General features: G+C 70.6%; 87 protein-coding genes (1 of these 87 running past the window's edge). 29 read left to right on the plus strand and 58 right to left on the minus strand.

Going from position 1 to position 115,343, the window contains the following annotated elements; translation table 11 throughout:
- Positions 1-344: 344 nt before the first annotated feature.
- From ACWD3E_RS33810 to thyX, 3 genes are all read right to left on the minus strand, one after another.
- A complete protein-coding gene (locus tag ACWD3E_RS33810; protein ID WP_451391342.1) occupies positions 345-2,030 on the minus strand; it encodes a ribonuclease J in 1,686 nt (561 codons plus the stop codon).
- 196 nt (positions 2,031-2,226) lie between these two features.
- Positions 2,227-3,126: a 4-hydroxy-tetrahydrodipicolinate synthase gene (gene dapA, locus ACWD3E_RS33815; RefSeq protein ID WP_451391343.1), complete on the minus strand. Its 900-nt coding sequence runs from the start codon at positions 3,124-3,126 to the stop codon at positions 2,227-2,229.
- A gap of 211 nt (positions 3,127-3,337) precedes the next feature.
- Complete coding sequence (gene thyX / locus ACWD3E_RS33820) at positions 3,338-4,081, minus strand: FAD-dependent thymidylate synthase (protein WP_451391344.1); 744 nt, start codon at positions 4,079-4,081, stop codon at positions 3,338-3,340.
- A gap of 171 nt (positions 4,082-4,252) precedes the next feature.
- Here thyX and ACWD3E_RS33825 point away from each other — a divergent pair, with 171 nt between their 5' ends.
- Together ACWD3E_RS33825 and ACWD3E_RS33830 are read left to right on the plus strand one after the other, a co-directional pair.
- Positions 4,253-4,447 carry a hypothetical protein gene (locus ACWD3E_RS33825; protein WP_451391345.1) on the plus strand — a complete coding sequence of 65 codons (195 nt, stop codon included), beginning with the start codon at positions 4,253-4,255 and terminating at the stop codon, positions 4,445-4,447.
- Positions 4,448-4,537: 90 nt separating this feature from the next.
- Positions 4,538-5,092, plus strand: coding sequence for a hypothetical protein (locus ACWD3E_RS33830; protein ID WP_451391346.1), 555 nt, complete (start codon positions 4,538-4,540; stop codon positions 5,090-5,092).
- A gap of 69 nt (positions 5,093-5,161) precedes the next feature.
- Here ACWD3E_RS33830 and ACWD3E_RS33835 read toward each other — a convergent pair whose 3' ends face one another.
- The 5 genes from ACWD3E_RS33835 to rpsO form a co-directional block, all read right to left on the minus strand.
- Positions 5,162-5,614, minus strand: a complete 453-nt coding sequence (locus tag ACWD3E_RS33835; RefSeq protein WP_451355799.1) for a hypothetical protein — start codon at positions 5,612-5,614, stop codon at positions 5,162-5,164.
- Positions 5,615-5,632: 18 nt separating this feature from the next.
- Positions 5,633-6,385: a 4-hydroxy-tetrahydrodipicolinate reductase gene (gene dapB / locus ACWD3E_RS33840; protein WP_451391347.1), complete on the minus strand. Its 753-nt coding sequence runs from the start codon at positions 6,383-6,385 to the stop codon at positions 5,633-5,635.
- 43 nt (positions 6,386-6,428) lie between these two features.
- Positions 6,429-7,808 (minus strand): M16 family metallopeptidase, encoded by a 1,380-nt coding sequence (locus ACWD3E_RS33845; RefSeq protein WP_451391348.1) that lies wholly within the window; start codon positions 7,806-7,808, stop codon positions 6,429-6,431.
- Positions 7,805-10,036, minus strand: a complete 2,232-nt coding sequence (locus ACWD3E_RS33850; protein ID WP_451391349.1) for a polyribonucleotide nucleotidyltransferase — start codon at positions 10,034-10,036, stop codon at positions 7,805-7,807. Before ACWD3E_RS33850 ends, ACWD3E_RS33845 begins: the two co-directional genes overlap by 4 nt.
- Before the next feature lie 311 nt (positions 10,037-10,347).
- Complete coding sequence (gene rpsO / locus ACWD3E_RS33855; protein ID WP_116146460.1) at positions 10,348-10,635, minus strand: 30S ribosomal protein S15; 288 nt, start codon at positions 10,633-10,635, stop codon at positions 10,348-10,350.
- A gap of 287 nt (positions 10,636-10,922) precedes the next feature.
- Here rpsO and ACWD3E_RS33860 point away from each other — a divergent pair, with 287 nt between their 5' ends.
- Positions 10,923-11,216: a DUF397 domain-containing protein gene (locus ACWD3E_RS33860; RefSeq protein WP_451391350.1), complete on the plus strand. Its 294-nt coding sequence runs from the start codon at positions 10,923-10,925 to the stop codon at positions 11,214-11,216.
- A gap of 114 nt (positions 11,217-11,330) precedes the next feature.
- Here the strand turns inward: ACWD3E_RS33860 and eccD are convergent, their stop codons facing one another.
- Positions 11,331-12,842 (minus strand): type VII secretion integral membrane protein EccD, encoded by a 1,512-nt coding sequence (gene eccD / locus ACWD3E_RS33865; RefSeq protein WP_451391425.1) that lies wholly within the window; start codon positions 12,840-12,842, stop codon positions 11,331-11,333.
- A gap of 343 nt (positions 12,843-13,185) precedes the next feature.
- Between eccD and eccCa the strand changes: the two genes are divergently transcribed.
- The 4 genes from eccCa to ACWD3E_RS33885 all read left to right on the plus strand — a co-directional run bounded on the left by eccCa (position 13,186) and on the right by ACWD3E_RS33885 (position 20,536).
- Entirely contained in the window at positions 13,186-17,151 is a 3,966-nt protein-coding gene (gene eccCa, locus ACWD3E_RS33870; RefSeq protein ID WP_451391351.1) for a type VII secretion protein EccCa, read from the plus strand.
- A gap of 81 nt (positions 17,152-17,232) precedes the next feature.
- Positions 17,233-17,685 (plus strand): hypothetical protein, encoded by a 453-nt coding sequence (locus ACWD3E_RS33875; protein ID WP_451391352.1) that lies wholly within the window; start codon positions 17,233-17,235, stop codon positions 17,683-17,685.
- A 5-nt stretch (positions 17,686-17,690) separates the two neighbouring features.
- Positions 17,691-19,874 carry a hypothetical protein gene (locus tag ACWD3E_RS33880; protein ID WP_451391353.1) on the plus strand — a complete coding sequence of 728 codons (2,184 nt, stop codon included), beginning with the start codon at positions 17,691-17,693 and terminating at the stop codon, positions 19,872-19,874.
- Positions 19,874-20,536, plus strand: a complete 663-nt coding sequence (locus ACWD3E_RS33885) for a hypothetical protein (RefSeq protein WP_451391354.1) — start codon at positions 19,874-19,876, stop codon at positions 20,534-20,536. Before ACWD3E_RS33880 ends, ACWD3E_RS33885 begins: the two co-directional genes overlap by 1 nt.
- Before the next feature lie 552 nt (positions 20,537-21,088).
- On the opposite strand, the gene ACWD3E_RS33890 is transcribed toward ACWD3E_RS33885, so the two are convergent.
- The 8 genes from ACWD3E_RS33890 to ACWD3E_RS33925 all read right to left on the minus strand — a co-directional run bounded on the left by ACWD3E_RS33890 (position 21,089) and on the right by ACWD3E_RS33925 (position 30,939).
- On the minus strand, positions 21,089-23,179 hold the full coding sequence (locus tag ACWD3E_RS33890; protein WP_451391355.1) for a protein kinase domain-containing protein: 2,091 nt from the start codon (positions 23,177-23,179) through the stop codon (positions 21,089-21,091).
- A gap of 34 nt (positions 23,180-23,213) precedes the next feature.
- Positions 23,214-25,457, minus strand: coding sequence for a protein kinase domain-containing protein (locus tag ACWD3E_RS33895; protein ID WP_451391356.1), 2,244 nt, complete (start codon positions 25,455-25,457; stop codon positions 23,214-23,216).
- Positions 25,458-25,466: 9 nt separating this feature from the next.
- A complete protein-coding gene (locus tag ACWD3E_RS33900; RefSeq protein ID WP_451391357.1) occupies positions 25,467-26,435 on the minus strand; it encodes a serine/threonine protein kinase in 969 nt (322 codons plus the stop codon).
- A gap of 116 nt (positions 26,436-26,551) precedes the next feature.
- Positions 26,552-26,854, minus strand: a complete 303-nt coding sequence (locus tag ACWD3E_RS33905; protein ID WP_451355812.1) for a WXG100 family type VII secretion target — start codon at positions 26,852-26,854, stop codon at positions 26,552-26,554.
- Between the two features lie 38 nt (positions 26,855-26,892).
- Positions 26,893-27,234 (minus strand): WXG100 family type VII secretion target, encoded by a 342-nt coding sequence (locus tag ACWD3E_RS33910; RefSeq protein ID WP_451355813.1) that lies wholly within the window; start codon positions 27,232-27,234, stop codon positions 26,893-26,895.
- Positions 27,235-27,346: 112 nt separating this feature from the next.
- The gene (locus ACWD3E_RS33915; protein WP_451391358.1) at positions 27,347-28,513 is read right to left on the minus strand and encodes a S8 family serine peptidase; all 1,167 of its coding nucleotides are present in this window, start codon (positions 28,511-28,513) and stop codon (positions 27,347-27,349) included.
- A gap of 135 nt (positions 28,514-28,648) precedes the next feature.
- On the minus strand, positions 28,649-30,481 hold the full coding sequence (locus tag ACWD3E_RS33920; protein WP_451391359.1) for a hypothetical protein: 1,833 nt from the start codon (positions 30,479-30,481) through the stop codon (positions 28,649-28,651).
- Complete coding sequence (locus ACWD3E_RS33925) at positions 30,478-30,939, minus strand: hypothetical protein (protein ID WP_451391360.1); 462 nt, start codon at positions 30,937-30,939, stop codon at positions 30,478-30,480. Before ACWD3E_RS33925 ends, ACWD3E_RS33920 begins: the two co-directional genes overlap by 4 nt.
- Positions 30,940-31,429: 490 nt before the next feature.
- Here ACWD3E_RS33925 and ACWD3E_RS33930 point away from each other — a divergent pair, with 490 nt between their 5' ends.
- From ACWD3E_RS33930 to ACWD3E_RS33940, 3 genes are read left to right on the plus strand one after another with little or no spacing between them, the layout of a single operon-like run.
- Positions 31,430-31,909 (plus strand): hypothetical protein, encoded by a 480-nt coding sequence (locus ACWD3E_RS33930; protein ID WP_451391361.1) that lies wholly within the window; start codon positions 31,430-31,432, stop codon positions 31,907-31,909.
- A complete protein-coding gene (locus ACWD3E_RS33935; protein ID WP_451391362.1) occupies positions 31,854-34,181 on the plus strand; it encodes a hypothetical protein in 2,328 nt (775 codons plus the stop codon). Before ACWD3E_RS33930 ends, ACWD3E_RS33935 begins: the two co-directional genes overlap by 56 nt.
- A 6-nt stretch (positions 34,182-34,187) precedes the next feature.
- Positions 34,188-34,820 (plus strand): hypothetical protein, encoded by a 633-nt coding sequence (locus ACWD3E_RS33940; protein ID WP_451391363.1) that lies wholly within the window; start codon positions 34,188-34,190, stop codon positions 34,818-34,820.
- Positions 34,821-34,954: 134 nt separating this feature from the next.
- Here ACWD3E_RS33940 and mycP read toward each other — a convergent pair whose 3' ends face one another.
- Both mycP and eccB read right to left on the minus strand, forming a co-directional pair.
- A complete protein-coding gene (gene mycP, locus ACWD3E_RS33945; RefSeq protein WP_451391364.1) occupies positions 34,955-36,223 on the minus strand; it encodes a type VII secretion-associated serine protease mycosin in 1,269 nt (422 codons plus the stop codon).
- A gap of 13 nt (positions 36,224-36,236) precedes the next feature.
- The gene (gene eccB / locus ACWD3E_RS33950) at positions 36,237-37,775 is read right to left on the minus strand and encodes a type VII secretion protein EccB (protein WP_451391365.1); all 1,539 of its coding nucleotides are present in this window, start codon (positions 37,773-37,775) and stop codon (positions 36,237-36,239) included.
- Positions 37,776-37,972: 197 nt separating this feature from the next.
- On the opposite strand from eccB, the gene eccE reads away from it, so the two are divergent.
- The 3 genes from eccE to ACWD3E_RS33965 all read left to right on the plus strand — a co-directional run bounded on the left by eccE (position 37,973) and on the right by ACWD3E_RS33965 (position 43,497).
- Positions 37,973-39,310 carry a type VII secretion protein EccE gene (eccE, locus tag ACWD3E_RS33955; RefSeq protein WP_451391366.1) on the plus strand — a complete coding sequence of 446 codons (1,338 nt, stop codon included), beginning with the start codon at positions 37,973-37,975 and terminating at the stop codon, positions 39,308-39,310.
- Positions 39,311-39,324: 14 nt separating this feature from the next.
- The gene (locus tag ACWD3E_RS33960) at positions 39,325-40,107 is read left to right on the plus strand and encodes a hypothetical protein (protein ID WP_451391367.1); all 783 of its coding nucleotides are present in this window, start codon (positions 39,325-39,327) and stop codon (positions 40,105-40,107) included.
- Positions 40,108-40,401: 294 nt separating this feature from the next.
- Positions 40,402-43,497: an SCO5717 family growth-regulating ATPase gene (locus ACWD3E_RS33965; protein ID WP_451391368.1), complete on the plus strand. Its 3,096-nt coding sequence runs from the start codon at positions 40,402-40,404 to the stop codon at positions 43,495-43,497.
- Between the two features lie 83 nt (positions 43,498-43,580).
- Here the strand turns inward: ACWD3E_RS33965 and ACWD3E_RS33970 are convergent, their stop codons facing one another.
- The 9 genes from ACWD3E_RS33970 to rimP all read right to left on the minus strand — a co-directional run bounded on the left by ACWD3E_RS33970 (position 43,581) and on the right by rimP (position 56,455).
- Entirely contained in the window at positions 43,581-44,528 is a 948-nt protein-coding gene (locus ACWD3E_RS33970) for a bifunctional riboflavin kinase/FAD synthetase (protein ID WP_451391369.1), read from the minus strand.
- 130 nt (positions 44,529-44,658) lie between these two features.
- Entirely contained in the window at positions 44,659-48,960 is a 4,302-nt protein-coding gene (locus ACWD3E_RS33975) for a hypothetical protein (RefSeq protein WP_451391426.1), read from the minus strand.
- Positions 48,961-49,361: 401 nt separating this feature from the next.
- On the minus strand, positions 49,362-50,267 hold the full coding sequence (gene truB, locus ACWD3E_RS33980) for a tRNA pseudouridine(55) synthase TruB (protein WP_451391370.1): 906 nt from the start codon (positions 50,265-50,267) through the stop codon (positions 49,362-49,364).
- Complete coding sequence (gene rbfA, locus ACWD3E_RS33985; RefSeq protein WP_451391371.1) at positions 50,264-50,725, minus strand: 30S ribosome-binding factor RbfA; 462 nt, start codon at positions 50,723-50,725, stop codon at positions 50,264-50,266. Before rbfA ends, truB begins: the two co-directional genes overlap by 4 nt.
- 47 nt (positions 50,726-50,772) lie before the next feature.
- Positions 50,773-51,066: a DUF503 domain-containing protein gene (locus ACWD3E_RS33990; protein ID WP_451355825.1), complete on the minus strand. Its 294-nt coding sequence runs from the start codon at positions 51,064-51,066 to the stop codon at positions 50,773-50,775.
- A 199-nt stretch (positions 51,067-51,265) separates the two neighbouring features.
- Complete coding sequence (gene infB / locus ACWD3E_RS33995; RefSeq protein WP_451391372.1) at positions 51,266-54,358, minus strand: translation initiation factor IF-2; 3,093 nt, start codon at positions 54,356-54,358, stop codon at positions 51,266-51,268.
- A gap of 185 nt (positions 54,359-54,543) precedes the next feature.
- Entirely contained in the window at positions 54,544-54,825 is a 282-nt protein-coding gene (locus ACWD3E_RS34000; RefSeq protein ID WP_451391373.1) for a YlxR family protein, read from the minus strand.
- Between the two features lie 119 nt (positions 54,826-54,944).
- Positions 54,945-55,943, minus strand: coding sequence for a transcription termination factor NusA (gene nusA / locus ACWD3E_RS34005; RefSeq protein ID WP_451391374.1), 999 nt, complete (start codon positions 55,941-55,943; stop codon positions 54,945-54,947).
- 2 nt (positions 55,944-55,945) lie between these two features.
- Complete coding sequence (gene rimP, locus ACWD3E_RS34010; RefSeq protein ID WP_451355829.1) at positions 55,946-56,455, minus strand: ribosome maturation factor RimP; 510 nt, start codon at positions 56,453-56,455, stop codon at positions 55,946-55,948.
- A 217-nt stretch (positions 56,456-56,672) separates the two neighbouring features.
- On the opposite strand from rimP, the gene ACWD3E_RS34015 reads away from it, so the two are divergent.
- Genes ACWD3E_RS34015 through ACWD3E_RS34025 form a run of 3 tightly spaced genes read left to right on the plus strand, consistent with a single transcriptional unit; the run spans position 56,673 to position 58,642 of the window.
- Entirely contained in the window at positions 56,673-57,188 is a 516-nt protein-coding gene (locus tag ACWD3E_RS34015; protein WP_451391375.1) for a hypothetical protein, read from the plus strand.
- Positions 57,185-57,688 carry a ferritin-like domain-containing protein gene (locus tag ACWD3E_RS34020; RefSeq protein WP_451391376.1) on the plus strand — a complete coding sequence of 168 codons (504 nt, stop codon included), beginning with the start codon at positions 57,185-57,187 and terminating at the stop codon, positions 57,686-57,688. The genes ACWD3E_RS34015 and ACWD3E_RS34020 overlap by 4 nt, the downstream gene beginning before the upstream one ends.
- A gap of 45 nt (positions 57,689-57,733) precedes the next feature.
- The gene (locus tag ACWD3E_RS34025) at positions 57,734-58,642 is read left to right on the plus strand and encodes an aminoglycoside phosphotransferase family protein (protein ID WP_451391377.1); all 909 of its coding nucleotides are present in this window, start codon (positions 57,734-57,736) and stop codon (positions 58,640-58,642) included.
- A gap of 98 nt (positions 58,643-58,740) precedes the next feature.
- On the opposite strand, the gene ACWD3E_RS34030 is transcribed toward ACWD3E_RS34025, so the two are convergent.
- Together ACWD3E_RS34030 and ACWD3E_RS34035 are read right to left on the minus strand one after the other, a co-directional pair.
- Complete coding sequence (locus tag ACWD3E_RS34030) at positions 58,741-60,444, minus strand: proline--tRNA ligase (RefSeq protein ID WP_451391378.1); 1,704 nt, start codon at positions 60,442-60,444, stop codon at positions 58,741-58,743.
- A gap of 96 nt (positions 60,445-60,540) precedes the next feature.
- Positions 60,541-61,071, minus strand: coding sequence for a GNAT family N-acetyltransferase (locus ACWD3E_RS34035; RefSeq protein WP_451391379.1), 531 nt, complete (start codon positions 61,069-61,071; stop codon positions 60,541-60,543).
- A 153-nt stretch (positions 61,072-61,224) separates the two neighbouring features.
- Between ACWD3E_RS34035 and ACWD3E_RS34040 the strand changes: the two genes are divergently transcribed.
- Entirely contained in the window at positions 61,225-62,262 is a 1,038-nt protein-coding gene (locus ACWD3E_RS34040; protein WP_451391380.1) for a questin oxidase family protein, read from the plus strand.
- 25 nt (positions 62,263-62,287) lie between these two features.
- Here the strand turns inward: ACWD3E_RS34040 and ACWD3E_RS34045 are convergent, their stop codons facing one another.
- The 4 genes from ACWD3E_RS34045 to dxr all read right to left on the minus strand — a co-directional run bounded on the left by ACWD3E_RS34045 (position 62,288) and on the right by dxr (position 67,137).
- On the minus strand, positions 62,288-63,136 hold the full coding sequence (locus tag ACWD3E_RS34045; RefSeq protein WP_451391381.1) for a GNAT family N-acetyltransferase: 849 nt from the start codon (positions 63,134-63,136) through the stop codon (positions 62,288-62,290).
- A gap of 101 nt (positions 63,137-63,237) precedes the next feature.
- Positions 63,238-64,395, minus strand: a complete 1,158-nt coding sequence (ispG, locus tag ACWD3E_RS34050) for a flavodoxin-dependent (E)-4-hydroxy-3-methylbut-2-enyl-diphosphate synthase (protein ID WP_451391382.1) — start codon at positions 64,393-64,395, stop codon at positions 63,238-63,240.
- Positions 64,396-64,564: 169 nt separating this feature from the next.
- Complete coding sequence (locus ACWD3E_RS34055; protein WP_451391383.1) at positions 64,565-65,869, minus strand: M50 family metallopeptidase; 1,305 nt, start codon at positions 65,867-65,869, stop codon at positions 64,565-64,567.
- Positions 65,866-67,137, minus strand: coding sequence for a 1-deoxy-D-xylulose-5-phosphate reductoisomerase (gene dxr / locus ACWD3E_RS34060; protein ID WP_451391384.1), 1,272 nt, complete (start codon positions 67,135-67,137; stop codon positions 65,866-65,868). Before dxr ends, ACWD3E_RS34055 begins: the two co-directional genes overlap by 4 nt.
- A 231-nt stretch (positions 67,138-67,368) precedes the next feature.
- Between dxr and ACWD3E_RS34065 the strand changes: the two genes are divergently transcribed.
- Both ACWD3E_RS34065 and ACWD3E_RS34070 read left to right on the plus strand, forming a co-directional pair.
- Complete coding sequence (locus tag ACWD3E_RS34065; RefSeq protein ID WP_451391385.1) at positions 67,369-67,830, plus strand: lamin tail domain-containing protein; 462 nt, start codon at positions 67,369-67,371, stop codon at positions 67,828-67,830.
- 134 nt (positions 67,831-67,964) lie between these two features.
- The gene (locus tag ACWD3E_RS34070) at positions 67,965-68,465 is read left to right on the plus strand and encodes a hypothetical protein (RefSeq protein ID WP_451391386.1); all 501 of its coding nucleotides are present in this window, start codon (positions 67,965-67,967) and stop codon (positions 68,463-68,465) included.
- Between the two features lie 31 nt (positions 68,466-68,496).
- Here ACWD3E_RS34070 and ACWD3E_RS34075 read toward each other — a convergent pair whose 3' ends face one another.
- Entirely contained in the window at positions 68,497-70,434 is a 1,938-nt protein-coding gene (locus ACWD3E_RS34075) for an acyl-CoA dehydrogenase family protein (protein WP_451391387.1), read from the minus strand.
- A gap of 253 nt (positions 70,435-70,687) precedes the next feature.
- A complete protein-coding gene (locus tag ACWD3E_RS34080) occupies positions 70,688-72,055 on the minus strand; it encodes a S53 family peptidase (RefSeq protein ID WP_451391388.1) in 1,368 nt (455 codons plus the stop codon).
- A 209-nt stretch (positions 72,056-72,264) separates the two neighbouring features.
- Between ACWD3E_RS34080 and ACWD3E_RS34085 the strand changes: the two genes are divergently transcribed.
- Positions 72,265-73,185, plus strand: coding sequence for an integrase core domain-containing protein (locus tag ACWD3E_RS34085; RefSeq protein WP_451391427.1), 921 nt, complete (start codon positions 72,265-72,267; stop codon positions 73,183-73,185).
- Here ACWD3E_RS34085 and ACWD3E_RS34090 read toward each other — a convergent pair.
- From ACWD3E_RS34090 to ACWD3E_RS34115, 6 genes are all read right to left on the minus strand, one after another.
- Positions 73,182-73,661, minus strand: a complete 480-nt coding sequence (locus ACWD3E_RS34090; protein ID WP_451391389.1) for a hypothetical protein — start codon at positions 73,659-73,661, stop codon at positions 73,182-73,184. The genes ACWD3E_RS34085 and ACWD3E_RS34090 overlap by 4 nt on opposite strands.
- Positions 73,662-73,751: 90 nt before the next feature.
- Positions 73,752-75,938 carry an MMPL family transporter gene (locus tag ACWD3E_RS34095; protein WP_451391390.1) on the minus strand — a complete coding sequence of 729 codons (2,187 nt, stop codon included), beginning with the start codon at positions 75,936-75,938 and terminating at the stop codon, positions 73,752-73,754.
- Positions 75,939-76,151: 213 nt separating this feature from the next.
- Complete coding sequence (locus ACWD3E_RS34100; RefSeq protein WP_451391428.1) at positions 76,152-76,829, minus strand: response regulator; 678 nt, start codon at positions 76,827-76,829, stop codon at positions 76,152-76,154.
- Positions 76,830-76,861: 32 nt separating this feature from the next.
- A complete protein-coding gene (locus tag ACWD3E_RS34105) occupies positions 76,862-78,082 on the minus strand; it encodes a sensor histidine kinase (RefSeq protein WP_451391391.1) in 1,221 nt (406 codons plus the stop codon).
- The gene (locus tag ACWD3E_RS34110) at positions 78,076-78,831 is read right to left on the minus strand and encodes a class I SAM-dependent methyltransferase (protein ID WP_451391392.1); all 756 of its coding nucleotides are present in this window, start codon (positions 78,829-78,831) and stop codon (positions 78,076-78,078) included. The genes ACWD3E_RS34105 and ACWD3E_RS34110 overlap by 7 nt, the downstream gene beginning before the upstream one ends.
- Positions 78,832-78,954: 123 nt before the next feature.
- Positions 78,955-80,427, minus strand: coding sequence for an MFS transporter (locus tag ACWD3E_RS34115; RefSeq protein WP_451391393.1), 1,473 nt, complete (start codon positions 80,425-80,427; stop codon positions 78,955-78,957).
- Positions 80,428-80,548: 121 nt separating this feature from the next.
- Here ACWD3E_RS34115 and ACWD3E_RS34120 point away from each other — a divergent pair, with 121 nt between their 5' ends.
- The 4 genes from ACWD3E_RS34120 to ACWD3E_RS34135 all read left to right on the plus strand — a co-directional run bounded on the left by ACWD3E_RS34120 (position 80,549) and on the right by ACWD3E_RS34135 (position 87,069).
- Positions 80,549-81,181, plus strand: coding sequence for a TetR/AcrR family transcriptional regulator C-terminal domain-containing protein (locus ACWD3E_RS34120; RefSeq protein ID WP_451391394.1), 633 nt, complete (start codon positions 80,549-80,551; stop codon positions 81,179-81,181).
- 1,118 nt (positions 81,182-82,299) lie between these two features.
- Positions 82,300-82,890: a response regulator transcription factor gene (locus ACWD3E_RS34125; RefSeq protein ID WP_451391395.1), complete on the plus strand. Its 591-nt coding sequence runs from the start codon at positions 82,300-82,302 to the stop codon at positions 82,888-82,890.
- Positions 82,891-82,934: 44 nt separating this feature from the next.
- Entirely contained in the window at positions 82,935-84,218 is a 1,284-nt protein-coding gene (locus tag ACWD3E_RS34130) for a cation:proton antiporter (RefSeq protein WP_451391396.1), read from the plus strand.
- 79 nt (positions 84,219-84,297) lie between these two features.
- Positions 84,298-87,069 carry an AAA family ATPase gene (locus tag ACWD3E_RS34135; RefSeq protein WP_451391397.1) on the plus strand — a complete coding sequence of 924 codons (2,772 nt, stop codon included), beginning with the start codon at positions 84,298-84,300 and terminating at the stop codon, positions 87,067-87,069.
- Positions 87,070-87,145: 76 nt separating this feature from the next.
- Here the strand turns inward: ACWD3E_RS34135 and ACWD3E_RS34140 are convergent, their stop codons facing one another.
- On the minus strand, positions 87,146-88,099 hold the full coding sequence (locus tag ACWD3E_RS34140) for an alpha/beta hydrolase (protein ID WP_451391398.1): 954 nt from the start codon (positions 88,097-88,099) through the stop codon (positions 87,146-87,148).
- 230 nt (positions 88,100-88,329) lie between these two features.
- On the opposite strand from ACWD3E_RS34140, the gene ACWD3E_RS34145 reads away from it, so the two are divergent.
- Together ACWD3E_RS34145 and ACWD3E_RS34150 are read left to right on the plus strand one after the other, a co-directional pair.
- A complete protein-coding gene (locus ACWD3E_RS34145; protein WP_451391399.1) occupies positions 88,330-88,632 on the plus strand; it encodes a phosphopantetheine-binding protein in 303 nt (100 codons plus the stop codon).
- A complete protein-coding gene (locus tag ACWD3E_RS34150) occupies positions 88,622-90,877 on the plus strand; it encodes an amino acid adenylation domain-containing protein (protein WP_451391400.1) in 2,256 nt (751 codons plus the stop codon). Before ACWD3E_RS34145 ends, ACWD3E_RS34150 begins: the two co-directional genes overlap by 11 nt.
- A gap of 115 nt (positions 90,878-90,992) precedes the next feature.
- Here the strand turns inward: ACWD3E_RS34150 and ACWD3E_RS34155 are convergent, their stop codons facing one another.
- The 11 genes from ACWD3E_RS34155 to ACWD3E_RS34205 all read right to left on the minus strand — a co-directional run bounded on the left by ACWD3E_RS34155 (position 90,993) and on the right by ACWD3E_RS34205 (position 105,383).
- Positions 90,993-92,111, minus strand: a complete 1,119-nt coding sequence (locus tag ACWD3E_RS34155; protein ID WP_451391401.1) for a thioester reductase domain-containing protein — start codon at positions 92,109-92,111, stop codon at positions 90,993-90,995.
- Between the two features lie 136 nt (positions 92,112-92,247).
- Entirely contained in the window at positions 92,248-98,511 is a 6,264-nt protein-coding gene (pks2, locus tag ACWD3E_RS34160; RefSeq protein ID WP_451391402.1) for a sulfolipid-1 biosynthesis phthioceranic/hydroxyphthioceranic acid synthase, read from the minus strand.
- Between the two features lie 19 nt (positions 98,512-98,530).
- Complete coding sequence (locus tag ACWD3E_RS34165; RefSeq protein WP_451391403.1) at positions 98,531-99,055, minus strand: 4'-phosphopantetheinyl transferase superfamily protein; 525 nt, start codon at positions 99,053-99,055, stop codon at positions 98,531-98,533.
- A 68-nt stretch (positions 99,056-99,123) separates the two neighbouring features.
- Positions 99,124-99,378 (minus strand): hypothetical protein, encoded by a 255-nt coding sequence (locus ACWD3E_RS34170; protein WP_451355585.1) that lies wholly within the window; start codon positions 99,376-99,378, stop codon positions 99,124-99,126.
- Positions 99,371-100,237, minus strand: coding sequence for an alpha/beta fold hydrolase (locus tag ACWD3E_RS34175; RefSeq protein WP_451391404.1), 867 nt, complete (start codon positions 100,235-100,237; stop codon positions 99,371-99,373). Before ACWD3E_RS34175 ends, ACWD3E_RS34170 begins: the two co-directional genes overlap by 8 nt.
- A 5-nt stretch (positions 100,238-100,242) precedes the next feature.
- Positions 100,243-101,226 carry an NAD(P)H-dependent flavin oxidoreductase gene (locus tag ACWD3E_RS34180; protein WP_451391405.1) on the minus strand — a complete coding sequence of 328 codons (984 nt, stop codon included), beginning with the start codon at positions 101,224-101,226 and terminating at the stop codon, positions 100,243-100,245.
- Positions 101,226-102,047, minus strand: coding sequence for a hypothetical protein (locus ACWD3E_RS34185; RefSeq protein ID WP_451391406.1), 822 nt, complete (start codon positions 102,045-102,047; stop codon positions 101,226-101,228). Before ACWD3E_RS34185 ends, ACWD3E_RS34180 begins: the two co-directional genes overlap by 1 nt.
- Entirely contained in the window at positions 102,047-102,292 is a 246-nt protein-coding gene (locus ACWD3E_RS34190) for an acyl carrier protein (RefSeq protein WP_451355581.1), read from the minus strand. The genes ACWD3E_RS34185 and ACWD3E_RS34190 overlap by 1 nt, the downstream gene beginning before the upstream one ends.
- Positions 102,289-103,170: a diiron oxygenase gene (locus ACWD3E_RS34195; protein WP_451391407.1), complete on the minus strand. Its 882-nt coding sequence runs from the start codon at positions 103,168-103,170 to the stop codon at positions 102,289-102,291. The genes ACWD3E_RS34190 and ACWD3E_RS34195 overlap by 4 nt, the downstream gene beginning before the upstream one ends.
- A 15-nt stretch (positions 103,171-103,185) precedes the next feature.
- Positions 103,186-104,055, minus strand: a complete 870-nt coding sequence (locus ACWD3E_RS34200; RefSeq protein WP_451391408.1) for a hypothetical protein — start codon at positions 104,053-104,055, stop codon at positions 103,186-103,188.
- 314 nt (positions 104,056-104,369) lie between these two features.
- Positions 104,370-105,383, minus strand: a complete 1,014-nt coding sequence (locus ACWD3E_RS34205) for a hypothetical protein (protein WP_451391409.1) — start codon at positions 105,381-105,383, stop codon at positions 104,370-104,372.
- Between the two features lie 269 nt (positions 105,384-105,652).
- Between ACWD3E_RS34205 and ACWD3E_RS34210 the strand changes: the two genes are divergently transcribed.
- Together ACWD3E_RS34210 and ACWD3E_RS34215 are read left to right on the plus strand one after the other, a co-directional pair.
- On the plus strand, positions 105,653-108,424 hold the full coding sequence (locus tag ACWD3E_RS34210) for a type I polyketide synthase (RefSeq protein ID WP_451391410.1): 2,772 nt from the start codon (positions 105,653-105,655) through the stop codon (positions 108,422-108,424).
- 29 nt (positions 108,425-108,453) lie between these two features.
- A complete protein-coding gene (locus ACWD3E_RS34215) occupies positions 108,454-111,834 on the plus strand; it encodes an amino acid adenylation domain-containing protein (protein ID WP_451391411.1) in 3,381 nt (1,126 codons plus the stop codon).
- A 53-nt stretch (positions 111,835-111,887) separates the two neighbouring features.
- Here the strand turns inward: ACWD3E_RS34215 and ACWD3E_RS34220 are convergent, their stop codons facing one another.
- From ACWD3E_RS34220 to ACWD3E_RS34230, 3 genes are read right to left on the minus strand one after another with little or no spacing between them, the layout of a single operon-like run.
- On the minus strand, positions 111,888-112,670 hold the full coding sequence (locus ACWD3E_RS34220) for a hypothetical protein (protein WP_451391412.1): 783 nt from the start codon (positions 112,668-112,670) through the stop codon (positions 111,888-111,890).
- A gap of 3 nt (positions 112,671-112,673) precedes the next feature.
- Positions 112,674-113,522 (minus strand): ABC transporter permease, encoded by an 849-nt coding sequence (locus ACWD3E_RS34225; protein ID WP_451391413.1) that lies wholly within the window; start codon positions 113,520-113,522, stop codon positions 112,674-112,676.
- The gene (locus ACWD3E_RS34230; RefSeq protein WP_451391414.1) at positions 113,519-114,535 is read right to left on the minus strand and encodes an ATP-binding cassette domain-containing protein; all 1,017 of its coding nucleotides are present in this window, start codon (positions 114,533-114,535) and stop codon (positions 113,519-113,521) included. The genes ACWD3E_RS34225 and ACWD3E_RS34230 overlap by 4 nt, the downstream gene beginning before the upstream one ends.
- Before the next feature lie 64 nt (positions 114,536-114,599).
- On the opposite strand from ACWD3E_RS34230, the gene ACWD3E_RS34235 reads away from it, so the two are divergent.
- The gene (locus ACWD3E_RS34235; RefSeq protein ID WP_451391415.1) at positions 114,600-115,205 is read left to right on the plus strand and encodes a TetR/AcrR family transcriptional regulator; all 606 of its coding nucleotides are present in this window, start codon (positions 114,600-114,602) and stop codon (positions 115,203-115,205) included.
- Positions 115,206-115,214: 9 nt separating this feature from the next.
- On the opposite strand, the gene ACWD3E_RS34240 is transcribed toward ACWD3E_RS34235, so the two are convergent.
- On the minus strand, positions 115,215-115,343 hold the 3' portion of the coding sequence (locus ACWD3E_RS34240) for an SDR family NAD(P)-dependent oxidoreductase (RefSeq protein ID WP_451391416.1). 6,483 nt of this gene lie beyond the right edge of the window; only the last 129 of its 6,612 coding nucleotides appear in the window; its start codon lies off the right edge, out of view — the gene reads right to left on this strand; its stop codon occupies positions 115,215-115,217.

The following is a 115,343-nucleotide window of genomic DNA, read 5'->3' on the forward strand; positions in this document are numbered from 1 at the left end:
GCTGTTGAGTTCTCAAGGAACGGTCGCTTCCTTTGTACTCACCCTCTCGGGCTTTCCTCCGGGCTTCCCTTCGGTGTTTCCGACTCTATCAGATCTTTTCTCGACCCGATTTCCTCGGTGCTTTCCAGGTTCCCGCGTTGTTTTCGCGGTTTCCTTTCCGGCGGTTCCGACTTTATCAGAAGTTCTGAGTCGGATTTCCCACCCGGTCCGGGGCACCTGTGTCCAGCGCATGAAGCACTGGGGTTCCCAACTGGGCGGAGCCGTAAACGTACTGGAGCGGGGCGCCCGATGCAAATCGAGGCGCCCCGCTCCGGACTCACACCGACGAGGTGTCAGACGAGGTGTCAGACCTCCACGACCACCGGCAGGATCATCGGCCTGCGGCGATACGTCTCCGAGACCCACTTGCCGAGGGTGCGCCGGATGAGTTGCTGCAGCTGGTGGGGTTCCACGACACCGTCCTGGGCGGACCGCTCCAGCGTCTCCGTGATCTTCGGGAGGACGGCGGCGAACGCCGAGTCCTCGATGCCGGAGCCGCGGGCCTGGACGTGCGGACCACCGGTGATCTTGCCGGTGGAAGCGTCCACCACCACGAAGACCGAGATGATGCCCTCGTCGCCGAGGATCTTGCGGTCCTTCAGGGCCGGCTCGCCGACGTCGCCGACGGAGAGGCCGTCGACGTAGACGTAACCCGCCTGGACCTTGCCGGAGATCTTGGCCTTGCCCTCGATCAGGTCCACCACCACGCCGTCCTCGGCGATGACGATCCGGTCGTGCGGGACTCCCGTGAGCGCGCCCAGTTCGGCGTTGGCCCGCAGGTGGCGCCATTCGCCGTGGACCGGCATCAGGTTCTTCGGGCGGCAGATGTTGTAGAAGTACAGCAGCTCGCCCGCGGACGCGTGGCCGGAAACATGCACCTTGGCGTTGCCCTTGTGGACGACGTTGGCGCCCCAGCGGGTCAGGCCGTTGATGACGCGGTAGACCGCGTTCTCGTTTCCGGGGATGAGGGACGAGGCCAGGATGACCGTGTCGCCCTCGACGATGCGGATCTGGTGGTCTCGGTTGGCCATCCGGGACAGCGCCGCCATCGGCTCGCCCTGGGAACCCGTGCAGACCAGGACCACCTCGTCGTCCGGGAGGTCGTCGAGCGTCTTGACGTCCACGACCAGGCCCGCCGGGACCTTCAGATAGCCGAGGTCGCGGGCGATGCCCATGTTGCGGACCATGGAGCGGCCGACGAAGGCGACCTTGCGGCCGTACTCGTGCGCCGCGTCCAGAATCTGCTGGATGCGGTGCACGTGGCTGGCGAAGCTCGCCACGATGATCCGCTTGCGGGCCCCGGCGAAGACCTGGCGCAGCACGTTGGAGATGTCGCGCTCGTGCGGGGTGAAGCCCGGGACCTCGGCGTTCGTGGAGTCGGTGAGGAGGAGGTCGATGCCTTCCTCGCTCAGCCGGGCGAACGCGTGCAGGTCTGTGAGGCGGTTGTCCAGCGGGAGCTGGTCCATCTTGAAGTCGCCGGTGTGCACCGCCATACCCGCGGGGGTGCGGATGGCGACCGCCAGGGCGTCCGGGATGGAGTGGTTGACCGCGATGAACTCGCAGTCGAAGGGGCCGATGCGCTCACGGTGCCCCTCCGCCACCTCCAGGGTGTACGGGCGGATCCGGTGCTCCTGGAGCTTGGCCTCGATGAGGGCGAGGGTCAGCTTGGAGCCGATCAGCGGGATGTCCGGCTTCTCGCGGAGCAGGAAGGGGACGCCGCCGATGTGGTCCTCGTGGCCATGCGTGAGGACGATGCCCTCGATGTCGTCGAGGCGGTCCCTGATGGACGAGAAGTCCGGCAGGATCAGGTCGATTCCGGGCTGCTCCTCCTCGGGGAAGAGCACTCCGCAGTCGACGATCAGCAGACGGCCGCCGTACTCGAAGACCGTCATGTTTCGGCCGATCTCGCCGAGGCCGCCGAGCGGGGTGACCCGCAGGCCGCCCTCGGGGAGCGGCGGGGGCGGGCCGAGTTCAGGATGCGGATGACTCAAAAGACTCTCCTCACCACACGCGCCACGTACCAGTCGGGCACGTGGCGCGCATGACGTTCGTGCATAAGCAGTTGTCGTTGTGGGGTGCGGGCACCGGTGGCCCGCCTGTTCGGTTGTCGCTGTTCAGTTGTTTCTTCGGTTTGTTTCTTCGGTTGTGTCTTCAGTTGTGAAGCTCAGGTGGTGCCGAAGTCTGTTGTCAGAGCTGTACCCCGCCGGCGGCAAGATCGATCTTGAGCTGAGCGATCTCCTCGGGCGAGCATTCGACCATGGGGGCGCGCAGGGGTCCCGCGGGCAGGCCCTGGAGGGCGAGCGCGGCCTTGGTGGTCATGACGCCCTGGGTGCGGAACATGCCGGTGTAGACCGGGAGCAGCTTCTGGTGGATCTCGGTGGCCTTGACGACGTCGCCCGAGGTGTACGCGTCGACGAGGGCGCGCAGGTCGGGGGTGACGACGTGGCCGACGACGGAGACGAAGCCGACCGCGCCCACGGAGAGCAGCGGCAGGTTCAGCATGTCGTCGCCGGAGTACCAGGCCAGGCCGGAGCGGGCGATGGCCCAGCTGGCGCGGCCGAGATCGCCCTTGGCGTCCTTGTTGGCGACGATCCGGGGGTGCTCGGCGAGGCGGACGATCGTCTCGGTGTTGATCGGGACGCCGCTGCGGCCGGGGATGTCGTAGAGCATGACAGGCAGACCGGTGGCGTCGGCGACGGCCGTGAAGTGCCGGTACAGGCCCTCCTGCGGGGGCTTGTTGTAGTACGGCGTGACGACCAGGAGGCCGTGTGCGCCCACCCGCTCGGCCTCGCGGGCCAGCTCGATGCTGTGGTGGGTGTCGTTGGTGCCGACACCGGCCACGACGTGGGCGCGGTCGCCGACTGCCTCCAGGACGGCTCGTACGAGGTCCGATTTCTCCGCATCGCTGGTTGTGGGGGACTCGCCGGTGGTGCCGTTGATGATCAGGCCGTCGTTGCCTGCGTCCACCAGGTGGGCGGCGAGCCGCTGCGCGCCGTCGAGGTCGAGTGCACCGTCCGCCGCGAAGGGCGTGACCATAGCGGTGAGGACCCGCCCGAAGGGGGTCTGCGGAGTGGAGGTCGGAGCCATGGGTAACACGCTACTCGGTGCTCCATGCGGGGTCTGCCCGTGGGGTGCCTGGAAAGTCCTGACAAATATGGAACCCGGCACTGCCTGCTCGGGGGTTCAAGCAGTGCCGGGTCCGTTTGATCAGGCTAGATGAACTTCTCTAAATGCCGCAATACGGACACTTCGCGAGGCTGATCCGTACATCTGTCCCTGATGGGGGAACAGGGCTTCGTTACGGGGCCACACGCCCGTTCGCATTGAAGGCGGCGTACGTGAGCGGCATGAGCTTGGCCCACTCGGCCTCCATCTTCTCGCCGACCATCTCGATCTCCCGCTGCGGGAAGGACGGCACCTTGGCCAGCTCGTGCTGGGTGCGCAGGCCGAGGAAGTGCATCAGGGAGCGGGCGTTGCAGGTGGCGTACATCGAGGAGAAGAGGCCGACGGGGAGGACCGAACGGGCGACCTCGCGGGCGACGCCCTCGGCGAGCAGCTTCTGATAGGCCGCGTACGCCTGCTCGTAGGACTCCACGAGGGTGCTGCGCATGCTCTCGTGCTGGGCCGGAGTGCCCTCGACGAAGACGTACTTGCCGGGGCGGCCCTCCTGGACGAGCTTGCGGGACGCGTCGGGGACGTAGAAGACCGGCTCGAGCTCCCGGTAGCGGCCCGACTCCTCGTTGTACGACCAGCCGACCCGGTGCCGCATGAACTCGCGGAAGACGAAGATCGGGGCGCTGATGAGGAACGTCATCGAGTTGTGCTCGAACGGGCTGCCGTGCCGGTCGCGCATCAGGTAGTTGATCAGACCCTTGGAGCGCTCGGGGTCCTTCTTCAGCTCGTCCAGGGACTGCTCACCGAGGGTCGAAACGCGCGCGGCGAAGAGCACGTCAGTGTCCGAAGCGCTGGACTTCACCAGCTCGACGGTGACGTCACTGCGGAGGGTGAGCGACTCGGGGGTGGTCACGGGGGTCCTTCCCATCACTTCTTCAGGTTCGCGCCCACTGTACGGGGGACGACTGACAGAGCCGAGCCGGCTGCTTCGCCGAGGAATTTTTCGGACATGGGCACCTTTTGCGATACTCGCTCGTCTGTATCAGTGAGCCCCATTCGTTCGATCTTGGTTCGAGCGCCGAAAGGAGACGCACCCGCGATGTACCTGAGCAATGTCACTCCCCCGCCCCGCGAGCGAGCGTCCGCCGGCCAGAGGGCCGGGCGCTGGCTGCTGGGCGTCACGGTCGTCGCGGGGCTCATAGGCGCCGTCGTCATCGCTACGCCGGCCCTGTCCACCCCCTCCAGTACGCCGGTCCAGCAGTCCCAGGCGTCCCAGCCGAACCAGGGACGTTGACCCTTCCGGCCTCCCTAGGGTGGTGAGCAGATTCGGGGGCGGATAGCCTCACCGGGCACAACCCACGCAAGGTTTGAGTGAGGACCAGCCGTGCCCCTGCCCTTCCTGACGGCCGACCGCACCTTCGAGGCGGCATCCGAGAGCCCGCTGCCGTACGACGACCGGGACCGCTGGCGGCGCCCCTACCGGCCCGGGCCCTGGCGGGTGGGCGGGGCGGCCCTGGGGCTGCTGCTCGCCTCGTTCGTGCTGTTCGCGGCCGTCGCCATCGCTCTGACCGGCTCGGTGTCCTCCGCCGGCGTGGTCCTCGCCGTGGCCCTGGCCGCCATCGCCGGCGCGCTGCGGGTGCTGCGCATGGGCGTGTGGGTGAGCGCGCGCGGGCTGCGCCACGTGGGGTTCTGGGTGACACGTACGGTGCGCTGGTCGCGGGTGGTCTCGGTGCGCACGGTGCAGCAGCCGGTGCGCTGGGTGGGTCTGCCGCGCACGGTGCAGGGGCAGGCCCTGGCGCTCGTCCGCAAGGACCGCGGCCCCGAGGACACGCCGCCGCTGCTGACCACGCACGGCCTGGACTTCCTGAACCGCCCCGCGGCCTTCGACCGGGCGGCGGACGTGGTGGAGGCGTGGGCCTCGGAGTACGTGCGCCACTGACCGTCGCAGACATGCCGAAGGGCCGGTCCGCTGTGCTGCGGACCGGCCCCTTTCGCATCCGGGTGCGGCTCAGGCCTGGACGGGTCTGCCATCGTGCAGGGCGATGGCGCGCTGCATGGCCTTGCGGGCGCGCGGGGTGTCCCGGGCGTCGTGGTAGGCGACTGCGAGGCGGAACCAGCAGCGCCAGTCGTCCGGGGCCGCCTCCGTCTCGGCCTTGCGCCGGGCGAACACCTCGTCGGCCGAGTCACGGTCGATCCGGCCGCCGGCGGTGCGCTTCAGCTCGTCCACGGGCAGGCCGCCCTCGGCGTCGAGTTTCGCGGCGAGCTGGTTGGCCTTGCGGACGAACTGGGTGTTCTTCCACAGGAACCACAGGCCGATGACCGGCAGGATCAGCACCGCGATCCCGAAGGTCACGGTGACGAGCGTGCCCGACTGGATGAGCATGACGCCGCGGCTGCCGACCAGGACGAAGTAGAAGACCAGGACGACGGCCGTGATGAGGTAGTTGATTTTCGCGCGCATGTTCCGCAAGGCTCCTGCTCAGCCCAGGTCCAGGAAGTGCTCCAGGCCGAAGGTCAGGCCCGGGGTCGACACCACGCGGCGGGTGCCGAGCAGGATGCCCGGCATGAAGCTGCTGTGGTGCAGGGAGTCGTGGCGGATCGTCAGGGTCTCGCCCTCGCCGCCGAGCAGGACCTCCTGGTGCGCCAGGAGGCCGCGCAGCCGGACCGCGTGGACCGGGATTCCGTCGACGTTCGCGCCGCGCGCGCCCTCCAGCGCGGTGACGGTGGCGTCCGGCGCCGGAGCCGTGCCGGCGGCCCGGCGGGCCTCGGCGATGAGCTGGGCGGTGCGCGTGGCGGTGCCGGAGGGGGCGTCGACCTTGTTGGGGTGGTGCAGTTCGACGACCTCGACCGACTCGAAGTACGGCGCCGCGAGCTGCGCGAACTTCATGGTCAGGACGGCCCCGATGGAGAAGTTCGGCGCGATGAGCACGCCGGTCTCCGGGGACTGGGCGAGCCAGCCCCGCAGCTGCGCGAGGCGCTCCTCGGTCCAGCCCGTGGTGCCGACGACCGCGTGGATGCCGTGGCGTACGCAGAAGTCGAGATTGCCCATGACCGAGGCGGGGGTGGTCAGTTCGACGGCGACCTGGGCGCCGGTCTCCGCCAGCGTCTCCAGCTTGTCGCCGCGGCCGAGGGCGGCGACCAGCTCCATGTCCTCGGCGGCCTCGACCGCCTTCACCGCCGCGGACCCGATCCGGCCCTTGGCGCCGAGAACCGCCACGCGCAGCTTGCTCATCTCTTGCTTCCTTACCGATGACGGGTGTTACCGAAGACGGGTGTCAGGCGACGGCGTCGTGCAGCCGTGCGGCCTGCTTGTCCTTCAGCGGGCCGATGACCGACAGCGACGGGCGCTGTCCCAGGATGTCGCGGGCGACCGAGCGGACCTCGTCCGGGGTGACCGCGGCTATCCGGGCGAGCATGTCGTCGACGGACATCTGCTGGCCCCAGCACAGCTCGCTCTTGCCGATACGGTTCATCAGCGCGCCCGTGTCCTCCAGGCCCAGGACCGTGGAGCCCTGGAGCTGGCCGATGGCGCGGCCTATCTCCTCGTCGGACAGTCCGTTCTGGGCGACGTGGTCCAGCTCGTCCCGGCAGATCTGGAGCACGTCGTGCACCTGGCTCGGGCGGCAGCCGGCGTACACGCCGAACAGGCCGCAGTCGGCGAAGCCGGAGGTGTACGAGTACACGCTGTAGGCAAGGCCGCGCTTCTCCCGGACCTCCTGGAAGAGCCGGGAGGACATTCCGCCGCCGAGCGCGGTGTTCAGCACGCCCATGGCCCAGCGGCGCTCGTCGGTGCGGGCGAGGCCGGGCATGCCGAGGACGACGTGCGCCTGCTCGGTCTTGCGGCCGAGCAGCTCGACCCTGCCGGCCGTGCGGATCGTACGGCTGCCCTCGCGGGGGCCGATGGGTGCCGTGTCGAGGCTGCGGGCGGCGCCCGCCTTCTCGAAGGCCGCGCGGACCTGTCGTACGACCTTGTTGTGGTCGATGTTGCCGGCGCAGGCGACCACGAGGTGCGTCGGGTCGTAGTGCTTCTTGTAGAAGCGGCGGATGCGGTCCGCGGTGAGGGCGTTGACCGTGTCGACCGTGCCGAGGACGGGGCGGCCGAGGGGGCTGTCGCCGAACATGGTGTGCGCGAACAGGTCGTGCACGCAGTCGCCCGGGTCGTCCTCGGTCATGGCGATCTCTTCGAGGATCGCGCCGCGCTCGACGTCGACGTCCTCTTCGAGGATCAGCGAGCCGGTCAGCATGTCGCAGACCACGTCGATGGCGAGCGGCAGGTCGGTGTCGAGCACGCGCGCGTAGTAGCACGTGTACTCCTTCGCCGTGAACGCGTTCATCTCGCCGCCGACGGCGTCGAGCGCGGCGGAGATGTCCAGCGCGGAACGGCGGGACGTGCCCTTGAAGAGCAGGTGCTCCAGGTAGTGCGTGGCGCCGTTGAGCGAGGGGGTCTCGTCGCGGGAGCCGACGTGCGCCCAGATGCCGAACGTCGCCGACCGCACGGAGGGCAGGGTCTCGGTGACGACGCGCAGACCGCCCGGGAGGGTGGTCTTACGGACGGTGCCGATGCCGTTCGTGCCCTTGATGAGGGTTTGGGTACGGGCGACGGCCCGCGCCTCCGAAGAGGTGCGGGCCGTCGCCTTGGAGCTACGGGACGTCACTGCTCGGCGTCGTCCTTGTTCTCGGAGCCGCTGTCGGATGCGGTTTCCTCGCCCTCGATCACCGGAACGAGGGAGAGCTTGCCACGGGAGTCGATCTCGGCGATCTCGACCTGGACCTTCTGGCCCACGCCGAGGACGTCCTCGACGTTCTCCACGCGCTTGCCGCCGGCCAGCTTGCGGATCTGCGAGATGTGCAGCAGACCGTCCTTGCCGGGCAGCAGGGAGACGAACGCACCGAAGGTGGTCGTCTTCACGACCGTACCGAGGTAGCGCTCGCCGACCTCGGGCATCGTCGGGTTGGCGATGCCGTTGATCGTGGTGCGGGCAGCCTCGGCGGACGGACCGTCGGCGGCACCGATGTAGATCGTGCCGTCGTCCTCGATCGTGATCTCGGCGCCCGTGTCCTCCTGGATCTGGTTGATCATCTTGCCCTTGGGGCCGATGACCTCACCGATCTTGTCGACCGGGATCTTGACGGTGATGATCCGCGGGGCGTGCGGGCTCATCTCGTCGGGCCGGTCGATGGCCTCGATCATCACGTCGAGGATGTGCAGGCGGGCGTCGCGGGCCTGCTTGAGGGCCGCGGCCAGGACGGAGGCCGGGATGCCGTCCAGCTTGGTGTCGAGCTGGAGGGCGGTCACGAAGTCCTTCGTGCCGGCGACCTTGAAGTCCATGTCACCGAAGGCGTCCTCCGCACCGAGGATGTCGGTGAGGGTGACGTAGTGGGTCTCGCCCTCGATCTCCTGGGAGATCAGGCCCATGGCGATACCGGCGACCGGGGCCTTCAGGGGCACACCGGCGTTCAGCAGCGACATGGTGGAGGCGCAGACCGAGCCCATGGACGTCGAGCCGTTGGAGCTCAGCGCCTCGGAGACCTGGCGGATCGCGTAGGGGAACTCCTCGCGCGTCGGCAGGACCGGCACGAGGGCGCGCTCGGCGAGGGCGCCGTGGCCGATCTCGCGGCGCTTCGGGGAGCCGACGCGGCCGGTCTCACCGGTGGAGTACGGCGGGAAGTTGTAGTTGTGCATGTAGCGCTTGCGGGTCACCGGGGAGAGGGTGTCCAGCTGCTGCTCCATGCGGAGCATGTTGAGGGTGGTGACGCCCAGGATCTGGGTCTCGCCACGCTCGAACACCGCGGAACCGTGCACCCGCGGGATGGCCTCGACCTCGGCGGCCAGGGTGCGGATGTCGGTGACACCGCGGCCGTCGATGCGCTTCTTCTCCTTGATCACGCGCTCGCGGACCAGCTGCTTGGTGAGCGAGCGGTACGCGGCGGAGATCTCCTTCTCGCGGCCCTCGAACTCCGGCAGGAGCTTCTCGGCGGCCAGGCCCTTGACGCGGTCCAGCTCGGCCTCGCGCTCCTGCTTGCCGGCGATGGTGAGCGCCTGGGCCAGCTCGGGCTTGACGGCGGCCGTCAGGGCCTCCAGGACGTCGTCCTGGTAGTCCAGGAAGATCGGGAACTCGGCGGTCGGCTTGGCAGCCTTCGCGGCGAGGTCCGCCTGGGCCTTGCACAGGACCTTGATGAACGGCTTCGCGGCCTCCAGACCGGCGGCGACGACCTCCTCGGTCGGCGCCTCGGAGCCGCCCTCGACCAGCTTGATGGTCCGTTCGGTGGCCTCGGCCTCGACCATCATGATCGCGACATCGCCGTCCGCCAGGACGCGGCCGGCGACCACCATGTCGAAGACGGCGTCCTCGAGCTCGGTGTGCGTCGGGAACGCGACCCACTGGCCGCGGATCAGCGCGACGCGGACGCCGCCGATCGGGCCGGAGAAGGGCAGACCGGCCAGCTGCGTGGACGCGGACGCTGCGTTGATCGCGACGACGTCGTACAGGTGGTCGGGGTTGAGCGCCATGATCGTGGCGACGACCTGGATCTCGTTGCGCAGGCCCTTCTTGAAGGACGGGCGCAGCGGGCGGTCGATGAGACGGCAGGTGAGGATCGCGTCCTCGCTCGGCCGGCCCTCACGGCGGAAGAAGCTGCCGGGGATCTTGCCGGCGGCGTACATCCGCTCCTCGACGTCCACCGTCAGGGGGAAGAAGTCGAGCTGGTCCTTGGGGTTCTTGGAGGCGGTGGTGGCCGACAGCACCATGGTGTCGTCGTCCAGGTACGCCACGGCGGAGCCGGCGGCCTGCTTGGCCAGGCGGCCCGTCTCGAAGCGGATGGTACGGGTGCCGAAGGCGCCGTTGTCGATGACGGCCTCGGCGTAGTGGGTCTCGTTCTCCACTAGCGTTTTCTCCTCGTCTTCGTCCCTGGGCTGCCCGTGTGGCAGGGGGACGGTTGTGGAGAAGCGCGCCGTGCTGTGCGGGCCGGTCTTCGATCGAAGCACCCGGGGCTCGCTTCCCCCCGGGGGCCACTACCGAGGACCGGCGGCGGCGAGGTGCGCTTCTCCTCGTTCTGGGTCGTACGTGTTCTGTGTCCTGCGTATTGCGTTGTGCTACCACACTACAAAGGGTGTGTGATACTCCGCACGTTTCCGCACGTACGGCAAAGGGAGCGGCCCCCGATCCTCTCGGGAACCGCTCCCTTCACGGCGTCTTACTTCGCGCCCGCGGCACCGCGGCGGATGCCGAGGCGGTCAACCAGCGTACGGAAGCGCTGGATGTCCTTCTTCGCCAGGTACTGCAGCAGGCGACGGCGCTGACCGACCAGGATCAGCAGACCGCGGCGGGAGTGGTGGTCGTGCTTGTGGGTCTTGAGGTGCTCCGTCAGGTCGGAGATCCGACGCGAGAGCATGGCGACCTGGACCTCGGGGGAGCCGGTGTCGCCCTCCTTGGTACCGAAATCGGCGATGATCTGCTTCTTCGTAGCGGCGTCGAGCGACACGCGTACTCCTCATTAGTCTGTGAGTGCCACCGAGTGCCCCGGTCTTCTTCTCGGGGAAGCTTCCGTTACTCGGGAGGCGGGGATCCGCTGAGCGCGGTTTCCAGGCTGTGTCCCAGAACTGTGTCCTAGGAGCCTGTCCGGAAACGCGTACACAAACGGCCGTCACTCAGGGTACCAGGCAGTTGCGGGCACCCTCGCCCGGGTATTCCGATCCGCCCGGAAGGGCCGGACCGGCCACTAGGGTGAGCGCCCGGACCATTCGTACGTCGGAAAGGGGTCGCTGCGCGATGGCGGAGACGGCGGAGGAGATCAAGGCACGCAAGGAGCGGGAGCGCGACGAGCTGTACGCCCTCGACATCTCGGGCGTCGAGTGGCACTGCGCTCCGGGCACGGAGGAGCACGAGGAGCGGGTCGAGATCGCGTACCTCCCGGAAGGTGCGGTGGCGATGCGCTCCTCCCTGGACCCGGACACCGTGCTGCGCTACACGGAGGCGGAGTGGCGGGCGTTCGTGCTGGGTGCGCGGGACGGGGAGTTCGATCTGAAGCCGATGGCGCACAACGGCGGGCTCGACGTGCAGTGACTCGACGTGCAGTGAGGCGTGTGTGCGGTGAGGTGTGCGTGCGGTGAGCTGTGACAGAGCCCCGGTTCCCGCGTCTTCGAGGACGTGGCGCCGGGGCTCTGTCGTACGTGAGGGTTACTTGCTGGTCATCGACCGTGCCGTCGCGTACACGTCGAAGACGGCGAGGGCCAGCGGGATCAGCGTCAGCAGGACGAAGCCCTCGCAGATCTCCAGGAAGCGGCCCCAGAAGGGGGTCAGCCCGCCGCGCGGCAGGATCAGGCCGAGCGCGGTGACAAGGCCGGTGGCCACGGCGATGACGGCGATCAGCCAGATGGTCCGGATGTCCAGGTCGGTACGGTCGCCTCCCAGCGCCGCGCGCACCACGTTCTGCGGCGGGTTGAGGGCGAGGCCGAGGCCCAGCAGGACCAGGGAGGCCAGACCCGCGGCCAGGACCGGGGCGACCTGGGCGGTGTAGCGGAAGAGGTGGGCGCGCATCAGCATCGCGATCCCGGTCGCGAGCGCGAGGAGCTGCGCCCAGACGTTGTCGGAGAAGCCCAGCACCACGGAGGCGCCGGCGGCGAGCAGGGCACAGCCGCCGACCAGGCCGACGAGGAGTTCGTGGCCGCGCCGGGTCTGGGCCTCGATGCGCTCGGTGTCCACCGGCTCCTGAGCGGCGGTCTCGGTGCCGTAGGCCGAACGAGTGGTGCCGCTGCCGCTGCTGCTGGGGTTCTCGAAGCCGATCGGCAGCCGGGCGAAGCGCATCGACATGCCGGGCAGGAAGGCGAGGGCACCCACGGCGACCGGGGCGCACGCGCCGGCCATCTCGATCGGGGCCCAGTCGGCGAGGGTTCCGATGAAGACGATGACCAGGGCGACGGCCGAGGCGAACACGAAGGCCACGAAGGGGCCGTCGCCGTGCGGTGAGCACAGGGTGAGGATCAGGGCGGCGACGAGCACGGCCGTGCAGGCCAGCAGGAACTGGAGCCTGCCGATGCCCTCCCCGCCGTGCAGCGGCAGCAGTCCGCTGCCCGCGACGCCCACGTTGGGCAGGGCGCCGAGGCCGAGGGCGACGGCCGAGCCGCGGTCGTCGTAGACGCGGGCGCGGACCGCGGCGAGCACGACCAGCAGGATGCCGGTGACGGCGGCGAGGATGCCGGCCAGGCCGTGCATGTCGTGGCGCGGATCGGCGGTCCAGGCGACGAACGCGAGCAGCGTCGGCAGCACGCCGCCGCCGACGAGACCCGCGGCCCGGGTCAGGTCGCCGCTCCACAGCTTGTGCTGCTTGGTGACGGCGGAGGCGACCGCCTCGGCGACGTCGTCGAAGACCGCCGGCGGCAGGGACTCCGCGAAGGGGCGCAGGGTGAGGAGTTCGCCGTCGAGAATGCGCTGGGCGGCGAAGGAGCGGGCGCTGTCCAGCACGGTGCCGTCGGTACGGACGAGGTGGTAGCCGACCGGGGCGCCCGCCTCGGGGCTCTGCTGGGACAGCCGGAGGATCTCCGGGTAGAGATCGGCGACCGGGACGTCGTCGGGCAGTGCCACATCGATACGGCTGTCCGGCGCGACGATGGTCACCCGGCAGAAACCGAGTCCGCTGCCGGCTCCCGAAGGGGCTCCCGTCCCGGGTCCGCCGGTGGCGGTGGCCGTCATGCTCACCTGCTGCTCCCCCTCAGTGGTGGTGGTGCGTCTGCACCGGTTGTCTCGGTGGTGATGGTGCGTTCGCGCGGTGAAGGTTCCGTGCCGCTTCGCCCCGTGCCCTGCACGACGGTGATGGCACGGGCGCCGTACGGCCGGATTCCGGGGCGCTGCCGCCCCGACACCGGGCGGAATGCCCGGGTATTTCCGGCCTGTTCGGCGTGTGCTCACGCGAACATCCGGCACCCTACCGCTCACTCGTGTCCCGTGGACTCAGTAGGATCACGCGGCGGCCTGTGCCCGCCGGACACGGGGCGGTGGGCGGAAAGCCTGGGTCGGGCAAGGGAATTGGTGAGCAGTGAGCCAGATTGTCGTCAAGCGCCCCCCTCGGGCGCTGCCGTCCGAAGTGCCCACGGAAGAGATCGTTGTCCAGCCGCCGCCCGAACTGCCGCGGGGGCACCAGGAGAGCGTGCTGATGCAGCTCCTGCCCACGCTGGGCATGGGCGGTTCGGTGGTCTTCTTCTTCACGAACGGGCAGCCGTTCATGAAGATCATGGGCATGATCATGATCGCCTCGACGGTGGCGATGTCCATCGCGATGGTGGTCCGCTTCCGCCGCGGCTCCCAGGGGCAGCTCGCGGACATGCGCCGCGACTACCTCAGCTATCTGTCGCAGACGCGCAAGTCCGCCGTGCGGACGGCGAGGGCGCAGCGTGACGCGCAGTACTACCTGCACCCCTCCCCCGAACAGCTGTGGGCACTCGTCGCCGAGGGCAGCCGGGTGTGGGAACGGCGGCCGGGCGACGAGGACTTCGCGCACGTGCGGATCGGTCTGGGCCCGCAGCCGCTGGCCACCCCGCTGGTGGCCCCCGAGACGGGTCCGGTCGAGCAGCTGGAGCCGCTGACCGCGGGCGCGATGCAGCGTTTCCTCGCCACGCACGGCTCGATCGGCGACCTGCCGATGGCCGTGTCGCTGCGCGCCTTCTACCACGTCACCCTCAGCGGTGAGCAGCAGTCCGTACGCGCCTCGGCCCGTGCCCTGGTCGGCTCGCTCGCCTCGCTGCACTCCCCCCAGGACCTGATCATCGCCGTGGCCGCGGGCCGCGAGGCGCTGCCGCACTGGGACTGGGCGAAGTGGCTGCCGCACGTGCAGGCACCCGGCGCGCTGGACGGCGCCGGAACCCGCCGGCTCATCGGCCACGACACCCGTGAGCTGGAGGACCTGCTGTCCACCCGGCTGACCGGCCGCCCCCGCTTCCACCCCGGTGCGGCGCCGCTGCTGGACGAGCCGCACATCGTGATCGTCCTCGACGAACTGTCGCTGCTGCCCGACTCGGTGCTCGCCAACCCGGAGGGCCTGCAGGGCGTCACGATCGTCGAGGTGGTGCAGGGCGAGCTGACCGGCGCGGGCGGCGACCTCTCCGTCGTCGTCCAGCCGGGCATGCTGCGCCTGGACTCCGGCCACGGCATGGTCTACGAGGGCACCCCGGACGCCCTCTCCTACGCGTCGGCGGAGGCGCTGTCCCGGCAACTGGCGCCGCTGCGCATGGCCTCGGGCGGCGACGACGACGAACCGCTGCTCGCCAACCTGGAGTTCACGGACCTGCTGGGGCTCGGGGACGCGGCGTCCGTCGACACCAAGAGGACCTGGCGCCCGCGCGCGCTCGCGGAACGGCTGCGCGTGCCGATCGGTCTCGGCGAGGACGGCCGCCCCGTGATGCTGGACCTGAAGGAGGCCGCCCAGGAGGGCATGGGTCCGCACGGTCTGTGCGTCGGCGCGACCGGTTCCGGCAAGTCGGAGCTGCTGCGTACCCTCGTGCTGGGCCTGGCGGTCACGCACTCCTCCGAGACCCTGAACTTCGTCCTCGCCGACTTCAAGGGCGGTGCGACCTTCGCCGGCATGGCGCAGATGCCGCACGTGGCGGCGGTCATCACGAACCTCGCGGACGACCTGACCCTGGTCGACCGTATGGGTGACTCGATCCGCGGCGAACTGAACCGCCGCCAGGAGCTGCTGCGCGACGCGGGCAACTACGCCAACATCCACGACTACGAGAAGGCGCGCGCGGCGGGCGCCCCACTCCAGCCCATCCCCTCCCTCGTGCTGGTGATCGACGAGTTCAGCGAACTGCTGACCGCGAAGCCGGACTTCATCGAGATGTTCGTGCAGATCGGCCGTATCGGCCGTTCGCTGGGCGTGCACCTGCTGCTGGCCTCGCAGCGCCTGGAGGAGGGCCGCCTGCGCGGCCTGGAGACGTACCTGTCGTACCGCATCGGCCTTCGGACCTTCTCGGCGGCCGAGTCCCGCGCCGCCCTCGGCGTCCCCGACGCCTACGAACTCCCCAACGTCCCCGGTTCCGGCTTCCTGAAGTTCGGCACTGACGAAATGGTCCGCTTCAAGGCCGCGTACGTCTCCGGCGTGTACCGCTCGGGCGCGGAGCGCGCGGCCCTGGACGGTGGCCCGCTGCTGGTGGACCGGCGCCCGGTGCTGTTCACGGCGACGGAGGTACCGGTGCAGTACACCGCTGTGCCGCGGCAGCGCACGGAGTCCGCGCCCGAGGTGGACGACGCGCTGGCCGACACCGTCCTCGACGTGATCGTGCGCCGGCTGGAGGCCCAGGGCCCGGCGGCACACCAGGTGTGGCTGCCGCCGCTGGAGAGCCCGCCGTCGCTGGACGCCCTGCTGCCCGGCCTCGCGGCGGTACAGGGCCGCGGCCTCACGCAGCCGGGCTACGAGGGCGCCGGCCGCCTGGTGATCCCCGCGGGCCTGGTCGACAAGCCGTACGAACAGCGCCGCGACCGCCTGATGCTCGACTTCTCGGGCGCGGCGGGCCACATGCAGATCATCGGCGGCCCCCAGTCCGGCAAGTCCACGCTGCTACGGACGATCATCGCGTCCTTCGCACTCACCCACACCCCGTACGAGGTGCAGTTCTTCGGCCTCGACTTCGGTGGCGGCGGCATGGCCGCGGTGGCCGACCTGCCGCACGTCGGCGGCATCGCCTCCCGCCTGGACCCCGAACGCGTACGCCGCACGGTCTCCGAGGTGTACGGCGTGATGACCCACCGCGAGGAGTACTTCCGCACGGCCGGCATCGCGTCGATCGCCGACTACCGCGCCCGCCGCGCCCGAGGCGACATCTCCGTCACCGAACAGCCCTTCGGCGACGTCTTCCTGGTCGTCGACGGCTGGGGCAACTTCCGCACGGACTACGAAGGCCTGGAGACGGCGGTCCTCGACATCGCGGCCCGCGGCCTCGGCTACGGCATCCACGTGATCATCACGGCGTCCCGCTCCATGGAGGTCCGCGCGAACCTGAAGGACCACCTCATGAACCGCCTGGAGCTGCGCCTGGGTGACGTCATGGACTCCGAGATCGACCGCAAGGTGGCGGTGAACGTCCCCGCAGGCGTCCCCGGCCGCGGCCTCTCTCCGCAGAAGCTGCACTTCATGGCGGCGGTGCCGCGCATCGACGGCCTGACCTCCGACACCGACCTGGCCGAGGCCACGACCGCGCTGACCACCGAGGTCGTACGACACTGGCAGGCGCCCGGCGCGCCCAAGGTCCGCCTCCTCCCGCGCCAGCTGGAGGCGCTCCAGCTCCCGCCGGGCGACCGCTTCCCGAAGCGGGGCGTCGCCTTCGCGCTGGACGAGGAGAACCTGGAGCCGGTGTTCGTCGACTTCGAACAGGACCCGTTCTTCCTGGTCTTCGGAGAGAGCGAGTCCGGCAAGTCCAACCTGCTGCGGCTGCTGCTCAAGCAGCTGACGCTGCGGTACTCGGGCGACGAGGCGAAGTTCTTCGTGGTCGACAACCGCCGCTCCCTGCTGGACATCACCCCGCCCACGCACCTGGCGGAGTACATCCCGATGTCCAGCCAGATGGAACACCACATGACCGCTCTGGCCGACCTGATGCAGCGCCGCACCCCGACCGCCGACGTCACCGCGCAGCAGCTGCGGGACCGGAGCTGGTGGCGGGGCCCGCAGGTCTTCGTGGTCATCGACGACTACGACCTCGTCTCCACGTCCAGCGGCAACCCGCTCTCCGGCCTGACGGAACTCCTCCCCTTCGCCCGCGACGTCGGCGTCCGCTTCATCATCGCCCGCTCCTCCGCGGGCGCGGGCCGCGCCTCGTACGAGCCGTTCATGCAGCGCATGAAGGAACTCGGCGCCCAGGGCATCGTCCTGGCCGGCGACCCCGCGGAGGGCGACATCCTCAACGGCGTCCGACCCCGGCCGATGCCCGCGGGGCGGGGCATCTTCGTGTCGCGGAAGCGGGGGAAGCCGTTGGTTCAGACGGGGTTGGTGGATGTGGAGTACTGAGGCCGGCCGGCGGCGGGTATGTGACGAGCCTGCCGCCTCGGCCCGGTCTTCGCAGTAGCGGAGTGAACGGAGGAATCGCGCGTGGCATGGGACGAGTGGGAGCAACTGAAGGCGGAGGCCGCGAAGAGTGGGTCGACGCACATGCAGCTCAATCAATTGACGAGCGATCCCGGGGGTAATACCGGCAACACGCGCGGTGACCTGACCGTCCACCAGAAAGACCTTGCCGCGATCGGATCGGCGGCGCACGAACTCTTCGAGGACTTCGGACGGTACAGCGACCACGCCCGCATCTCCTCCATGAAGGCGGCCGGGGGTCTCGAGAGCGAGGGCTTCGCTCTCGGAGCCGCCCTCGATCACGTCGCCGAGCACTGGGTCGACCAGGTACAGACCCTTCTCGACGCCTGCGCCCACATCTCGAACCACCTGCGGTACACCAAGAACCAGCATGCTGCCGACGAGTCCTACATCGCAGGCACGCTCAGCAGCATCTCCCAACTGGACAAGGGCTTCGACGAGCGGACGGACAGCTGACGGCCATGGATCTCGACGCATTACGCCACGGCAACTTCTCGCAGCTCGGTGAGGCCGTCACCGACTGGGAGGAGATGACCGAGAAGCTCGCCACCCTGAAGGAAGACGCCGAACGCAACCTGAAGGGCAGGGCGGACAAGGCGAATTGGGCCGGCGTCAATGCCAAGGTGAGCCGCGAATTCATCGACAGGACCGCGAAGGAGTTCGCGGACGCCCACACTCAGGCGGACTCCATCACGCAGATCCTCAAGGACACCCACGGCGAACTCATCGGCTACCGCACCCAGCTGAACGAGGCCATCGCGCGGGGTGAGAAGAAGAACCTCACAGTGATGGACACGGCCCACGGCACGTTCACGGTCACGATGAATGTTCACCCTGACCGTGCTGCGAAGGGCGTGAACGTCCCCGAGCACAGCCAGCAGGATGTGGACGACCTCCGCGACGAGATCCAGCGCATCCTCAGCAAGGCCACCGAAAGCGACAACAGCGCAGCGAAGGTCCTCAGGCTCCTTGTGGACCAGACCAAGTACGGCTTCTCCGATGCTCACTACAAGGACCGGGACTCCGCCGCCGAGGCCGTGGAGGCAGCCGACAAGCTGGCAAAGATGGCCAAGCACCCAGGCCAGATGTCCCTGAAGGACATCGCCGAGTTCAACCGGTACCTGGAGAAGTACCACGACGACCCCCTGTTCGCGGAGCGGTTCGCAAGGGGTCTGGGCGCCAAGGGAACGCTTCAGTTCTGGACGGACATGGTCAATTCCCATGCCGGCGCCAGGGGCACGGAACTGGAACGCATGGAGGAGCTGCAGAGGAACCTGAGCCTGACGCTGGCCACTGCGTCCTTCTCGGACTCCGACGGCATGGAGGCATGGAAGAGGGACCTCCTCAAGGAGACGAACACGCGCTTCCTGTCCGACTCCAAGGAGCTGTACCAGAACCCTGTCGGTGCCCTCGGTTCCCAGGTATTGAGCAGCCTCATGCGGCAGGGCGAATTCGACACCGAGTTCCTGGACGACTACCGGGCCAAGCTGTTCAGGCAGGACAAGGGTGCCGGCGACGACAACACCGACGCTCTGTGGGTGAAGGGCTACGACCACATCGACCTGGTCTTCGGGGGCGGGAACGGCCGCGACCCGCTGGAGGGGCTCTTCGACGCCCTGTCCCACAATCCGGAGGCGGCGACTCATGCCTTCGAGTCCAAGGCGGATCTGGACCACATGCTGAACACCTCGCGGTACACGGACCGGGGTGCTTCGCTTGGACGGGCGTTGGAAAGCGCCGTCACCGGCAGCGCCGCCGGTGACACCGGCTCCATGGCCCCGCCGCACAGTGCGGCGCAGGTAAGGATCATGGCCAACATCATGAACGCGGTGGCGCAAGCTGACGGAGGCGCGGACCTGGTTTCCAAGGGGCTGGGCGAGAGCTTCGGTGACATGGCGGCTGCTTATATGCCGGAGATCAGTCACGCCCTGAATGGACATCAGTCGAATGCTGTTTTCCTTACGCACAGTGAGGCACCCAACGCCTTCAACGGCAAGCGCGTCCCAGACGTGGTGAGATTCCTTTCCGTGACATCCACAGACCCTGCGGGCAGAGCCGGCATCGTGTACGGGGAAAGCATTTACACCGGCAGCCTCCTCGAATCACACCTTTCCGACCCATCCTTGTTCCATGGTCCCCGCAACCAAGTCCTTACGGATATCGGCAGGAATGCAGGCATCATCGAGGGAATCGTCGGGCATTCCGTAGCGGACGGCGCAGTGCAGGCCGCCATCGACGGAGAGACGGACTATAACAACGCCCTCAAGGAAAAGGGGGATGCCGCCAAGACTTGGGTGACGATCGCTTTCACCGGTCACAAGCTCCCTGAGTACCTGGGCGGCGAGGCCATGGGGTCCATCGTCGGGGGAGCAGCCGGAGCCGTTGCTGGCGGAGCCGTCGACCGTCTGATCGAAGGCCAGCAACTGCACGGTGCCAAGGATGAGGGGCTTTATACCAGCGCCAAGGACTTGTACGCGATGCGAGAATCCGTCAACCAGCAAACGCAATTGTCGACGGAAGACGCGCTAGCCCGGCATCATGTAGACCTGCCCAAGGACGGCACCGACGATCTCGTCGGCAACGCCGTCATTGCAGGATGGGACGCCAGTAGTGAGTACCTGAGCAACACGAAGGAGCGTCCCTAGTGGAGAGCGCGCAGAGAAGCCAGACTCGGCTTGCTTCTTGGCAGAACGCGAGAGTCATCCTTCTGTTCTTGATAATTCTCGGGCTCTTCTGTGGCGCTGGTTGGATTTTCCTGAACAAAGGTCTGTATCTACTCCCGGACCAAATGTGCGACTCCACTCTCAAGCGAGACACGGTCAAGCAAGTGCTGCCGAACGCCCGATCGGCTGACAGCGGATCCGACAGTAAGGGCGCGGGGAGTGACCTTACCTTCTGGTGCGACGTCACCACCAGCAGTCATTCATTGCTCTCCGGGCAAGCACGGGTTCAGCCTGCCTCCCGCAAAGAATGGCTCGAACACTATCAAGATTCCGGAGAGCAGAATCGGATCATCCGGGTCTCCGTGGGCAAAATAGAAGCTCTGGCTCAGATCGATTCCAGCGGGGCCACTTCATCGGTGTACGTGCCCTGCACTCCGCCCAGAGTTCCCGAGTACAACGCCGCCGAGCCTTACGCGGTGATCGGTGAGGCCTGGATCAACGGGCCCGCCAAGGTCAAAGGCGTGCCGCTGGGGCAGACGCTGACCGACTTCGCCTTTCAGCTCACCCAGCACGCCTACAAACTGGCTGAGTGCAAGGGTGCCCGCGACTTTCCCCAGGAACTGCCCCGATACGAGCCCCGCTGACCTCGATTTGTCAGCGAGGGACGGTCTCCGGGAATAGCCCGGCATGACACTTCCGGCTGATCGGCCGGCGGCTCGGCCGGAGCCGTCGGTCATCTCGCGCGATGTGGCCCGCAACGGCGGGCGCGACGCGTACTCGGCGCAGGCTGCCCAGGACCGCGTGGACGCCGAGCGGCGTCGGGCGAGCGGGCCCGCAAACTCGAGGCCGAACGGTGGTTGCACGACACGGTGGCCGAGGGCTTGGCCCAAGAGTGGTCGCCAAAGCAGATCGCCGGACGGCTGCCCGAGAGCCACCCCGACGAGGAGGCGATGCCCGTGTCCCACGAGACGAGACCATCTACCAGGCGCTCCAACTACGGGCCAAGTGCGAGTTGAAGAGCTCGCTTCTCCGTGCCACCGACATGCCCGTGACGCCAATGAGGAGGTCGCCCTCCCAGTGGCCGGGCACCACTCCGGAGGCCGACCTTCCGCCTACGGTAGCTCTCCGTGATCCTTCGTGACCTTCACAGCACCGCGAGGTGAGCAGGAGCGCAATGACTAGCCGATGAACTGGGCTCAGAAGACCGGGAATGCGATCAGGGAACCATTACCTGCGGCGAAGGCGCGATTGCCGCCGACCGCGAGGCTGGTCTTGGCCTTGAGACCAAAGAGCGAGGGAAAGTCGTAGGTCCAGATCTCCGAGCCATCCTTGACGCTCAGGGTGCGTACCGTGGTGCCGTTGTACGACTCGTCGATCACCCATGCGCCGCTGCCCTGAATCAGAACCGGTCCCTGGCCATCCTCCAACGACGACCACTGATCTCGGCCTCCGCGGATGGGGAACCGCCTGACGTTGCCGCCGATGGTCGAGTACAGGGAGTTGCCTGAGATGGCGGCAGGGCCCCATTCCGGCGGGCTCGCGTATGCGTCCGTCTCCTGCCAGAGTTCCTTGCCGTCCGAGATTCTCCGTGCGGAGAGCGACTTGCCATTGAGGTACACAACACCGTTCCGTGCCACCGGAACGAGTTGTTTCTTCCTCGCCTGGTTGTACATCGTCCACAGAGGGCGGCCGGTCTTCGTGCTGACCGCCAAGGCGTGTCCGCCCGTAGTCGAGACGACCAGTGTTCCGCTGTCGGCTGCGGCTTGGGGGTAGACGCTCGTCCGGAACTGGTCCGGTATCGGCACGGTCCAGCGGACCCTCGCGTCGCTGCGGCCCACCGAGCGCAGCCGGTGGTCCTCGGTCACCACGTACACGGCCTCCTCATCGGCCGCCAGCAGCGCCTTGGCGTCGGCCTTCGCTGTCCACTTGGGCTCACCCGTGGACGGGACGAAGGTATGCAGCGTTCCTTCTTTGTCGGCAGCCACGAGCAGACGATCGGAGAGTGAGAGATAGCGGCTCGTCATATCCATGTCCGAGGCCTGCCAGCGGCGCTTACCGTCGACGACGTTGAATGCCGCGATGCCGCTGGCCGCGGCACCGGCGATGATGACGTCCCGGATCGGCAGCAGAGCCGGCGATTGGGTTCCCACCGCCGCATCGTGTACCCAGAGCGGCTTCACCTGGTCACCGACGATGTAGTCGCCGTCGTCGGCGGAAAGGATGCGTGCCGCTGGTGTCTTCACCGCAGGCGGGATGGTGAACAGGTCCTTCCTGCTCGGGCCGCTGTCTCGCAGCAGCCACCATCCCGTGCCACCAGTGGCCGCGAGCAGCACTCCACCGGCCGCGAACCCCGTGAGCAGTCTTCGCCGACTCGGCCCTGTCCCGGTCTGCGTCGTCAGCAGCGGTGCGGTCAGTTCCCGTACCTCACGCTCCCGGTCCCTGATCGCGTCAGCCACGGGCCCGCGCTTCCACACCGTGTCGGACTTCTTGGGCAGCGCAAAGGCCCCTGCGATCTGCTCGGGCGTGGGCCTTCCCGCCACCTCCTTGGCAAGGCATGGGGCGATAAGGGCGTGCTGCTCAGGTGAGAGGCCGTGCCAACGCGGTTCGCCATGGACGACCTCATACTGGACGGCGGCCACGTGCGTGCCCTCGAACGCCCGGTGACCGGTGGCCGCGTACACGAGGACGGCGCCGAGGGAGAAGACGTCGGCGGCCGGGGTGACGCGCTGGCCGAGCACCTGCTCGGGAGCGCCGTAGCCCGGAGTGACCGGGATCTGCCCGGTGGTCGTGAGGGTGAGACCGTGCTCCGGGCGGGCGATGCCGAAGTCGATGACCCGGGGGCCGCCGGAGGTGAGCACGATGTTCGGCGGCTTGAGGTCGCGGTGGACGAAGCCGGCGGCATGGATGTCGCGCAGGGTGCGGGCGACGGAGGCGGCCAGGGCACGCAGCTTCGCGTCGTCCAGCGGACCGTGCTGATCCACGACCTGGTCCAGGGTCGGTCCGGCGAGGAACTCCGTCGCGATCCACGGCCGCCCGCCCTCGGTCTGCGCGCCCAGCACCGCCGCCACACCGGGGCTCCGCACGGCCTGGGCGGCCAGCGCCTCGCGCACGAACCGTTGGGCGAGCCCGGTGTCATGAGCGAGTTCGGGCCGGAGCACCTTGACTGCGGCGACGGTGCCCGCGTCGTCCTGCCCCGCGTATACCTTGCCCATGCCGCCCTCGCCCAGCACACCCAGCAGCCGGTACGGGCCGAGCCGAATCGGGTCACCGGTCCCCAGGGGTCTCATCGCTTGTCGCTTTCTCTTCTCTGTACCGATCAGCTCACCGCAGCGGGAAGGCTGCGAGGAAGTGGCCGCCCAGCGCGATGATCTCCCCCGCCTTCTCATGGATCATGAAGCGGTCGCCAGTGGTCCTGTAGGAGTGGGCCGGGGCGTGAGAGGACAGATCGACCGCCCACAACCGCGACCCTCGCTTGCTGTACGCGTAGTCGGAGCCGATCACGGGCGCAGCCTTCAGGTCCGCCTTCGTCCCCTGCCCGCCCTTCTCCTGCCATATTGCGCGCCCGTTTGCCGGGTCGAAGGCGGCGAGCCCAAGACCCTTGTCGACCGCGTACAGGGTCCCGTCCTTGAGCGCAGGCAGGCCGTAGGTACGACCCGGACGCTCGGACTTGGAGTCCCATGCCACGCCGCCGTCACTGAGCCGCAGAGCCCTGAGCCGGCCGGCACCCACGTACAAATGCTGCGCGTCGGTGACCAGAGGCTGCTGCCGTACCTGGTCCGGAGCCGCCCCGTCAAGCTTGCGATCCCAGCGGACGGTGCCCGTCCGGGTGTCGCGTACGACGGCATGCACACTGCCGTCGTTCGCCACCTGGAGCGCGACGAGACCGTTCCCCACGACACCGGCAGCGAGGAAGTACAACTCCGAGGAACCGTTGCGCCGCCTGGGCAGCGGTGCCATCCACAACCGCTTGCCCGTGTTGATGTCGACCGCGAGCACATACCAGGACTGGGCGGCGAGAAAACTGAGGGAAAACTTGCCCCGCCCCGCAACCACGTAGGCCACCCCGTCCGCGACGCACAGTGCCTGGTTGACCGGGAGGCCGTTGAGGTCGGAGAACTGCGCGAAAGGCTCTTTCGCCTTGCCGGTGAGGATGTCGACCGAGGCCAGGGCCAGGGGGTTCGCATGGGAAGCGTCGTCTTCGAGGTCGGATCCGATGTAACCGTCGTCTACGTCCGTTGTCAGGATGATGCGATCACCGTCGGAGGTGGACTGCCAGGTCCACTCCGAGTCGTCCGACTTCCAGTCGACCTCTCCGGTTCGCGCGATGACACCGTTCAGGCTGCTCCCGGCCATCAGCACCACCAGGTTGGCAACGGCGTGCAACTGCGCCTGAAAGGAGGACAGAGGTTCCTCTGAGAAATATCCGTTGTCCGGATCGGCCACCTGGATCTGCCAGAGGGAGTCCAGTTGCTTCTTCGGCAGCAGGTTGTTGCTGGGCCCAGGCACAGGCTGTGTCTTCGGGCCACCGGTCCACTCGCTCCAGGTCAGCGCTCCCGCTGTCCCGGCCGCGACGGTAAGCGCCGCGCCTCCGCCGGTCAGCAGCAGCCGCCGACGGGACCACCGTACGGGGACCGCCGACGCGGCTATGCCCGGATGCTCGGCAGGAGCCGGCAGTCGCTGTGGCGTGATCTGCCAGACCTCGGTCGCCCGCCGAGCGATGTCGGTCAGGAGAACGTCCGGCAGATGATCGGAGAACTCGCCGGTTCCATCGTGCAGTTGGGAGGCGAGCCAGCCGGTTGTCGGCCGCCGGAAGGGGTTCTTGTCCAGGCACTGCGTGAGCACCGGCACGAGGCTGTCAGGCACACCGCTCAGATCGGGCTCCGCGTACTGCACCCGGTAGAGCAGATCCGCCGCCTGCCCATGTCCGAAAGGCGGACGTCCGGTGGTGGCGAAGACGAGCAGACCCGCGAGCGCGAAGACATCGCCCGCGGCCGTGTGCTCCTGCCCGCTCGCCTGCTCCGGCGACATGAAGGCGGGGGTGCCGACGGCGACCCCGACCCGGGTGAGGTGGTCGTCCCCGGCCGCACGCGCGATACCGAAGTCGATCACCTTCGGCCCGTAGGCGGTGACGAGGATGTTGGAGGGCTTCAGGTCGCGGTGGACGACATCGGACGCGTGCAACTGCCCTAGGGCCCCGCACAGCGCCGCACCCAACGCCCGTACGGATGCCTCTGGCAGCGGACCGCACAGTTCCACGGCTTCGTCGAGCGGCGGCCCGAGCACGTATTCGGTGGCGAACCAGGGCGTCTCCGCCCGCGGATCCGCGTCCACGACCCCGGCGCCGAATCGCTCCCCCACCACCCGGGCCGCGTCGGTCTCCAGCCGGAAGCGGGTACGGAAGGCCGCGTCGGAGGCGATGCGAGCGTGCATCGTCTTCAGCGCGACGGTACGGCCGCCTGCGGTGCGGGCGAGGTAGACGGTGCCCATGCCTCCGCTGCCGAGGCGGGCGATCGGGCGGTAGGGACCGAGCGCCTGCGGGTCGTCGTGGGTGAGAGGGGAAGGCATGGGCCGTCGTCAGTTCTGGCTGTGGGAGGGATGGGCGGGAGCGGCGGCGAGCGCGGATGCAACGGGGATGTCTGCCGTCAGGACGGCGGCGGACTGATGGGCAAGGGCGGCGATGACGCGACCGGGAAGCCAGCCAGGGGTGAGGAGGGAGGCGGAGGGGTTCTTCGTCCCGCTGTCGTCGGACAGGGCGCCGATCAGCTCGGCCAGTTGAGGGCGGGTGCTCGGATCGCCCGAGAGGCACCGGGCGATGACCGCGCGGAAAACGGCAGGAAGTTCGTCCCGTTCAGGTGTCGTATGGCCGGTCGCCGCGTAGGCGAGCGTGGCCCCGAGGGCGTACACGTCCCCAAGAGGGCGCGGGCGCCCGCCAGATGCCTGTTCCGGCGGCAGGCTGCCTGCCTCCAGCCCCGGCAGGCCGGAACGGGACGTGCCGTCGGGCGCGGCTGCGCGTACGGCTCCGAAGCAAGTGAGACGCGGCCCGTCGCCAGCGAGCAGGACGGCCGCCGGGGACACTCCGGCGAAGGTCAGCCCCTGTCCGTGCACGATCGCCAGGGTTTCGGCGAGGGCGACGCCGAGCGCGCGTACGGTCCGCTCGGGCAGCGGGCCGCCGTGTACGGCGAGGGCCGTCGGCAGCGGCAGGACGGGCACGTAGGGGTGGGAGTACCAGGCCGCTGGCTCCGCTGAGGAGGCGACCGCGGTGGCGGGGGCCGCGCAGGGGCCGAGAAGGTAGCGCGAGGCTTCGGCTTCCGCCAGGAAGCGCTGGGGGTGCTGGGGATCGGAGCCGAGGTGCGGGAGGGAGAGCAGGACGGTGTGTGCGCCGTCGACGCTGCGGGCGATATAGCGCCGCTCGGGGACGGAGATCTTGCTGCGGGGATCGTCAAACGCGGTGATGAGGGTGTACGGGCCCACGCGGCGTGACTTGGCGGGTCTGCCGTTCCCCTCACCGGCGTCTACGGCTGCGGCGCCACCCGTGGCGTGCACGTGCTCGTGTCCCTGTCCTGATTCGTCGGTCGCTGTTCAGTCGGCTGTACGGGCAAGACTGGAGGTGGGCACCTCCCGTGCGTGCCCACCCCGCCACGGCATTCCGCCGGTCAGCCTTACATGTAGTAGCTGGCGGCCTTCTTGTCGCCACCGAGGTAGTCACCGCCGGCCGCGTGCACGACCTTGCCGATGGCCATCAGGGCCTCGTGGATGCCCGTGGCCTCGCGGTCCCAGGCGGCCTGCTGCTCGGTGTACGCGGTGTGGGCCTCGCCCTCCCACATGCTGGCCACACCGGCGACCTTCTGCTTGATGGCCTCGAGGCTCTCCTCGAGCCGCTTGGCGTGGTCGGCGAGCTGCGTGGCGGTCTGGTCGAGACCGTGGTACGAGACTTCCAGCTCACCGCTGTTGTTGACGCCCATGATTACTCCGTTGCTGAGAAGTGGTGGCCTGGGTGGGATCAGTAGCCGGACAGCGCCGAGTGCGCGCCGCCGAAGTCCACGTCGATGGACTGGACCTGGGCGCGGACCTCGTCTTCCGTGCCGTCCTTGATCTTGCGGGTGGCCGTCATCGCCTCGATGAACTTGGCGAGGATGTTGCCGATGCGGACCATGCGCTCGTTGATCTCGGTCTGCTTGGCGTTGAACGCGCCGGCACCGATGCCCTTCCAGTGGCCCTCAAGGCTGTCGATGATGCCCTGGAGTTCCTTCAGCTGGCCCTTGATGCCCTCGAAACGGTGCAGAAGCTCCTTTTCGAGGAGGATAATGTCCTTGTCACTTACCTTCTGGCGCCCTGTTGCCATTTCGATGCCTTTCTTTGTGAACTGACCTTGCCAGGCGCTGAGTCAGGCGTCAGCGCCGATGGCAAGCGGACCCCTGCTCACTCGGTGATTGAGCAGGCATTAGGGAAAGCACTCAGGTGTTTCGGCGTGCCCGCAGCACGGCGAAACCGGTGCCCCCGATGACCAGTACAGCTGCTGTGGCGCCGATGATCACCCAGGTTTGAGAGTTGCTGCCGGAACCGGATTCCTTCGCGGCGGCGGAGGTGGAACCGCTGGAGGATCCGATGCCCTTAGTCGGCTGGCCGTCGGACGGCGCGACCGACAGGCTCGGGGTGGCCGTGACGTCTTCGTCCGCGTCCGTTCCGTTCTCGGCGTAAAGGGGATCCCTGTTGGCCGGGCCCGGATTGATGTTCTTGTTGATGAGCACTCGACGCGGGCGGATGATGCCGTAGCCGAGGTACGTGCTGGGCTTGTCCTTCGGCCAGGAACGACCCGCGGTGTCGAGGAGCGTCCGGAGGACCTGGTTGGCCGTCCAGTCGGGGTGCACCGACCAGACCAGGGCGGCGGAGGCGGAGGCGATGGCGGTAGCGGGGCTGGTTCCGTCAGTGTCGCAGTACTTGGTGAATGTGCCGTCGCACCAGGCAGGGATACTGACGCCCGGGGCCGCGAAGTCCACAGAGTCGCTGCGTGTGGAGAACTTGGCTACCGTTCCGGACTCGTCGATGGCGGACACACCGACGACGTACGGGTCAACGGCCGGATAACTGTCCTTTTGCTTTTTGTCCCCGTCGTTACCGATTCCAGCGAACATCAGCTTCCCCTTGGAGGCGGCATACTTGATGGCATCCTCCTCATCGGAGCTGGGGTATGGGCTAGCGAAAGACATATTGATAATCTTGGCGTCGCTGTCAGCGGCAGCCTTGATGGCTTCGGCGGAAGTGGGGACCCTCATCTCCTCCTCACCACCCTTAAGAGTCTGGATGTGGTAAGGAACGATCTTCGCTCCCGGTGCCAGTCCCTTGACGCCGCCACCCGCCCCTGTGCCGGCAATGATCTCAGCCATACCGGTGCCATGACCGTCAGAATCTGTAGTGGCAAGGTACGATACAGATTTCGGCACTTCATCGACCAGTACTTGCCCCTTGAGCGTTGACGTCGCCGGATTCACCCCCGTGTCGATAACGGCGACCTTCACTCCTTTACCGGTGCTGTACTTCCATATTTCATCGGCGCCCATCGCCTCCAGATACCACTGCTTCGGCTGAATGTTCGAGGCCGCAGCCCCGGAAGCCAGCCCCATAGACGCGATGACCAACGTGCCCAGTGCCGAACACACGGCAGAAAGGCGTCTAGCATTGCGCCCCGTCAGGAAGACAGTCCTTGTGCCGCGTCGGCCGGTCCCTGGCTTCATGCCTGTGTACGTCCTCGCTCGTGTTCAGTCGCTCTTCTGTGGCACATCGCGCCGCTGCTTCTGCGACGGACGGTGCTGTTCCTTCTCAGCAGGCCCGCTGGCGCGACCGGCCTGACCGTCCGGGCCCTGCCGATTACCCACCGCGCCGCGGCCGAGTCCCTTGCCGGCGGTGCTGGTCTCGGAGTCCCTGAGCGTCGAGCCGGCATTGTTCCGGGGCGCGCCGATCACACCCTCGGGATTGCTCGCCGAGCGCAGCACCGCCTGCCCCGTGCCGGGTTCCGGCTTCGCCGTCGGCGCACCGACGACTCCCCGCTGACCGAAAGAACCCTTCGGCTGTGCGGAGGAGACTGGTTCCTCAGCGCCGACGACCGTACCGCGCGGCATACGGGAATTGGGCGCCGCTCCGGACGTAGGACCTGCGACCGGCTTGCCGCCTACGACACCATTGCGCGCCGCACCGGTGGGACCCATCACTCCAGGACGTCCGACAGGCGTGTTGGTCATCCTCGGCGTTCCGCCAGTGACACTTCGCCCGAGAGGCGAGCGCCCAGGCTGCTGAGTAGTGCCCCTCACCGGCGACTGGCCGACAGGAGTCGTACGTCCCGTGGCACGAGCAGCCGGTCCCAAAGGCTCTTGTGGCACGCGGCCGTTGGCGGTGGCACGCCCCGCAGGACCCTGCGGCACTCGGCCGTTGACAGTGGCACGCCCCGCAGGACCCTCCGGCACTCGCCCGCTTGCGGTCCCTGAAGGCCCGGTTCGCCCCTGCGGGGACAGGGGCAGCCGACTGATTGGCCCGTAGTTGGTCGAACGCCCGACGGTCGGCATGATCGGAGGCGCTATCGGGCCCGTGGGCAACGGATGTGTCTGTCCTCCGCCTACCGTCGGAAGAGTCGGGGCGGGGGCTGGTTGTGACGTGGGCGCAGGCGAAGGCAGTGTGTTGACCGTGTTGATTTCCGTACCGACATCGTGGCCCGGATGCCCGCTGGGCTCGTGAACTTCCTTGAGGGGCGGCACCACACCGCCTGTCGCTGTTCCGTCGGGGGCAGTCGCCGTGCTGTGGGGGGCAGTCGCTGTTCCGTGGGGGGCAGTCGCGGTTCCGTGGCCATCCGTCACGCTTCCGCGAACCGTTGCCCGTGGCATCGACGCCCCTGAGTCATACGGTCGCCGGGTTTCGTCAATAGGGGCTGGCCGGGGCACCCCAACATCCGGAATCCCCTCGATCGCCTTCGGCTCAGGGTTCGCCCTCAACCCCCCTGCGGCCACCGAATAGAACGACCCCAACCGGACCATCTGATTGATGGCGTCCTGACGATCCTTCTCGACCTTCTGGGCGAGCACATAGTCCGTGTTGCTCTCGACCTGCTTGGCCTTGGGCAACGTCCAGGGCCGCTTCTGCTCGTCGGCGGGCCGGGTGTCCCGGGGTGGCATGGAACTGCGCACGGAGGCCAGGCCTGAGGCGGCGGTGGTGATCTCGGTGCCGGCCACGTGTGCGTAGGTCTCAAGGTCCTTGGCGAAATCGAGGAGGCCCTTGGTCCACGTCTGGAACTGTGTGGCGCCCTCTCCCTCCCACTCGTCCAAGACCTTACGGATGTTCCCGCGCAGGTCCGACGCAGCAGTACTGATGGCGTCGCGGGCGTCCCACAGACCCTTGCCGGTCAGCTCCAGATGCTCGGGGTTGGCGTGCTCGACCAGATCGATCATGTCGTTGAGATCGGTGTCATCGAATTGGGTCGAGCCGAGCGGTGTACCCCTGAGCAAGTTCTCGACGCCGCCGACCGCGTTGGCCGCAACGGCTTCTGCGTTCGCCTGCTTCAGGCCGGTCTTGTACTGGGGCTTCTGCTGCCAGTTGTCGCTCACTTGGTACTCACCCCCGCAGACTTCTGGTCAGTGTGCTGCCTCGTGTCCTTCCGCGGCTGCTCGTCCTTCGGCTCGTGCTTGTTCGTCGCCTTCTGGTACTCCTCGTCGAGCTGCGACTTGATCTTCCAGAACCGGCGCCTCACTTCGTCCTCAGTGAGGTCGTACGTGGCATCGGTCGCGTGCGCGGCGAGCGTCAGAGCCTCGATATGCAACCCCAGGGTCTTCGACAGGTACACGAGGCGCTCGTGGACATGCTCGTACTGCGAGTGCAGGTCGTGCGCCTCACCGAACGGGATCTGGGTACCACTGAACGAGGTACGACTGAGAGCGTGATGCGCGATCTTGGACGCGCTGCCCGGAGACTCATCGAACTTGGTCAGAGCCTTGTCGACGTCTTCCTTGAACTTGGACAGCGCTTCGACGCCACGCCTCAGATCCGAGCGGCCACCGTCACCCACCGCGATCCCTTCCCCGTTTCCCCGTTTGTACAGCTCTTGACAGACCGGGGAGCACACGCCCGCGCTCCCCGCATCTTTCGTCGACCACTGTAGTCACTGTGTAAATCGCGGCCAACTGAGCTCTGCCACAGTTCAGTTGCAATGCCGTCCCGAACTGACCGACTCCGGACCACTCAAGACCGACAACAGGGTCAATCGGGGCAGAAACTTGCAGACATCTGCGCAGAAGCTTCACATCCACCCTGTTCGGCCCGCGCCTCCGGCCCGGCAGCATGGGAACTTTGCAACCACAAAACCTCCCCCTGGGGAAGCAGTTGCTGCGTTGCCGAACAGTTCGACCCGCAGGTCCCTCAAGACCACGGATGCAGCCCTTCTCCGAACCCTCACGCCAGGTGGTGTGACACATGACGGACATGGGACAAACTTTTCTCAGTCTGGGTTGCTAACTTGACCGGACACCGCAACATCCGCACGGGGAAGGGACCCGTTCATGGCGTGGGACGAGTGGGAACAACTCAAGGCGCAGGCGGTTGAACAGCGATCGACCCACATGCGCCTCAACCAGTTGCCGGCGGAGGGCGGGGGCGGAGGGGGAGGCGCCGGAGACCTCGTCGTTCGCCAGGACGATCTCGGCGCCGTCGGCCATCACGCGAACGCTCTGTACGACGACATCAAGAGGCAGGCCGACATCGCGGCTGCCGGGTCCGGCAAGGGCGAGGCCGGATCGACGATGCAGGCCGCGGCCACGCTGAAGTCACACGGATTCCAGACGGGCGATGTCTTGGAGACCACCGTCGAGATGTGGACCTCGCAGGTCAAGGCCGTACTACAGGCGTGCGCTCACATCTCCGACCATCTGGATTACACCCAGAAGCTCCATACGGAGGATGACGCCAAGATCGGTGCCGTGCTCCGTGGTCGTGACGGTTCAGCCGTGTCGGTGTCGCAGCTCAACGAGTACTTCAAGTAGGAGACCTGCAGTGGCCCTCACGTTCACGGACCTCGTTGAAGTCGACCTCGGCAAACTCGCCACTGCCGTATCGGACTGGAAGAAGGCCGTAGACGGCCTCAGGACGTCGGCGGAGCACGCCCGCAACGGGATGCAGACCAAGTCGGACTCGGCTCACTGGGCCGGCGTCAATGCCACGGTGACACGGGAGTTCGTCACCAAGACCGCCAAGGAGGTCGCGGACCTCCACGTCGAAGCGAACAGCATCTACCAGGTGCTCGACGACGGGCACACGGAACTGGCCTCACTTCAGAAGCAGATCAAGACAGCCGTCGAGGTGGATGCCCCGAACCTCGGTATCCGTGTCGAGGACGTCGGCGACGGCAAGGTCCGCTGCTTCTTCCCTCACGTCCGCGGTGACTCCGACGAGCGCACGCAGGAGCAGCTCGACGCCAGGCAGGAGCTGGAGGACCGGATCAACCGGATCCTCGCGCAGGCCGCGGAGATCGACGCCAACGTCTCCCGAGCGCTGGCGAAGAGCCACGGCAACGACCCCTACAACGCCGGGCACAGCACGTACGAGTCCCTGAACGACGCCGAGGTCGAGCGTGCCGTGGAACTGGCGCGCAAGGGCGACAAGATGTCCGACGCGGACCTGCGTGAGCTGAACAACCTGCTTCGCTTCAACTCTGCTGAAAAAGATGGTGAGTTTGCCACCGAGTTCTACCAGGGACTCGGCGGGCCGGAGAAGGCGCTGCAGTTCTACGCCGAGATGTCGATCGACGGCACCAGCGGCGACGCGACCAAGACTCGGCTCAACGAAGTACAGGACCTGCAGAAGGTCATGGGGTACACGCTCGCCAACGCCACGGATCCGGACCACCAACACCATCTGTCCGACAACTGGGGCACGGAGTTCCGGCGACTCGGCACCCAGCAGATCGGCTGGGAGCGGGGGCAGTGGAACAAGCCATACGGCTACCAGGTGCTCGGCGGTCTGCTGCGTTACGGCAACTACGACTCACGGTTCCTCAACCCCATCGCGGAGCACATCACCCAGCTCCACAAGAAGGATCCGTACTTCTTCCTGTCGAACAAGCCCGCCGGCAACCCGGACACGTACGGCTTCAACCCCTCCGGCCAACTCGGCACCGGCAACGAACCGCTCAACAGCGTGCTCGAGGCGCTGGGTCACAGTCCCGAGGCCTCGGAGAAGTTCTTCAGTCAGCCGCCGACCGCGTACAACGAGGACGGCACGGTCAAGAAGGACGGCAAGCTGGGCTTCAACTCGTATCTCGACCTGCTCACCGACAAGGACTTCGAGTGGACGGCGGATACGAACAGCGCGAACCTCCTTGCCGACGAAGACAAGGCCAAGACGGTCCTGGGCTACGGCCCTGACGCCCTCGGCCACGCCTTGGAGGCGGCAACCACCGGAGTGCCCTACGGCAGCGACGCTGCATCGCCGCCGCACTCCAAGGAGGCGGCCGACATCTTCCACAAACTCGTCGAGCGCTACGGCACCAAGCCCGGCGACCTGGACGACTCGCCCATGCGGGACAGCCTTGGAAACATCACCGCCGACTACATGCGGGATGTGCAGGGGGCTTTCATGGGGGACGGGGGAACTGTGGCGGGGTCGCACGGGGAGAGCGCTCACCTCGGGGACTTCGACCTGGCGGAGAATCCCGATGGTCTTCAGCCCGGTGTACTCAAGAATTTCCTAGGCGCCGTCGGGAAGGATCCCGATGCCTACGGGGCCATCCTCACTTCTCAGGAATCGGTGACAACGGGCCTCGTCAACGACGCATTCCACCATGCGGACCAGTACAAGGAACTGGCTCCGGAAATCGCCAACCGGGTCGCCCCCGGCGGTGAGATCGCCGGCATCATGGCCGAGTCCCGCACACAGGCAGTCGTCGACGAGAGGCTCGCCAGCGACGCAGAGTTCAATGAAGGCGTCGCCACGGCCGACAAATGGGCCGGACGCATCATCGGAATGGGCATCGGCAAGATCCCGGTGGGTGGCGAGGTGGCCGGCTGGGTGGTGGAGGACATCCAGGAATCGGTCGTTGAGAAATTCACTCAGGATTCCAGCGCGGAAGCCTACAACGACCGTGACGTATTTCTTGAGGCACAGAAGGCGCAATCGGCGAAGGCAATCCATGACGCCACGTACACGGCGGCCAAGGAAGCCGGCTACGACGACACGAACGCGGAGAGTCAGGCGAGTGCCGCCGAACGAGAGATCGAGAATTCCTACGGCTTGGGCCGCCAAAGAAAAGGAAAGTAGGGGCTCGTGAGCGGAACTGGGATGAAGACCCGACGATCCACAATGTGGATCGCTCTGGCCGCCGTGGGGGTTCTTGCTGTGGCCGGAGTCGTAGTGTGGCAAGTTTGGCCAACTGAAGAACCCGCCGTCGCGGTGCCGACGAACGTATGCGACGATGCGCTTCCCGGAACGACGGTGAAAGCACTCCTACCTGCGAAAGGAAAGCCGTTCACAGAATGGCATACCGGTGTGCTCAACCCTAGGGGGCTATATCGGAAGGCAGAGTCTGGGACATGCAAAGTCTATGGTGGGGGAAAGTCCATCACGATCAGTCATAGCCGTTATTCCGGGTCAGACTTCACCATGCAGGACGTAGCTCATGACTCAAAGGCAGCAGGGACGGTCCGGATCACCCTCGGCAAGGCATTGGGGTTCCACGAGGGAGACACCACTTCTCTCTTCGTTGACTGTTCCTTCAGGAATGTCCAAGAACAGGCACTGGTGGAAGTCGACGTCACGTACGAGAAGACGGAAGATCGGGCCGTAATCCAGAAAATGGCTTCCCTCGCAGCAGACACCCTCCGACTCGAGGCCCGGAAGCTCTGGAATTGTGAAGGTGCGGACAGCCTGCCGAACGGCAGCCCGCAGGTGACGCGATGAGCGCTCAGCACTCCCCCGCCCTGCTCGTCACCCCGTACCGGGGGCGCCAGGGCCTCCCTTTTACGCGCGTGTGGGGACGCAGCCCGCCGCCGGCGTCGTAGCGGCCAGCACGAAGCTGATCACGGCCGGCTTCTTCATGCTCCGGTGCTCGTCCTCAGCTTCCTGCGGCGTGCGTCCCGTACCGCCACCGCTCCCCCGCCGAGCCCCGCCACCAGGACCCCCGCGCCGATGGCGACGTACGTCGCGAGGCGGGCGTTGCGTTCCTCGGGGGTTTCGCCGAGGGTCAGTTTGGCGGCGGTGGGGGCCTCCGCGTGGGTGAGGCCTGTGTCGGGGTGGGGTGACTCGATCGGGTGGTCGTCCTCCGTGAGAGCGCGGACCGGGTCCACGACGCCCCAGCCGACCAGGCGGTCATGGCCGGCGATGGAGCGTTCGGCCGTCTGCTCGATCTGGGCCACGACCTCGCGGGCCGTCCAGCCGGGGTGCTTGGCCTTGATCAGCGCGGCCACGCCGGCCACGTACGGCGCGGAGAAGCTCGTGCCGTTGTCCGAGCAATGGCCGCCCTTGGGGACCGTGGAGATCATGTCGACGCCGGGGGCCGCTACGCCCACGAAGTCGCCCGACTGGGAGAAGGCCGCTTTCTCGTTGTTGCGGTCCGAGGCAGCTACGGCCAGGACGCCTTCGTACGACGCCGGGTAGGTCTTCTTCACGTTGCCGCCCAGGCCGTCGTTGCCCGCCGAGGCGACGACGACGATCTGCTTTGCAAGCGCTTCGTTGATCGCGTTGTGCAGGTCGACCGCAGGGGCCACAGCGTTCGCGGTGTCCTGCGAGATGTTGATGACCTGGGCCTTGACCTCGATCGCGTGCCGGATGGCGCGGGCCAGCGTGAGGGCCGTGCCGTGGCCCTCGGAGTCGTTCTGCTTGATCGGGATGATCGTGGCCTTGGGGGCCAGGCCCACGAAGCCGGTGCCCTTCATCGGGCGGGCGGCGATGATGCCGGCCACGCGCGTGCCGTGGCCCACGGTGTCCGTGGTGCCGTTGGACTTGCCGCGCTCGAGTTTCTGGCCCTTGCTGTCCTTGGCGGGCAGGTAGTTCGCGCCCAGGGATGACGATACGGCGTGCGCGAGTTGGGGGTTCGCCGTGTCTACGCCCGTGTCGATTACCGCAACCCTTACGTCCTTGCCCTTCGACTGGGTCCACAGCTCGTCGAGGTTGACGCGCTGCAGGGCCCAAGGGGTCCCCGTGTACTTGTGGTTCGACTTGGAGAACGTGCACTCGTCGGAGACCGAGTCCGCGGAGGCCGCCGGTGCCGAGATCACGGTGGCCGTCGTGGCCGTCGTGGCCAGGGCCGCCGCCCACAGGGCCGTACGGCGCCGCGCATACGTGGAGCGCGATCGCAGTCGCATCAGGGTCCCCATCTCAGGAGCCCTGCGGCTGGCGGGCCGCCGCCGTCGACAGGCGGGGGCCCGTCGGCAGGAACTCCGACCAGGCGGCGGGGATCGGGGTGGGGTCCACGCCGGCGTAGCCGAGGCGGGTCTGCGCCAGCTTGGCCTCCTGCTGGAGCTGCTTGCGCTGCTTGGGCGTGATGCCGATGCCGGCGTCGTCGGTGGCGCTGTCGTCGTTGGACTGGAGGGCGTAACGCAGGCCGGTGTCGGTGACCAGGAAGACGGGGCCCGCCTTGGTCTCCTTGCCCTGGAACTGGCGGTAGAGCTGGCCGGAGCCCGCGGTGACGTACGCGCTGGAGGAACCGGTGGCCAGGACCGCCGGGAAGTCGGTGCCCGCCCAGGTGCTCAGGGTCGTACCGCCGTCCTTGCCGTCGACGTCGCGCAGGACGTTGCAGACGGTGTTGCGGCTGCCCTCGGCCGTGGAGGCCTGGTTGACCGCGCTGGGGGATTCGGTGGGCCATTTGTGGTCGGTGGCGAAGGGGGCCCCCGGCTGGATCGCGCCCGAGCTGACCTCCTGCGGGTGCCCGTTCTGGCCCAGCTTCACGAGGTCCTGGCTGGCCAGGAGGAGCTGTGCGACGAAGTCGGAGACGTGGGCGACACGGCCCTTCAGGACCACGTAGTACTGCTCCCGGCCGTTGACCGGCGCCCGGAGCACCATGCCGACGCGGTTGGCGGTGCTGTCCAGCTGGCCCGGGGCGTTCGCCGGGGCGCCGATGACGCCGGGGATCGTCGGGAAGCTGATCCCCTCGCCCGTGTGCAGGGTCGCCATCCACGCCTGCGTCACCTTCTGGGGCCGGCGGTCGTCGCCCACGAGAGTGCGCAGCAGCAGGGTGTCCTTGCCGTCCACCTGGTACGCCCAGCCCTGCGCGTCCACGACGTACTGCTTGCCGTCCGACGGGGTGGTGACGTACAGCAGTTCGCCGCCGTGCAGCTTCTGCTTGGCGCCCTCGGTCCGGTCCAGGTCGCGCTTGGCCAGGACGAACGCGGCCTTCTGGATGGAGCTGCCGCTGCCGCTGGGGCGTTCGCAGACGGCCCAGTGCTTCTTGGCGCCCGCCTCCTTGTCGGAGGGCAGCCGGTCGGGGGCGTACGGGATGCCGATGGTGACCCCGTGCGGGATCTTGCCGTTGTCGAGGATCGACTCGTCGACGGTGACGACGTCGACACCGCCGCCGCCCTGCGTGTCGAGGACGAGCTTGGCGGACGCCATGTTGAGGACCGGATGGAGCTGGGTCTTGTGGTCCGTCGTCAACACCACATAACGAGTGGTGGACTTGCTGGCGATGATCACCTTCTGGCCGGGTTCGTCCCAGCCCTCAGGTGCGGTCGGCTTGAACATGCCCCAGGCCCCGAAGGCCGCGAGAACGACCGCGCCGACGATCGCGCCGGGCACGATCGCGCGCAGTGGCCGCGGCGCCCCCTCGTCCGAGGCATCCGGTGACGACTGCACGAACGACGCGAGCATGCGGCGCTTCGCGAAGGTGTAGGCGTTGAGTTGGTCCCGCCGAGATGCCATCTGTGCCTGTTTCTCCCCGTGTCTCAAGCGGAGCGCGCCCGGGGACCACGCTCCCCCGCCCTCCGTTGTCGGACCCGGCCCCTACTATGCCTGGTACGGAGCGAGTCTCGTGGAGCGGGTAGGGTACCTGGGCCCTCAAGGGCCTTGATCAGTGGCCTGGTTCCCAGGAGTTGTGAGCAAATCGGGGGGATGGAGTGATGGCTTCCGGAACGCGGACGCGAGGGCGCGGCCGTTCGGCGGCACGCGGCCGTACGGCCGGGTCCGCGTCGGCGCCCGGCGGAGGGCCGGGGCAGCGCGGCGCGGCGTCGCCGGCGGTCACGCCCGGCCTCAGGTCCCGGCCGGGCCAGGCCGGTTCGTTCCGTTTGCAACGGCTCGTGCTGGTGGAGCTGGCGCTCGCCGTCCTCCTGGTCGGCTGGGTCATCGGGACGCTGGCGCTGGTGCCGGCCGGTGTCGTGGCCTTGGCGCTGGTGCTGCTGGCCTTCGTGCGGCGACGCGGGCGCTCCGTGCCGGAGTGGCTCTCCACCGCGCGGGAGCTGCGCGCGCGCCGCAAGCGGGCCGCGAACACGCCGATACCGGCGGGCACGGAGCCCGGACTGGTCCCGGCGGTGGAGTGCGAGCCCGCCCTGCGCACCCATTCGTACGGGGTCCGCGACCGGCGTCCGGTCGGCATCGTCGGGGACGGGACGTTCGTCACCGCCGTGCTCCAGGTGGAGGCCGACGCGACCGCGCTGCGCGCCGAGCGCAGCCGGCAGCCGCTGCCGCTGGGCCTGGTCCGCGACGCGCTGGAGGTGGACGGCATCCGGCTGGAGTCGGCGCAGATCGTGCTGCACACGCAGCCGGCGCCCGCGCTGCATCTGCCCCAGCAGTCCGTGGCCGTCTCCAACTACCAGCCGCTGCAGGAGCAGACGGGCGCTCCGGCGGTGCGCATCACCTGGATCGCGCTGAAGCTCGACCCCGAGCTGTGCGCGGAGGCGGTGGCCGCGCGCGGGGGCGGTCTGCTCGGCGCGCAGAAGTGTGTCGTGCGGACCGCGGACCATCTGGCGAGCCGGCTGAGCGGCGCCGGCTTCCGCGCGCGTGTGCTGGACGAGGAGGAGCTGGTCGCCGCGCTCGCCACCTCGGCCTGTGCCAACCCGCTGGTCACCGCGGAGGCGGGCCGCAGCGAGACGCGCGAGCGGCGCACGGAGGAGTCCGGGCGGAGCTGGCGCTGCGACAACCGGCGGCACACGACGTACTGGGTCCGGCGGTGGCCCCAACTGGGCGGCGGCCGGGGCGAGTCGCTCCCGCAGTTCGTCGCCCGGGTCACGGCGATACCGGCGCTGGCCACCACCTTCAGCCTCACCCTCGCGCACGGGGAGCGGCAGGAGGTCTCGCTGTGCGGGCACCTGCGGGTGACCGGCCGCAGCGACGACGAACTCGTGGCCGCTCGTCGGGCGTTGGAGGCCGCGGCACGCCAGGCCGGTGCCGGGCTCGCCCGGCTCGACCGTGAGCAACTGCCCGGCATGCTGGCCACGCTGCCCCTCGGAGGTGCGCGGTGACGACGATCCCGACGATGAATCCCCAGGCCCCCGGCGCTCCCGGCGCCGGCCCGGGACAGGCACCGACGGCGTCCGGCCTGCGGGGGACGGTGGAGCGGCTGCGGCACGGGCTGGGGCTGATCGGCCCCCGGCACGGCCGGCACTCGCTGCCCGTCTCGCAACTGGAGTCGCTCGCCCTGCCCATCGGGGACGACGGCGTGGTGGCCGGCGTCGACGCCGAGGGCCAGCCGGCCGTCCTGGGCATCAACCGGCCCACGCCGTACGACGTCGTACTCATCGGCGGCCTGTGGACCGCGCAGGTGCTGGCGCTGCGTACGGCGGCCACGGGCGCCCGGGTCGCGGTGGAGACGGGCCGGCCACAGGCCTGGATGCAGATGGTGCACGCCATGGGCGGCGGCCAGAACGGCCTCTCGGTGTACGACGTGGGCCGGGTGCCGCCACAGGGCGCCTCGGCCGGTACGCCCGTGCTGGTGGTGCGGGACTGCGGTATGCGTCCGCCGCGCGGCCGGGTGGTGTCGGGGCCGTGGCAGTCGGTGCTGACCCTGCTGCCGTATCTGAGCCCGGCCGCGCCCCGGCTGCTGCGGCAGGCGCGGCTCGCCGGCATCCAGCGGGTCTCGCCGGACGAGGCCGGTGAACTCGGGCGCACGATGGGGCTGTCCCGGACCGAGGTGGAGTCGCTGCCCGCGCTGCCCGACGGCGTCACACTGTGGTGCACGGACCGTGACCGGCAGTACGTGCTGACCCAACCCACCGACGCCGAGACCGGATTGCTGGGCACACCGCGCCGGATGGACTGAACTGACCTTTTCCGTCCTGTTTGTTCGGTGGTCAGGTGCGTCTGGTGCAGGGCACTTCGGCCTGCGCCGTGACGGGTGGGTGCGTGCCGAGGGGTGGGCGGGCCTGCCGAGGTACGGCTCCGGATGATTAGGCTGGGATCGGGAGCGATGCCAGAACCCGTGACCGGGCGTCGGTGTCCCAGGGGGAAGACCGGTGGATGCGGACTGCCTCGAAACGACTACGGACGACTCGGAACGACACGACATGGTCGCCCCGGCACGGCATGAGGGTGCTCGACCACACCAGGAGGAACTGTGAGCAGCGATCGGGACGGGATGCGCGGGGGCTGGGCCACACCCGGCGATGACCAGCCCGACGCGGAGGCCGTCGAGACCACCGGCGAGTTCACCATCGACTACGCTCCCCCGGCCTGGTACACGCAGAACGCGTCCGGCACGTCCGGCACGTCCGGCGCACCGGGGGCGCCCGTGGGCGGTATGGGCGACTCCAACGGCTCCGGTATGACGCCGTTCCCGGGCGCACCCGCTGCCCAGCAGCAGAGCACGCCGCCCGCCGGGACGCCGTACGCCCCGCCGCCCCCGGCACCGCCCATGTCGCCCCCGGCACCGCCCGCGCCGCCCGTCGGGAACCCGGTCCCGATGCCGAAGCTGCCCGAGGGCTTCGAGCTGCAGCAGCCGGTACCCCAGCCGGAGGCTCCGAGTCCGACTCCGAGTACGGCTCCGGCTCCGGCTCCGGCTCCGGCTCCCTCCGCATACTCCGCGCCGTCTGCGCCTTCAGTGGCTTCCGCGCCTTCCGTGCCTTCCGTGCCTTCCGTGCCTTCTGTTTCGGGCGAGCCCGAGGCCGAGTCCAGCAACGGGGACCTGGAGAGCGGGGCGACCATGCGGTTCTCTGCGGTCGCTCTGAAGCGTGAGATCGCCGAGATCGCGGAGCGCGCCGCCGCCATGGAGAAGGCCGCGGCGGGCGAGGGCCCGGCGCAGGACGAGACTTCCGCCGAGGCGAACACCGACGCGCATGCGGACGCGGACGAGGACGAGGACGCCAAGAGTGCCGAGAGCGCTGACGGCGCCGAGGAGGCCGAGGACGTCGCCCCGGCCGCCGAGGCCGCCGCATCGGCCGAAGGCGCCGTCGAGGACGCCGAGGAGGACAGGGCCGAGGAAGCGAGCGAGGACCAGGGCGAGGGCGAGCCCGACGGCGCCGCCGCGTCCGGGGCTCCCGAGGCGTCCGAGGCGCCGGTGTCGCAGGACGGCTCCGTCGAGGTCACCGACTCCGCCGTACCGGAGTCCCCGGCCCCCGCCGTGCAGACCGGTACCCCCGAGGACAGCACGCCCCAGGACAGCGTCCCGCAGGCCGCCGCCGTACCGCCCGCTCCGCCCGTACCCCAGGACGCGGTGCCGGCGTGGACTCCGCCGCCGGCGCCGCAGGCCGGCGTGCCCCCGCTGCCGCCCTCCTACCAGCCCGCCGCCCCCAGCCCGGCGGCCCAGTGGCCCGCGCAGCCCGCGCCGCAGCAGCCGGGCCCGATGCCCGCCCAGCCGCAGCCGCAGCCGCAGGCCGCGCAGGGTCCCGGCGGTGTGCCCGGCCAGCAGCCGCCGTTCCAGCCGCAGGCGCCGCAGCCCGCACCCGCCGCCTGGAACCAGCCGGGCCAGCCGGGCCAGCCCGGTCAGCCCGGTCAGCCGCACGCCCCCGGCACTCCCGTCCCCGGTGCCCCCGCTCCGGCACCGCAGCATCCCATGGCCGGTCCGAACCCGCAGGGCGGCTACGGCTTCCCGCAACCCGGCATGCCCAACCCCCAGCCCCAGCCCCAGCCCGGTGGTTACGGCTTCCCCCAGCCCCCGGCGCCTCAGCCGGCCCCCAACGGCCCCACCCCGCAAGGCGGCTACGGCTTCCCGCAGCCCGGCATGCCCAACCCTCAGCCTCAGCCTGGCGGTTACGGCTTCCCCCAGCCCCCGGCGCCCCAGAACCAGCAGGCCCCTCAGAACCCGCAGGCCCCCCAGGCCCCCCAGAACCCGCAGGGTGTCGACGCCGCCGCCGTCCCGCAGGCTCCGCCGGCCCCGCAGCCCCCGGTCGACCCCCGGGCCGGTGCCGCATGGCCGCAGCCGATGCAGCACGACCAGCGGCAGCCGACCAACCCCGGTGCCGCGCCGCTGGGTTACACGGCGGCCGTGGAGCTGTCCTCGGACCGGCTGCTCAACAACAAGAGGCAGAGGCCGAAGAGCGGACGGCCTGCCGCCGCCTCGTCCCGGTTCAAGCTGGGCGGGAAGAAGGAAGAGGCCGAGCGGCAGCGCAAGCTGGAGCTGATCCGCACGCCGGTGCTCTCCTGCTACCGGATAGCGGTCATCAGCCTCAAGGGTGGCGTCGGCAAGACGACCACCACCACCGCCCTCGGCTCCACCCTCGCCATCGAGCGGCAGGACAAGATCCTCGCCATCGACGCGAACCCGGACGCCGGTACGCTCGGGCGGCGGGTGCGCCGGGAGACCGGGGCCACCATCCGTGACCTCGTCCAGGCGATCCCGTACCTCAACTCGTACATGGACATCCGCCGGTTCACCTCGCAGGCGCCCTCCGGTCTGGAGATCATCGCCAACGACGTGGACCCGGCCGTGTCGACCACGTTCAACGACGAGGACTACCGGCGCGCCATCGACGTGCTCGGCCGGCAGTACCCGGTCATCCTCACCGACTCGGGCACGGGCCTGCTGTACAGCGCCATGCGCGGCGTGCTCGACCTCGCCGACCAGCTCATCATCATCTCGACGCCGTCGGTGGACGGTGCGAGCAGCGCCAGTACGACGCTGGACTGGCTGTCCGCACACGGGTACTCCGACCTCGTCTCCCGTTCCATCACGGTGATCTCCGGGGTCCGCGAGACCGGAAAGACGATCAAGGTCGAGGACATCGTGGCGCACTTCGAGACCCGTTGCCGCGGGGTGATCGTGGTGCCGTTCGACGAGCACCTGGCCGCCGGTGCCGAGGTGGACCTGGACATGATGCGGCCGAAGGTCCGGGAGGCGTACTTCAACCTCGCGGCCATGGTCGCCGAGGACTTCGTACGGCACCAGCAGTCGCACGGTCTGTGGACCAGCGACGGCAACCCGCCGCCGGTGGCCGCCCCGCCGATGCCGGGCCAGCCCATGCCGGGTCAGCCCTATCCGCAGGGCCAGCCGTATCCGCCTCAGCAGGGCCAGCCGTACGCGCAGGCCCCCGTCCAGGAGCTGTACACCGGACCGCCGCAGCCCTATCCGGCACAGCCGCAGCAGCCCCAGCAGCCGTACCCGCCGGTCCCGGGCCAGGCCTACCCGCCGCAGGCCCCCGGTCAGCCCTACCCGCCGCAGCAGGGTCACCCGCAGCCTCCGCAGCCTCCTCAGGGGCAGCAGCCGCCCCAGCAGTAGGACGGCATGAAGAAGGGCGGCCGGTGCGTCTTCCGCACCGGCCGCCCTTTCGCTGCGCGAGGAGGACCTGCTCCTCCGTCGGCCTACTTCTCCGCGGCCACGATCTCCCGGCACCGCTGGACGTCCAAGGCCATCTGCTTCAGCAGGGCCTCCAAGGAGTCGAACTTGGCCTGGCCGCGCACATAGGCGAGGAAGTCGACGGCGACGTGCAGGCCGTACAGGTCGAGGCCGACGCGGTCGATGGCGTACGCCTCCACCGTGCGCTCGGTGCCGTCGAACTGCGGGTTGGTACCGACGGAGATCGCGGCCGGCATGACCTCGCCCTGGGCGTGCAGCAGGCCGGCGTAGACGCCGTCGGCGGGGATCGCGGTGTGTGGGAGCGTCTCGACGTTGGCCGTGGGGAAGCCCAGTTCACGGCCGCGCTGGGCGCCGCGCACGACGATGCCCTCCACCCGGTGCGGGCGGCCCAGGATCTCGCGGGCGCCCGCGACGTCGCCCTCGCCGACCAGCTTCCGGGTCAGGGTCGAGGAGAACGGACGGCCGCCGCCCGCCTCTCCGGTGACGTACAGGTCGACCACCTCGACCTCGAAGTCGTAGATCTTGCCCTGCTCTGCGAGGAACTCCACGTCGCCGGCCGCCTTGTGGCCGAAGCGGAAGTTCGGGCCCTCCACGACCGCCTTGGCGCGCAGCTTGTCGACCAGCACCTTGACGACGAACTCGGCGGGCGACAGCTTCGAGAACTCGGTAGTGAAGGGGAGGATCAGGCATGCGTCGACGCCCAGCTCCGCCATCAGCTCGGCGCGCCGGTGGTGCGGGGCGAGCAGCGGCGGGTGGCTGCCGGGGCGGACGACCTCGCTGGGGTGCGGGTCGAAGGTGACCACGACGGCGGGAACGCCCAGCTCGCGGGCGCGGTCGACCGCGTGCTTGATGATCAGCTGGTGGCCTCGGTGGACACCGTCGTAGGAACCGATGGTGACGACGCTGCGCCCCCAGTCCTCGGGGATGTCCTCCAAGCCACGCCAGCGCTGCACTGTCACCGCTCCTCGAACCCGTGCTCGTGCCTACCTTGACCTCTTGTGCAGGTCTAAGGGTGCCATGCCGGGTGGCCCGCGTCGGCATCGGCATCGTCGCTGTGACGGGGGGCACGTTCGGCGCAGCGATTCACGCCGGTACGCCCGCCCCCGCCAGGTTCTCGATCATGCGGCAGGTGCTGGGGCCCACCACGGCGGCCCAGTCGTCCGGGGTGTCGGCCAGCCAGCGGGCCATCAGGGCGGCGAAGCCGGGCACCTGGCGGCCAAGATCGACCAGGCCGCGGTCGAAGCGGGTGGCGCCGTCGGGGGTGCGGACGAGGAGCAGACCGGTGCGGTGGACAAGGCCGCGGACCTCGTCCCCGCAGGTGTCGGCATGCCGGACCGCCGTCTGCAGCACGGCGGCCAGGACGGCCGGTTCCCGCTCGTGGGCGAACAGGACCTCCAGGAGTTCGCGGCGCACCGGGCGGGAGGCGGGCGTGCCGGGGGCGCTGAGGACAGTGGCGAGGGCCGCCCGGACCTGTTCCGGGCCGCCGTCCAGGAGCCCAGTGACCAGGGGCAGCAGCACGGGACGCGCGGTGGGGCCCTGCTCGAGGCGGCGGTCGACGTGGGCGGCGACGTCCCCTGCGGTCTCCGGTCGCAGCTCCACCGTCTCCCGCACGAGGGCGGCGATGCGGCGGGCCAGGTCCGGGGTGGTGACGTCGGCGAGGGTGCGCAGCGCCGCGGGAGCCTCCGGGCCGCGCAGCCGGGCTCGGAAGGCCTCCAGGACCGGTCCGGTGTGGGTGGCCAGGGCTGGGACCAGGGCGGCGGGCGGGAACCGGGGGTCGCCTTCGGCGAAGTGCCGCAGGGCCTCGGTGAGATACCGGTCGCGGGTGCGCGGATCGTGCACCAGGAGGGCGAGGGCGCCGCCGTGCAGGGCGCGGTCGGCGGGGTGGGCGAGCACGGCGAGTGCGGCGTAGCGCAGCAGCTCGCGGTCGGCCGCCGAGCGGACGTGGGGGGCCGTACGGAGCCCGATCGCGACCGCGGCGACCCGGCGGGCGGGGCGCTCGTCGTGCGCCCAGCGGTCCACGGCCCGGCATACGGCCGAGGGCTCTTCCTCGGCGAGGACGTCGAGCAGTTCGTCGGCCCGACGATGGGCGCTGTCTACGAGCGCCTCGGTGAGGTCGTCCAGGGCGCCGTGCCGGTGGGTGTGCAGCAGCGCCTGCGCGGCGGTCGCCACGGTGGCGTGCGGGGTCGCGGGCAGGGGGCGCTCGTCGTCGAACCATCCCGTCAGCCGTGCCTGTACGGCGGCGGGCTCGGCGGCGAGCAGTCGGGCGACGGCATCGAGGTAGCGCTCGGTGCCGGCAGGGGCCTCCGGCGGGGCCTGGTCGGCCGGTACGAGCCGGCGCAGCAGGTCGAGGCGCTCGGTGCCGGAGACGGCCAGCGCGGTCCAGAAAGCGGGCCCGAACTCGGCGGGTACGGTCTGCTGCTCCAGGCTCCAGGCGACGACACGGTCGGCGAGCAGGCGCAGCACTTCCGTGTAGGGGGTCGCGTCCGGCACCTGCAGCAGGGTCCGGGCGAGCAGCCGAGCGGCCCACCAGGAGCCGGGATCCTGGTCCAGGGCTTCCACCAAGTCCCTTAGCTTGAAAGAGAGTTGGCGGGGGCTGTGCTGGCGGCCGAGCAGGAGCAGGGCTTGGACGACCGGGCCGACGCGGTGGTACGGCACGGGGACCGGGTGGGCGCCCCGGGGGCCGCGGGGGCGGTGGACCAGGGCGTGCAGGGCCTCGTCCAGGTCGAGGTGCATGCCCTGGATCCAGTCGGCCAGTTCCTCGTGGGCGAAGCGGTAGCCGCCGCCGGCCGGGACCAGGAGGCCCTCGGTGAGCACGGCGGAGGCCCAGCCGGTCCCGCCGCCGAGCCGGGCCGGGGCCGGCCCCCACGGGAACACGGCCTCGAAGGACTCCCGGCCCAGTTCGCCCTGCCCGGGGCCGAGGCTGCGCCGGGCGGCCTCGTGCACCTGCCCGGCCACCCGCGCCGCGAGCCGCCGTACGGCCGTGCCACGCAGGCCGCCCTCTACGGCGAGGCGCACCGCGATGCGCAGGCACATCAGGTCGAGGTAGGCGGCGAAGACCTCGTGCCGGTCGACGGGCCGGGCTGCCTGGGCGCCCGGGAGTGCGGCGCGGACCTCGGAGTACAGCCGGAGGGTGAGCGGATGCCGGGCGTCCCGATCGGCGAGGGCACCGTCGGGGACGTCGTGGCGGGACCGGGCCCGACGGGCCTCGTCCGGAGTGAAGTCGCTGAGCCGCACGCAGGGCGGGAGGGCGCCGCGCCGCTCGGCTGGGGTGCGGGGCAGGTGTGGCGGGCCGGCGGGGTCGTGCGGCGGGCCGGCGGGGTTGTGCGGCGCACCGGCAGGGGTCTGCGACGAGCCACCGGAGGCGTGCGGCAAGCCTGTGGAGGCCTGGGGCGCGCCGACAGAGGTACGCGACACGCCACCGGAGGCATCCAGCAGGCCGGCAGGGGCCTGCGGCAAGCCACCGCAGGCATGCGACAGGCCGGCGGTGGCATGCGGTGCGCCAACGGCGGCGTGCGACAGGCCAGCCGAGGCATGCAGCGGGCCTGCAGCGGCCCCTGACAAGCCACCGGAGACTTGCGACAGATCAGCGGACGCGTGCGACAAGCCGGTAAAGGCCTGCGGCGCGCCGACAGAGGTATGCGACACGCCACCGGAGGCGTCCGGCAGGTCGGCAGGGGCCTGCGACAAGCCACCGCAGGCATGCGACAGGCCGGCGGTGGCATGCGGTGCACCAACGGCGGCGTGCGACAGGCCGGCCGAGGCATGCAGCGGGCCTGCAGCGGCCCCTGACAAGCCACCGGAGACTTGCGACAGATCGGCGGACGCGTGCGACAAGCCAGTAGAGGCTTGCGGCGCGCCGACAAAGGTACGCGACACGCCACCGGAGGCGCCCGGCAGGCCGGCAGGGGCCTGCGACAAGCCACCAGAGGCATGCGACAGACCGGCGGGGACGTGCGGTGCGCCGACAGCGGCGTGCGACAAGCCAGCCGAGGCATGCAGCGGGCCTGCAGGAGTGCCTGACAAGCCACCAGAGGCAGGCAACGCGTCGGCAGGCGTGTGCAGCAGCCCTGCCGGAAACTCCGCCCCGGCGCGCTCCCAGTACTCCTCCCGGCAGGCCACCACCAGCCGTGCCCCCGTCTCCCGCAACCAGTCGGCCGTTCCCTTGGTCCACTGGGGCAGCCGGTGAGCGAGGACGGGTGGCATCTCCTCGGGGCAGTCGAGGAGCAGCAGCAGGGGTCGGCCGGCCCGCGCCGCGAGCCGGGCCAGGCGCTCGGGGGCGAGGTCGCCGAGGTCCGCGGGGTGGGCGGAGCGGGAGGCGGCGACGATCCGGGCGGCGCGTTCAAGCGTGCGGCGCGCCGCGTCAGCCACGGAGTCGTCGGCGTCCCGCAGATCGGCGCCGCGCAGCCACAGCGTGGGGGCGGGCCGCTCGGCCCGGTCGCGGCGGGCGGCGAGGGCGGCGAGTTCCGTCGTACGACCGCTGCCGGGGGCGCCGACGAGGCCGAGCACGGCCCGTCCGCCGTCGCTGAAGGAATCCAACTCCCTTGTCGTATCGGCTCGTTCGACGGGCTCCAGAGGGCACGGTACGGCGCCTCCGGTCCGGCGGGCGGAGCGGGCGAGGGCGCCGGGCGGGCCGTCCTGGCCGACCGAGGTGGCGGTCAGTTCCAGGACGCCGGCGAGGTTGAGGTCGGCGCCGTACGCGGGCACGGTGGCCGCGTTGCGGGCGAGCAGCTCGGCGAGGGGGCCGTCGGCGGGCCGCAGCGGCACCGCGAAGCCCGTGTCGCGCTGGGCGGAGTGCAGGGCGGTGCCCAGGACGCCGAGCACCGCGCCGGTGTCCGCGTCGAGCACCGGCCCCCCAGCCGCGCCGCCGCCCAGTCGCAGCGCGTCCCGGCCGGCCGTGCCGATCGCCAGCTCCAGCGCGTCGTCCAGGAGGTGGAAGCGGTCTGTGGCGGTGTACGTCACCTGGGTGGCGGCCAGGACCCGCGCCTCGCGCCAGCAGCCGGCCAGGATCCGTACGTAGGTGCCGGCCGGGATCCGCTCCCGTACGGTCAGCGGCAGCGGCTCCACGTCCAGGCCCTCGGTGCGGACCAGGGCCAGGTCGAGGTCGGGCAGCGGGGTGACGGCATCGGCGTCGACCACGCAGGTGCGGTCCCCGGCGGCGTGCAGGACCAGCCGGGGCAGACCGTCGACGGTCTCGTGGCTGGTGAGGAGGGTGCCCTGGTGGTCGGCGAGGAAACCGACACCTCGGGGGCGTCCGGCGAGATCGTGGATGCGGACCAGGGCGACGACGTCGGCCGTCCCGGCGCTGCCGCCGGCCGAGACAGCGCCCCGCACCGGGCCGGTGCCGCCCGCCGGGCCGACGCCGCCAGTTGGACCAACGCCGCGCATCCGCGCGGTGCCGCTCGTCCGCGTCGTGCCGCCCGCAGGGCAGGCACCGCTCGCCTGTTCCCGCGTCCCGTCCGCCGCCGCCCGGCGACCGCCTCCGGTCCGCGGGCCGCGTCCCGCCATGGCCGTACCTCCCCGCCCGTGCACCCCGTGCCCGTACACACGCGCCGTGCTCTGTCTTTCGACGGTAGGCGCGCGGTGATCAGCGGGACAGCTCGCGCGGCGAAAGCGCCCCCTTCCGCTCCCCCGGTTCACTCCGAGCGCCTGCCCGGACGGGTGAACAGCAGGGGGCAGCTGGATACACCTTAGGGATGGGGGAACCGAGGGGGGACCGTGGAGCGGCGGCAGGGGCCCACTCCGTGGCCGGCCGCCGCTCCACGGGCGGAGGCGGATGCGCCGGGGTGTCAGCCGAAGATGGCCAGGCTCTTGGCCTTGCCCCGGTGCTCCTCGACGAGCGCGATGAAGCGACCCTCCGGGTCGAACACGGCGACGGGTCCGGCGCCCGCGTACTCCTCGGGCATCTCCAGCCGGACGCCGTTGACGAGCAGCCGGGAGCGCTTGGCGTCCACGTCCCAGCGCGGGAACGCGGCCGTGGCGGCCTCGGCGATCGGCATCACGGTCAGCTCTGCCTGGAGCTGGTCCAGCGTCTTCGCGGAGTCGAGCTTGTACGGCCCGACGCGGGTCCGGCGCAGCGCGGTGAGATGACCGCCGACGCCCAGGTCGGCGCCGAGGTCGCGGGCGAGGGCGCGGATGTAGGTGCCGGAGGAGCAGACCACCGAGACGACCAGGTCGAGCACGGCGGTGCCGTCCTCGGCTACGGCGTCGCGGACGTCGTAGACCGCGAAGGACGAGACGGTCACCGGCCGGGCGGGGATGTCGAAGTCCTCGCCCTCGCGGGCCCGCTTGTACGAGCGCACGCCGTCGATCTTGATGGCGCTGACCTTGGACGGCACCTGCATGATGTCGCCGGTCAGCTTGGCGATGCCCGCGTCGATCGCGGCCCGGTTCACCTTCGACGCGTCGGTGGAGGAGGTGATCTCCCCTTCGGCGTCGTCGGTGAGGGTGTTCTGGCCCAGGCGGATGGTGCCCAGGTACTCCTTCTCCGTGAGGGCGAGGTGCCCGAGGAGCTTGGTGGCGCGCTCGACGCCGAGGACGAGAACGCCGGTCGCCATCGGGTCGAGGGTGCCGGCGTGACCGACGCGCCGCGTGCGCGCGATCCCGCGCATCTTGGCGACGACGTCGTGAGAGGTGAAGCCCGACGGCTTGTCGACGATGACAAGGCCGTCGGGCGTGGTGTGCTTCTGGGTCATTCCGCGGCGTCGCCGTCCGTCTCGTTCGCGTCCTCTTCGGACGGCTTGCGGTACGGGTCGGCTCCGCCCGCGTACGCCGCGCCGGCGGAGGCCTCGCGGACCTTCGCGTCGGACTGCCGGGCCTTGTCGAGGAGGTCCTCGATGGTCCGGGCGGTGTCCGGCAGGGCGTCCGCGACGAAGGTGAGGGTGGGCGTGAACTTCACGCCGGCGGCGCGGCCGACCTCGGAGCGCAGGATGCCCTTGGCGCTCTCCAGTCCGGCCGCGGCGGCCTGCCGCTCCTCGTCGTCCCCGTAGACCGTGTAGAAGACGGTCGCCTCCCGCAGGTCACCCGTGACCCGAGTGTCCGTGATGGTGACGTGCGAGCCGAGTCGCGGGTCCTTGATCCCGCGCTGCAGCTTCTGGGCCACCACCTCTCGGATGAGGTCCGCCAGCCTTTTCGCCCGCGCGTTGTCGGCCACTGGTCCGTCTCCCGTTCTTTCCTGTCTGCGTTCTGTGGGTTCTGTGGTCAGTCGTCGTCGCCGTGCAGCCGCCGTCGTACGGACAGCAGCTCCACTTCGGGGCGCCCGGCGACCAGCCGTTCGCACCGGTCGAGTACGTCGATGACGTGCGCCGCGTCACCGGAGACCAGGGCAATGCCGATAAGGGCCCGCCGGTGAAGGTTCATGTGGTCCACCTCGGCCGCGCTCACGGCGTACTTCCGCTGGAGTTCGGCGACGATCGGGCGGACGACGGAACGCTTCTCCTTCAGCGAGTGGACGTCGCCGAGGAGGAGGTCGAAGGACAGAGTCCCCACGTACATGTGTGTAACCGGTTCACCCGCCGGTACGGGATCGGTGGCCCCGGGTCCGTGTGGCCGGGGACATCAAGAACCGTACCGCTTACCTGCCGGTGGCTCGACAGGGTTTCCTCCGCACCACCCTGGGGGCTCCGCCTCCAGGAACGCGGCGCTGGCCGGCGGGACCGAGGTCCCGCCGGCCAGCTTCAGACACCGCCTGCGATTACGCCCGCGGCTTCTCGCGCATCTCGTACGTCGCGATGACGTCGTCGACCTTGATGTCGTTGAAGTTACCGAGGTTGATACCACCCTCGTAGCCTTCGCGGATCTCGGTGACGTCGTCCTTGAAGCGACGCAGGCCCTCGATGTTGAGGTTCTCCGCGACCACCTTGCCGTCGCGGATGAGGCGCGCCTTGGTGTTGCGCTTGACCTCGCCCGAGCGGATGAGGACACCGGCGATGTTGCCCAGCTTGGACGACTTGAAGACCTCGCGGATCTCCGCCGTACCCAGCTCGACCTCTTCGTACTCCGGCTTGAGCATGCCCTTGAGGGCCGCCTCGATCTCCTCGATCGCCTGGTAGATGACCGAGTAGTACCGGACGTCCACACCCTCGCGCTCGGCCATCTGCGCCGCGCGGCCGGCCGCGCGGACGTTGAAGCCGATCACGATGGCGTCGGAACCCATCGCCAGGTCGATGTCGGACTCCGTGACCGCACCGACGCCGCGGTGCAGGACGCGGATGTCGACCTCTTCGCCGACGTCCAGCTGGAGCAGGGAGGACTCGAGGGCCTCGACGGAACCAGAAGCGTCACCCTTGATGATCAGGTTCAGCTGCTGGACCTCGCCGGCCTTGAGCACCTTGTCCAGGTCCTCGAGCGAGACACGGCGCGTGCGCTTGGCGAAGGCCGCGTTCCGCTCGCGGGCGGCGCGCTTCTCGGCGATCTGACGGGCCGTACGGTCCTCTTCGACCACCAGGAAGTTGTCGCCCGCACCCGGGACGTTGGTCAGGCCCAGGACCTGGACCGGCGTCGACGGGCCGGCCTCGGCGACGTTGTTGCCGTTGTCGTCGAGCATGGCGCGGACTCGGCCGTAGGCGTCGCCCACGACCATCGTGTCGCCGACCCGCAGCGTGCCTCGCTGGACGAGGACCGTCGCCACGGCACCACGGCCGCGGTCGAGACGGGACTCGATCGAGATGCCCTGCGCGTCCTGGGCCGGGTTGGCCCGCAGGTCGAGCGAGGCGTCGGCCGTGAGGACCACGGCCTCCAGCAGCGAGTCGATGTGCAGACCCTGCTTGGCGGAGATGTCGACGAACATCGTGTCGCCGCCGTACTCCTCGGCCACCAGGCCGTACTCGGTCAGCTGACCGCGCACCTTGGTCGGGTCGGCACCCTCGACGTCGATCTTGTTGACCGCGACGACGATCGGGACGTCGGCCGCCTTGGCGTGGTTGAGCGCCTCGACCGTCTGCGGCATGACGCCGTCGTTGGCCGCGACGACCAGGATCGCGATGTCGGTCGACTTCGCACCACGGGCACGCATGGCGGTGAACGCCTCGTGACCCGGGGTGTCGATGAAGGTGATCCTGCGCTCTTCGTCGTTGACCTCGGTCGAGACCTGGTAGGCACCGATGTGCTGGGTGATGCCGCCGGCCTCGCCCGCGATGACGTTCGTCTTGCGGATGGCGTCGAGCAGTCGGGTCTTACCGTGGTCGACGTGACCCATGACGGTGACGACCGGCGGACGGACCACCAGGTCACCCTCGTCGCCCTCGTCCTCGCCGAACTCGATGTCGAAGGACTCGAGCAGCTCGCGGTCCTCCTCCTCGGGGCTGACGATCTGAACCGTGTAGTTCATCTCGCCCGCGAGGAGCTGCAGCGTCTCGTCGGAGACGGACTGCGTGGCCGTGACCATCTCGCCGAGGTTCATCATGACCGCGACGAGGGACGCCGGGTTGGCGTTGATCTTCTCCGCGAAGTCGGTGAGCGACGCGCCGCGGGAGAGACGGATGGTCTCGCCGTTGCCGCGCGGCAGCATCACGCCGCCGACGCTCGGGGCCTGCATGGCCTCGTACTCCTGGCGCCTCTGCCGCTTCGACTTGCGACCGCGACGCGCGGGACCACCGGGACGGCCGAAGGCGCCCTGCGTGCCACCGCGGCCACCGGGACCACCGGGACGACCGCCGAAGCCGGGACGGCCACCGCCGCCGCCGGCACCACCGGGACCACCCGGACGGCCGGCGAAGCCGCCGCCACCGCCACCGGGACCAGCCGGACGGCCGGCGAAGCCGCCACCGCCGCCACCGGGACGGGCGAAGCCGCCGCCACCCGGACGACCGCCGCCGCCACCGGGACGACCGCCGCCACCGGGACCGCGGCCACCGGGACCACCGCCGCCGGGACGCGGGCCCGCAGCGGGACGCTGCGGCATCATGCCGGGGTTCGGACGCGGACCGGCCCCCGGGCCGGGACGCGGACCGCCCTGCGGACGGGGCATGCCCGCCGGGCTCGGACGGGAACCGCCCGGAGCCTGCGGACGCGGACCGCCGCCCTGGGCGCCGGGCGCCTGCGGACGGGGACCGGCACCGGGAGCACCCGGGCCACCCGGACGCGGACCGCCCTGCGGGCGCGGGGCCTGCGGGCGGGCCATGCCGGTGGAGCCACCGGAGGTGAAGGGGTTGTTACCCGGACGCGGACCGGCCGGACGGGCACCCGGACGCGGGGCCTGACCACCGGAACGCGGGCCACCCTGGCCCGGACGGGCCGCGGCCTGACCCTGACCCTGACCGGCCGGACGGCCACCGGGCTTCGGGGCGCCGGGGCGGGCACCGGGACGCGGGCCCTGGGCGGCCGGAGCCTGCGGGGCCTGAGCGGCAGGGGCAGCCGGCGGAGCGGTGAACTCCGGGGCGGCCGGAGCCGGACGCGGCGCGGGCTTCGGGCCCGGAACCGGACGCGGGCCCGGCGCAGGGGTCACCGGCGTGGGGGTCAACGGGGCCGACGGGGTCGCAGGCACCGCCGGAGCGGCGGGCTGCTGGGCCGTCGGAGGCTTGGGGACCGCCGGCTTCGGAGCAGCCGGACGGGCCGCCTGCGCCGGGGAGGGCGCGGCGGGCTTGGGGGCAGCCTTGCGCGGGGCGGGCTTACCGGCGGACTTGCCGGAGCCGCCCTGGAAGGCGTCGGTCAGCTTACGTACTACGGGCGCTTCGATGGTCGAAGACGCCGAACGGACGAATTCACCGAGTTCCTGGAGCTTGGCCATGACGACCTTGCTCTCGACACCGAACTCCTTGGCGAGTTCGTAGACCCGGACCTTAGCCACTTCGCTCCTCTGAGGTCCGGGTGAAGCCGGACCGTCGCTAGTTCATGGGCGTACTCATCGCGTACTCATCGAGTGCTCATCGCAATCTCGACCTGCTTTCGACTCGCGAGGTACCAGGCCGTACGGGGGACTTCCGTACGGCACGCTTCCTTACCGTGTTGCCTGCTCAGCATCGTGTTACCTGCTCAGCAACTGTCCGTCTGCCCGACGTACCGGCGCAACGCCTTTATGTCGAGCGGCCCCGGGACGCGCAGCGCCCGCGGAAACGCCCGGCGGCGTACCGCCTGGTCGAGACAGACCAGGTCGGGGTGTACATACGCACCCCGGCCGGGCAGCGTACCGCGAGGATCGGGAACGCAGTGTTCTCCATCCGCCACGGTGCGCAGCAACTCGTCCTTGGCCGCTCGCTGCCTGCACCCCACACAGGTGCGCTCAGGGCATGCGCCGACACGCGTCCGGCCAGACACTCCTTAGTCTACCTCCCCGTACCGACCTCACCCCTTCGGGGGAAAAGTCGAACAGATACTCGACGCAAGCTTCATGATCCCAGCAATGCCAGCGCGCACCGTCCGGGATCTATTCCCGGCTACTCGCCGGCACGCTCCGCGGCCTGCTCGGTGTCCGGGCGGATGTCGATCCGCCAGCCGGTGAGCCGGGCCGCGAGCCGCGCGTTCTGGCCCTCCTTGCCGATGGCCAGCGACAGCTGGTAGTCCGGCACGGTGACCCGGGCGGACCGGGAGGCCATGTCGACGACCTCCACCTTGGACACCCGAGCGGGTGACAGCGCGTTCGCCACCATCTCCGCCGGGTCGTCCGACCAGTCCACGATGTCGATCTTCTCGCCGTTCAGCTCGCCCATCACGTTGCGCACCCGGCCGCCCATGGGGCCGATGCAGGCGCCCTTGGCGTTCAGGCCCGCACGGGTGGACCGTACGGCGATCTTGGTGCGGTGGCCGGCCTCGCGGGCGATCGCGGCGATCTCCACCGAGCCGTCGGCGATCTCCGGCACCTCCAGGGCGAAGAGCTTCTTCACCAGATTGGGGTGCGTACGCGAAAGAGTGACGGACGGTCCGCGCACACCCTTCGCCACCCGTACGACGTACGAGCGCAGCCGCATGCCGTGCGGGTACGACTCGCCGGGCACCTGCTCCTGCACCGGCAGGATGGCCTCCAGCTTGCCGATGTCGACGAGCACGTTCTTCGGGTCGCGGCCCTGCTGGACCACACCGGTGACGATGTCGCCCTCACGGCCGGCGTACTCGCCGAGCGTCGCGTCGTCCTCGGCGTCCCGCAGCCGCTGCAGGATCACCTGCTTGGCGGTGGTGGCGGCGATCCGGCCGAAACCGGACGGGGTGTCGTCGAACTCGCGGGGCTCCTGGCCCTCTTCGAGGTCCTCGGGGTCCTCCTTCGCCCACACGGTCACATGGCCGGTCTCCCGGTTCAGCTCCACGCGCGCGTGGCGGCGGCTTCCCTCGGTGCGGTGGTAGGCGATGAGGAGGGCCGACTCGATCGCCTCGACCAGCAGGTCGAAGGAGATCTCCTTCTCCCGAACCAAGCCCCGCAGGGCGCTCATGTCGATGTCCACGGCTACGCCTCCTCCTCTTCCTTCATGTCCTTCTTGTCCTTGCGGTTGAACTCGACCTGCACGCGCGCCTTCGCGATCTCCGGGAAGGCGAGCCGACGGGTCGTGGCCTTGCGCCCCTTGACGCCGGGAACCTCCAGCTCCAGCCCCTCGTCGTCCACCGTCAGGATCCGGGCTACCAGTTCGCCGCCCTCGGTCAGCTGGAACTTCACGAGCCGGTCGACAGCGCGCACGTAGTGCCGGTGCTCGGTGAGGAGCCGCTCCGCGCCGGGGGTGCCGACCTCCAGGTCGTACGCGTCCTCACCCATGGCGTTCGTCTCGTCCAGCTTCGCCGAGAGCGCGCGGCTCACATCGGCGATCTGGTCCAGGTCCGCTCCGGTGTCGGAGTCCACGACGACCCGCAGCACCCGCTTGCGTCCGACGAGCTCCACGGCGATCTCTTCGAGATCCAGCCCCTGGGAGGTGACGAGCGGTTCCAGCAGCTCTCGCAGCCTCTCGCTCTGGGTGGTGCTCATCCGGGTGACTCCTCGGCCGCGTGTGCTGTTGTGGGATGGGTCGCGTGTCTGGTCAAAGGGTATCCGGTCGCGGGGAGTGTTGCCGTCCACCTGTGTACGGGCGGTGCCGGTGAGTGGTGTGCACGGGGCGCGCGGGTACGGTGATCACGGGCGTGCCGCCCGTTGGCCGGCCTTCTCCTGTTGTTCCCTTCATACGAGTTCCCCGAGGACGTCTGCAGTGCCGTACCCCCCGCCGCCGCGCACCCCCTCGGGGCCGCGCAGAAGAACCCTGCTCGCCTCCGTCGCCGGGGCCGCCCTGCTGGCCGGCTGTACGGCCGATCCGGACTCCGGAGGCGGCGGCTCGACAGCGGCCACACAGGCACGCGCGCGTGCGGCGCGGGACAGCGCGGGGCTGCTGGAGCAGTACGACGCCGTGCTCGCCGCGCATCCGGCGCTGGCGAAGGAGCTGCGCCCGCTGCGCGCGGCGGTCGCCGCGCACGTGAAGGCGTTCGGCGGCAAGGCCGCGGGCGCGGCCACGAAGTCCGCGTCCCCCACGGCCTCTCGCACAGCTTCCCCAGTCGTCCCGCCCCGGCCGAAGGACGCCCTGGCCTCGCTGGCCGACGCCGAGCGGGGTGTGGCCGACCGGCGGGCCCGGGACCTGCTGCAGGTGCCGGGCGAGCTGGCGCGGCTGCTGGCGTCGGTGTCGGCGGCCGGGGTGGCGCACGCGTACCTGCTGACGGAGGGGGCCAAGTGAGCGACGAGGAGAAGCAGGCCGAACTGGCGGCGCTCCAGGCGGCGCTGGCCGCCGAGCACGCTGCGGTGTACGGCTACGGCGTCGTCGGCGGGCAGATCGGCGGGGCGAGGCGCACCGAGGCACGGGCCGCCTACGACGCGCACCGCTCCCGCCGGGACGCGCTGGCCCGCGAGGTCCGTGACCTGGGCGGCCGGCCCGTGGCGGCGAACGCCGGGTACGCGCTGCCGTTCCCGGTGCCGGACTCAGCGGCTGCGGTCCGGCTCGCCGCGCAGTTGGAGGAGCGGCTGGCCGGGGTGTACGCGGACCTGGTGCGGGCGGCGACGGGCGCGCGGCGCGGTTCCGCCGCGGCGGCACTGCGCGAGGCAGCGGTGCGGGCGGTGCGCTGGAGCGGGGAGAGCGTAGCCTTCCCTGGGCTCGCCGAGCGCTCCGGCGAGGGGACCGGTGCGGCGGGAACGACCGCGGGAGTGGCACCGTCGTCCACCGCCTCGGTGGCCCCGTAGGCGCCCCCACGACATCCCGTAACTGCAGGAAGGAACGACTCGCGCATGGCTTTCGAACCGCCGCCCCGCCTGGAGCGGGCGCTCGGTGAGACGGCACCGGCCGGGGACGACTGGCTGGCGAAGCTGCCCCAGACGGCCGAACGGGCTGTCGACCGGCGCGAGTTGACCGTCGAGCGGGTCCAGCTTCCAGGCGGCCGGAGCAGCCTGGTGGTGCTGGTGCGACTGGCCGACGGCACCCCGGCCGTGCTGAAGCTGGCCCCGCCCCGGGCCCGCCCACAGAGCGAGCGGGCCGCGCTGGCGCACTGGGGTGGCGTGGGCGCCGTACAGCTGCTGGAGGCCGGCCCGGAGGAGCCCGAGGAGGGCGTGCTGCTGCTGGAGCGGCTGCACCCGGACGTCTCGGTGCGGTCGCTGCCGGAGGCGAAGGCCCTGCTGGAGGCGGCGGGCACGCTGCGCCGGCTGTGGGTCGAGCCGCCGGCCGGGCACACCTTCGAGACGGTGGCGGAGCGCACCGGACGGCAGGCGGCGGCGATGCGGGCGGGCGCGCAGGCCGCTCCCGAGACGGCGCCGCTGGTCGACGCGGCGCTCGCGGCCCGCGAGGAGTTGCTGGCCGCTCCGCCCGAACACCGCCTGCTGCACGGCACGTTCCGGCAGAGCAAGGTGCTCGCCGGGGAGCGGACCCCCTGGCTCGCGGTGGGTCCGGACCCGGTGGTCGGCGAGTGCGCCTTCGACCTGGCCCGGCTGGTGCGGGACCGGGTGGAGGACCTGATCGCGGCGCCGTCCGGACCGGCCGTCACCCGGCGCCGGATCAAGCGGCTCGCGGAGTCGCTGGAGGTGGACCAGGAGCGGCTGCGTGGCTGGACGCTGTTCCGCGCGGTGGAGTCCGGGGTGCGGGCGCTTCGGGTGGGGCGGCCGAACGACGCGGAGCTGTTGCTGGAGTTCGCCGGGTGGCTTTAGGACGGCCGTAGAACGGCTTTCGGACGCCCGCACGGCGGAGCCGCGGATACGACACAGCCCCGCGCCCTTTCCGGGCACGGGGCTGTGTCGCAGTCGTACTACGCCGTCAGACGCGCGATCGCGTCCTCGACCGACAGCTCCTCGCGCTCACCGGTCTTGCGGTCCTTCAGCTCCAGCACGCCCTCGCCGGAGCGGCGGCCTGCCACCAGGATCTGCGGTACGCCGATCAGCTCGGCGTCGGTGAACTTCACGCCCGGGGAGACCCCGGCCCGGTCGTCCACCAGGACGCGGACACCCGCGGCGGCCAGCTTCTCGGCCACGTCGAGGGCCAGCTCGGTCTGCAGGGCCTTGCCGGCGGCGACGACGTGCACGTCGGCCGGGGCGACCTCCTTGGGCCAGCACAGGCCCTGCTCGTCGGCGGTCTGCTCGGCGAGGGCCGCGACCGCGCGGGAGACGCCGATGCCGTAGGAGCCCATGGTGACGCGGACCGGCTTGCCGTTCTGGCCGAGGACGTCGAGCTTGAGGGCGTCGGCGTACTTGCGGCCCAGCTGGAAGATGTGGCCGATCTCGATGGCGCGGTCCAGCTTCAGGCCGGTGCCGCACTTCGGGCAGGGGTCGCCCTCCTGGACCACGACGACGTCCACGTACTCGTCGACCTCGAAGTCACGGCCGGCGACGACGTTCTTGGCGTGCGTGTGCTCCTTGTTGGCGCCGGTGATCCAGCCGGTGCCGGGGGCCACGCGCGGGTCGGCGATGTACTTCACCTTCTCGCCCAGGCCCTGCGGGCCGACGTAGCCGCGCACCAGGTCGGGGCGGCCCGCGAAGTCCGCCTCGGTGACCATCTCGACGACCGCCGGGGCGAAGTGCTCCTCGACCTTGCCCAGGTCGACCTCGCGGTCGCCGGGCACACCCACGGCGATGATCTCGCCGTCCACCTTGACCAGCAGGTTCTTCAGCGTCGCGGAGGCCGGGACGCCGAGGGAGGCGGCCAGGGTCTCGATGGTCGGGGTGTCGGGGGTGGGGATCTCCTCCAGCGCGGGGACGTCCGAGCCGTCAACCGGCTTCAGCTCGTAGCTGATCGCCTCGGTGTTGGCCGCGAAGTCGCAGTTCGGGCAGTCCGCGAAGGTGTCCTCGCCGGCCTCCGCCGGGGCGAGGAACTCCTCGGACTTGGAGCCGCCCATCGCGCCGGCGGTGGCGGCGACGATGCGGTAGTCGAGGCCGAGGCGCTCGAAGGTGCGCTGGTAGGCCTGACGGTGCAGGGCGTAGGACGTGCCGAGGCCCTCGTCGTCCAGGTCGAAGGAGTACGAGTCCTTCATCAGGAACTCACGGCCGCGCAGGATGCCGGCGCGCGGACGGGCCTCGTCCCGGAACTTGGTCTGGATCTGGTAGAGGATCACCGGCAGGTCCTTGTAGGACGTGCACTGGTCCTTGACCAGGAGGGTGAAGATCTCCTCGTGGGTGGGGCCGAGGAGGTAGTCGCCGCCCTTGCGGTCCTTCAGCCGGAACAGCTCCTGGCCGTACTCGTCCCAGCGGCCGGTGGCCTCGTAGGGCTCACGGGGCAGCAGGGCGGGGAGCGAGACCTCCTGGGCGCCGATGGCGTCCATCTCCTCGCGGACGATCCGCTCCACGTTGGCGAGGACCTTCTTGCCGAGGGGCAGCCAGCTCCAGATGCCGGCGGCGGTGCGGCGGACGTAGCCGGCGCGGACGAGGAGCTTGTGGCTGAGGACCTCGGCGTCCGCCGGGTCGTCGCGCAGCGTCTTCGCCATCAACTGGGACATGCGCTGGACCGGTGCGTTGGCCATGGTTCTCGTACTCCTGCCGGGAAAGGTTGATGGCATGGAGGTTAGCCGGGCTGGCTGTGTCCGCGGAAATCGGTTATGGGGCTCGCGCGCACGTGCCTACTTGCGGCGCAGCGGCAGGGGGGCGCCCATCACGGCGTACGGCCGGGGGGCGCTCGGGAAGTGGACCTGGCGGGCGAGGTCGACGTAGCCGAGCGAGTGGTAGAGGCCGCGGGCCGGGCTGTCGGTGTCGATCGCGGAGAGGATCGAGCGGGGTTCGTCGGCCGTGTCGGTGATCGTGGTGATCAGCCGCCGCCCGATGCCCCTGTTCTGGTGCCGGGGGTGGACGTGCAGTTCGGTGATGACGAACGCGTCGTCCAGCCAGGCGGCGTTGTCGTTGGCGCGCAGGTACGGCTCGACGATCGTGGACCACCAGTGGGTGCGGGAGTTGGGCATGCCGTAGACGAAGCCGATCAGCCGCCCGCGGCTGGTGGCGCCGAAGGCCCGGGCGCCCGGGTACTGCATGTGGCGCAGGACGATCTGGCGGCGCACGGCCACCTCGTCGGGGCCCAGGCCGAAGGCGACGGCTTGGACCGCCAAAGCCTCGTCCACGTGGGCGGACAGGTCCAGGGGGCCGATCACGACGTCCATGCGGGGAGCGTACAGGGGAGGGCGTCCTTGCCGTCCTGACGTCGGCCGCTCACTCCGCTGCACTACGACCGTGGTCCTAGGCCGGACGCACGGCCGCGGTTCGATCCCCCGGCCGATGATCACTCCCCGGCCGCGCGGCTACATTCCGGGGGCATGGACATCGACAGCACGCTCGACGAGGCCTACGAACGACTGCACCGCAGCGGTCCGGAGTTCGAGGGATGGCTGACCAACCACGGCCCGATGGCCGTCGAAGCCCTGGTCCGCAACGGGCACGGGCGCCAGGTCCATCGCTGGCTGGACCGCTACATGGACCGGCTGGACGAACTGCCGCGCGGCGTCTCGCCGCTCGCCGCGGACGAGTGGCGTGCGGCGCTCGGGGATCCGCGGCGGCTCGGCGACTGGCTCACGTACTTCGACCGCGAGGTGCGGGAGCGGCCCTGGCGCACGCTGCTGGAGACGTGGTGGCCGCGGCTCCTGCCCGGTATCGCGGCCGGTGCCACCCACGGGGTGATCCGTCTCGGCCACGCGGTGCATGCCCTGCTGGCCCAGGAGGACGGGCCCCGGCTCGCCGAGTTCGGCCAGGCCCTCGGCTACTGGGCCGCGCGCTGGCAGCCGGTGCCGTCCGCCCTGCCGTCCGGCAGCGCCGATCCCGCCACCGCCCTCGCCGGGGTGCCCCGGATCCCCGACCAGAGCGCGGGCATCAACCACCGGCTCGGCCAGCTGGCCGGCGTGCCGGAATGGCCGGTCGCGCTGGCGGCGCTGCGGCCCGCCGCGGACCCGGAGCAGGCCCGCGAGCTGCTGGACGGCCTGACGACCGCCGCCGTCCTGCACTACCTCCCCAACGCGCACGGTTCGGCGGTCATGCTGGTGCACTCGGCGACCGCGCCGATGGCGGTGCTGCGCATCCTGCCGGCGCTCCCGCGCGACCAGTGGGCACCCAGCCTGCACGCGGCGTGGGCGGCCTGCGCGGCCGTCACGGCGGCCTACGGCCCGGCCGCCCCCGCGCCCGAGGCCGACCTTCCCACCGCGCCCCAGTCACCGGACGAGGTCTTCGACCTGGCCGCCCGGCACGGCGACGAGCACGTCATCAAGCTCGCCGACACCTGCCTCGACGTACACGAGCGCACGGGCCGCCCGGAGTCACTCGCGGCAGTGGTCCGCGCGGCGGGGCTGATCGAGGAGCTGTAGCGGGGGACGTCCGAGAGGCAGGGCTCTAGAAGAGGATGCTCATGAACGCGCCGACTTCCTGGAACCCCACCCTCCGATACGTCCTCCTCGCCGCCGTGTTGAAGTCGTTGACGTAGAGGCTGACCACCGGCGCCACATCGTCCAGCGCGTAGCGCAGCACCGCCGCCATGCCGGGGGCCGCCAGGCCCCTGCCCCGGTACTCGGGCGCGACCCAGACTCCCTGGATCTGGCAGGCCTGGGCGGTCGCCGCGCCGATCTCCGCCTTGAAGACGACCTTGCCGTGCGCGTCGAGGCGGGCGAAGGAGCGCCCGGTGCCGACGAGTTCGGCGACGCGGGCCTGGTAGAGGAGGCCGCCGTCACCGGCCATCGGCGAGACGCCCACCTCCTCGGTGAACATCGCCACGCACGCCGGCAGGATCGTTTCCATCTCGTCCTTTCGGATGCGGCGGACGAGGGGGTCGGGGGCGATGTCTGCGGGCATGCGGTCGGTGACCATCAGCGGCTGGTGGGCGCGGACCTCGCGGGCCGGGCCCCAGTGCGGCTCCAGCAGCCGCCACAGCTCGGCGGTGGACTGGGCGGCACCGACGATGGAGGAGCAGCGGCGGCCCGCCCGCCGGGCCCGGTCGGCGAAGGCGCGCACGGCGCGCGGGGTGGCGCAGATCGGGACGAGGTTGGCGCCCGCGTAGCACAGGGACGTGAGTATGCCGTCCTCGTACCAGCCCCACATCTCGCCGCCGAGCCGCCACGGGTCGAGGCCCGCGATCTGGACCCGGGCGGTCACGAAGGCGTTCGTGACCGGCTCGCGGTTCAGTACGGCGAGTGCGGCGTCAAGGTCGCTCGGTTCGAGCACCCGTGAGGTGGTCTGGGTCAACACGTGCGGGGGCCTCATCCGGAGGTTCTGCTGATCTCCAGACTGTACCTGCCGACGGTGTGTCGCGCCGCCCCCGCCAGGGCGGCGCGGAAGGGGCCCGGGGATCAGCCCGCCACCGAGACCGACGGCTCGCCGGAGGCCACGCCGGCATCCTCCATCTGCTCGGCGAGCTTCATGGCCTCCTCGATGAGGGTCTCCACGATCTTGGACTCGGGGACGGTCTTGATGACCTCGCCCTTCACGAAGATCTGGCCCTTGCCGTTGCCGGAGGCGACACCGAGGTCGGCCTCACGGGCCTCGCCGGGGCCGTTGACGACGCAGCCCATGACGGCGACACGCAGCGGGACCTCCATGCCCTCCAGGCCCGCGGTGACCTCTTCGGCGAGCTTGTAGACGTCGACCTGGGCACGGCCGCAGGACGGGCACGAGACGATCTCCAGGCCGCGCTGGCGGAGGTTCAGCGACTCCAGGATCTGGATGCCGACCTTGACCTCCTCGGCGGGCGGGGCGGAGAGGGAGACGCGGATGGTGTCGCCGATGCCCTGGCTGAGCAGCGCACCGAAGGCGACGGCCGACTTGATCGTGCCCTGGAAGGCGGGGCCGGCCTCGGTGACGCCGAGGTGGAGCGGGTAGTCGCACTGCTCGGCGAGCTGCCGGTACGCCTCGATCATCACGACCGGGTCGTTGTGCTTGACGGAGATCTTGATGTCCCGGAAGTCGTGCTCCTCGAAGAGGGACGCCTCCCACAGCGCCGACTCGACCAGGGCCTCCGGGGTCGCCTTGCCGTACTTCTGCAGCAGACGGCGGTCCAGGGAGCCCGCGTTGACGCCGATGCGGATCGGGGTGCCGTGGTCCTTCGCGGCCCGCGCGATCTCCTTGACCTTGTCGTCGAACTGCTTGATGTTGCCCGGGTTCACCCGGACCGCCGCGCAGCCCGCCTCGATCGCCGCGAACACGTACTTCGGCTGGAAGTGGATGTCCGCGATCACCGGGATCTGCGACTTCTTGGCGATGGTCGCCAGAACGTCGGCGTCGTCCTGCGTCGGGCAGGCCACCCGCACGATCTGGCAGCCGGACGCGGTCAGCTCCGCGATCTGCTGCAGCGTCGCGCCGACGTCCGACGTACGGGTCGTGGTCATCGACTGGACCGAGACGGGCGCGTCTCCACCGACCGCCACGCTTCCGACCTGGATCTGCCGGCTCTTGCGGCGCTCGGCGAGCTTGGTCGGAACGGACGGCATGCCGAGAGAAATCGCAGTCATCTGCTGTGCAACCCCAAGTCGTGGATCAAGGTCCGGCCCCATGAACGGCGGGCTCCAGGCTTCGAGATTACGACACCGCCCTGGGCCCGAGCACATCCCACCCGGCAAAGCCACTCAATGGAAGGCGGCCCGGAACACAGAGTTCCGGGCCGCCTGGAACGTCGGATGGCTACGAGATTTTCACCGGGTTAACCAGGTCCGCGATCAGCACCAGGACGGTGAAGCAGACGAAGATCCCGGCCACCACGTACGCCACCGGCATCAGCCTGGCCACGTCGAACGGGCCGGGGTCCGGCCGGCGCAGCACCCTCGCCACCTGCCGCCGCAGCGACTCCCACAGGGCGCCGGCGATGTGGCCGCCGTCGAGCGGGAGCAGCGGGAGCATGTTGAACAGGAACAGGGAGAGGTTGAAGCCGGCGAGCACGAACACGAACATCGCCACCTGCTGAGAGGCGGGGATGTCCAGGGTGGCGATGTCGCCGGTGATGCGGGCCGCGCCGACGATGCCCATCGGGGAGTCCGGCTGGCGCGGGGCGTCACCGAAGGTGGCGTCCCACAGGGCGGGGATCTTGCCGGGAAGGGCGACGAGGTTGTCGACGGCGTCGCCGACCCGGTCGGTCATCCAGGTCACGGACTCGCCGAAGCTCTGCTGGAAGACACCGGTGGCGGCACTGAAGCCGAGGAAGCCGGCCTTGACGTACTTGCCCTGGACGTAGGCGCCGCTGGAGTCCTTCTTGGTGACCTGGTTGGTGGCGATCTTCGCGTGCAGCGTGAGCGGCCGGCCGTGCCGCTCGACGACGATCGGGACGGTCTTCCCGGCGCTGTCACGGATGAGGTCGGACAGCGTGTTCCAGTCCTTGGTCGGCTTGCCGTCGAAGGAGACGATCTTGTCGCCCGCCTTCATTCCGGCGGCCTGGGCCGGGGAGGCCTGGTCGGACTTCTTGCAGCTGTCGCGGTTCTCGCTCTGCGCGATGACGCAGGGCGAGACCGAGGCGACCGTGGTGGTCTGCTGCTGGATGCCGAAGCCCATGAGGACGGTGAGGAACAGGCCGATCGCGAGGATCAGGTTCATGAACGGGCCCGCGAACATGACGATGACCCGCTTCCACGGCTTGCGCGTGTAGAACATGCGCGTCTCGTCGCCCGGCTTCAGCTCCTCGAAGGCCGCCGAGCGGGCGTCCTCGATCATGCCGCGCCACGGGGAGGTGGAGCGGGCGGAGATCCGGCCGTCGTCGTCCGGCGGGAACATGCCGATCATGCGGATGTAGCCGCCGAGCGGGACGGCCTTGATGCCGTACTCGGTGTCGCCCTTGGTGCGCGACCAGATGGTCGGGCCGAAACCGACCATGTACTGCGGGACGCGGATGCCGAAGAGCTTGGCCGTCGACAGGTGCCCCAGCTCGTGCCACGCGATGGACACGAGCAGGCCTACTGCGAAGACCACTATCCCGAGGATGAACATCAAGGTCGTCATGCACGCGCCTCCGCGTTCGCCGGCCGGTGGGTCAGTTCGCGGGCCCGGGCCCGTGCCCAGGTCTCCGCTTCGAGGACGTCCGACACGGTGAGTGAAGTTCCCGCGTCCGGGGTGCCGTGCTCGTCGACCACCCGGATGACGGTCTCCATGATGCCGTTGAAGGGCAGCGCGCCGGTGCGGAAGGCCTCGACGCACTCCTCGTTGGCGGCATTGAACACCGCCGGGGCGGTGCCCGCGAGCTGCCCCACGTGCCGGGCGAGGTTCACCGAGGGGAAGGCCTCGTTGTCGAGCGGGAAGAACTCCCAGGTGGAGGCCTTGCTCCAGTCGAAGGCGGGGGCGGCGTCCGGGATGCGCTCGGGCCAGCCCAGGCCGATGGCGATGGGCCCGCGCATGTCGGGGGGCGTCGCCTGGGCGATCGTGGAGCCGTCGGTGAACTCGACCATCGAGTGGACATACGACTGGGGATGCACGACCACCTCAATGCGGTCGAAGGGAATGTCGTAGAGGAGGTGCGCCTCGATGACCTCCAGCCCCTTGTTGACCAGCGTGGCGGAGTTGATCGTGATCACCGGGCCCATGGCCCAGGTGGGGTGCGCCAGGGCGTCCTCGACGGTGACGTGCGCCAGCTCCTGCTTCGTACGGCCGCGGAAGGGGCCGCCGGAGGCGGTGACGACCAGCTTGCGCACGTCCGCGCGGCTGCCGGCGGCGAGCGCCTGGAAGAGCGCGGCGTGCTCGGAGTCGACCGGGATGATCTGGCCGGGCTTGGCGAGCGCCTTGACCAGCGGGCCGCCGACGATCAGCGACTCCTTGTTGGCGAGCGCGAGGGTGTGGCCCGCCTCCAGGGCGGCGAGGGTGGGCGCGAGGCCGATGGAACCGGTGATGCCGTTGAGGACGGTGTGACAGTCCGAGGCGGCGACCTGGGTGGCCGCGTCCGCTCCGGCGAGGATCTCGGGCAGCGGCTCCCCGGTGCCGTACCGTTCGGCGAGCGCCTGGCGCAGCGCCGGTACGGCGTCCTCGCGGGCGACCGCGACGGTGCGGACGCGCAGCCGGTGCGCCTGCTCGGCGAGGAGGGCGACACGGGCGCCGTTCGCGGACAGGGCGGTGACCCGGAAGCGGTCGGGGTGGCGCAGGACCAGATCGATGGCCTGGGTGCCGATGGACCCGGTGGAGCCGAGGATCACCACGTCCTTCGGGCCGTCTCCCGCGAAGGGGTCGTACACGAGGTGCGGGTCGGCGAGGGGTGCGGGACTGGCGGGACTGTCGGTCATCCCCCCATTGTGGCCGCTACCACCGACGGCCAGGACAGGGCGTCCCTCGGGCGGGTGCGTCAACAGTCTTCGTCGCCGGGTGGAGTGATTTTCCGCTTGTGGAGTCACGGTGAAGATCGTGTGATAACACTTCATTCCCTGGGCCGGTGGACGACCGACTCGCACTGACCCGGACTGACCCGGACTGTCCCGGGACCACTTCGCGGACGACATCCTTGGGGGGATCTCTCCATGCGTACTGCGCGCATACGCGCCGCCCTGCCCGCCGCCCTCGCGGGCGCGGCCCTGCTCACCGGCACCATGCTCAGCACCCCGGCCCAGGCGGCCGGCGGAGTGCAGATCTACCACGTGTGGTTCGACAGCCCGGGCACGGACAACCGCACCAACGCGAGCCTGAACGCCGAGTGGGTGCAGATCAAGAACACCAGCGGCTCGGCGATCTCGCTGGGCGGCTGGGTCCTGAAGGACGCCTCGAACCACCGGTACGTCTTCCCGAACGTCAGGATCGGCGCCGGGAAGTACATGAAGATCCACACCGGTATCGGCTCGGACACCGGGTCGGACAAGTACCAGGACCGCCGCGCCTACGTCTGGAACAACGACGCCGACACGGCCACGCTGACCAAGGCGAACGGCACCAAGGTCGACTCCTGCTCCTGGACGACGCGGGATCCGAGCGACAAGTACTGCTGAAACGGTTTGTACTGCTGCCGTAACAACTCCTGCCGGACCGCGGTAAATCGCGCGCGACCGGGTGTCGGGGATGGCATTCTTTCCGGCTGTGGCCCGTCAGGTCGGGCCAGTGTCACAGGGGGAGTATTTCCACGATGCATCGCAAGCGCGCGACCGCGGCCGTTCTGGCCACCGCAGGGCTCGTCACCGCCGCTCAACTCGGCCTCGCCGGCGCGGCGTCGGCGGCGACCGTGGCTCCGCAGAGCACGACCGTGACTCCGCAGAGCACCGGCTGCCCGGTCAACCTCGTCTACCCGACCCGCTTCTACGTGAACTCGCACGGCTGGGTGACCAACGGCGGTCTGTACTTCGGGATCAAGAACACGAGCACGACCAAGTCCTTCAAGCGGGTCACGTTCACCGTCTCGGACGTCAGGAACATCCGCTACGGCTCGGCCACGCCCAAGGGCGGCCGGGTCACCAACAAGACGACGAAGACGGTGTCCGTGTACGCGGGAACCCTCAAGGCGAAGGCCAGCCTCGGGGTGAAGGTGCAGACGCACCTGCTCAACACCCACAACTACGCCGTGAAGTTCACCCTCCACGGCACGGGCTGGACCTGCGCCGTGAACCAGGGCACCTGGGGCAGCAGCTGACCCAAGTGCCCCTCGGCACACGGGGAGTCGCCTAGCCGCCGTACGGGCGGCGGGCGTTCTCCCGTGTGGACGGTCCGGGGGTCGCATCCGCGATCCACGGGCCGTCCCCGGACGGGTCGACGATCCCGTCCTCCAGCCATTCGTAGTTCCCGGCGAGCACGCCCTTGACCACCTTCCGGTCCAGTTCATCGGTATTGGTCCACAGGCGCTCGAAGAGTTCCTCGACCCGGATGCGGGCTTGGCGGCAGAAGGCGTCGGCGAGCTGGTAGGCCTCGCGGCCGTGCTCGCCCCGGCTGCGCAGCAGCTCGGCCCGTACGCAGGCCGCGCTCATCGCGAACAGCTCCGCGCCGATGTCCACGATCCGCCCCAGGAAGCCCTGCTTGGTCTCCATCCGGCCCTGCCAGCGGGACATGGCGTAGAAGGTGGACCGGGCCAGCTTGCGGGCGTGCCGCTCGACGTACCGCAGGTGTCCGGAGAGGTCGGCCTCGCGCTTGAACTCGCTGTACGACGACGGCAGTTGCCCGGGTCCCGCGACCAGCTTCGGCAGCCACTTGGCATAGAAGACACCCGCGTTCGCGCCCGCCTTCGCCTTGTCCGACAGGGACTTGTCGGGGTCGATGAGGTCACCGGCGACCGAGAGGTGGGCGTCGACGGCCTCGCGGGCGATCAAGAGGTGCATGATCTCCGTCGAGCCCTCGAAGATGCGGTTGATGCGCAGGTCCCGCAGGATCTGCTCGGCCGGGACGGCCCGTTCGCCGCGCGCCCTGAGCGACTCGGCGGTCTCGTAGCCCCGCCCGCCGCGGATCTGGACCAGCTCGTCGGCCATCAGCCAGGCCATCTCGGAGCCGTAGAGCTTGGCGAGGGCCGCCTCGATGCGGATGTCGTTGCGGTCCTCGTCGGCCATCTGGGAGGAGAGGTCGAGGACGGCTTCGAGGGCGAAGGTGGTGGCCGCGATGAAGGAGATCTTCGAGCCCACCGCCTCGTGCAGGGCGACCGCCTTGCCCCACTGCTCCCGCTCCGCCGCCCACTCGCGGGCGATCTTCAGACACCACTTCCCGGCGCCCGCGCACATCGCGGGCAGCGACAGCCGGCCGGTGTTGAGCGTGGTCAGCGCGATCTTCAGGCCCGCACCCTCGGGGCCGATCCGGTTGGCGGCCGGGACCCGGACCTGGTGGAAGCGGGTGACGCCGTTCTCGATGCCGCGCAGGCCCATGAAGGCGTTGCGGTTCTCGACGGTGATCCCCTCGGCCGCGGCCTCCACCACGAAGGCGGTGATGCCGCCCTTGTGCCCCTCGGACTCCGGCACCCGGGCCATGACGACGAGCAGGTCGGCGACCACCCCGTTGGTGGTCCAGAGTTTCACCCCGTCGAGGACGTAGTCCTCGCCCTCGGGCACGGCCGTGGTGGCGAGGCGGGCCGGGTCCGAGCCGACGTCCGGCTCGGTGAGCAGGAAGGCGGAGATGTCGGTGCGGGCGCAGCGCGGCAGGAAGGTCTCCTTCTGCTCCTGCGTGCCGAACATCTTCAGCGGCTGCGGTACGCCGATCGACTGGTGCGCGGAGAGCAGGGCGCCGACCGCGGGGCTGGCGGAGCCGACCAGGGCGAGGGCCTTGTTGTAGTACAGCTGGGTGAGGCCGAGACCGCCGTACTTGGGGTCGATCTTCATGCCGAGCGCGCCGAGGTCCTTCAGGCCCGCGATGACCTCGTCCGGGATCCGCGCCTCGCGCTCGATGCGGGCGGGGTCGATCGTCGTCTCGCAGAAGTCGCGCAGCTTGGCGAGGAACTCCTCGCCGCGCCGTACGGCCTCGTCGTCGGGGAGCGGATGGGGGTGGATGAGGTCGAGCCGGAAGCGTCCGAGGAACAGTTCCTTGGCGAAGCTGGGCTTGCGCCAGTCACGTTCCCGGGCGGCCTCCGCCACCTGGCGGGCTTCACGCTCGGTCACGGTGGTACGTGGGGTGGTGGGGGCGGACATGAGGCTCACCTCGCCGCGAAGAGGGATGATTGAGGACCGTTGCTCACTGACCAGTGCTACTGGATCGTTGGTACCCGAAACGGACCGACCCCACCACCCCTCGCGCGTCCGTTCGGCCGATACGGTGCGTGCGACGCGGTCCGGCGTCGCCCGCAGGCCCGGAAAGACCCGCACGTGCGAAACGGCCCGGGTCCACCGGGACCCGGGCCGTTCCTTGCGGTGAGACGCGACCGCGGTCGTCAGACCCGGACCGTCAGCCGTGGCTCGCCTTCGCGAGGGCCGGCACGAGGCGCAGGGCGTCCAGCGTGCCCACGCCGGTGGCCATGTCGTAGCCGTTGACGGCCTTGTAGCCCTTCACGCCTTCGTAGCTGTTGTCCGTGCCGTCGTTCACGTCGACGATGCCCGGGTTCTTCTGCTTCAGAAGGGTGTAGAGGGCCGCATTGATGTTGCCCAGACGGTGACCGGCCGCCTGGTCGGCGAGGGCGACGATGCCCGAGAAGAGCGGGCTGGCCTCGCTGGTGCCGCCGGAGACGTCCCAGCCGGTGGCGGTCGGGTCGTAGCTGGAGTAGACCCAGGCACCGCCGTTGACCGCGGCGGCCATCGAGATGTCCGGGGTGCCGCGGCGGGTGCCGACGACGTTCTTCACACCGTCCTGGTACGACGGCCGGGTGAAGACGTGGGACTGGCCGCCGCCGCTCGCGCCGTAGTCGTTGTAGACGCTGTCCGGCTTGACCCGCTCGCCCTTGTCGTTCAGGTGCAGCTGGGTGCCGCCGATGGAGGTGACCAGCGGGTCGGACGACGGCCACGAGTTGACGCGCTTGTTGTAGTACGTCTTGCCGTCGGCCTTCATGTCGGTGGCGCCGCCGTCACCGGAGGAGGCGAGGACCGTCACGTGCTTGCGCTGCGCGTCCTGGAAGGCGTAGCGCAGCTTCTTGATGCTGGTGAAGTCGCCCCTGCCGAAGCCCGGGAAGGTGTTCTCGGTGGCTCCGAAGCTCTGGCTGATGACGTCGCCGACCCCGTGGTCGATCAGGTTCTTCTCGGCGGACATCATCTCCGGCAGACCGGTGGTGCCCTCGGTCTCGGAGACGGCCGTCTCCACCAGGACGATCTTCGCGCCCGGCGCGACGGCGTGGGCCATCTCGACGTCGAGCGTGGTCTCGCCGGCCCAGCCGGTCATGTCCGAGTTCTTGGGGTCGAAGGCGGGGACGTGACCCCACTTGACCACCTTGACCTTGGTGCTGGGCAGCCCGAACTGCTTGCTGTAGACGTCCAGGTCGTGCTGGACGGTCGGGGACCCGAACGAGTCGACGATGACGATCGTCCGGCCCTTGCCCGTGATGCCCTTCTTGTACAGCGGGTTCAGGTTGTACGCGGTGCGGTACTGCAGCGGGGTGTAGCAGGCGATGTGCCACTTGGCCTGGCACTGCGCGATGGGGAGGGGGCTGGCCACGCCGTGGACCAGGTTGTGCCCCGCGACGGCCGGTGCCGCGAAGGTGTGCGGTACGGCGGCGGGCGCGGCGGTGGTGGCGCCGGCCTGGGAGGTCACCGCCAGTGCGGCGGCGACGAGCGCGACGGTGGCGGCGGACGCCGCGACTCCGCGCCCGGTACGGGCTATGTGCATGTGGTCCCCTGAATGGTCCTGAGACGTCCTGAGTCGGACGTGGTGGTCAGGCGCATCCCATCGGGTGAGTCATGAACAGAACAAGACCACAGCAAGACCCTTGAACCGCCGATATCGAATCCTTTACCAGCGGGTTTCGGTGACGGTACATCAGACCGCCGCACACAGAACGGCCGCAGCCCCCGCACAGTGGGCCCAGCGCATCACGGCTGACCTGGCACTCCGCCCTGACCTGCGCCTCAAAACCCCGCCTCAGCCCGGCTGAGCCCGTCTCGGCCCACCTAGAGCCCCGTGGGGGCATGCACCGCAGGCTGATCGCCCGGAAGTGGGACTACAGCAAGCGGCGGGGCAGGCCCGGCAGGCCGCCGACCGCGAGCGCGCTGAACAGGCTGGTGCTGCGGCCGGCCAAGGAGAATCCGCGCTGGGGCTGCCGTCGGATCCAGGGCGAACTGGTCCGCCTCGGGCATCCGATCGGCACGACGACGGTCTGGGAGATCCTGACGGCGGCGGGCATCGATCCGGCCCCGCGCCGCGGTGGGCCGACGTGGCGCGAGTTCCTGACCGCACAGGCCGAGGGTGTCATCGCCTGCGACTTCGTGCACATCGATCTGGTCGACCCGTGCCGGGTGTACGCGCTGGTCTTCCTCGAGCACGGCACACACCGACTGCACATCACCGGAGTGACCGCCCACCCGGCAGGTCCCTGGGCGGTGCAACAGGCGAGAATCCTCGCCGTCGAGTCGGGCATCCGGCTCGACTCACTGCGCTTCCTGATCCGCGACCGGGACGCGAAGTACACCGCATCGTTCGACATGGTCTTCGAGGCTGAGGACATGGAGGTCATCAAAACGCCGCCCCGTGCTCCGCGAGCGAACGCCCACTGCGAACGAGCAATCGGCACCCTGCGGCGAGAAATCCTCGACCACCTGCTGATATGGAACGAGACCCACGCCCGGCAGGTCCTTGACGCCTACGCCCGGCACTACAACCGTCATCGCCCGCACCAGGCTCGGAATCAGCTCCCTCCCCTCGCCCAGGAGCGCCCAGTACCCAAAGCCGACCTGACCGCTCACCGGCTCCTGCGCGCGCGAGTGCTCGGCGGCGTCATCAATGAGACTCCGTGTCCCTAGGCGGACGGCGACGCGAACCGGCCCCGGTCGGCCTGCACCGCCCATCCGTGCACCACCAGGCGCTTCGCCTTCGCCCGCACCCCCTCGACCGCCGAGGCCGTCAGCTCTATTCCAAGCAGACGTGTCAACTCACTGGCCTGCAATGGCACTTGTGAACCCTGAAGGATCTGCGCCAACTTCCGGTAGGTCCCCGGAAGCGCCGTCAGGTCCATGCCCGGCTCCCGGTCCGGCACCGTCACCCGGATCCCCCCGCCAGCCGCGCCGGCCGCCCGGGGCACCGCCGTGTCCCAGCGGTCGCCGTGCTCCGGCCGCAGCGTCCGCTGCTGCAGCCCCTCCCGCGCGCTGACCAGCCGCGCCAACTCCCCCTCGACCTCCTTGAGAGCGACTGCCACCCGGGCCGCCTCGTACCGGAGCCGCTCGACCTCGCGCCGCGCCCAGCCCTCCAACTCCTCCACGAGCCCCAACATCGACGACATCAGCAACCTCCTAGAGCCCAAAAGGCCGACGGGGTGACCGGGATGGCCCGGTACCCCGTCGGCAACCGGATGGATGTGTGCCGGCTACGGTCAAACGAGCACGCGACCGGGCGCGGGGGTGAGCTCCTCCTCCTCGTGCGGCTCGATGGCCAGGTGCGGGAGGATGCGGTCCAGCCACTTCGGCAGCCACCAGTTGGCCTTGCCGCACATGTACATCACCGCCGGGACGAGCACCGTCCGCAGGACGAAGGCGTCCAGCGCCACGGCGGCCGTCAGGCCGACGCCGAACTCGGCGATGCCGCGCTGGCCGGTGAAGATGAAGGCGGTGAACACCGCGATCATGATCAGCGCCGCGGCGGTGATGACCCGCGCGGTGTGGGTCACGCCGGCCAACACCGACCGGGTGTTGTCACGGGTGCGCTGCCACTCCTCGGCCATCCGGCTGACCAGGAACACCTGGTAGTCCATGGACAGACCGAACAGGACGGCGAGCACCAGCTCCGGCAGGTAGCCCTCGATCGGGCTGGGCGAGCCGAGTCCGAACAGCTTGGTCCCCCAGCCCCACTGGAAGAAGGCGGTGAGGACACCGAACGAGACCGCCGCCGACAGCAGGTTGAGCACCGCGGTGAACGCCGGGATGAGCAGGCTGCGGAAGGCGAGCACCAGGAGCAGGAAGCCGAAGCCCACGATGGTGAGGAGGAGCCAGGGCAGCTTGTCGGTGGTCACGGTCGCGAAGTCGATCATCGTGGCCGTGAGCCCGCCGATGTAGACGTGCAGCGTGGTGCCCTTGGTGTACTGCGGGATGACCGTGTTGCGCAGGTGGTTGATCAGGTTGGAGGTGGCCTTGTCCTCGGGCGCCGTGGTGGGGACGACCTGGGTGATCTCGATCGACGAACCGGCGCTCGGCGCGGTCTGCACGGCGGCCACCCCGGGCATGGTGGACAGGGTCTTGTCGAGCTGCTTGAGCGCGGCCCGGTCGGCCGGGCTCTCAGCCTGGGCGACGATCACCAGCGGGCCGTTGAAGCCAGCGCCGAAGCCCTTGGCCAGCATCTTGTACGACTTGTAAGTGTGCGTGGACGTCGGGTCGTTGGACGCGTCGGCGAAGCCGAGGCGCAGGTCGAAGACCGGAGCGGCCACCAGCAGCGCCACCACGAGCCCCACGACGGTGAGCAGGGCGGGGAAGCGCGGCACGACGCGCGACCAACGCGCCGCCAGGCCGTTCTCGTCCCCGTTCCGGAGCGCCCCGCCGGCCTCCTTCAGCGCGCGGCGCTGCTTGCGGCTCATCACCCGCATGCCGAGCACGCCGAGCAGCGCGGGCAGCAGCGTGACGGCCGCGATCACGGTGCACACCACGGTGATCGCCGCCGGGACGGCCAGCCCGTCGATGAACGTCAGGTTGACGCTGAGCAGACCGAGCAGCGCGATGCACACCGTGCCACCCGCGAACAGGACCGCACGGCCGGAGGTGTTGACCGCCCGCGCGGTCGACTCCTCCGGTTCCATTCCGGCCTCGAGGTTGCGGCGGTGCCGGGTCACGATGAACAGGGCGTAGTCGACGCCGACGCCGAGGCCGATCAGCGCGCCGAGGATCGGCGCGATGCCGTTCACGGACATCATGTGGCTGAGCGGGGACACCAGCAGCAGGCCGGCGCCCATGCCCGCGACCGCGGTGACGATCGGCACCACCATGGCCAGCAGCGACCCGAAGGCGATCAGCAGGATCGCGGCGGCCGCGACGATGCCGATCAGCGAGGCGTTCGACGCCGGGGTCTCCTCGGCACCCGCGATGCCCTTGCCGCCGAGCTCGACCGCGAGGCCCGGCTGACGGGCCGCCACCGCGGCGTTGATCACCCGGTGGACATCGCTCTTGTTCAGGTTGTCCGCCGCGTCGGTGAAGGTCACCGTGGCGTAGGCGGTGCGCTTGTCCGGGGCCACCTGGACCTCGCCGCCCGTCACGTACGGGCTGGCGACCGAGGCCACCTCGGGCATGTGCGACACCTGGGTGAGCATCGAGGAGATCCGCTGCTCGATGGCCGGGTCGGTGACGCTGCCCTGGCTCACCTGCCAGACGATCTGGTCGGCGTCACCCGACGCGGCCGGCGCAGACTTCTGCAGCAGTGCCTGGGCGCTGCCCGAACCCGTCCCCTGCAACGTGAGCGAGTTGTCGTAGTTCGTCTTCACTACCTGCGACAGCACCGCCAAGCCGAGCAGGAGCCCGACCCAAGCGATGATCACAACGAAGCGGTGCCGGTAGCACCAGCGTCCAAGGACTGACATGATCCTCCGTTCCTTTCAGTTCAGTCCCATCGTCCGGATCCGCGCCGTCCAGGTCTCCGGCCCGCCGCAGTGACTGCCCGGGGCGCAACCACGCCATCTGGCGCGGTTCGCGGTTTCGCCTACTGCGATCGCAGTAGCCCGGGTGGGATGGGAAAGGACAAGGAAGAAGGCGGACTTCACCCCGCCGTCGCGGTCACATCGCGGCGGCGGGGCTCAGGGCCTGGGACGTGGCGCGTCCACCAGACCGGTCTGGTAGGCGAGCACGACGAGTTGTGCGCGGTCCCGCGCACCGAGTTTGGCCATCGCATGGTTGGCGTGGGTCTTGACGGTCAGCGGGCTGAGCGTGAGCTGACTGGCGATCTCCGCGTTGGACATGCCGTCGGCGACCAGGGCCACCACCTGGCGTTCGCGTTCGGTGAGCGTGGCGACCAGTGGCGAGGGGCGGACCGGTTCGGTGTCGTGCAGCGTGAGGAACCTGCCGATGAGGCCCCGGGTCGCGGACGGCGAGAGCAGGGCCTCGCCCCGGGCCACCGTGCGGATCGCGTCGATGAGGACCTCGGGGCGCGCGCCCTTGCCGAGGAAGCCGCTGGCTCCCGAGCGCAGCGCCTCGAAGACGTAGTCGTCGACCTCGAACGTCGTCAGGATCAGCACCCGTACGTCGGCGAGGCTGTCGTCCGCCGTCATCCGCCGGGTCGCGGCCAGCCCGTCGAGGCCCGGCATCCGGATGTCCATCAGGACGACATCCGGACGGGTCTCATGGGCGACCCGGACCGCGTCGTCGCCGGTGGCCGCCTCGCCCACCACGGTCAGCCCCGGCGCACGGTCGATCACCAGCCGCAGGCCGGCCCGGACCAGGTCCTGGTCGTCGGCGATGACCACGCGGGTCGGCACCGCGGCGTCCGGAGCCGCCGGTAAAGTCGCGTTCACACGCCCTCGATTCCGGCTGCCCGCAACGGGAGTTCGGCGAACACGCGGTAGCCGCCCTCGGGCTTCGGTCCCACCGCCAGCCGTCCGCCGACCGCGGTCACCCGCTCCCGCATGCCCACCAGGCCGTGTCCTCCGACCGTGCCGACTCCGACGATGCCGCCCGCCATCCGCCGGCTCCCCCAGGGGACCGGCTTGCCCTCGTCCTCGACCGCGAGCCGCAGCGCCCCGGGCCCGTAGCCCAGCCGCACCACCGTGTTGACGCAGCCCGCGTGCTTACGGGTATTGGTCAGCGACTCCTGGATGACTCGGTAGGCGGTCAGCTCCACGGCCTCGGGCAGCGGCCTCGCCTGGCCGGTCACCTCGCGGGTGACCTGAAGGCCCGCGCCGGTGAACGAGGCGATCAGGTCTTCGAGCCTGTCCAGACCCGGCACCGGCTCCGTCGGCTCGTCCGACTCGACCGTACCGGGCTGACGCAACAGCCCGACCGTCAGTCGCAGTTCCTCCAGGGCTTCGGCGCTGGCGTGCTGGATGTGCGCGATCGACTCCAGTGCCTGGGTCCGGTCCTCGTCCTCCAGCAGGCAGGCGAGCGCGCCGGCCTGGACGTTGATCAGCGCGACATGGTGGCCCACCGCATCGTGCAACTCCCGTGCGATCCGCAGCCGTTCCTCCGCCACCCGGCGGTTCGCCTCGCCCTCCCTGGCCTGTTCGGCGCGCTTGGCGCGCTCCTCGGCCTCGGCGACATAGGCGCGGTGGCTGCGTGCGGCGAGACCGGTACTGACGGCCAGCGCCGCCCACAGCACGATGACCACGCCCGTGATGCCGGGGTGGGTGATGAGCGAAGCGACGAGCAGCGTCGTCTTGACGGTGACGCCGACCGCGAGCGCCCGGCCCGGCGAGGACTCCAGCGCCACCCAGTACAGCGTGCAGAAGACCGCGAGCAGGGTCAGCGGATAGACCATCCCGTCGGCCATCAGCGCGACCGACCCGATGACCGTGACCGCGACCGTGCCGAGCGGGTACCGCCGGCGCACCGCCAGGGCCGCGTAGACCACGACGGAGACCGGCCAGCTGAGCGGCTGGTGCGAACCAAGCACCTGCACGGCCGCTGGGACGGTCGCCACCATGAACAGCACCATCGACGCCAACGACGAGAGCAGCAGGACCAGTTGCTGCTTCACCACCAGCCTGTTCCAGGGAATCACCGCGGTGGTCAGCACGATTGCTCCTCCATCGGCCAGGGTTCCTTGACCACATGCAGCAGCACGACGCTGAACCACGGGCCGCCGTACCAGTACTGCGCCCCGAGCGGTCGCGGCGAGCCCTGCCCGAGGCGTCGCGCGTACTGCTTCGCGGCCCACCAGAAATCGGCGATGACCAGCTGCCCACCGGGGCGCAACACCCGCATCGCCTCGTCGACCGCACGGTCACGGCCTTCGCGCGAATGGACGTTGTGGATCGCCACCGCACTGGTCACCACGTCGAACGAGTTGTCCGGGAACGGGAGTCGGGTCATGTCCGCGGTGTGAACCTCGACCCTGTCGGCGGCTCCGGCCGCGGCGGCGTTGGCGAGCGTGGCGGCGCGGCTGTTGCCGCTCTGGTCCTTCGACCAGAGATCCGCACCCTCGGCCTGCCCGTCCGGCAGTCGCCGCGCAGCCTCGATCAGCACCGCGCCGCGACCGCACCCCAGATCCAGCAGCCGCTCGTCGCCGTTCAGCCCGATCCGATCCAACTCCCGTTCCCAGACGCGCAGTTTGCCGCGCAAGGTGGTGTGGAGGTAGATACCGGCGGAGGCGAGCAGTGCCGTCCCGAGGACCGCGTTCGTGCCCCGGCCACGGCGCCACCGGGCGGCGGCCAGGCAGCACGCCATCCCTGCGACGCCCTTGGCCGCCAGGAAACCCGGCGCGTCGACCCCGTACCGGGGCCGACGCAGCAGCGGCGACGTGGAGCCGTTGAGTTTCTTGGACACCGCCACAGCGTCACAAGAGCAACTTCCCGGCGTCTTGAAGAAATGTTCCCCTCGCCCCTCCTTCGGCGCGGCGGTGCCGCCCGGCGCGGGCCGGACGGCACCCCCCCCCGCGGAACCGTTCGGTCAGTGCCCTGCCGGCTGACCGGCGGGCACCTCGTCGGCCACCTGCTTGGCCGGGCCCATGGCAGTCAGCGCCAGCGCGGCCAGTGCGGCGACGAGCATGATGCCCGCGTTCACCAGGAACGCGACGCGGTAGCCCTGGACCAGCGCGTCGAGGTGAGCGGGGTGACCGCTCGCGTGGCTGGTCACGGTGGACGCGATGGTCACCAGCACCGCGAGACCGACGGCCCCGCCGATCTGGCGGGAGGTGTTGAGCAGCCCCGAGGCGGCACCGGCGTTCTTCGGCTCAACACCGGCGGTTCCGCTGACGGTGGCGGCCAGGAGCATCAGGCTGGTGCCGAACCCGCCGATCAGGTTCGGGGCGAGGATGTGGGTCGGGTAGTCGGAGTGCGTGGAGAGCGTGGCGAGCAGGGCGATGCCCACCGCGGAGAGGACGCCGCCGACCAGCAGCAGCGGCCGGGGGCCGACCGAGGGCAGGAGCTTGCGGGAGGTCAGGCCGCCCACGATGAAGACCACGGTGACGGGCAGCATCGCCATGCCGGTGCGCAGCGCGCTGTAGCCGAGGACCTGCTGGCAGTAGATCGACAGGAAGAAGAACAGCGCCGTCAGCGTCACGCCCAGGCAGAAGATGATCAGGTTGGCGATCCGCAGGTTCCGCAGCCGGACCAGGTCCCGCGGGATGAGCGGGTGGGTGCTCTTGGCCTCGGCGGCCAGGAAGGCACCGAGCAGCACGGCGGCCAGGACCAGCGACAGCAGGACGCTCGCCGAACCCCAGCCCTTGTTGGAGGCCTCCGAGAGCCCGAAGGTGAGCGCCCCGATCCCGAGGGTGACGCACAGGGCTCCGGGCAGGTCCAGCCGGGTCCGCTCGCCGGCGGCGACGGGGAGCACCAGTCGCGCCGCGATGACCAGCAGCACGATGCCCGGCAGGACGTTGACGAACAGGATCCAGCGCCAGCTCAGTTCGGCGGTGAGCACGCCGCCGAGGACCACGCCGGCCAGACCCGCGATCCCGCCCATCATGCTCCACAGCGACAGAGCGCGCCCGCGTTCGTGCTCGTCGGTGTGGGTGGCGGTGATGAGGCTCAGGCTGGTCGGGGCCAGGGCGGCGGCACCGGCGCCCTGGGCGATCCGGGCGGTGATCAGGACCGCCGGGTTGGGCGCCAGGCCGCCGATCAGGCTGGCGACGGTGAAGAGCGCCGCCCCGAACAGGAACACCTGCCGGTGCCCGAAGAGGTCGCCGGCCCGCGCCGCCAGGAGCAGGAAGCCACCCAGGGTGATCAGGTAACCGCTGACCACCCACTGCTGCTGACTGGTCGACAGCCCCAGCTGAGTCCGCATGTCCGGCAGGGCCACCGTGACGATGGTGGCATCGAGCACGACCATGAACAGGGCAAGACAGGACATGGTCACGATCACGCCGAGTGGCACATTCGGCCGGAGAGCTTGGGGCGTGGACGCGATTCGGGCCTCGGACATGACGTCTCCTCAGTGGCCAATCACGAGTGAACAGCGTTCACCAGTGAACACTGTTCACTCGTGAACGGCGTTCACGGTAACCTGGAAGCCCGGGGGTGTCAATCAAGCTGAAGGAGAGTCAATGCGGCTGCGCAAAACCGACATTGTCGACGAGGCGCTGCGCTTCCTCGACGCCGAGGGCCTGGACCAACTCACCATGCGCAAGCTCGGCGCGGCACTCAACGTGCAGGGCGGCGCCCTCTACCGGCACTTCCCGAACAAGGAGGCCCTGCTCGACGCGGTGGCCGACAAGGTCGTCGAGGGAGTCGGCGACGGGCTGCCCGACGCCCCGTGGCCCGAGCAGATCCACATCCTGGGCAGCCGGCTGCGCGCGGCCATGTTCAGCCACCGGGACGGCGCCCGCGTGGTGGCCGGCACCTTCGCCCCCGGAGCGAACACCATCATGAGCTCGGACGTGGCCGTCCAGGTGCTCTGCCGGGCCGGCCTGCCGCCCGCCCAGGCGGGCTGGATCGCCTTCGCACTCTTCTACTACGTCCTCGGACACACCATCGAGGAGCAGGCCCAGCTCCAGCTGCCGACCGACCGCGACTGGCGGATCCGCACCGAGCGGCTCAACGTCGACGTGTCGCCCCAGTACGCGGCCGCACTCGACGCGCTGGCGGACGCAGACCCGGCCGAGCGGTTCGACTTCGGGCTGGGCCTCTTCGTCGAGGGGCTCCGCCAACTCCCGGGGGTCCAGCCGGCGCAGGACTGACCGACTCCCTCCAACCCCTCGGCAACCAGTGGAGGCAATTCCAACACATCCCAACTCTCAACGCTGAGAGCGTATTTGAAGTCAGCGAGGATCGTTTCACCCTGGTGGGGGCCATCCACTGGCACTCGTGCGCGCGGTGCTGCGGCATGCCCCAGCCCGATCGGAACGGGGCGCCGTCGGAACAGCAGGCGGTCCGGTCCGGGCGCGAGCATGCTCAACGATCAACCGCCAACCAGCGCGACGGAGCTGACCGGCACTCAGCGCAGGCTGAATGAACAGGCCACCACCAGGCGACACTTGCTTGGCCAACCGCGGCGATTCCGCAGCTGGGGCGGCGTGTCGCTCGATCCCAACCCTCCGGGGGCACTTGGAGAGTCAGGCTTTGAGGTTGCTAGAATGTTTCTCACTCCACATCACACTGGTCTGCTGACGGGGTAGTTGGCGACGGGGGACCGACGCCGCCATCGACTCCGACAAGCCCGCTGGACAGCCCACCAGCTGGGCCTACGACCGCGTCGGCCAGGCACCGACCGGCCGCCGCACGGCACTGGATACGCACGGCACTGGATGTTGACCCGCCGTATCAGCGTGGCTATGTTATGTTCGATTTTGCGCGGGTGCGGCGGAGTCGGACGATTCGACCGAGTGACACCACGACGAGGCCACGGAGCACGTGACCCGGCCAGGATCCCGCAAGTCTCGGTGATCACGATGACCGCTCCATGCGAACCATCACAAGATCCCAACTTTTGCTCAGAACCAACTCAAAACCCATACATTTGAGTTGGGTGAGTCGGTCGGCGCCACCCGGCAGACCCACACCACCGGCAGACCACTCGACGGAGCCGTCAGGAGGCCCCCGGCAGAGTCCAGCCGCAAGCAAGCACTTTTGATCGTCATATAACGTGCGAGACGGGGGAGTTGAGCACAGAGTGGTCTCAGATCAGACGTGCGGTCTACGCGTGTTCACGCGCCCCACTGTCGACAACAGGTCGAACCCGCCATCGGATGGGCGCGCCGTTCCGAGAACCGGAACGCTGGTGCCACGTTCGACCAGACCCCTTCTCACATTACCTCAAGCATTCTCATTCCAGGGGGATTCGATGAGAATCGAAGTAATGGTCTCCGACGACTTGCTGCTGTCCCGGAGCGCGCTCGCCACACTGATCGAGAAGCGTGAGGAGATCCTCGTCGTCGGGGCGGTCGGCGGCGATGCCGACGCGCTGGAATTCGCCGAGATCCATCGGCCGGATATCGCGATCATCAGCTTCGACGGCGTCGACAGCAATGCGATCACCGTCGCCGAGAAGATATCGAGTCTTCCGGAATGCCGGAGCCTGCTCCTGGCCGAGCGCTTCACCCGGTCGATCGTCCGCCAGTCCTTCTCCGCCGGGGTCGACGGCATGCTGCAGCGGAGCGTGGCGCCGAACTGGTTCTTCGAGGCCCTGCACCGACTCTACCAGGGCGAACGCGTCTTCGATGCGGACCTGACGGTCGCCGCCCTGGCCAATGCGGGCTGCCCGCTCAGTTCACGCCAGCTCGCGGTGCTGGAGCGCCTCTCCTACGGGGACACCACCGTCGAGATCGCGGCCCGACTGCACCTCTCCGAAGGGACCGTGCGCAACTACCTCTCATCACTGGTGACGAAGCTCGGTGCCCGGAACCGCATCGACGCATTACGGATCGCCCGAGACGCACGCTGGCTCTGAACGTCGAACTCGCCTAATTCATCAACCTTGTGGGGGCATGGTAAATGAACACGGATGTGGTGACGGCCGATGTCGTCGGGGACATCGCCGTGGTGCTCGGGGCGTCGAGCCTGCTCGGCGCCGTCGCGCGCCGGCTCGGACAGCCGACCGTGATCGGCCAGATCGCCGCCGGCATCATCCTCGGACCGAGCCTGCTCGGCAGGATTCCGGGCGATCCGACGGCCCACCTCTTCACGGCCAAGGCGGTGCCCTTCATCTCCGTCATCGCCCAGATCGCCGTCGTCATCTTCATGTTCGGCGTGGGCTACGAGATCGACCTCAGATCCGTCCGAAGATTCCGCAAACCGGTCGCCCTCATCTCCGTGGGGGCGATGCTCGTTCCGCTGGTCCTCGGTGCCGGCATCGCCTTGACGGTGCAGCACTCCGGCGCCTTCGCCGGCCAGCACGCCAGCGGCCGTTCGTTCGTGCTCTTCTTCGGCGTCGCGACGTCGATCACCGCGCTCCCGGTGCTCGCGGCGATCATCCGGGAACGGGGGCTCGCCGGGACCCCGGTGGGTGACATCGCCACGGCGGCCGCCGGGTTCATGGACGTGTCCGCCTGGCTCGTGCTCGCCGCCGCCCTCATCGGCACCAAGGCGGGCGGGAGCAGGCCGTGGCTGGAGACGCTGCTGCTCCTCGCCTGCTTCCTGGCCGTGATGGCCTTCGTGGTCCGCCCGGTGCTCGGCTGGTGGATCCGACGCGCGAACAGCGTGGTGTCGAGCCAGGTTCCGATCGCCCTGGTGCTCGCGACGGCGGGCGCGTGGGTCACCGCCACCCTCGGCCTGCACCCGATCTTCGGCGCCTTCGTGGCCGGACTCGTGATGCCCAAGCCGGACGGCGCGCCGGACGCGGACGTGCTGCGCTCGACGGACCAGGCGGCCGGACTGCTGCTGCCCCTGTTCTTCGTCGTCACCGGGCTGACCACCAACATCGGCGCGCTGAGCGGTCCCGACCTGCTGCTGCTCGTCGTGGCCCTGGTCTGCGGGATCAGCGGGAAGGCCGTCACCGGCTACGCGATGGCACGGCTCGGCGGTCTCGACACCCGGCAGTCGGCCCTGATCGGCGCGCTGGTGAACACCCGCGGACTGACCGAACTCATCGCGCTGAACATGGGGTTCAGCGCCGGCATCATCGACGGGAAGCTGTTCACGGTGCTGGTCCTGCTGGCTCTGATCACCACCGGAATCACCGGGCCGCTCATCACCGCGATCGACCGCAGGAGCCCGGCCATCCCGGTGCCCCACCCCCTGGGCGCGGCCTCGGTCGCCGAGGCCCCGGACCACTCCTGAACTTCACAGGCACGATCAAGCGCATTCGTCGTCGGGTACCGGTTCACCCCTTTCCCTGTTTGCAAGATGGTGAGAAGTGATGGACAAACTGCTCGAACGGGACCAGGAAGAAAAGACGCTGTCCCGGATCTACACGGAGTGCTGCCGAGGCAGAGCCCGGATCGTCGCCCTCAGCGGCCCGCTGGGGAGCGGGAAGACCGCCCTGCTGGCCGCCTTCGCCCGCCACGCCGCCGACGCGGGCGCGACGGTCATCGAGGCGACCGCCTCGGAGTTCGAACGCCACCAGCCGCTCGGAGTCATCGATCAACTCCTGCTGCCCCGGCTCGTCTTACCCGGCGACGCGGCACTCGAGGTCCAGGCGTCGGCGCAGCGCGCCGGCGGGGCGGGAGCGCACAGCGAGATCTCCCCTTCCGTCCTGGGCGTGCTGCACGGCGCGTTCCAGCACCTGACCAGCGGCCCGCCGCTGGTCGTCTGCATCGACGACGCGCACTTCACGGACGTCGAGTCGCTGCTGTACCTGCTCGCGGTCGTCCGGCGGATGGGCACCGCCCCCATGATGATCGTCCTCTCCTACTGTCCGGACATGGGCCTGGACGACGTCCAGCGCCTCCTCCAGGCCGACATCCTCAGAATGCCGAACTGCACTCGGCTGGACGTCGAACCGCTGTCGAAGGCAGGCGTCGCGACGATGCTGGAGGACTGGCTCGACCCCGATACGGCCGACCGGATCGCATCGCAGTGCCGGCTGCTCAGCGGCGGTAGACCCCTGCTCGTGCACGCCCTGGGGGAGGACTGCGCCGTCGCGGGGGCGGCGCAGTCGAACACCTCTCGTCGGCTCGTCGTCGGCCCGGCCTTCGGCCGCGCCGTCCTGAGCTGCCTCTACCGGGCCGAGCCGGTCGTGCTCGAGATCGCCCAGGCCATCGCCACACTGGGGGACTTCCGGTCGACCGCCGTGGTGGCGCGCCTGTGCGGAACGGACCCGGAGTCCGTCGGGCGGGCCGCCGCGGCCCCGGGCATCGGCGCCCTGCTGGACCACGACCTGCTCGGCCTGCCGAGCGTGCGCGAGGCCGTGCTCCGCAGCATCCCGGAGAAGACGCGCCACACCCTGCCGTCACGCGCCGCCCGCCTGCTGCACCACGAGGGCGCCCCGGCGCTGGTGACGGCCGAACACCTGATGCGCGTCGACGAGGCGATCCCCTGGGCGAGGCAGGTCCTGTGCGAGGCCGCCGACCAGAGCCTCGCGAACGGGGACCACGAGAAGGCCATCGGATACCTCGAGCGGGCCCACCGCGAGAGTGCGGGCCGGCGCGAGCGGCTCGACACCGCCGCCAAGCTCGTCGACGTCGTGTGGCGCTACAACCCCGCGGCGACCAGGAGCTACCTGCCCGATCTGGTGGCGGCCGCCGAACGCGGCGACCTCTCGGTGCGGCAGTCCGTCCCGATCGTCCGCAGCCTGCTGTGGAACGGGCAGGTGGAGCTGGCCACCCGCGTGATGGCGCGCCTGGGCGACGACTCCCCCGGGGTCGCCCGAGAGGACTCCCAGCAGCTCACCGAGCAGCTGCGCCTGTGGCTCCCGCTCACGTTCCCGGGTATCGCACCCACCCCCGGGTTCCTGGACGCGTCCCCGATGGACGCCGGACTCGATCCCGAGCACCGGGCCGCGGCCGCGCTCGGCGCGGTCCTGCGCGGCGCCGGCGAGGAGACGGCCGTTCCCGCCGCGGAACTCGTCCTCCGGGAGGCCCTGGCCGGAGCGGCCGGCCCGGCGTCGTCGCTGGCCTCGCTGCTGGTCCTGGTCTACTCCGACCACCTCGACAAGGCCTCGCTGTGGTGCAACGCCCTGCTCGCCTCCCTCGGGGAGGCCTACGGGCTGGTCTGGAAGGCCCTGCTGACCACGGCGCGCGCCGAGATCCAGTACCGGCTCGGGGACTTGGCGAACGCCAAGCGCCACGCGCAGACCGCCCTCGCGCTGATGCCGCGGGAGAGCTGGGGAACGGCCGTCGTCATCCCGCTCTCGGTCCTCATCCTCACCACCACGACGATGGGGGACCTGACGGAGGCCGAGACCTACCTCGACCTTCCCGTTCCCAGCGCCGCGTTCGGGACCCTGGGCGGGGTGGTCTACCTCACCGCCCGGGGCCAGCTGCACTTCGCGCGCGGTCGCCATGGCTCGGCTCTCCAGGACTTCCTGGCCGCCGGGCACCTGATGAGGCTCTGGGGCGCCGACTGCCCCTCGGTGGTGGCCTGGCGCGTCGACGCCGCCCGGGCGTACCTCCACCAGGGCCGCGCGGCGCGGGCGAAGGAGCTGCTGACCGAGCAGCTGTCGCTGGTCGCTTCGAGTCATCCGCGCACCCGCGGACTGGCCTACCGCGCGCTGGCGGCCACCCTGCGCGCGGACGAGCGCCCGCCCGTGCTGCTGAAGGCGGCGAGCGCCCTCGACCGCTGCGGCGACTCGCTGAACCTGGCGTACACGCTCACCGACCTGGGCCACGCCTACGAGTCGCTGGAGGACACCGGCCAGGCCCGCTACCACAGCCAGATGGCCACGACGCTGGCCGGCCGGTGCGCCGCGGCGCGGCTGCCGGCACCACCGGTGGTGGAGGTCGAGAAGGCACCGCCGGCGAAGGTCCCCTGCGGCGCCGACGAGCCGGTCCGCCAGCTCAGTTCGGCGGAGTGGCGGGTGGCCGAACTCGCCGCCGGCGGCTCCACGAACGAGCAGATCGCCCGCAAGCTGTTCATCACGGTCAGCACGGTCGAGCAGCACCTCACCCGCTCCTACCGCAAGCTCGGCATCCGGCGCCGCACCCAGCTGCCGTCGCGCCTGTCCGAACTCGTCCCGTCACCGGCGCCGTGACGGCCCGGCCGTAGTCGGTGGTCGCCGCCGGTGTCCGCGAGGACGCCGGCGGCGCACTGCCGCCTCGGCCCGGGCGCTACTCGGTCCCGTCCGCGGCCCCCGGTCCGCCCTCCTGCCGCAGCACCGCGTCCAGTTCGCGGATGACCCGCTCGGTGCAGGCCGCCGCCGCCGGCACCATGTCCTGCATCAGGAAGAAGCCGTGCACCAGCCCCTCCCCCGTGACCAGGCGGGCCGGGACGCCCGCGGCGCGCATCCGCGCCACCAGTTCCGCGCCCTCCTCGTGGAGCGGGTCGTACTCGGCGGTGGCGACCACCGTCGGCGCCAGGTCGCGCAGGTCCGCGTTCAGCAGGTCCACCGCGGGATCGGTCCGCAGCCGCGCGTCGGGGACGTACTGCTCGTAGTTCCAGGCCATGTCGTCGGCGCTCAGCAGGTATCCCTTGGCGTGCTCGCTGGACGAGAGCAGGGTCAGGGTCGGGTCGACCGGCGGGTAGATCAGCAGGTGCGCGGCGAACCGGAGGTCGCGGGCCTCCAGGGCGGTGCCCAGGGCGAGGCTCGCACCCGCGCTGTCGCCCGCGATCACATGGCTCCGGCCGGGGAAGGTACGGGCCGTCCAGCGGGCCGCGGCGATCGCGTCCCGCAGCGGGGTGGGATAGGGGAACTCCGGCGCCAGCCGGTACTCGACCGCGACCACCACCGCGCCCAACGAGGCCGCCAGGCCCCGGCAGGCCCGGTCGTGGCTGTCCAGGTCACCCAGCACCCACCCGCCGCCGTGCAGGTATGTGACCACCCGCCGCTCGGCCGACTCCGCCGGCTGCGGGGTGTAGACCCTGACCCGCAGCGCCGTCCCGTCCGCGGCCTCGATCGTCCGGTCGGTCGAGGCCACCGCCGGGTCCGCGTCTGAGCGCGGGCGGACGGCGTTCCCCCGGTACCGTTCGCGGGCCTGGTCGACGGTCAGTTCACGGTCCGGAACGGGGGGTCCGTCGACGCTCTGCCAGGCGATCAGGTGCCGGAGCAGTCGGTCCAGAGGCATCGCAACTCTCCTACGTGCTCAGTCGTACTCGGTCGTGCCTGATCGGACGTGCTCGGACGTCCAACCGGAACGCACGCACTCCGAACCTATTTCGCAACCGCGGCGGTCTAAGCCGCCCGGTGCCGGAGAGGTGTGGAACTCACGGCAGTTGGTGCGTTTCTCATATCGCCCGGCCGGCGCGGCCGCGGATATCGTTGCCACTCGGTGAAAAATCGAACAAGGTGTTGGTGATGGAGAACTTGACCCGTTCGCAAACCGCTGACCTCGAAGCCGGCGATCCGTCCGACTTCCTCGTCCTGGTCCGTTCGATGTGGCAGGACCTCCTGGATTTCGAACCGGACGACGACCTCGGTTTCTTCGACTGCGGGGGCGACTCGCACCGGCTGTTCATTCTCATCGAGCGCCTCGCGAAGGCCAGCGGGTTAAAGCTCAAGACGGTGGACGTCATCAAGGCCGACACCATCGCCGGCCAGGCGGAGCTGCTCGCCCGGCTGAGGCGCGCCCAGCTCGAGGAGTCCCCCGATGGCTCCTGAGGCGGGCGCACCCGCGTGGGCGGAGCGGCTGGCCGGGGTGCCCACGATCCTGGAGATCCCGTCGGACCGGCCGCGGACCCACCGTCAGGACACCGCCACCGAGCGGCTTCCCGTCGTACTCCCGGTCGGCACGGCGGACGCCGTCCTGGCGCGGTGCCGGGCCCTGGAGGTGAGTCCGTCCGCCTTCCTGCTCGCCGCGTTCGGCCTGACCCTGGCTCGGCGGACCGGCGTCGACCGGCTGCTGGTGGGCGTCGACTCGCCTGCCGGCGACCTCGTTCCGGTCCGCATCGACATCGACGACGACCGCACACCGGGCGCGTTCGTCGAGACCGTCCGCGACTCGCTCGCCTGGAGCCTGGACGCCGACGGCGTCCCGTTCCCGCGGCTCGTGGAGCTGTTGGGCATCGACCGGTCCGGCCCGGGCCATCCGCTGGTCCAGGTGGGCTTCGGCACGCGCGACGACGGCCCGCGCCTCGACCTCAGCGTCCGGTTCGGCCCGGGCGAGGCGATCCGCGCCGGCTACGCCGAGTACGCGACGGGCCTGTGGAGCCGGGAGGAGGCGGAGAGCTTCGTCCTCGACTACGTGACGGCGGTGGAGCAACTCGCCGAGGCGGCCGGCGGCGACGCCCCCCTGGCGGACGTCCGGTGCATCTCCCCCACCGGCCTGCGGACCCTCGCCCGGATCAACGAGACCGGCCGCGACTTCCCGTCCGCCTCGCTGGACGAGCTGTTCCGCGCCGTGGCGGACCGCCACCCCGACCAGGTGGCCATCCGGGACCCGGAGTCGGCCCTGACCTACGCCCAACTCGCCCGCGCGGCAGCCGAACAGGCACGGCGGCTGCGTGCCGTCGGCGTCCAGGAGGGCGACGCCGTGCTGATCGCGGTCCCGCGGTCGGTGGCCGAGACGGTCGCCGTGCTGGGCACGCTCTGGGCCGGCGGCGTGTACGTCGGCGTCGATCCCGCCCAACCCGAGGCGCACACCGCGAGGATCGTCGCCAAGGCGGCGCCGACCGCGGTCATCGCCGCCGGTGAGGACGCCGACGCGCTGTCCGGACACGGCCTCCCCGCGGTCGGCCCCTGGCGGCCGGACTGGGAGCTCGACGCGCGGCCCGTGCCGCCCGCCCCGGCCGATCCCGACCGGGTGGCCTACATCTGCTTCACCTCGGGCTCCACCGGCGAGCCGAAGGGCGTGGCGATCCCGCACCGCGGCGTCATCCGGCTGGTCCACGACAACGACCGCCTGCTGCTCGGGCCGGGCGAACGCGTGCTGCGCCTCTCCTCGCTGGCCTTCGACGCCTCGACCTTCGAACTCTGGGGCCCGCTGCTGGCCGGGGCGACCCTGGAGGTGTGCCCGCCGGGGCTGCTCTCGCCGGGCGAGCTCGGCGAGTTCATCGTGGAGCACGAACTCACCGTGGCCTTCCTGACGGCCGGACTCTTCCGGCTCGTCCAGGAGTTCGCGCCGGCCTCGTTCGCCTCGCTGCGCCACCTCCTCAGCGGCGGGGACGTGGTGCCCCACGAGCACGTCGCGCGCGCGCTCGCGGACCACCCCGGCCTGACCGTCACCAACGCCTACGGTCCGAGCGAGAACAGCTCCTTCACGACGTACTACTCGGTCCGGGACCCGGAGCAGGTCGACGGCCCGCTGCCGGTCGGCGAGCCCGTCCCCAACACCAGCGTCTACGTCCTGGACCGGCGGGCGAGGCTGCTGCCGCCGGGGGCCGTCGGCGAGCTGTACACGGGCGGCGACGGCCTCGCCACGGGCTACGTCAACGACAAGGAGGAGACCGACCGCTGCTTCGGCCTCTTCTCCCCCGACGTCCCGGAGCGGGTCTACCGCACCGGCGACCTGGTCCGGATCGACCAGGCCGGCCGCATCCACTTCCTCGGCCGGGCCGATCACCAGGTGAAGGTCCGCGGCTACCGCATCGAACTCACCACGATCAGCGACGTGCTGGGCGGCTACCCGGAGGTCGAGGACACCGTCGTCACCGTCACCGACGCCGCCGCCGGGGCCGACAAGCGGCTGGTCGCCGCCGTCCGGCTGACGCCGGGGACGACCGTCACGCCGGTGGAGCTGAGGGCCCGTCTGGCCGAGCGGCTCCCCTCGTTCATGGTGCCGGCGCTCTGGGCTGTGGTCGACCGGATGCCCGTCACCGCGAACGGCAAGACCGACCGGCGGGCGCTCACCGCCGCCGCACGTCCCGCCAACGCGTTCCGGCGGCGCAAGCCCCAGCCGGACGCGTGACCGCGACCCGGACGCGGCGGCCCCGACCACTGTGGTCGGGGCCGCCGCATTCGGTGCCGGCAGCAACGCCGAGAGGGCCTTTCCGGCAGGAAAGGCCCTCTCGGTGCTGCCGGGCTCAGACCGTCTCGGCCTGCGGCAGCGGGGTGAACCGGCTGAGCCCGTTGGCCACCAGCCGGTCGAAGAAGGACTCGTCGAGCGCGACCGGCTCCGGGAACGACCGGCGCAGGGTGTCGTAGGTGTGGTCGCTGCGGAACGGCGCCAGCGGGTAGGCCGGCTCCAGGCCCAGCATCCGGCGGCCGATCTGACCCAGGTGGATCAGCGGAGCGATCTCCGGGTCCTCCTTATGCTGCATCGCCAGCTCCCACCAGCGCTCCGGCGACGCCTCCTTCAGCTGGTACCCCGCCCGGCGCAGCGCGTCGAAGCTGTACATCAGCGAGACCGGCCGGGGCCTGACCATGTGGTAGGCCTCGCCGCCCTGCGTGCCGACGGAGAGCCGGGTGATGTTGCGCGCGACGAGGTCGACCGCCTCCCCGGGCACCGCCTCGGCGCGGTCCGGGGCGTACCCGATCGCAACGCAGGCGCGCAGCACCGGCATCAGCAGGTCGGAGGTGGAGGTGTCACCGGTCACCGAGTGCCCGGTGACCAGCCCGGGGCGGTAGATGGTGCTGACCACGCCGCTGTCGGCCGCACGGCGCACCAGGCGCTCGGCGGCGACCTTGGAGCGCGGGTAGCCGAGCCCGCCCGCGGTGTCCATGGACGGCTGGGTGAACTCGTCCACCACGGCGATCCCGGCCCGGATCGCGTCGAGGAAGACCGCGAGGGTCGAGACGTAGTGGAAGCGGACCGAGATGTTCCGGCGTTCGCCGATGGCCGCGGCCAGCTCCAGCAGCTCCTTGGTGCCACCGACGTTGGCGGGCGCGAGCTGCTGGTACGGCGCGGTGAGGTGGACCGAAGCGGCGCAGTGCATGATCCCGGTGACCTTGTCGGTCAGGTCGTTCCAGACCTGGGGCGACAGGCCGAGCCGGGGGGCCTCGAGGTTGGCCGGCACGGCGATGAGCCGGGCCGGGTCGTCGGTGCCGACCTCGGCCATCCGGTCCCGCAGCCGCCGGTCGGCGACCGCCGGGTTCTTGGCCCGGACCAGGCAGTAGATGGCGAGATGTGACTGTTCGAGCAGGGCTGCGGCCAGATGGCCGCCGAGTGATCCGGTCGCGCCGGACAGGACGATCGCTGTCATGCCTTCCCCTGGAGAGTTGCGCCGGTAGGAGGGTGGAGCGGGTCGGGGCGGAGCGGTCGACTGGCGCGACCGCTCCGCCCCGGTTGTGGGGGAGCCCCCGGCCGGCGGCCGGGGGCTCGCCTGTCGGCACGACCGCTCAGCCGGCGGTCGGTGCGCTGCCGATGAGGTCCGCCAGGTGCTGGGCCAGCGCCTGGGCCGAGTTGTTCTCGGCCACCGCCTTCGGGGCGATGCGGATGCCGAGGTTGGTCTCGATCCGGGTGCGCAGCTCCAGATTGCCGAGCGAGTCCAGGCCGTAGTCGTTGAACGGACGGCTGGGGTCGACCGCGCCGCGGACGATCGCGGCGGCCTCGCCCGCGACGAAGCGGCGCAGCCAGCCGAGCCGCTCCTCGGCCGCGAGCGCCTCGAACTCGAGCCGCAGCTCCGAGGACGGGGCCTGGTCGCCGCGGTTGTCCTGGAACGCCTCCGCGAACGGGCTGCGCTTGGCCAGCGCGGTCAGCCACGGCGCCCGGGCGAGCGGCAGGTACCCGGCGTAGGCCCGGGTGTGGCGCAGCAGGGCGTCGAAGGCGTGCACCCCCTCGGCAGGAGCGATCATGGTGGTGTCCCCGGCCTCCGCCAGGACGGCACCCTTGCCGATCTCGCCCCAGGCGCCCCACGCGATCGTGGTCGCCGGCAGCCCCTTGGCCCGCCGCCAGGCCGCGAAGCCGTCGAGCCAGCTGTTGGCGGCGGCGTAGGCACCCTGGCCGGGCGAACCCAGCAGCGCGGCGGCCGACGAGAAGGTGCAGAACCAGTCCAGGTCGTCCTCGGCGGTGGCCTGGTGGAGGTACCAGGCGCCGTAGGTCTTGGGCGCCCAGTCCCGGTCGATCAGCTCGCGGGTGATGCTCGGCACGGTCGCGTCCTCGACCAGGGCCGCGGCGTGCAGCACGCCGCGCACCGCCAGCCCGGTGGCCCGGGCCGCGGCGACCAGCCGTTCGGCGGTCTCCGGGGTCGCGATGTCCCCGCGCTCGACGTGCACCTCGGTGCCCGCGTCGCGCATCGCCTGGATCTCGCGCAACGCCGCGTCGCTGGGCGCGGACCGCCCGTTGAGCACGATCCGGCCGGCGCCGGCCGCGGCGAGGTGGCGGGCCAGGCGCAGGCCGAGACCGCCCAGGCCGCCGGTGATGATGTACGCGCTGTCGGCGCGGAACACCGGGACCCGGTCCGGCGGGAGCACGGCCGCCGTGCCCGGTTCCACCGCCGTGGTGAGCACCAGCTTGCCCATGTGCTGGGCCGAGGCCATCTGCCGCAGCGCGGTCGCCGCGTCGGCCAGCGGGAACGCGGTCGCCATCGGCGGCGCCAGCTCCCCGGCCGCCATCTTGGCGGAGACCTCCCGCAGCAGGCGGCCCAGCCGGGCCGGGTCGGCGACGGCCATCAGTTCGAGATCGACGCTGAAGAAGGCCAGGTTGCGGCGGAACGGCGCCAGGCCCAGCTTGGCATCGCGGTAGATGTCCCGCTTGCCGATCTCGACGAAGCGGCCGCCGAAGGAGAGCAGGTCGAGGCTGGCGCGCTGGGCGGCGCCGGTCAGGGAGTTGAGCACGACGTCCACGCCGGCGCCCCCGGTGTCCTCGCGGATCAGCTCGGCGAACTCCAGGCTGCGGGAGTCGTAGACGTGCTCGACCCCCTGCGCCCGCAGCCACTCGCGGCGCGCCTCGCTGCCGGCCGTCGCGTAGATCTCCGCGCCGACGTGCCGGGCCACCGCCATGGCCGCCTGCCCGGTGCCGCCGGTGGCCGAGTGGATCAGCACCCGCTCGCCCGCGCGCAGGTGGGCCAGGTCCATCAGCCCGTACCAGACCGTGGCGTACACCGCGGGAGTGGCGGCGCCCTCCTCGACGCTCAGCGCCTCCGGCAGCGGTGCCGCGAGCGCCGCGTCGATGGTGGCGTGGCTGCCCCAGGCGCCCTCGGTGGCGGCGCTGGTCATCACCCGGTCGCCGACCCGGAACTCGCTGACGCCCTCGCCCACCCGGACGACGGTGCCCGCGCAGTCGACTCCGAGCGCCGGCGTCACGCCCTCGAAGGCGAAGTAGTTGCCGTGGGCGAAGAGGACGTCATGGAAGTTGACGCTCGCGGCGCCGATCTCGATCTCGATCTGGCCCGCACCGGGTGCCCGGCGGCCGACCAGGACGAGTTCCAGCGTGTCCAGGTCGCCGGGCCGGCGGATCTCCATCCGCACGCCGTCCTGGCCGCCGACGGTGGCCGGCCGGCGCTCGTCGGCGGCGAGCGGCGTGTGCTGGAGGCGCGCGGTGTACCAGCGGCCGGCCCGCCAGGCGGTCTCGTCCTCCGCCGTGTCCGAGGTGAGCTCCGACGCCAGGCGCTTCGCCACCGAACCCCGGTCGGGATCGGCGTCGAGGTCGATCTGGGTGACCCGCAGGTCGGCGAACTCGGCGCCGACCACCCGGAGCAGGCCCCGGATCCCGGCGTGCTCGAGGTTGACCATGTCGCCCGGCAGCACCGGTTGGGCGCCCTGGGTGATCCCGTACAGCCGGGGCGGGGTGCCGTCCGCGGCGACGAGCTGCTGCGCGACCTCGACGACCGACTGCACCAGGTCGCGACCGCGGGCGATGGCCTCCGCACCGGGCAGACCGGACGGCTGCGGGCAGAGCAGCACCACGCCGTGCCAGGCGGTGCCGGACAGCACGGGCTCGGTGCCGGCGACCGGCCACGGCCGGACCTCGCAGTGGCTGCCCTGGGTGCGCAACGCCTCCGCGAGCTCCTCCGAAGCGGAGCCGTCCTCGGCCAGGACCAGCCACGGCCCGGCCACGGCCTTCGCCGAGGCCTCCGGCAGCTCCGCCTGCTGCCAGCCGATGGTGAGCAGGCGCTCGTTGAGCAGCTGGTCGGCGTTCTCCTCGTCACCGGCGTGGGTGCCCATGACCAGGCCGTCGACGGTCAGCAGCACCGCGCCGTACTTGTCGGTCAGCTGCAGGTCGGCGATCACCCGGTTGCCGTCGCTGGAGCGCAGCTGGACGTAGCAGTACCCGGCGCTGCCGGCGGGCGCGAACACTTGGAGCCGCTGCACCTCCAGCGGGAGCAGCAGGCCGCCCTCGCCCTCGCCGGAGACGGCGGGCAGCGCGGCGACGCACTGGAAGCAGGCGTCGAGCAGCGCGGGGTGGACGAAGAAGCCGTCCTGCGAGCTGCGCAGCTGCGAGGGGAGCGAGACCTCGGCCAGGACGGTCTGGCCGCCGCCCGGGGTCACCCGCTGGTGGGCGGCGATCGCCCCCTGGAAGGCGGGGCCGTACTGGATGCCCCGCTCGGTCAGGGTTGCGCGCAGCTCGTCGCCGGACAGCCGCTCGGTGTGCTCCTCGATCAGCAGGTCGAGATCCAGCGGGACGGGCTCGCTCCAGAAGGCCGGCGCGCTGCGCAGGGTGGCCGAGGCGAGCCGGGCGCGCTCGTCGTTCTCGGTGGTGACGGCCTCCCAGTGCGCCAGCCCCGGGCTCTCCACGGCCGCGGTGGTGGTCACCTCGGTGTGGGCGCTGAGCAGCAGCATCCGCTCGAAGCTGAGGCCGTGGACCTCGGCGCCGGGCCCGAAGGCCACGGCGGCGGCGCTGAGCGCGGACTCGCAGTGCCCCGCTCCCGGGTAGGCCGCGACGTCCCGGACCCGGTGGTCGGTCAGCCAGGGCAGCGCCGCGGTGCCGACGTCGGACTGCCAGGCGTGGCGCTCCTCGTCCTCGTCGAGGCGGACGTGCACGCCCAGCAGCGGGTGGATCTTGACGGTGTGGGCGGGCCGCGACTCGCCGGCCTGGACCAGCAGGTGCTGCCGGGTCCAGGTCGACAGCGGGGCGTCGACCAGCGCGCCGCTCGGGTAGAGGGTGGCGAAGTCGACGCCGCCGCCCGCCGCGTGCACCTCGATGAGGGTGGTGAGCAGGCCGTATGGGGTCTCCTGGCCGCGGCGCATGCTGGCGATGCCGACGGCGGGCAGGCTGGCCGCCCGGGCGCACTGGTCCACCGCGCGGGTCAGCAGCGGGTGCGGGGCGAGCTCCAGGAACACCCGGTGGCCGTCGTCGAGGGCGGCCGTGACCGCGCTGCCGAAGCGGACGGCCTGGCGCAGGTTGCCGACCCAGTACTCGGCGTCGAAGGACGGCACCGTCGCCGGGTCGTCCAGGGCCGTGCCGTAGAACGGCACCGTCGGCGTGGTCGGGGCCAGGTCGGCGAGCACCACGGCGAGCTCGTCCAGGATCGAGTCGACCTGCGGGGAGTGCGAGGCGACGTCGACGGCCACCTCGCGGGCCAGCACACCGCGGGCCTCGTACTCCTTGACCAGGTCGCGCACGCGCTGGGTGGCGCCGCCGATGACGGTGGAATCCGGCGAGGCGATGACCGACACGACGACGTCGTCGTACTGCGCCAGCTCCTGCTCCAGGGTGGCGGCGGGCAGCTCGATGGAGGCCATCGCGCCCGCGCCGGCGAGCCTGGCGCAGAGCTTGGAGCGGCGGCAGATCACCTTGACGCCGTCCTCCAGCGAGAGCCCTCCGGCGACCACGGCCGCCGCGACCTCGCCGAGCGAGTGTCCGATGACCGCGCCGGGGCGGACGCCCGCCGCCTGCCAGGCCGCGGCGAGGGCGACCTGCATGGCGAACAGCGTCGGCTGCACCCGGTCGATGCCGGTCACCGTCTCCGGCGCGGTCATCGCCTCGGTCACCGAGAAGCCGGACTCGCGCTGGATGAGCGGCTCCACCTGGGCGATCATCGCGGCGAACTGCGGCTCGGTTTCGAGCAGTTGGGTGCCCATGCCGGCCCACTGGGAGCCCTGGCCGGAGAACAGCCAGACGGGGCCGCGCGAGTCGTCGCCGACCACCTCCGCCGGGGGCCGCTCGGCGACCTGGTCGCCGATGCCACGCAGTCCGGCGATCAGTTCGGCGCGGTCGGCGGCGATCACGGCGGTCCGCACGCCGCGGTGCTCGCGGCCCCGGGCCAGGGTGTGGCCGAGGTCGGGCAGGGCGACCTCGTCATGGGCGGCGAGCCAGTCCGCGATGCGGGTCGCGGTCGGCGCCAGCTCCTGCGCGGAGGTGGCCGAGAGCGGGAACAGCCGCCGCACCGGGGCGTCCTGCGGGCTCGGCTGCGCCGGAGTGTCGGCGACGGACGGCGCCTGCTCCAGGATCATGTGGGCGTTGGTGCCGGACATGCCGAACGAGGAGACCGCCGCACGGCGGGGCCCCTGCTCGACCGGCCAGGGCCCCATCTCGGCCGGCACGAACAGCTGGGTGGGCACCGAGCTGACCTCGTCGGCCAGCTCCGTCAGGTGCAGCACGCCCGGCACCACGCCGTGCTGGAGCGCCAGGACCGTGGTGATCAGGCCCGCCGCGCCCGCCGCGGACTCGGTGTGGCCGATGTTGGCCTTGACCGAGGTCACGGCGCAGGCGCTGTCGCCGCGGCCGTACACCTCGGCCAGGGCGCGGAACTCGATGGGGTCGCCGACCGGCGTGCCGGTGCCGTGGGCCTGGATCATGCCGACGGTCTCCGCCGCGACGCCCGCGTCGGCCAGGGCGGCCCGGTGGACGGCCACCTGGGCCGACTCCGAGGGCATGGTGACCGTCTCGGTGCGGCCGTCCTGGTTGGAGGCGACGCCCTTGATGATCGCGAGGATGCGGTCGCCGTCGGCGATCGCGTCGCCGGCGCGCTTGAGCAGCACCATGCCGCAGCCCTCGGACCGGACGAAGCCGTCCGCGCCCTGGTCGAACGGCCGGCACCGGCCGGTGGGCGAGAGCATGCCCAGGCCGGACGCGGAGACCGCGATCTCCGGGACCAGCATCAGCATGCAGCCGCCGGCCAGCGCCATGTCGCTCTCACCGTTGCGGATGCTCTGGACCGCCAGGTTCACCGACATCAGGCCCGAGGAGCAGGCCGTGTCGACGCTCAGGGCCGGACCGGCGAGGTCCAGCGCGAAGGCGATCCGGCCCGAACCCATGCTCGGGGCCGGCCCGGTGAACCCGTAGGGGTGGACCTGCGCCTGCTGCTGGGCGCCGTGGCTGGCGAGCGCGTAGTCGATGTGCGCCATGCCGACGAAGACGCCGGTGCGGGTGCCCGCCAGCGCGGACGGCTGGATGCCGGCGTGCTCGACCGCCTCCCAGGCGGTCTCCAGCAGCAGCCGGTGCTGCGGGTCGGTCGCCAGTGCCTCACGCTCGCTGAGCTTGAAGAACTTGGCGTCGAAGCCCGCGACGTCGGTGAGGAAGCCTCCCCATTTCGACACCGAGCGGCCGGGCACGCCCTTCTCGGGATCGTAGTAGTCCTCGGCGTTCCAGCGGTCCGCCGGGATCTCGGTGATCGCGTCACCGCCGCGCTCGATCAGATCCCACAACGCCTCTGGGGAATCGACTCCACCCGGAAATCGGCACCCGATGCCGATGACCGCTATGTCCCTCGGATCCGACATGACGACTCCTCCTCAGAATTCATCTGGTCTGTGCAAAGGGTGGGTACAGAACCGCCACGGCAATGGAGAGTTCCGGCTCGGAGCGGACCCAGACCGGCACCCGCGCACCGCGGAAGGACGCCTCCAGGGCGTCGCCGCGACGGCTGAGCTCGACGCGCCAGAACAGCAGGTCGTCCTTGGTTTCCGGGCCGTAGAGCGCCTTGAACGCCGCCTCCTTGGCGGCGAACAGCTCGCGGGAGGTGAATCCCGCCGGCGGCCCGAGCAGGGCGTGCCGCTCCGATTCGCGCAGCACGAACCGGGTGACGCGGGGACCGACCACCGCGTCCTCGATGTCGACGCCGACCGCCGCGGCGGTGGGGGTGACCACCGCGACGGCCAGCAGCTCCGTGTGGGATATCGAGCCGGCGAATCCCGGGGGGAAACGCGGCCTTCCGTCAGGTTCCCGCAGCACCACCACATCGGCGGCACCGGCCGCGACCAGCGCGGCCGAAGCCGCGCGGCGGCCGGCCGCGGTCTCCTGGGCCGGGCCGTAGGGCGGCCGCACCGGACACCATTGCGCCCGGACGTCCGGGGGCACTCCCACAGGCAGCCGCGACGCGGCCACCGTGCGCCTCAGGCGCGCAGCGCCAGCACGTGGCCGGCGAGCGAGTCGATGGACCGCAGGACCTCCGGTCGCACGTCGTCGTCCCACTCGAAGCCGAAGTCGTCCTCCATCGCCACCAGCAGGCTGACCAGGGCGTTGGACGAGACCCCCGCCTGGCGCAGTGACGCGGAGTCGGGGACGGCCGCGAGGAACTCCGCGTCGGTGAACAGTCCGAGCAGCAGCTCCCTGATCCGCGACCGCACCTCGGCTGCCTGGTCAGGCATGCGTCTCCACTCCCTGGATGAACGCGTGGACCAGGTCCTGGAACGTCTCGGCGTCGTCCACGTAGGGCACGTGGCCGGCGGTGGGCATGACCTCGGCGCGGCCGTTCGGGAACTGCTCGGCCAGCTGGTGGGCACCGGTCGGGCCGATCAGGAAGTCGTCGTCACCGACGACGACCAGCGCGGGCGCCTCGATGGCGGCCAGCATCGACGGCTTGTGCTCGTCCTGCATGGCCCGCTTCAGGCCGCTGACCAGGTCCTCGATGGTGGACAGCGCCGAGAAGGCCTCCCGGAAGGCGAGGTAGCCCGGGGCGCCGAGGAACTCGTTCATCTCGGCGCTGAACACCTCCGGGTAGAGGTGCTCGTAGAGCGCGGCGATGCCGTGGCTCTCCAGGGTGCGCAGCCACGCCTTCTGGATCTGCCGCTGCCGCCGCATGCCCTTCGGGCCGAAGACGGGGCCGGTGAGCACGATGCCCTTGATCCGGTCCGGGTGCTTGATGGCCATCTCGCGGGCCAGCACGGTGGAGGTGGAGACGCCGATCAGGTACGTCGACTCGATCTCCAGCGCGTCGAGCAGCCCGATCAGGTCGGCCATGTGCTCGTCCCAGGTGGGCTCCTCGGCGACGTGCGAGGAGGCCCCGTGGTTGCACAGGTCGTAGCTGATGAGGCGGTAGTCCTTCTCCAGCTGCTCGGTGAAGACCCGCCACGAGGGGCTGGTCAGGAAGAAGGCGTTGAGCAGGGTGATCGGCGTGCCCTCGCCGCGGGACTCGTAGTAGATCTCGACCCCTTCGCGGGTCTGGATCCGGGGAGTGCCCTCGCGGTAGGTGAGGTCCATCCGGGACAGGTTCTCGTAACCTGGCATGGGTTCTATCCTTTCCCCGCTCCGCGGGCCCCGGGGCCCGGAAGCGTGCGGGCGAATCCGGCGACGATGTCGGCCGCCGGGAGTTCCTGCGAGACGTCACCGCAGGAGAGGCCGCAGTACATCGCCATCTCCTCGATGCGGCCGCTGGTGGTGACGGTCGGCACCGCGGCGCTGAACCGGGGCACCACGTACGGCTTCCCCTCGACCACGGTGCGGCCGATGAAGTTCTTGCGCTGGTCCGGATCGCGGGTGACGTCCGTCGCGAGGACGCGGTGCCGCCGGCCCGGCCAGCCGATCTCGTACACGTCGGTGATGACCGTGTCGGCCTCGGCGGAACCGCAGATGGCGGTCTTGAAGAAGGGGTGCGCCATCGACTCGCGGGCGACCACGAAGGCGGTGCCGAGCAGCACGCCGTCGGCTCCCGCGGCGACCGCCGCGGCCGCCGCGGCCGGCGAGCCGATCCCGCCGGCCGCGACCAGGCAGGCGTCGGGCAGCCGGGTCCGCAGCTCGGCGACCAGGTCGTCCCGGTGCGCCGTGCCGAGCAGGTGGCCGCCCGCCTCGATGCCCTGCACCACCACGATGGCGCCGTGCCCGGCCGCGCGCTCGGCGTCCTGGACGGTCCCGACCTGGACGACGAGCCGCCGTCCCGCGGCGGTGATCCGCTCCAGCACGGCGTCGTCGGCCGGCCCGAACAGCGAGAGGTACACGTGCTGCGGCGTCTCGGCGAGCACCTGCTCGACCTGGCGGACGAGCTCCTGCGGACCGACGACCTCCTCGATCAGGTTCACCCCGACCGGGTGGTCGGTGCCCGCGACCAGGCGCTTGAGCATCGCCGACAGCGCGTCACCGGACAGTTTGTAGCCGCCGACGCAGCCCGCCGCACCGGCCTCGGACACCGCGCAGGCCAGCTCCGGGCCCGCGACGCCGCCCATCCCCGACTGCAGCAGGCTCACCCGGATGCCGAGCTCCTCGGCCAAGGTGGCGCGCATCAGCTCAGGCTCTCCACGGCGGCCAGCGCGGCGGCGGTGTCGCCGAAGCGCCGAGTCAGGACATGCACCCAGCGCTCCAGCCCGAACGCCAGGCAGCTGGTGTGCGCCGTGTCGCCGCCGGCCTGGATGGAGCAGCGCTCACCGAAGAAGTTCCGGTGGTAGTTGACCGAGCCGATCGCCAGGCCGTCGACGACGAACTCCTCCTTGACCGGGAACAGCCGCTGCATCTTGGCCTTGCTGCTGTTCTTGTCGAAGAAGGGGTCGGTGGCGACCTCGACCCGGACGTCCAGCCCGAGTTCGGCGATGAGCGCCAGCACGGTCTCCTTGGCGCGCCGCAGATGCTCCTTGGCGCCGTCCTCCGGGCCGATGAAGACGATCTCGCGCATCGAGAAGCCGAGCAGCCGCTGCAGGCCGTCGTAGTGGTCCTCGTTGCGGAAGCAGGTGGCCACGGTGGTTCGCATCACGCCGGTGTCGGGCAGCTCCTGGCCGGCCAGGTCCACGTAGATGGCGTAGCAGGCCGCCGACGGCAGGGCGAAGGCGGTCGGCTCCATGATCGCGGGCGGCACCCGGTCCAGCGGCCGCTCCGCCTCGGTCAGCATCTTGCCCAGGCGCGCCGGGTCGAGCCGGGTGGCGGCCAGGCCCAGGTGCGGGAAGTTGTCGAAGTAGTCGAAGCGGTCGAGGTCCTGGCAGCGGATCAGGAACGGGAACCGGAACTCCGGCGCCTGCCAGCCGTCGGCGAAGCGCCGGAACACCGAGTCGAGCGCCCGCAGCAGTCGCAGCTGGCCCGCGTCGAGAACGCCCAGGCCGTTGTCGTTGGTCATCAGTCCGCCTTCCGGTTGAAGAACCGCGCCTCGATCGCGTCGAGGGTGCGGAACTCGTCCAGATCGATCTCCTCCGGGTCGATCTGCTCGCCGGTCAACTCCTCCAGCAGGAAGATGAACTCGACGAAGGCCAGCGAGTTGATGGCCCGGCTGTCGATCAGGTCCAGGTCACCGGTGAGCCGCTCCAGCCCGGGGTTGCGGCCCAGGATGAACTCGTGGACGCCCTGCATGGCTTCGGCACTCACTCGGCGGGCTCCTTCACGCTCACGCCCGACTTCGCCAGGAACCGGCGGGTCCGCTTCAGGATCTGCTCGTGCGCCTCCTGGCGGGCGGGGTGCTCCAGGGCACGGCGGCGCAGGGCCAGCGCGTCCGGGATGCCGGCGTCGCGGTAGGCGGCGGGGTTGTAGAGGGTCGCGATGCTGTACTGGAGGTAGTTCTCCAAGTACTCGGCGACCAGGGGGACTTCGTCGGGATCACGCCGGGTCACCTGCTCCAGCAGGTTGGTGAACATCATCCGGCCGAAGGCGACGTGCCGGCTCTCGTCCTGGTGGTGCACCCGGTTCACCTCGCGGGCGATGTGCGGGAGCGCCATGTCGGTCGCCATGTGCGCGTTGAAGTGGTCGACGATCTCCTCGAAGATCAGGACCCGCGCGAACACGATCAGTTCGCGGGCGAGCGGCGAGAGGTGCTCCACCGAGTCGGCCTGCAGCGTCGGCTGCGCCGGGTAGAGCTTGCCGCCGTAGCGCAGGCAGAACTGCGCGAAGAACCACATGTGCTCGTTCTCCTCACCGATGAAGTGGTGGAGGAACTCCGAGACATCGGCGTAGGTGCGCTCGTGGATACGCATCACGACTTCGCTCAGCAGCTCGCGTATGCCGTGGATGTTGAGGCTGAAGAAGTTGATCGCCTCGAACCTGGTCAGCGCGAGCTGCTGTTCGCGCGTCAACTCGTCCCACATCTCCGTGCCGGCGAGCGTGGTCAGGCTCTCGCTCATCCACGGCTCGTCGGACGGGATGGCATCGGGCCATTCGAAAGCCGTGTAGGGGTTGTAGTAGCCGGACTCGGCCATCTGCTCCAGCCGGCCCAGGTCCAGGACGACTGGCTCGATTTCACGTACCGCCATGTGCAATCGTCTCCTTCAACGCACCGATCGAATGTCCGCGCGCACGAGGACCGGCGTCGGCGAGCCGCACTCGTGATAGCCCAGGGCGGCGTTGCCCCGAGCCGTGGACGGAATGACTTTGTTGTAGATCGACCCGAGGCACAGCTCCCGGAACCCGCCGGTGTTCCCCGAAAGCCGGGCGGCCAGCTGCGACTTGGCGATGTCGATGGTCTTGACGCGGCCGTCGTCGTCCTCGAGCTCGACGCTGGCGTGCGGCAGGTCGAGGGCGCCGCCGAGCACGCCGCAGAACCAGCCGCGCTTCGCCTCGGCCCGGTAGCCCGCCTCGCGGAAGCGCTCGGCCAGCAGCAGGCTGGCGGCGATGCAGCTGGTCGCGCCCAGGTCGTGCACCAGCTGGTAGTCGGCCTGCATGGCCACCGGGATCATCTGCCAGCGGTAGCCCGCGGCCAGGTACTCGGCGGTCAGCTTCCGCAGGACCGGGGAGACCACGGGAGTGAGCGCACCCGTCGTGGTGACGGTGGCCGTGTAGGTGGCCGACCCCGTGCCGGCTGCCGGCCGGGTCACGTCGGCGACGACGCCGCCGAAGCGGGTGATGTCCGGCTCCTCCAGGCGCCAGGGGGCCTCCCCGGCGCAGTCCGGGCACTCGAGCCGGACCTGGAAGTCCCAGGTCTTGTTGCGCAGCAGGTCGTCCACGGGACGGCCCGTGAACCGGAAGAGCATCCGGAACGCCAGCTCCGGCTGTGTCTTCGAGGTGCCGGAGTACATGCCGAGGTTGTAGAGGTCGTTCGGGTCGAAGCAGCGGACGCCGTCCCGTTCCTCGAACGGGAGGCCCGCGGCGACGAGCCGGTCGATCTCCGCCGGCCCGCAGCGCAGCATCTCCTGCGCCACCGATTCCGGCTGGCTCCGGTCCGAGTATTCAGCGGGAATGAATTCGATGGAATCCGCAACCCTTTCCCAGGGTGCCTCCACCACTACAGGATGGCCCGTCACAGTCCCTACCCCCCGGCAAGTTCGACGCTCGGATCCTCAATGACCCTGCCGACGGTAGCAGCGCTTCGACAGGCCCTCACAGATTCATCGCACACAATTCCGCGTGCATTCTTCACTCCGGAAAAGAATATGGCTGACCGCCCCACCGGGATCGGATCCCGCCGGGGCGCCCAGTCCTTTCCAGAACGTCAAACCCAGTCAGAATGTCGGAATCAGTTCGCCGGCCGCCGGACGATGGTGCAGGAGAAGGTGAATCCACCGCCGCCCTGGATGAGCATGCCGAACTCACCGGGCGCCAGCGCCGCCGCCATCTCGGCCAGGTCCGCCAGGTACTCCCCTGGGCCCAGGCAGCCGGTGGAGTTCTCCAGGTACTCGGGCTGCCGGTCGAGGAGCATGCCGATCGCGGGCTTGAACACGTTCTCGCGCATCTGCCGGGCGAGCCGCGGAATCGTGACGCAGCGGATGTCCTCCGGCTCGACGCCGGCCTTGGCCATCGCCCGGCCCGCCGCGCCGAACAGCTGCTCGACGCCGGCCTTGCCGAGCTGCGCCGCCTGGCCCGAGGCCTGGAAGACCTTGTTGGGGCGGTTGAGGTCGATCGGGGTGCTGTGCCCGAGCGGCGCGGCGGCGAACTCGTCGTCGCCGCGCATCTGGACCTCGAACGCCGGGTCCGCGCCCATCTCCAGCGCCAGCAGGTCCAGCAGGTCGTTGCCGCCGCCGCTGCGGCCGAGCACGACCGCGACGCCCGCGTCCCCGTAGACGGCCTCCTCGTTGCTGCGCCACCGGTCGAAGCCGGGCCCGCAGAACCGGTCCGCGGCCGTGACCAGGGCCGCGGTCGAGTCCGGCGTGGCGGCCAGCAGCACGGCCGCGAGGTGCAGCGACAGGGCGGCACCGTTGCAGGTCTGCTGCACGTTGATCGGCAGGCTGGCGACGGCTCCCGACTCCTGCGCGATGTAGTGCGCCGCCGACCAGATGTCGAAGCCCTGGTAGTACAGGTTCGAGTGCAGCAGGTGGCTGACGGCACCCGGCTCCACGCCGCTCGCCGCGATCGCCTCGCGCGCGGCCAGCACGGCCATCTGCGGCGCCCCGAGCTCGTTCGAGACGGTCAGTTCGGTGACGCCGATGCGCTCCAGGTCCTCCGGGGTGAAGCCCTCCGGCGCAATCTCCGTGTCCGGCGGGAACCAGGCCACCGCCGCCTTGATGCTGAGCCCATTGCCCTGTTCAGCCATCGGCTATTCAGCCCCTTCTCAGTTGAACGTCCGGATGAATACACGGCAGCTGCGACCGACCGCGACCACCCCTTGCTACCCGGCCCTCGATGCCCGATCAACCCCTACCGCACCCTTAGCCGTCCGGGCGGCAGACGGCCGTAGGGGTAGAGGTGGGGTATCAGGCGGCAGGCCCGCGCAGTATGTTCGGCGGGGAATCAAGGTGGGCTCACGCATTCCGTCCGGGCCCGCCAATTGGCCTGACAATTCACGGGAGAGCCACAAAGCCGATGGCCGATGAAGAGAAACTGCGACAGTACCTGAAGAAGGCCACCGGTGATCTCCAACGCGTCACCCGGAGGCTGCAGGAGGCCGAGCTCAGGGAAACCGAGCCCATCGCGATCGTCGGCATGGGCTGCCATCTCCCGCCCGGCCTACGATCCCCGGCGGAGCTGTGGCGGTTCGTCGCCGGCGAGGGTGACGGCATCTCGCCGTTCCCGGAGGACCGGGGCTGGGACACCGTCGACCCGTCGACCACGCGCCTGGGCGGGTTCGTCGCCGGGGTCGACCTCTTCGACGCCAGGTTCTTCGGACTCGGCGACCACGAGGCGCTGGCGATGGACCCGCAGCAGCGGCTGTTCCTGGAGACCGCGTGGGACGCGCTGGAGCACGCCGGCCTGGACCCGGCCGGACTGCGCGGCAGCCGGACGGGCGTCTACGCCGGGGTCTCCTACTCCCACTACGGCGCCGGGGCACAGGCGGACCTCCCGGCCAGCGTCGCCAGCCAGTTGATCGTCGGCGGCGCCCCGAGCACGACCTCGGGCCGGATCGCCTACCACCTGGGCCTGCACGGACCGGCGATCAGCGTCGACACGGCCTGCTCGTCCTCGCTGGTCGCCGTCCACCTGGCCTGCCAGGCCCTGCGGCGCGGCGACTGCGAGCTCGCGCTGGCCGGCGGCGTCACGATCATGAGCACCCCGGACGTCGTCGTCGAGTTCGGCCACCGCGGCGCCCTCGCCGCGGACGGTCGGTGCAAGCCCTTCGCGGCCGCCGCCGACGGCATGGGGTTCGGCGAGGGCACCGGGCTGCTGGTGCTGGAGCGGCTGTCGGTGGCCCGGCAGAACGGCCACCGGGTGCTCGCGGTGATCCGCGGGTCCGCGGTCAACCAGGACGGCGCGACGAACGGCCTGACCTCGCCGAGCCGATCGGCGCAGGAGGCCGTCATCCGCCAGGCGCTGACGGCCGCCCGGCTGACCCCCGACCAGGTGGACGCGGTGGAGGGGCACGGGACCGGCACGGCGCTGGGCGACTCGATCGAAGCCGAGGCCGTCATCGCCACCTACGGCGAGTCCAGGCCGGCCGGCCGCCCGCTGCGGCTGGGATCGGTCAAGTCGAACATCGGCCACACCCAGACCGTGTCCGGGGTGGCGGGCGTGATCAAGATGGTGATGTCCATGCGCGCGGGGATCCATGCGCGCACCCTCCACATCAACCGGCCGTCCCCGCACGTCGACTGGTCCGCCGGCACCGTCGTGCTGACCGGCGAATCGGCTCCGTGGCCGGCCGAGGGCCGTCCCCGGCGGGCGGGCGTCTCGTCCTTCGGCATCAGCGGCACCAACGCGCACCTGATCCTCGAGGAGGCCCCGGCGGCGGACGACGACTCCGTCCCCGACAGCGCGGACGGTGCCACGCCCTGGGTGCTGTCGGCGAAGACCGAACCGGCGCTGCGGGCCATGGCCGCGGAGCTCTCCGAGCTGCTCCGTGCCGAGCCGAACGCGGCCGCCGGCCTCGGGAGTTCGCTCGCCCGCACCAGGACGGGCTTCAGGCACCGCGCGGTCTGCGCGGGCTCCCGGGAGGAGCGGCTCGCCGCGCTCGCGGCGCTGGCCCGGGGCGAGCAGGCCCCCGGCCTGGTCACCGGCACGGCCTCCGCCGCGCGGGTCGCGGTGGTGTTCACCGCCGGTGAGCCGGGCAGCGGTGAGCCGGGCAACGATGCCCCGGCCCGGACCCTGGCCGAACGCTTCCCCGCCTTCGCCGAGGCGTACGACGACATGCGCATGCGCCTGGAGGCGCGGCTCGACGGGCCGCTGACGGCGCATCAGGACACCGCGGTGTTCGCGCTCCACTACGCGCTGCACCGCCTGGTGTGCTCGTTCGGGGTGGCGCCGGAGCTCGTCGCCGGCGCGGGGATCGGCGAGATCGCCGCGGCCTGCGCCGCGGGCGTCCTGTCGCCGGACGACGCCGCGGTGCTCGCGGTCGCGGCCACCAGCGCCGGTGCGGACGGCCTGCGGGCCACCGCCGAGCGGCTCGGCTACGCGCGCCCCGCCCTCACGGTCGTCTCCCCCGCCGCGCCGGACGACCCGCGCCACTGGGCGACCGGCGACTTCCTGCGGGCCCCGGCCGCGGACCCGCTGTCCCTGGTCCGGGAGCAGGGCGCGACCACCTGCCTGGTGCTCGATCCCGCCGCCCTCACCACCGCGGAGGCGGTGCTCGCCCTGCTCGCGCGGGCGTACACCGCCGGAGCGCCGGTGTCGTGGCAGGCCGCGTTCACCGGCACCGGCACCCGCCGGGTCGAGCTGCCCGGCTACCCGTTCCAGCGCGAGCGCTACTGGATCGACGCGCGCGGCCCGCTGGGCGCCGCGCGGCCGGTGGACACCGAGCCCTGGGACACCGCACCGCAGGGCACCGCGCGGTGGGACGCCGACGAGCTGTCGCGGCTCGCCCTGGAGGAACCGCAGGCGGCGGGGCAGGAGCTCACGGACCTGCTGTTCGCCCGGGTGGCCGCGATGATCGAGGCGCCCGAGGCCGACCGGGAGCACCTGCGCGCACGGTTCGCCGACTCCCGGCTGGGCGACCTCGGCCTGGACTCGCTGCGCGCGATGCGGCTGCGCGACGGGTTCCGCGCGGACCTCCTGGTGGACGTCCCGCCGCAGCGCCTGCTCGGCGACACCACCGTCGCGGACATCGTCGACCTGGTGTGCCGGTCCCTCGCCGCCCGACGCCTCGTGGTGTCCGGCGACGAGGCGCCCGAGGCCGCCGGCCCCGTCGAAGAACTCATCCTCTGACGCCCTCTTAACGACAGGAAGGCAGGCATGTGAGCACGGACCTCTTCGCCGAGTTGTACCGCCGCGGGGTCAGGATGCGGCTGGTCGACGGCCGGCTCCACCTGACGGCCCCACCCGGTGCCCTGACCAGCGAGCTGCGTGAGGAGATGAAGCTTCGCCGGGACGAGCTCATCGACATCGTCACGCGCTCCCAGAGCGCGGGCGAGCCGGCCGGCCTCGAACCGCGGCCGGCCGAACGCCACGAGCCGTTCCCGCTGACCGACATCCAGCAGGCGTACTGGGTCGGCCGGACGCCGGGGGTGGAGCTCGGCGGCAACTCGACGCACTGCTACCTCGAGTTCGACGCGGCGGACCTCGACATCCCCAGGCTGAGCCGGAGCCTGGACCAGCTCGTGCAGCGCCACGACATGCTCCGGGCGGTCATCCAGCCCGACGGCCGCCAGCGGGTGCTGCCCGAGGTCCCGCCGTACGACATCGACGTCACGGACCTGTCCGGCCTCGACGAGGCGGCCCAGGAGGCCGGCATCGAGCGGATCCGGGAGCGGCTGGCGCACCAGGTCCTGCCCGCCGACCAGTGGCCCCTCTTCGAGGTCCACGCGACCCGGCTGGACGAGCGGCGCTGGCGCCTGCACCTGAGCCTGGACATGCTGGTCCTGGACGGGTACAGCTTCGGCATCTTCCAGCGCGACTGGTTCCGGTTCTACAGCCGGCCGGACGCCCCGCCCGCCCCCATCGAGGTCACCTTCCGCGACCACGTGCTCGCCGAGCAGCGGCAGCAGGGCGAGCCGCGGTTCGAGGCCGACAAGCGGTACTGGCACGACCGGATCGACCAGCTGCCGCCCGCTCCCGAACTCCCCCTGGCCGTCCAGCCCGGGCAGCTCGGCCGCCCGACCTTCGCCCGCCAGCACGCCCGGCTGTCCCGCGAGGGCTGGGCCGCCGTCAAGGAGACCGCCCGCCGCCGGGGCCTCACGCCGTCGGCCGTGCTCGTCACCGTCTACGCCGACGTGCTGCGGCGCTGGTCCAAGCGGCCCGAACTCACGCTCAACCTGACGCTGTTCAACCGTCCGCCGGTGCACCCGCAGATCGGCGACGTGATCGGCGACTTCACCTCGCTGGTGCTCCTGGAGACCAGGCCGGAGCAGGGCGACTCGTTCGCGGCGCGGGCGAAGCGGCTGAACCACCAACTCCTGGACGACCTCGGGCACTCCAGCTACTCGGGGGTCCGCGTGCTGCGGGAGCGCGCCAAGCGGCTCGGCGGCCGGCTGGGCGCCGCGATGCCGGTGGTGTTCACCAGCATGATCGGCTTCGACTCCGGCGGCAGCCTCACCGAGAGCGCCCAGGTGTTCGGCGACGTCGTGTACGGGGTCAGCCAGACGCCGCAGGTCTGGCTGGACTACCAGGTGCTCGAGGACCGCGGCGAGCTGCTGATCAACTGGGACTCCGTCGAGGGGCTCTTCCCCCCGGGCATGATGGACGAGATGTTCCAGGCCCACCACGACTGCCTGGTGCGCCTGAGCCAGGGCGAGACCGCGTGGGACGAGCGGGAGCTCGTCGAGCTCCCGCGGGCCCAGGCCGAGGAGCGCCTGCGGGCCAACGCGACCGAGGCGCCCATTCCCAGCCGGACGCTGTGCGGTCTGGTCGAGGAGCAGGCGGCGCGGACGCCGGACGCGGTCGCCGTGATCTCCGCCGACGGTCAGCACGGCTACCGCGAACTGGTCGACGACGCCTACCGGTTGGCCCATGCACTGCAGTCGCTCGGCGCGAAGCCGAACACCCTGGTCGCCATCGTCGCCGACAAGGGCTACGCCCAGGTGGCGGCGGCCCTCGGCGTCACCCGTTCCGGGGCCGCCTACCTGCCGATCCAGCCGGGTTGGCCGGCCGCCCGGCGGGAGCAGCTGATCCAGCAGGGCCGGGTCGAGGTGGTGGTCACCACCCCGCGGCTGCGTGACGAACTGAGCTGGCCCGAGGGTGTCCGGCTGGTGACCCTCGCCGACGCCGAGGTGCGGTCCGCGCCGACCACCGCGCCGCCGACCGGTCCCGCCCCGGACGACCTGGCGTACGTGATCTTCACCTCCGGTTCGACCGGCACGCCCAAGGGCGTCATGATCGACCACCAGGCCGCGGCGAACACCATCCAGGACCTCAACGACCGCTACCGGGTCACCGCGGACGACCGGGTGCTGGCGCTGTCCGCCCTGAGCTTCGACCTCTCGGTGTACGACGTCTTCGGCCTGCTGGCGGCGGGCGGCGCCGTGGTGCTGCCGGAGCCGGGACGGTCGCAGGAGCCGCAGCACTGGTCGGAGTTGCTGGAGCGGCACGGGGTGACGCTCTGGAACAGCGTGCCGGCCCTGATGCAGGTGTGGATCGAGTCGCACGGTCCGGCCGCCCCGCCCGCCGGGGACCGGCTGCGGCTGGCCATGCTGAGCGGCGACTGGATCCCGGTGGCGCTGCCGGACCGGATCCGCGCGTACTACCCGCAGGTCGAGGTGATGAGCCAGGGCGGTGCCACCGAGGCGTCCATCTGGTCGATCAACTACCCGATCGGCGAGGTGCCCCCGGAGTGGTCGCGGATCCCGTACGGCAAGCCGCTGGCCAACCAGACCATGCACGTCTACGACCAGGGGATGGAGCCCTGCCCGGTCTGGACGACGGGTGAGATCTACATCGGCGGAACCGGTGTGGCCCGCGGCTACTGGGCCGACCCGGAGCGGACGGCGGAGCGCTTCGTCACCCACCCGCGGACCGGCGACCGGCTCTACCGGACCGGCGACCTCGGCCGCTACCTCCCGGGCGGTGACATCGACTTCCTGGGACGCGAGGACTCGCAGGTCAAGCTGAACGGCTACCGCATCGAGCTCGGCGAGATAGCGGCCCCGCTGCTGCGGCACCCGGGTGTCCGGGACGCGCTGGTCACCGTGGACACCAACGCCCGGACGGGCAGCCGCCAACTGGTCGCCTACCTGGTGCCCGAGGACGGCGGGACCGCCGCGGGCCGGCCCCACCCCGAGGCCGCCGCCCTGCGGGCCGAACTCGAGGAGATCCTCCCCGAGTACATGGTGCCGCGCCACTACCTGGTCATCCCGCAGGTGCCGCTGAGCGCGAACGGCAAGGTCGACGTGTCGGCGCTGCCCGCCCCGCGGGAGCAGCGGGCCGCCGCCGGGCCGGCCGCTCCGCAGGACGACCTGGAGCGGACCCTGCTGCGGATCTGGCAGGAGTCCCTGGAGCGCGACGACTTCGGCACCGGGGACAACTTCTTCGAGCTCGGCGGGGACTCGCTGCGCGCGATCGGTGTCCTGGAGCGGATCAGCGCGGAGCTCGGCACCACCGAGGGCCAGGAGAACGGTCTGCGCCGGCTCTTCAGCAACCCCACGGTCGCCCAACTGGCAGCCGCCATGCGCACCGAGGGCTGAGACGGCAAGCGAAGAGCCCCGCCCGTGACGGGCGGGGCTCTTCGCTTGCCGTCTCACCCCCACCCGGCGGCGAGCGGCTCGACGAGCACACCGCCCGGGGAGGCGAACAGTGCGAGCCGCAGGCGCCGTGCGCCGATGGTGGCCTGGATCGGCGCGGAGCGGGCGACCGCGCCCAGGGAGAGCGCCCTCGCGTAGTCAGCCTCGATCTCGGTGCTCAGCACACCGATCGAGGGGAAGCCGGCGTCGTTCATCTGCCGGTCGGCCGAGGCCGTCTCGTCGCGCGCGAGGACGAGCACGCAACCGGTCCCCATCGCCGACGGCACCGTGCCCCACGCGGCCTCGGCGGTGACCGCGTCCCACTGGACCTCGGCCAGCTGCTCCCAGAACGCCGCCTCCGCGGCCACCTCGGGGACCCGGCAGACGACCGCGCGCAGGCCCCCGGCTCCGCCCGCGGCGTCGAACCAGGTCTCGGTGCCGGGCGAACTCAGCGCCAGGCACCGGGGGTCCCGCGCCGCGCCGGACTCCGCGATCGCTTCCGCCAGGACCGGCGCGCTGACGGGGGTGCCCAGCCCCTCCGGCGGCGGGCACCCGAAGACACCGGTGAACCCCCCGACGGCGCGCGTCGGTTCGGCGTGCTGCACGACCTCCAACTGGATGCTCTCCGGCGCGGAGTAGAGCGCCAGCGGCAGCGGCGTGCGGTGCGGGGTGACCCGCTCGAAGCTCTCCGGCAGGCTCGCCTCGCCGGTGAAGTCGTGCCGGAACCCGACCAGTCCGGCGAACATCGCGCCGTCCTCGATCGAGCCCTCCATGGCCAGATGGGAGATGCCCTCGATCATGTGTCAGCCCTGCTTGCTGTAGAGGCGGAGGGTGATCGGCACGCAGACCAGCGTGATGACGGCGGTCGCGCCCAGGGACCAGAGGACCGGGCCGCCGGCGTGGCCGGTGTCGTTCATCAGGTCCCGGGCCGCGGTCGCCAGGTGGCTGAGCGGGTTGACGTCGACGAAGGCACGGAGCCAGCCGGGCATGGTGCCGGGCGAGACGAAGATGTTGCTGCCGAACGAGAGCGGCATCAGCACGGCGTTGGCGATGCTGAGGACGACGGCCGGATCGCGGACCACCAGGGCGAGCACCGACCACACCAGGGAGAGCGCCACCCCGAAGGCGACGACCAGGGCGACGGCGGCGAGCACGCCCGGCGCACCGCCCGCGGGCCGGTAGCCCATGGCCAGGCCGAGGCCCACCACGATGGTGGCGGCGAACAGGTAGCGCCCGGCGTCGCTGATCAGGCCGCCGAGCACGAAGGCCCCGCGCCAGACCGGCAGGCCGCGGAAGCGGTCGAAGGCCCCGCTGCGCACGTCCTGGGCGAGGCGGGCACCGCCGTACATGGTGACGATGGAGATGCTCATGCCCAGCACGCCGGGCAGCAGGCTCTTGAGGTAGTTGCCGGGGGAACCGCTGACGGCGCCGCCGAAGAGGTAGGTGAACAGCACGGTCAGCAGGACCGGGATGGCGGTCGCGTCGACCAGCTGCTTGGGGTCGTGCTTGATCTTGAGCAGCGCGCGCTTGCCGAAGACGGCCGAGGCGGTGAGCGCCCCGGCGCGGCGGCGGTCGCGGCCCTCGGCGAGCAGGGCGTCGATCGGGTTGGCCGCCGCCACGGCGGGACGGCTGGGGGCGGTGGGGGCAGTCATGCGCTCACGTCCTCACGGTCGTTGGCGCCCTGGCCGGCCCGGTGACCGGTCAGGGTGAGGAAGGCCTCGTCCAGGCTGGGCTGGCCGAGGGAGAAGTCGGCGATGCCCACCCCGGCCTCGGCGAGCCGGGTCATGGCCTGTCCGACCAGACGGCCCACGTCGGTGGCGTCGGGCCGGTCGGCGAGCAGCACCGACAGGCTGAGCGGGTCGGCGGCGAGCTGGACCGTGCCCTCCACGGTCGCGGCCAGGATCCGCAGCGCGTGCGGACGCTGCTCGCCGTCGAGCAGCCGCAGGTGCAGGGTGCCGGAGCCGACCTGGGCCTTCAGCTGGGCGCTGGTGCCCTCGGCGACGACCCGGCCGTGGTCGATGACCGCGATCTGCTCGGCGAGCTGGTCGGCCTCCTCCAGGTACTGGGTGGTCAGCAGCACCGTGGTGCCGGCCGCGGCGATCCGGCGGACCAGCTCCCAGACCTGGTTGCGGCTGTGCGGGTCGAGACCGGTGGTCGGCTCGTCGAGGAACAACAGGTCGGGGGTGACGATCAGGCTGGCCCCGATGTCGAGCCGGCGCCGCATTCCGCCCGAGTAGCCGCCCACCGGCCGGCCGGCCGCCTCGGTCAGCTCGAACGCCTCGAGCAGCGCGTCGGCGCGGCGGCGGCTGGCGGCCCCGGACAGGCCGTTGAGACGGCCGAGGAGCAGCAGGTTCTCCTGGCCGGTCAGGTCCTCGTCGAGGGAGGCGAACTGGCCGGTCACGGCCACCCGGGCACGGATCTCGTCGGTCTCGGTGAGCACGTCGTGGCCGAGGATGCGGGCCGTGCCGCCGTCCGGCCGGATCAGGGTGGCCAGGATCCGGATCGTGGTGGTCTTGCCCGCCCCGTTGGGGCCGAGGAACCCGAACACCTGACCGCGCGGGATCGTCAGATCGATCCCGTCCAGGGCCCGCTTGTCTCCGTAGACCTTGACCAGACCGTGCGCCTCGATCGCCGGATGGTCTCCGGCCAAGCTTTTCTTTGACATGACGTAAGACTTGGGTATCTCTTACGGCTTGTCAAGGCTTCCATCGAGCGCATACCGTCGGACCATGGACGACCCGCTTCGCACCCCCGCACCCCGACGCCGCCTCCGGGCCGACGCCAGGCGCAGCATCGACGCCATCCTCGACGCGGCGCGGGTGCTGCTCACCGAACGGCGTGACGCGAGCATGGAGGACATCGCCGCCAAGGCCGGCCTCACCCGGCAGACCGTCTACGCCCACTTCCCCTCGCGCGACGCGCTGGTCACCGCGCTGGTCGAGGCCGCGGCCGCCGAGTACCTCACCGCGCTCGACGAAGCGGACCTCGACACCGCGCCGCCCGCCGAAGCCCTGGCCCGCTTCCTCCGTGCCGGCTGGCGGTTCCTGCTGCGGCACCCGCTGCTGCTCGACCCCACCGCCCCCGGCACCCCGCCGCCCCACCGCAACTCGCTCTCCGAGGCGGTGCCCCCTCGGCTGGAGCAGCTCATCCGGCGGGGCCAGCAGCAGGGCGTCTTCGACGACTTGCTCCCCGCCGGCTGGCTGGTCGCCGCCGTCATCGGGCTCCAGCACGCGGCCGCCGCCGAGGTCACCGCCGGGCGCCTGACCACTCATGCCGCAGAGGCGCTGTGCCTGGGGAGCGCACTACGCCTCTGCGGTGGAGCGGACGGCCGGTAGTCCCCGCCGTCAGAACCCGTCGACGTCGGGGAGCCCCCCGTCGATGAGGGCGAAGAGCTCGTCGTCGCTGGCGGAGTCGAGGGCGGCCTCGGCCACGTCGAGGGACGGCGCCCCGGGCTCCGGGTGGGCGTCGTCCCA

The sequence above is a fragment of the Streptomyces sp. NPDC002676 genome (assembly GCF_053592455.1).

Excerpts from the sequence above, each read along its gene's own strand:
- dapA (WP_451391343.1), bottom strand. The coding sequence starts at position 3,126 with ATGGCTCCGACCTCCACTCCGCAGACCCCCTTCGGGCGGGTCCTCACC.
- thyX (WP_451391344.1), bottom strand. The coding sequence starts at position 4,081 with ATGGGAAGGACCCCCGTGACCACCCCCGAGTCGCTCACCCTCCGCAGT.
- ACWD3E_RS33825 (WP_451391345.1), top strand. The coding sequence starts at position 4,253 with ATGTACCTGAGCAATGTCACTCCCCCGCCCCGCGAGCGAGCGTCCGCC.
- ACWD3E_RS33835 (WP_451355799.1), bottom strand. The coding sequence starts at position 5,614 with ATGCGCGCGAAAATCAACTACCTCATCACGGCCGTCGTCCTGGTCTTC.
- dapB (WP_451391347.1), bottom strand. The coding sequence starts at position 6,385 with ATGAGCAAGCTGCGCGTGGCGGTTCTCGGCGCCAAGGGCCGGATCGGG.
- ACWD3E_RS33860 (WP_451391350.1), top strand. The coding sequence starts at position 10,923 with ATGGCGGAGACGGCGGAGGAGATCAAGGCACGCAAGGAGCGGGAGCGC.
- eccD (WP_451391425.1), bottom strand. The coding sequence starts at position 12,842 with ATGACGGCCACCGCCACCGGCGGACCCGGGACGGGAGCCCCTTCGGGA.
- ACWD3E_RS33880 (WP_451391353.1), top strand. The coding sequence starts at position 17,691 with ATGGATCTCGACGCATTACGCCACGGCAACTTCTCGCAGCTCGGTGAG.
- ACWD3E_RS33890 (WP_451391355.1), bottom strand. The coding sequence starts at position 23,179 with ATGAGACCCCTGGGGACCGGTGACCCGATTCGGCTCGGCCCGTACCGG.
- ACWD3E_RS33895 (WP_451391356.1), bottom strand. The coding sequence starts at position 25,457 with ATGCCTTCCCCTCTCACCCACGACGACCCGCAGGCGCTCGGTCCCTAC.
- ACWD3E_RS33905 (WP_451355812.1), bottom strand. The coding sequence starts at position 26,854 with ATGGGCGTCAACAACAGCGGTGAGCTGGAAGTCTCGTACCACGGTCTC.
- ACWD3E_RS33910 (WP_451355813.1), bottom strand. The coding sequence starts at position 27,234 with ATGGCAACAGGGCGCCAGAAGGTAAGTGACAAGGACATTATCCTCCTC.
- ACWD3E_RS33915 (WP_451391358.1), bottom strand. The coding sequence starts at position 28,513 with ATGGGGCTGGCTTCCGGGGCTGCGGCCTCGAACATTCAGCCGAAGCAG.
- ACWD3E_RS33930 (WP_451391361.1), top strand. The coding sequence starts at position 31,430 with ATGGCGTGGGACGAGTGGGAACAACTCAAGGCGCAGGCGGTTGAACAG.
- mycP (WP_451391364.1), bottom strand. The coding sequence starts at position 36,223 with ATGCGACTGCGATCGCGCTCCACGTATGCGCGGCGCCGTACGGCCCTG.
- eccB (WP_451391365.1), bottom strand. The coding sequence starts at position 37,775 with ATGGCATCTCGGCGGGACCAACTCAACGCCTACACCTTCGCGAAGCGC.
- eccE (WP_451391366.1), top strand. The coding sequence starts at position 37,973 with ATGGCTTCCGGAACGCGGACGCGAGGGCGCGGCCGTTCGGCGGCACGC.
- ACWD3E_RS33960 (WP_451391367.1), top strand. The coding sequence starts at position 39,325 with ATGAATCCCCAGGCCCCCGGCGCTCCCGGCGCCGGCCCGGGACAGGCA.
- ACWD3E_RS33975 (WP_451391426.1), bottom strand. The coding sequence starts at position 48,960 with ATGCGCGGCGTTGGTCCAACTGGCGGCGTCGGCCCGGCGGGCGGCACC.
- truB (WP_451391370.1), bottom strand. The coding sequence starts at position 50,267 with ATGACCCAGAAGCACACCACGCCCGACGGCCTTGTCATCGTCGACAAG.
- ACWD3E_RS33990 (WP_451355825.1), bottom strand. The coding sequence starts at position 51,066 with ATGTACGTGGGGACTCTGTCCTTCGACCTCCTCCTCGGCGACGTCCAC.
- rimP (WP_451355829.1), bottom strand. The coding sequence starts at position 56,455 with ATGAGCACCACCCAGAGCGAGAGGCTGCGAGAGCTGCTGGAACCGCTC.
- ACWD3E_RS34025 (WP_451391377.1), top strand. The coding sequence starts at position 57,734 with ATGGCTTTCGAACCGCCGCCCCGCCTGGAGCGGGCGCTCGGTGAGACG.
- ACWD3E_RS34030 (WP_451391378.1), bottom strand. The coding sequence starts at position 60,444 with ATGGCCAACGCACCGGTCCAGCGCATGTCCCAGTTGATGGCGAAGACG.
- ACWD3E_RS34035 (WP_451391379.1), bottom strand. The coding sequence starts at position 61,071 with ATGGACGTCGTGATCGGCCCCCTGGACCTGTCCGCCCACGTGGACGAG.
- ACWD3E_RS34040 (WP_451391380.1), top strand. The coding sequence starts at position 61,225 with ATGGACATCGACAGCACGCTCGACGAGGCCTACGAACGACTGCACCGC.
- ispG (WP_451391382.1), bottom strand. The coding sequence starts at position 64,395 with ATGACTGCGATTTCTCTCGGCATGCCGTCCGTTCCGACCAAGCTCGCC.
- ACWD3E_RS34055 (WP_451391383.1), bottom strand. The coding sequence starts at position 65,869 with ATGACGACCTTGATGTTCATCCTCGGGATAGTGGTCTTCGCAGTAGGC.
- dxr (WP_451391384.1), bottom strand. The coding sequence starts at position 67,137 with ATGACCGACAGTCCCGCCAGTCCCGCACCCCTCGCCGACCCGCACCTC.
- ACWD3E_RS34065 (WP_451391385.1), top strand. The coding sequence starts at position 67,369 with ATGCGTACTGCGCGCATACGCGCCGCCCTGCCCGCCGCCCTCGCGGGC.
- ACWD3E_RS34070 (WP_451391386.1), top strand. The coding sequence starts at position 67,965 with ATGCATCGCAAGCGCGCGACCGCGGCCGTTCTGGCCACCGCAGGGCTC.
- ACWD3E_RS34075 (WP_451391387.1), bottom strand. The coding sequence starts at position 70,434 with ATGTCCGCCCCCACCACCCCACGTACCACCGTGACCGAGCGTGAAGCC.
- ACWD3E_RS34080 (WP_451391388.1), bottom strand. The coding sequence starts at position 72,055 with ATGCACATAGCCCGTACCGGGCGCGGAGTCGCGGCGTCCGCCGCCACC.
- ACWD3E_RS34090 (WP_451391389.1), bottom strand. The coding sequence starts at position 73,661 with ATGTCGTCGATGTTGGGGCTCGTGGAGGAGTTGGAGGGCTGGGCGCGG.
- ACWD3E_RS34095 (WP_451391390.1), bottom strand. The coding sequence starts at position 75,938 with ATGTCAGTCCTTGGACGCTGGTGCTACCGGCACCGCTTCGTTGTGATC.
- ACWD3E_RS34115 (WP_451391393.1), bottom strand. The coding sequence starts at position 80,427 with ATGTCCGAGGCCCGAATCGCGTCCACGCCCCAAGCTCTCCGGCCGAAT.
- ACWD3E_RS34120 (WP_451391394.1), top strand. The coding sequence starts at position 80,549 with ATGCGGCTGCGCAAAACCGACATTGTCGACGAGGCGCTGCGCTTCCTC.
- ACWD3E_RS34125 (WP_451391395.1), top strand. The coding sequence starts at position 82,300 with ATGGTCTCCGACGACTTGCTGCTGTCCCGGAGCGCGCTCGCCACACTG.
- ACWD3E_RS34130 (WP_451391396.1), top strand. The coding sequence starts at position 82,935 with ATGAACACGGATGTGGTGACGGCCGATGTCGTCGGGGACATCGCCGTG.
- ACWD3E_RS34135 (WP_451391397.1), top strand. The coding sequence starts at position 84,298 with ATGGACAAACTGCTCGAACGGGACCAGGAAGAAAAGACGCTGTCCCGG.
- ACWD3E_RS34140 (WP_451391398.1), bottom strand. The coding sequence starts at position 88,099 with ATGCCTCTGGACCGACTGCTCCGGCACCTGATCGCCTGGCAGAGCGTC.
- ACWD3E_RS34145 (WP_451391399.1), top strand. The coding sequence starts at position 88,330 with ATGGAGAACTTGACCCGTTCGCAAACCGCTGACCTCGAAGCCGGCGAT.
- ACWD3E_RS34150 (WP_451391400.1), top strand. The coding sequence starts at position 88,622 with ATGGCTCCTGAGGCGGGCGCACCCGCGTGGGCGGAGCGGCTGGCCGGG.
- ACWD3E_RS34155 (WP_451391401.1), bottom strand. The coding sequence starts at position 92,111 with ATGACAGCGATCGTCCTGTCCGGCGCGACCGGATCACTCGGCGGCCAT.
- pks2 (WP_451391402.1), bottom strand. The coding sequence starts at position 98,511 with ATGTCGGATCCGAGGGACATAGCGGTCATCGGCATCGGGTGCCGATTT.
- ACWD3E_RS34170 (WP_451355585.1), bottom strand. The coding sequence starts at position 99,378 with ATGCCTGACCAGGCAGCCGAGGTGCGGTCGCGGATCAGGGAGCTGCTG.
- ACWD3E_RS34175 (WP_451391404.1), bottom strand. The coding sequence starts at position 100,237 with ATGCCAGGTTACGAGAACCTGTCCCGGATGGACCTCACCTACCGCGAG.
- ACWD3E_RS34180 (WP_451391405.1), bottom strand. The coding sequence starts at position 101,226 with ATGCGCGCCACCTTGGCCGAGGAGCTCGGCATCCGGGTGAGCCTGCTG.
- ACWD3E_RS34185 (WP_451391406.1), bottom strand. The coding sequence starts at position 102,047 with ATGACCAACGACAACGGCCTGGGCGTTCTCGACGCGGGCCAGCTGCGA.
- ACWD3E_RS34195 (WP_451391407.1), bottom strand. The coding sequence starts at position 103,170 with ATGGCGGTACGTGAAATCGAGCCAGTCGTCCTGGACCTGGGCCGGCTG.
- ACWD3E_RS34205 (WP_451391409.1), bottom strand. The coding sequence starts at position 105,383 with ATGGCTGAACAGGGCAATGGGCTCAGCATCAAGGCGGCGGTGGCCTGG.
- ACWD3E_RS34210 (WP_451391410.1), top strand. The coding sequence starts at position 105,653 with ATGGCCGATGAAGAGAAACTGCGACAGTACCTGAAGAAGGCCACCGGT.
- ACWD3E_RS34220 (WP_451391412.1), bottom strand. The coding sequence starts at position 112,670 with ATGATCGAGGGCATCTCCCATCTGGCCATGGAGGGCTCGATCGAGGAC.
- ACWD3E_RS34225 (WP_451391413.1), bottom strand. The coding sequence starts at position 113,522 with ATGACTGCCCCCACCGCCCCCAGCCGTCCCGCCGTGGCGGCGGCCAAC.
- ACWD3E_RS34230 (WP_451391414.1), bottom strand. The coding sequence starts at position 114,535 with ATGTCAAAGAAAAGCTTGGCCGGAGACCATCCGGCGATCGAGGCGCAC.
- ACWD3E_RS34235 (WP_451391415.1), top strand. The coding sequence starts at position 114,600 with ATGGACGACCCGCTTCGCACCCCCGCACCCCGACGCCGCCTCCGGGCC.